At 32.7% G+C, this 115,343-nt stretch carries 104 protein-coding genes and 2 tRNA genes (2 of these 106 cut by a window edge); 65 read left to right on the top strand and 41 right to left on the bottom strand.

The genetic code is table 11. The features are described 5' to 3' along the window. The 9 genes from hisD to ACTU6T_RS14435 all read left to right on the top strand — a co-directional run. Positions 1-185: the 3' portion of a histidinol dehydrogenase gene (hisD, locus tag ACTU6T_RS14475; protein ID WP_460218909.1), read on the top strand. Its footprint begins 1,099 nt before the window's first position; 185 of the gene's 1,284 nt are visible here — the last part of the coding sequence; its start codon lies off the left edge, out of view; it ends in the stop codon at positions 183-185. A 33-nt stretch (positions 186-218) separates the two neighbouring features. Next, on the top strand, positions 219-1,268 hold the full coding sequence (gene hisC / locus ACTU6T_RS14470; protein WP_460218908.1) for a histidinol-phosphate transaminase: 1,050 nt from the start codon (positions 219-221) through the stop codon (positions 1,266-1,268). Continuing rightward, positions 1,265-2,398, top strand: coding sequence for a bifunctional histidinol-phosphatase/imidazoleglycerol-phosphate dehydratase HisB (hisB, locus tag ACTU6T_RS14465; RefSeq protein ID WP_460218907.1), 1,134 nt, complete (start codon positions 1,265-1,267; stop codon positions 2,396-2,398). Before hisC ends, hisB begins: the two co-directional genes overlap by 4 nt. Further along, the gene (gene hisH / locus ACTU6T_RS14460) at positions 2,398-2,979 is read left to right on the top strand and encodes an imidazole glycerol phosphate synthase subunit HisH (RefSeq protein WP_460218906.1); all 582 of its coding nucleotides are present in this window, start codon (positions 2,398-2,400) and stop codon (positions 2,977-2,979) included. The genes hisB and hisH overlap by 1 nt, the downstream gene beginning before the upstream one ends. Then, entirely contained in the window at positions 2,976-3,692 is a 717-nt protein-coding gene (hisA, locus tag ACTU6T_RS14455; protein WP_460218905.1) for a 1-(5-phosphoribosyl)-5-[(5-phosphoribosylamino)methylideneamino]imidazole-4-carboxamide isomerase, read from the top strand. The genes hisH and hisA overlap by 4 nt, the downstream gene beginning before the upstream one ends. Positions 3,693-3,694: 2 nt before the next feature. Further along, positions 3,695-4,450 carry an imidazole glycerol phosphate synthase subunit HisF gene (gene hisF, locus ACTU6T_RS14450; protein ID WP_460218904.1) on the top strand — a complete coding sequence of 252 codons (756 nt, stop codon included), beginning with the start codon at positions 3,695-3,697 and terminating at the stop codon, positions 4,448-4,450. 19 nt (positions 4,451-4,469) lie between these two features. Beyond that, positions 4,470-5,069 (top strand): bifunctional phosphoribosyl-AMP cyclohydrolase/phosphoribosyl-ATP diphosphatase HisIE, encoded by a 600-nt coding sequence (gene hisIE, locus ACTU6T_RS14445; protein WP_460218903.1) that lies wholly within the window; start codon positions 4,470-4,472, stop codon positions 5,067-5,069. Positions 5,070-5,167: 98 nt separating this feature from the next. Next, positions 5,168-8,299 carry a GEVED domain-containing protein gene (locus ACTU6T_RS14440; protein WP_460218902.1) on the top strand — a complete coding sequence of 1,044 codons (3,132 nt, stop codon included), beginning with the start codon at positions 5,168-5,170 and terminating at the stop codon, positions 8,297-8,299. Positions 8,300-8,366: 67 nt separating this feature from the next. Then, a complete protein-coding gene (locus tag ACTU6T_RS14435) occupies positions 8,367-9,149 on the top strand; it encodes a tRNA pseudouridine synthase A (RefSeq protein WP_460218901.1) in 783 nt (260 codons plus the stop codon). 1 nt (position 9,150) lies between these two features. Here ACTU6T_RS14435 and ACTU6T_RS14430 read toward each other — a convergent pair whose 3' ends face one another. The 3 genes from ACTU6T_RS14430 to tsaD are packed head-to-tail and all read right to left on the bottom strand — an operon-like array spanning position 9,151 to position 11,090. Beyond that, entirely contained in the window at positions 9,151-9,738 is a 588-nt protein-coding gene (locus ACTU6T_RS14430) for a hypothetical protein (RefSeq protein ID WP_460218900.1), read from the bottom strand. After that, positions 9,739-10,065 carry a TfoX/Sxy family protein gene (locus ACTU6T_RS14425; protein ID WP_460218899.1) on the bottom strand — a complete coding sequence of 109 codons (327 nt, stop codon included), beginning with the start codon at positions 10,063-10,065 and terminating at the stop codon, positions 9,739-9,741. Positions 10,066-10,067: 2 nt separating this feature from the next. Further along, positions 10,068-11,090: a tRNA (adenosine(37)-N6)-threonylcarbamoyltransferase complex transferase subunit TsaD gene (tsaD, locus tag ACTU6T_RS14420; RefSeq protein WP_460218898.1), complete on the bottom strand. Its 1,023-nt coding sequence runs from the start codon at positions 11,088-11,090 to the stop codon at positions 10,068-10,070. 127 nt (positions 11,091-11,217) lie between these two features. Here tsaD and ACTU6T_RS14415 point away from each other — a divergent pair, with 127 nt between their 5' ends. From ACTU6T_RS14415 to ACTU6T_RS14400, 4 genes are all read left to right on the top strand, one after another. Continuing rightward, positions 11,218-15,597, top strand: coding sequence for a translocation/assembly module TamB domain-containing protein (locus tag ACTU6T_RS14415; RefSeq protein ID WP_460220776.1), 4,380 nt, complete (start codon positions 11,218-11,220; stop codon positions 15,595-15,597). A gap of 137 nt (positions 15,598-15,734) precedes the next feature. Continuing rightward, positions 15,735-16,721 (top strand): 6-phosphofructokinase, encoded by a 987-nt coding sequence (pfkA, locus tag ACTU6T_RS14410; protein WP_460218897.1) that lies wholly within the window; start codon positions 15,735-15,737, stop codon positions 16,719-16,721. Between the two features lie 38 nt (positions 16,722-16,759). Beyond that, positions 16,760-17,761: a type I glyceraldehyde-3-phosphate dehydrogenase gene (gene gap / locus ACTU6T_RS14405; protein WP_460218896.1), complete on the top strand. Its 1,002-nt coding sequence runs from the start codon at positions 16,760-16,762 to the stop codon at positions 17,759-17,761. 65 nt (positions 17,762-17,826) lie between these two features. Next, complete coding sequence (locus ACTU6T_RS14400; protein WP_460218895.1) at positions 17,827-18,687, top strand: N-acetylglucosamine kinase; 861 nt, start codon at positions 17,827-17,829, stop codon at positions 18,685-18,687. 105 nt (positions 18,688-18,792) lie between these two features. Here the strand turns inward: ACTU6T_RS14400 and ACTU6T_RS14395 are convergent, their stop codons facing one another. Both ACTU6T_RS14395 and ACTU6T_RS14390 read right to left on the bottom strand, forming a co-directional pair. Then, positions 18,793-19,215 (bottom strand): hypothetical protein, encoded by a 423-nt coding sequence (locus ACTU6T_RS14395; RefSeq protein WP_460218894.1) that lies wholly within the window; start codon positions 19,213-19,215, stop codon positions 18,793-18,795. 130 nt (positions 19,216-19,345) lie between these two features. After that, on the bottom strand, positions 19,346-19,570 hold the full coding sequence (locus ACTU6T_RS14390) for a hypothetical protein (RefSeq protein ID WP_460218893.1): 225 nt from the start codon (positions 19,568-19,570) through the stop codon (positions 19,346-19,348). A gap of 247 nt (positions 19,571-19,817) precedes the next feature. Between ACTU6T_RS14390 and ACTU6T_RS14385 the strand changes: the two genes are divergently transcribed. Next, positions 19,818-20,498 (top strand): DUF2461 domain-containing protein, encoded by a 681-nt coding sequence (locus ACTU6T_RS14385; RefSeq protein WP_460218892.1) that lies wholly within the window; start codon positions 19,818-19,820, stop codon positions 20,496-20,498. On the opposite strand, the gene ACTU6T_RS14380 is transcribed toward ACTU6T_RS14385, so the two are convergent. After that, positions 20,495-20,908 (bottom strand): glyoxalase, encoded by a 414-nt coding sequence (locus ACTU6T_RS14380; RefSeq protein ID WP_460218891.1) that lies wholly within the window; start codon positions 20,906-20,908, stop codon positions 20,495-20,497. The two genes, ACTU6T_RS14385 and ACTU6T_RS14380, sit on opposite strands and share 4 nt — an antisense overlap. 134 nt (positions 20,909-21,042) lie before the next feature. Here ACTU6T_RS14380 and ACTU6T_RS14375 point away from each other — a divergent pair, with 134 nt between their 5' ends. After that, positions 21,043-21,927: a DUF72 domain-containing protein gene (locus ACTU6T_RS14375; protein WP_460218890.1), complete on the top strand. Its 885-nt coding sequence runs from the start codon at positions 21,043-21,045 to the stop codon at positions 21,925-21,927. On the opposite strand, the gene ACTU6T_RS14370 is transcribed toward ACTU6T_RS14375, so the two are convergent. Further along, complete coding sequence (locus tag ACTU6T_RS14370) at positions 21,928-22,542, bottom strand: dioxygenase family protein (protein WP_460218889.1); 615 nt, start codon at positions 22,540-22,542, stop codon at positions 21,928-21,930. Positions 22,543-22,673: 131 nt separating this feature from the next. Here ACTU6T_RS14370 and ACTU6T_RS14365 point away from each other — a divergent pair, with 131 nt between their 5' ends. Beyond that, the gene (locus ACTU6T_RS14365) at positions 22,674-23,063 is read left to right on the top strand and encodes an acyl-CoA thioesterase (protein ID WP_460218888.1); all 390 of its coding nucleotides are present in this window, start codon (positions 22,674-22,676) and stop codon (positions 23,061-23,063) included. Here ACTU6T_RS14365 and ACTU6T_RS14360 read toward each other — a convergent pair. The 3 genes from ACTU6T_RS14360 to ACTU6T_RS14350 form a co-directional block, all read right to left on the bottom strand. Further along, the gene (locus ACTU6T_RS14360; RefSeq protein ID WP_460218887.1) at positions 23,060-24,295 is read right to left on the bottom strand and encodes a mechanosensitive ion channel family protein; all 1,236 of its coding nucleotides are present in this window, start codon (positions 24,293-24,295) and stop codon (positions 23,060-23,062) included. The genes ACTU6T_RS14365 and ACTU6T_RS14360 overlap by 4 nt on opposite strands. Beyond that, on the bottom strand, positions 24,295-24,588 hold the full coding sequence (locus ACTU6T_RS14355) for a DUF3817 domain-containing protein (protein WP_460218886.1): 294 nt from the start codon (positions 24,586-24,588) through the stop codon (positions 24,295-24,297). The genes ACTU6T_RS14360 and ACTU6T_RS14355 overlap by 1 nt, the downstream gene beginning before the upstream one ends. A gap of 155 nt (positions 24,589-24,743) precedes the next feature. After that, positions 24,744-25,568 carry an OmpA/MotB family protein gene (locus ACTU6T_RS14350; RefSeq protein WP_460218885.1) on the bottom strand — a complete coding sequence of 275 codons (825 nt, stop codon included), beginning with the start codon at positions 25,566-25,568 and terminating at the stop codon, positions 24,744-24,746. 191 nt (positions 25,569-25,759) lie between these two features. Between ACTU6T_RS14350 and ACTU6T_RS14345 the strand changes: the two genes are divergently transcribed. After that, positions 25,760-28,234, top strand: coding sequence for a zinc-dependent metalloprotease (locus ACTU6T_RS14345; protein WP_460218884.1), 2,475 nt, complete (start codon positions 25,760-25,762; stop codon positions 28,232-28,234). A gap of 134 nt (positions 28,235-28,368) precedes the next feature. After that, on the top strand, positions 28,369-29,070 hold the full coding sequence (locus tag ACTU6T_RS14340) for a DUF6090 family protein (protein WP_460218883.1): 702 nt from the start codon (positions 28,369-28,371) through the stop codon (positions 29,068-29,070). 6 nt (positions 29,071-29,076) lie between these two features. Here ACTU6T_RS14340 and ACTU6T_RS14335 read toward each other — a convergent pair whose 3' ends face one another. Continuing rightward, on the bottom strand, positions 29,077-30,024 hold the full coding sequence (locus ACTU6T_RS14335; RefSeq protein WP_460218882.1) for a lipase family protein: 948 nt from the start codon (positions 30,022-30,024) through the stop codon (positions 29,077-29,079). A gap of 149 nt (positions 30,025-30,173) precedes the next feature. Between ACTU6T_RS14335 and ACTU6T_RS14330 the strand changes: the two genes are divergently transcribed. Beyond that, complete coding sequence (locus tag ACTU6T_RS14330) at positions 30,174-30,365, top strand: cold-shock protein (RefSeq protein WP_460218881.1); 192 nt, start codon at positions 30,174-30,176, stop codon at positions 30,363-30,365. Between the two features lie 92 nt (positions 30,366-30,457). Here the strand turns inward: ACTU6T_RS14330 and ACTU6T_RS14325 are convergent, their stop codons facing one another. Beyond that, positions 30,458-30,730, bottom strand: coding sequence for a hypothetical protein (locus ACTU6T_RS14325; protein WP_460218880.1), 273 nt, complete (start codon positions 30,728-30,730; stop codon positions 30,458-30,460). A 528-nt stretch (positions 30,731-31,258) separates the two neighbouring features. On the opposite strand from ACTU6T_RS14325, the gene ACTU6T_RS14320 reads away from it, so the two are divergent. After that, positions 31,259-31,786, top strand: coding sequence for a hypothetical protein (locus ACTU6T_RS14320; RefSeq protein ID WP_460218879.1), 528 nt, complete (start codon positions 31,259-31,261; stop codon positions 31,784-31,786). Positions 31,787-31,873: 87 nt separating this feature from the next. Here the strand turns inward: ACTU6T_RS14320 and ACTU6T_RS14315 are convergent, their stop codons facing one another. The 5 genes from ACTU6T_RS14315 to ACTU6T_RS14295 all read right to left on the bottom strand — a co-directional run bounded on the left by ACTU6T_RS14315 (position 31,874) and on the right by ACTU6T_RS14295 (position 38,842). Further along, positions 31,874-32,494, bottom strand: a complete 621-nt coding sequence (locus tag ACTU6T_RS14315) for a YqaA family protein (protein WP_460218878.1) — start codon at positions 32,492-32,494, stop codon at positions 31,874-31,876. 1,091 nt (positions 32,495-33,585) lie between these two features. Then, on the bottom strand, positions 33,586-34,998 hold the full coding sequence (locus ACTU6T_RS14310) for a T9SS type A sorting domain-containing protein (RefSeq protein ID WP_460218877.1): 1,413 nt from the start codon (positions 34,996-34,998) through the stop codon (positions 33,586-33,588). Between the two features lie 150 nt (positions 34,999-35,148). Further along, complete coding sequence (locus ACTU6T_RS14305; RefSeq protein ID WP_460218876.1) at positions 35,149-36,855, bottom strand: LytTR family transcriptional regulator DNA-binding domain-containing protein; 1,707 nt, start codon at positions 36,853-36,855, stop codon at positions 35,149-35,151. Positions 36,856-37,724: 869 nt separating this feature from the next. After that, positions 37,725-38,288, bottom strand: coding sequence for a TetR/AcrR family transcriptional regulator (locus ACTU6T_RS14300; protein WP_460218875.1), 564 nt, complete (start codon positions 38,286-38,288; stop codon positions 37,725-37,727). 2 nt (positions 38,289-38,290) lie between these two features. Then, positions 38,291-38,842, bottom strand: coding sequence for a dihydrofolate reductase family protein (locus ACTU6T_RS14295; protein ID WP_460218874.1), 552 nt, complete (start codon positions 38,840-38,842; stop codon positions 38,291-38,293). A 480-nt stretch (positions 38,843-39,322) separates the two neighbouring features. Here ACTU6T_RS14295 and ACTU6T_RS14290 point away from each other — a divergent pair, with 480 nt between their 5' ends. The 9 genes from ACTU6T_RS14290 (at position 39,323) to ACTU6T_RS14250 (ending at position 46,440) form a co-directional block, all read left to right on the top strand. Further along, positions 39,323-39,895 (top strand): TMEM175 family protein, encoded by a 573-nt coding sequence (locus ACTU6T_RS14290; protein WP_460218873.1) that lies wholly within the window; start codon positions 39,323-39,325, stop codon positions 39,893-39,895. 2 nt (positions 39,896-39,897) lie between these two features. Further along, the gene (locus tag ACTU6T_RS14285; protein ID WP_460218872.1) at positions 39,898-40,773 is read left to right on the top strand and encodes a helix-turn-helix domain-containing protein; all 876 of its coding nucleotides are present in this window, start codon (positions 39,898-39,900) and stop codon (positions 40,771-40,773) included. A 105-nt stretch (positions 40,774-40,878) separates the two neighbouring features. After that, positions 40,879-41,748: an SPL family radical SAM protein gene (locus ACTU6T_RS14280; RefSeq protein WP_460218871.1), complete on the top strand. Its 870-nt coding sequence runs from the start codon at positions 40,879-40,881 to the stop codon at positions 41,746-41,748. Further along, positions 41,745-42,209, top strand: coding sequence for a hypothetical protein (locus ACTU6T_RS14275; RefSeq protein ID WP_460218870.1), 465 nt, complete (start codon positions 41,745-41,747; stop codon positions 42,207-42,209). The genes ACTU6T_RS14280 and ACTU6T_RS14275 overlap by 4 nt, the downstream gene beginning before the upstream one ends. A gap of 9 nt (positions 42,210-42,218) precedes the next feature. Continuing rightward, entirely contained in the window at positions 42,219-42,566 is a 348-nt protein-coding gene (locus ACTU6T_RS14270) for a DUF1622 domain-containing protein (protein ID WP_460218869.1), read from the top strand. Between the two features lie 17 nt (positions 42,567-42,583). Next, positions 42,584-43,495, top strand: coding sequence for a nuclear transport factor 2 family protein (locus ACTU6T_RS14265; RefSeq protein ID WP_460218868.1), 912 nt, complete (start codon positions 42,584-42,586; stop codon positions 43,493-43,495). A gap of 12 nt (positions 43,496-43,507) precedes the next feature. Beyond that, on the top strand, positions 43,508-44,275 hold the full coding sequence (locus tag ACTU6T_RS14260; RefSeq protein ID WP_460218867.1) for a nuclear transport factor 2 family protein: 768 nt from the start codon (positions 43,508-43,510) through the stop codon (positions 44,273-44,275). Between the two features lie 121 nt (positions 44,276-44,396). After that, the gene (locus ACTU6T_RS14255) at positions 44,397-45,332 is read left to right on the top strand and encodes an L-histidine N(alpha)-methyltransferase (RefSeq protein ID WP_460218866.1); all 936 of its coding nucleotides are present in this window, start codon (positions 44,397-44,399) and stop codon (positions 45,330-45,332) included. Positions 45,333-45,630: 298 nt separating this feature from the next. Next, on the top strand, positions 45,631-46,440 hold the full coding sequence (locus tag ACTU6T_RS14250; RefSeq protein WP_460218865.1) for an energy transducer TonB: 810 nt from the start codon (positions 45,631-45,633) through the stop codon (positions 46,438-46,440). Between the two features lie 77 nt (positions 46,441-46,517). Here the strand turns inward: ACTU6T_RS14250 and ACTU6T_RS14245 are convergent, their stop codons facing one another. Beyond that, positions 46,518-48,542 (bottom strand): M13 family metallopeptidase, encoded by a 2,025-nt coding sequence (locus ACTU6T_RS14245; protein WP_460218864.1) that lies wholly within the window; start codon positions 48,540-48,542, stop codon positions 46,518-46,520. 319 nt (positions 48,543-48,861) lie between these two features. Between ACTU6T_RS14245 and ACTU6T_RS14240 the strand changes: the two genes are divergently transcribed. Together ACTU6T_RS14240 and ACTU6T_RS14235 are read left to right on the top strand one after the other, a co-directional pair. Next, positions 48,862-50,568 carry a phospholipase D-like domain-containing protein gene (locus ACTU6T_RS14240; RefSeq protein WP_460218863.1) on the top strand — a complete coding sequence of 569 codons (1,707 nt, stop codon included), beginning with the start codon at positions 48,862-48,864 and terminating at the stop codon, positions 50,566-50,568. A 118-nt stretch (positions 50,569-50,686) separates the two neighbouring features. Further along, positions 50,687-51,601 carry a peptidoglycan DD-metalloendopeptidase family protein gene (locus ACTU6T_RS14235; protein ID WP_460218862.1) on the top strand — a complete coding sequence of 305 codons (915 nt, stop codon included), beginning with the start codon at positions 50,687-50,689 and terminating at the stop codon, positions 51,599-51,601. Positions 51,602-51,631: 30 nt separating this feature from the next. Here the strand turns inward: ACTU6T_RS14235 and ACTU6T_RS14230 are convergent, their stop codons facing one another. Continuing rightward, positions 51,632-52,228: a hypothetical protein gene (locus ACTU6T_RS14230; RefSeq protein WP_460218861.1), complete on the bottom strand. Its 597-nt coding sequence runs from the start codon at positions 52,226-52,228 to the stop codon at positions 51,632-51,634. A gap of 491 nt (positions 52,229-52,719) precedes the next feature. Between ACTU6T_RS14230 and ACTU6T_RS14225 the strand changes: the two genes are divergently transcribed. From ACTU6T_RS14225 to ACTU6T_RS14200, 6 genes are all read left to right on the top strand, one after another. Beyond that, positions 52,720-53,172, top strand: coding sequence for a hypothetical protein (locus ACTU6T_RS14225; protein WP_460218860.1), 453 nt, complete (start codon positions 52,720-52,722; stop codon positions 53,170-53,172). Positions 53,173-53,444: 272 nt separating this feature from the next. Beyond that, a complete protein-coding gene (locus tag ACTU6T_RS14220; protein ID WP_460218859.1) occupies positions 53,445-54,758 on the top strand; it encodes a hypothetical protein in 1,314 nt (437 codons plus the stop codon). Positions 54,759-54,903: 145 nt separating this feature from the next. Then, positions 54,904-56,307: a T9SS type B sorting domain-containing protein gene (locus ACTU6T_RS14215; RefSeq protein WP_460218858.1), complete on the top strand. Its 1,404-nt coding sequence runs from the start codon at positions 54,904-54,906 to the stop codon at positions 56,305-56,307. A gap of 1 nt (position 56,308) precedes the next feature. After that, a complete protein-coding gene (locus ACTU6T_RS14210) occupies positions 56,309-58,777 on the top strand; it encodes a PorP/SprF family type IX secretion system membrane protein (protein WP_460218857.1) in 2,469 nt (822 codons plus the stop codon). Between the two features lie 69 nt (positions 58,778-58,846). Then, on the top strand, positions 58,847-67,066 hold the full coding sequence (locus tag ACTU6T_RS14205) for a T9SS type B sorting domain-containing protein (RefSeq protein ID WP_460218856.1): 8,220 nt from the start codon (positions 58,847-58,849) through the stop codon (positions 67,064-67,066). Between the two features lie 20 nt (positions 67,067-67,086). Then, entirely contained in the window at positions 67,087-68,091 is a 1,005-nt protein-coding gene (locus ACTU6T_RS14200) for a PorP/SprF family type IX secretion system membrane protein (RefSeq protein WP_460218855.1), read from the top strand. A 3-nt stretch (positions 68,092-68,094) separates the two neighbouring features. Here the strand turns inward: ACTU6T_RS14200 and ACTU6T_RS14195 are convergent, their stop codons facing one another. Then, entirely contained in the window at positions 68,095-68,955 is an 861-nt protein-coding gene (locus ACTU6T_RS14195) for a winged helix-turn-helix domain-containing protein (RefSeq protein WP_460218854.1), read from the bottom strand. Between the two features lie 124 nt (positions 68,956-69,079). On the opposite strand from ACTU6T_RS14195, the gene ACTU6T_RS14190 reads away from it, so the two are divergent. Genes ACTU6T_RS14190 through ACTU6T_RS14180 form a run of 3 tightly spaced genes read left to right on the top strand, consistent with a single transcriptional unit; the run spans position 69,080 to position 70,437 of the window. Next, complete coding sequence (locus tag ACTU6T_RS14190) at positions 69,080-69,643, top strand: YceI family protein (protein ID WP_460218853.1); 564 nt, start codon at positions 69,080-69,082, stop codon at positions 69,641-69,643. A gap of 9 nt (positions 69,644-69,652) precedes the next feature. Continuing rightward, a complete protein-coding gene (locus ACTU6T_RS14185) occupies positions 69,653-70,240 on the top strand; it encodes a hypothetical protein (protein WP_460218852.1) in 588 nt (195 codons plus the stop codon). A 5-nt stretch (positions 70,241-70,245) separates the two neighbouring features. Then, a complete protein-coding gene (locus tag ACTU6T_RS14180) occupies positions 70,246-70,437 on the top strand; it encodes a hypothetical protein (RefSeq protein ID WP_460218851.1) in 192 nt (63 codons plus the stop codon). A 30-nt stretch (positions 70,438-70,467) separates the two neighbouring features. Here the strand turns inward: ACTU6T_RS14180 and ACTU6T_RS14175 are convergent, their stop codons facing one another. Both ACTU6T_RS14175 and ACTU6T_RS14170 read right to left on the bottom strand, forming a co-directional pair. After that, positions 70,468-71,016 carry a DUF4251 domain-containing protein gene (locus tag ACTU6T_RS14175; protein ID WP_460218850.1) on the bottom strand — a complete coding sequence of 183 codons (549 nt, stop codon included), beginning with the start codon at positions 71,014-71,016 and terminating at the stop codon, positions 70,468-70,470. A gap of 64 nt (positions 71,017-71,080) precedes the next feature. Then, entirely contained in the window at positions 71,081-72,202 is a 1,122-nt protein-coding gene (locus tag ACTU6T_RS14170) for a DEAD/DEAH box helicase (protein WP_460218849.1), read from the bottom strand. A 55-nt stretch (positions 72,203-72,257) separates the two neighbouring features. Here ACTU6T_RS14170 and ACTU6T_RS14165 point away from each other — a divergent pair, with 55 nt between their 5' ends. Continuing rightward, on the top strand, positions 72,258-73,070 hold the full coding sequence (locus tag ACTU6T_RS14165; RefSeq protein ID WP_460218848.1) for a DUF1853 family protein: 813 nt from the start codon (positions 72,258-72,260) through the stop codon (positions 73,068-73,070). A 9-nt stretch (positions 73,071-73,079) separates the two neighbouring features. Here ACTU6T_RS14165 and bshA read toward each other — a convergent pair whose 3' ends face one another. From bshA to ACTU6T_RS14110, 11 genes are all read right to left on the bottom strand, one after another. Continuing rightward, positions 73,080-74,216, bottom strand: a complete 1,137-nt coding sequence (gene bshA / locus ACTU6T_RS14160; protein ID WP_460218847.1) for an N-acetyl-alpha-D-glucosaminyl L-malate synthase BshA — start codon at positions 74,214-74,216, stop codon at positions 73,080-73,082. A 12-nt stretch (positions 74,217-74,228) separates the two neighbouring features. Then, a complete protein-coding gene (locus ACTU6T_RS14155) occupies positions 74,229-77,183 on the bottom strand; it encodes a glycoside hydrolase family 3 N-terminal domain-containing protein (protein ID WP_460218846.1) in 2,955 nt (984 codons plus the stop codon). A 130-nt stretch (positions 77,184-77,313) separates the two neighbouring features. Next, complete coding sequence (serB, locus tag ACTU6T_RS14150; protein ID WP_460218845.1) at positions 77,314-78,537, bottom strand: phosphoserine phosphatase SerB; 1,224 nt, start codon at positions 78,535-78,537, stop codon at positions 77,314-77,316. A 9-nt stretch (positions 78,538-78,546) separates the two neighbouring features. Then, positions 78,547-79,032: an ABC transporter ATPase gene (locus ACTU6T_RS14145; protein WP_460218844.1), complete on the bottom strand. Its 486-nt coding sequence runs from the start codon at positions 79,030-79,032 to the stop codon at positions 78,547-78,549. A 5-nt stretch (positions 79,033-79,037) separates the two neighbouring features. Next, positions 79,038-79,691, bottom strand: coding sequence for a hypothetical protein (locus ACTU6T_RS14140; RefSeq protein WP_460218843.1), 654 nt, complete (start codon positions 79,689-79,691; stop codon positions 79,038-79,040). A 7-nt stretch (positions 79,692-79,698) separates the two neighbouring features. Next, positions 79,699-79,914 (bottom strand): hypothetical protein, encoded by a 216-nt coding sequence (locus ACTU6T_RS14135; protein WP_460218842.1) that lies wholly within the window; start codon positions 79,912-79,914, stop codon positions 79,699-79,701. Next, on the bottom strand, positions 79,898-80,689 hold the full coding sequence (locus tag ACTU6T_RS14130; protein WP_460218841.1) for a (Fe-S)-binding protein: 792 nt from the start codon (positions 80,687-80,689) through the stop codon (positions 79,898-79,900). The genes ACTU6T_RS14135 and ACTU6T_RS14130 overlap by 17 nt, the downstream gene beginning before the upstream one ends. Before the next feature lie 35 nt (positions 80,690-80,724). Beyond that, entirely contained in the window at positions 80,725-81,063 is a 339-nt protein-coding gene (locus ACTU6T_RS14125) for a hypothetical protein (RefSeq protein WP_460218840.1), read from the bottom strand. Positions 81,064-81,065: 2 nt separating this feature from the next. Next, a complete protein-coding gene (locus tag ACTU6T_RS14120; protein ID WP_460218839.1) occupies positions 81,066-82,394 on the bottom strand; it encodes a 4Fe-4S dicluster domain-containing protein in 1,329 nt (442 codons plus the stop codon). A gap of 8 nt (positions 82,395-82,402) precedes the next feature. Continuing rightward, positions 82,403-83,347: an MlaD family protein gene (locus ACTU6T_RS14115; RefSeq protein WP_460218838.1), complete on the bottom strand. Its 945-nt coding sequence runs from the start codon at positions 83,345-83,347 to the stop codon at positions 82,403-82,405. A 54-nt stretch (positions 83,348-83,401) separates the two neighbouring features. Beyond that, positions 83,402-84,511, bottom strand: a complete 1,110-nt coding sequence (locus ACTU6T_RS14110) for an N-acetylmuramoyl-L-alanine amidase family protein (protein ID WP_460218837.1) — start codon at positions 84,509-84,511, stop codon at positions 83,402-83,404. A 123-nt stretch (positions 84,512-84,634) separates the two neighbouring features. Between ACTU6T_RS14110 and ACTU6T_RS14105 the strand changes: the two genes are divergently transcribed. From ACTU6T_RS14105 to ACTU6T_RS14090, 4 genes are all read left to right on the top strand, one after another. After that, a complete protein-coding gene (locus ACTU6T_RS14105) occupies positions 84,635-87,421 on the top strand; it encodes a putative LPS assembly protein LptD (protein ID WP_460218836.1) in 2,787 nt (928 codons plus the stop codon). 12 nt (positions 87,422-87,433) lie between these two features. Then, positions 87,434-87,814: a Rid family detoxifying hydrolase gene (locus ACTU6T_RS14100; RefSeq protein ID WP_460218835.1), complete on the top strand. Its 381-nt coding sequence runs from the start codon at positions 87,434-87,436 to the stop codon at positions 87,812-87,814. Positions 87,815-87,919: 105 nt separating this feature from the next. Beyond that, complete coding sequence (locus ACTU6T_RS14095) at positions 87,920-88,570, top strand: peptidylprolyl isomerase (RefSeq protein WP_460218834.1); 651 nt, start codon at positions 87,920-87,922, stop codon at positions 88,568-88,570. Next, positions 88,570-89,277: a 16S rRNA (uracil(1498)-N(3))-methyltransferase gene (locus tag ACTU6T_RS14090; RefSeq protein WP_460218833.1), complete on the top strand. Its 708-nt coding sequence runs from the start codon at positions 88,570-88,572 to the stop codon at positions 89,275-89,277. The genes ACTU6T_RS14095 and ACTU6T_RS14090 overlap by 1 nt, the downstream gene beginning before the upstream one ends. Here ACTU6T_RS14090 and ACTU6T_RS14085 read toward each other — a convergent pair. Next, positions 89,272-90,000 carry a DUF1223 domain-containing protein gene (locus ACTU6T_RS14085; protein WP_460218832.1) on the bottom strand — a complete coding sequence of 243 codons (729 nt, stop codon included), beginning with the start codon at positions 89,998-90,000 and terminating at the stop codon, positions 89,272-89,274. The genes ACTU6T_RS14090 and ACTU6T_RS14085 overlap by 6 nt on opposite strands. Positions 90,001-90,025: 25 nt before the next feature. On the opposite strand from ACTU6T_RS14085, the gene ACTU6T_RS14080 reads away from it, so the two are divergent. Genes ACTU6T_RS14080 through ACTU6T_RS14065 form a run of 4 tightly spaced genes read left to right on the top strand, consistent with a single transcriptional unit; the run spans position 90,026 to position 93,521 of the window. Next, entirely contained in the window at positions 90,026-90,697 is a 672-nt protein-coding gene (locus ACTU6T_RS14080; protein WP_460218831.1) for a DUF4159 domain-containing protein, read from the top strand. A gap of 16 nt (positions 90,698-90,713) precedes the next feature. Continuing rightward, positions 90,714-91,214 (top strand): TrmH family RNA methyltransferase, encoded by a 501-nt coding sequence (locus ACTU6T_RS14075; RefSeq protein ID WP_460218830.1) that lies wholly within the window; start codon positions 90,714-90,716, stop codon positions 91,212-91,214. Between the two features lie 32 nt (positions 91,215-91,246). After that, a complete protein-coding gene (locus ACTU6T_RS14070) occupies positions 91,247-92,335 on the top strand; it encodes an AI-2E family transporter (RefSeq protein WP_460218829.1) in 1,089 nt (362 codons plus the stop codon). 7 nt (positions 92,336-92,342) lie between these two features. Beyond that, positions 92,343-93,521 carry a THUMP-like domain-containing protein gene (locus ACTU6T_RS14065; RefSeq protein WP_460218828.1) on the top strand — a complete coding sequence of 393 codons (1,179 nt, stop codon included), beginning with the start codon at positions 92,343-92,345 and terminating at the stop codon, positions 93,519-93,521. On the opposite strand, the gene ACTU6T_RS14060 is transcribed toward ACTU6T_RS14065, so the two are convergent. The 3 genes from ACTU6T_RS14060 to ACTU6T_RS14050 all read right to left on the bottom strand — a co-directional run bounded on the left by ACTU6T_RS14060 (position 93,522) and on the right by ACTU6T_RS14050 (position 94,396). Then, positions 93,522-93,959 (bottom strand): hypothetical protein, encoded by a 438-nt coding sequence (locus ACTU6T_RS14060; protein ID WP_460218827.1) that lies wholly within the window; start codon positions 93,957-93,959, stop codon positions 93,522-93,524. 279 nt (positions 93,960-94,238) lie between these two features. Next, positions 94,239-94,312, bottom strand: a tRNA-Arg gene (locus tag ACTU6T_RS14055). A 9-nt stretch (positions 94,313-94,321) separates the two neighbouring features. After that, positions 94,322-94,396, bottom strand: a tRNA-Pro gene (locus ACTU6T_RS14050). 126 nt (positions 94,397-94,522) lie between these two features. Here ACTU6T_RS14050 and ACTU6T_RS14045 point away from each other — a divergent pair. The 16 genes from ACTU6T_RS14045 to ACTU6T_RS13970 all read left to right on the top strand — a co-directional run bounded on the left by ACTU6T_RS14045 (position 94,523) and on the right by ACTU6T_RS13970 (position 111,503). Then, positions 94,523-95,629, top strand: a complete 1,107-nt coding sequence (locus ACTU6T_RS14045; protein WP_460218826.1) for a PQQ-dependent sugar dehydrogenase — start codon at positions 94,523-94,525, stop codon at positions 95,627-95,629. Beyond that, positions 95,626-96,084 (top strand): c-type cytochrome, encoded by a 459-nt coding sequence (locus ACTU6T_RS14040; RefSeq protein WP_460218825.1) that lies wholly within the window; start codon positions 95,626-95,628, stop codon positions 96,082-96,084. The genes ACTU6T_RS14045 and ACTU6T_RS14040 overlap by 4 nt, the downstream gene beginning before the upstream one ends. A 50-nt stretch (positions 96,085-96,134) precedes the next feature. Next, positions 96,135-96,743, top strand: coding sequence for a uridine kinase (udk, locus tag ACTU6T_RS14035; protein WP_460218824.1), 609 nt, complete (start codon positions 96,135-96,137; stop codon positions 96,741-96,743). Next, on the top strand, positions 96,743-97,042 hold the full coding sequence (locus ACTU6T_RS14030) for an FtsB family cell division protein (protein WP_460218823.1): 300 nt from the start codon (positions 96,743-96,745) through the stop codon (positions 97,040-97,042). The genes udk and ACTU6T_RS14030 overlap by 1 nt, the downstream gene beginning before the upstream one ends. Beyond that, the gene (locus ACTU6T_RS14025) at positions 97,042-98,403 is read left to right on the top strand and encodes a methylmalonyl-CoA mutase subunit beta (protein ID WP_460218822.1); all 1,362 of its coding nucleotides are present in this window, start codon (positions 97,042-97,044) and stop codon (positions 98,401-98,403) included. Before ACTU6T_RS14030 ends, ACTU6T_RS14025 begins: the two co-directional genes overlap by 1 nt. Before the next feature lie 11 nt (positions 98,404-98,414). Continuing rightward, a complete protein-coding gene (locus tag ACTU6T_RS14020; protein ID WP_460218821.1) occupies positions 98,415-99,071 on the top strand; it encodes a hypothetical protein in 657 nt (218 codons plus the stop codon). Positions 99,072-99,074: 3 nt separating this feature from the next. Beyond that, positions 99,075-99,683 (top strand): hypothetical protein, encoded by a 609-nt coding sequence (locus tag ACTU6T_RS14015; protein ID WP_460218820.1) that lies wholly within the window; start codon positions 99,075-99,077, stop codon positions 99,681-99,683. Further along, on the top strand, positions 99,680-101,803 hold the full coding sequence (gene scpA / locus ACTU6T_RS14010) for a methylmalonyl-CoA mutase (protein WP_460220775.1): 2,124 nt from the start codon (positions 99,680-99,682) through the stop codon (positions 101,801-101,803). The genes ACTU6T_RS14015 and scpA overlap by 4 nt, the downstream gene beginning before the upstream one ends. A 23-nt stretch (positions 101,804-101,826) precedes the next feature. After that, a complete protein-coding gene (locus ACTU6T_RS14005; RefSeq protein ID WP_460218819.1) occupies positions 101,827-102,996 on the top strand; it encodes a hypothetical protein in 1,170 nt (389 codons plus the stop codon). A gap of 299 nt (positions 102,997-103,295) precedes the next feature. Continuing rightward, positions 103,296-106,139, top strand: a complete 2,844-nt coding sequence (locus ACTU6T_RS14000) for a M16 family metallopeptidase (protein ID WP_460218818.1) — start codon at positions 103,296-103,298, stop codon at positions 106,137-106,139. Positions 106,140-106,272: 133 nt separating this feature from the next. Then, a complete protein-coding gene (locus ACTU6T_RS13995) occupies positions 106,273-107,037 on the top strand; it encodes a ParA family protein (RefSeq protein WP_460218817.1) in 765 nt (254 codons plus the stop codon). Then, entirely contained in the window at positions 107,037-107,936 is a 900-nt protein-coding gene (locus ACTU6T_RS13990) for a ParB/RepB/Spo0J family partition protein (protein ID WP_460218816.1), read from the top strand. Before ACTU6T_RS13995 ends, ACTU6T_RS13990 begins: the two co-directional genes overlap by 1 nt. Beyond that, a complete protein-coding gene (locus ACTU6T_RS13985; RefSeq protein WP_460218815.1) occupies positions 107,926-108,522 on the top strand; it encodes a DUF5683 domain-containing protein in 597 nt (198 codons plus the stop codon). The genes ACTU6T_RS13990 and ACTU6T_RS13985 overlap by 11 nt, the downstream gene beginning before the upstream one ends. Positions 108,523-108,525: 3 nt before the next feature. Next, the gene (gene dapB, locus ACTU6T_RS13980; RefSeq protein ID WP_460218814.1) at positions 108,526-109,227 is read left to right on the top strand and encodes a 4-hydroxy-tetrahydrodipicolinate reductase; all 702 of its coding nucleotides are present in this window, start codon (positions 108,526-108,528) and stop codon (positions 109,225-109,227) included. Between the two features lie 63 nt (positions 109,228-109,290). Then, positions 109,291-110,868, top strand: a complete 1,578-nt coding sequence (gene lepB / locus ACTU6T_RS13975; RefSeq protein WP_460218813.1) for a signal peptidase I — start codon at positions 109,291-109,293, stop codon at positions 110,866-110,868. Between the two features lie 11 nt (positions 110,869-110,879). Next, complete coding sequence (locus tag ACTU6T_RS13970; protein WP_460218812.1) at positions 110,880-111,503, top strand: WbqC family protein; 624 nt, start codon at positions 110,880-110,882, stop codon at positions 111,501-111,503. Between the two features lie 16 nt (positions 111,504-111,519). Here ACTU6T_RS13970 and ACTU6T_RS13965 read toward each other — a convergent pair whose 3' ends face one another. The 4 genes in view from ACTU6T_RS13965 to mutL are tightly spaced (at most 5 nt apart) and all read right to left on the bottom strand, a layout consistent with a single transcriptional unit that may run on beyond the window. After that, positions 111,520-112,539, bottom strand: coding sequence for an endonuclease/exonuclease/phosphatase family protein (locus tag ACTU6T_RS13965; RefSeq protein WP_460218811.1), 1,020 nt, complete (start codon positions 112,537-112,539; stop codon positions 111,520-111,522). A 5-nt stretch (positions 112,540-112,544) separates the two neighbouring features. Beyond that, on the bottom strand, positions 112,545-113,420 hold the full coding sequence (locus ACTU6T_RS13960) for a rhomboid family intramembrane serine protease (protein WP_460218810.1): 876 nt from the start codon (positions 113,418-113,420) through the stop codon (positions 112,545-112,547). After that, complete coding sequence (locus ACTU6T_RS13955; RefSeq protein WP_460218809.1) at positions 113,417-114,244, bottom strand: rhomboid family intramembrane serine protease; 828 nt, start codon at positions 114,242-114,244, stop codon at positions 113,417-113,419. Before ACTU6T_RS13955 ends, ACTU6T_RS13960 begins: the two co-directional genes overlap by 4 nt. A gap of 3 nt (positions 114,245-114,247) precedes the next feature. Beyond that, positions 114,248-115,343, bottom strand: the 3' portion of a protein-coding gene (mutL, locus tag ACTU6T_RS13950; RefSeq protein ID WP_460218808.1) for a DNA mismatch repair endonuclease MutL. It continues 770 nt past the right edge of the window; only the last 1,096 of its 1,866 coding nucleotides appear in the window; its start codon lies off the right edge, out of view; the stop codon is at positions 114,248-114,250.

Below are 115,343 nucleotides of genomic sequence, written 5' to 3'. Positions count from 1 at the left end.
CTAATGGGTTTAGTAAAGCGTATTCGGGTGTCAATTTAGACAGCTTTACAAAGAGTATCACATTTCAGAAAATTTCAAAAGAAGGTATTTTGAATATTGGAAGCACAATAGAATTAATGGCAGAAGCAGAAGGCTTACAAGCACATAAAAATGCGGTGAGTTTGAGATTAAATGATTTAAAATAATAATGAGACCAAAACAAATTTAGTGTAACAATAATGAAAACAGATTTTGACTTAAATGCGCTAGTTAGGGAAAATATTAAAAGGCTAAAGCCCTATTCGTCGGCTAGAGATGAATATAAAGAGGTGTCCACAGAAATGGTTTTTCTCGATGCTAACGAAAATCCATATGAAAATGGCGTAAATCGATATCCTGATCCACAGCAAAATAAACTAAAGATTAAGTTATCTAAATTGAAAGGAATATCTACAAAGCAAATGTTATTGGGGAATGGCAGTGATGAAATTTTAGATTTAATTTTTAGAGCATTTTGTGCACCTAATATTGATAATGTTATCATTTTGCCTCCTACCTATGGAATGTATGGAGTATTGGCCGATGTTAATGCTATTAATATTATTAAAGTTGATTTAGATTCAAATTTTGAACCTAGAGTAGATGAGATTTTAAAGATATCTAATACAAATACTAAACTCTTATTTTTATGTTCACCTAATAACCCAACTTCTAATAGCTTTAAAGCTTCTAATATAGAACGATTAGTGGCAAATTTTCAAGGTATTGTTGTTATAGATGAAGCATATACCGATTTTTCAAATGAAGAAAGTTGGACGAAAAAAATTAAAGAATTCCCAAACCTTATTGTAGCACAAACCTTGTCTAAAGCCTATGGAATGGCTGGTATTAGACTCGGTATCTGTTTTGCCTCTGAAGCAATTATAACTATTCTAAATCGCATAAAACCACCATATAATGTGAATGCATTAACGCAATTAAAAGCATTAGAACGTTTGAAGAATCCTGAAATAATTTCTGATGAAATTCAAAATATACTCAAACAGCGTAAATGGTTAAGTCTGGAACTAGAGGATATAAGTTTTATAAAACAGGTATTTCCATCTGATGCTAATTTTATTCTCGCTAGAGTTGATGATGCCAATAGGCGATATCTTCAATTAATTGAGAGAGGTATAGTGGTAAGAAATAGAACATCTCAACCCTTATGTGACAATTGCCTGCGATTTACTGTAGGATCACAAATGGAAAATATAAAACTAATTACAGCATTAAAAACATTACAATGAAACGCGTATTATTTATAGATAGAGACGGCACTCTTATTAAAGAGCCATCAGATGAGCAAATAGATTCATTCGAAAAACTAGAGTTTTACCCAAAAGTATTTCAATTCTTAAGCAAGATTGCAAAAGAACTTGATTTTGAAATTGTCATGATAACAAATCAAGATGGTTTAGGAACAGAAGTGTATCCTGAAGATACGTTTTGGCCAGTGCATAATTTCATTTTGAAAACATTTGAAGCTGAAGGTGTCGTATTTAAAGAACAATTTATAGACCGTACTTTTGCAAAAGATAATGCACCAACGCGAAAGCCTAACACTGGATTATTAACAAAGTATTTTTCTTCAGATTATGATTTAAGAAATTCCTATGTCATAGGAGATCGTTTAACTGATATTGAATTGGCTAAAAATTTAGGGGCAAAAGGTATTTTTATTAATGATAATACAAATTTAGGAACAAACGAAATATCCGTAAATCGTGAAACGCTTAATGCATCTATTGCATTAGAAAGTAATGATTGGGAAGCTATTTATACCTTTTTAAAAACCGATGCTCGTACAGGAAGTATTACGAGAAACACAAATGAAACTAAAATTAAAATTGATTTGAACTTAGATGGCATAGGTCAAGGTGATATAAATACTGGAATTGCTTTTTTTGATCATATGCTAGACCAAATTGCTAGACATGGTCAATTAGACTTGCAAATTAAAGTTGATGGCGATTTAGATGTTGATGAACATCATACTATTGAAGATACTGCAATTGCCTTAGGAGAAGTGTTTGCAACAACTTTGGGAAATAAATTAGGAATTGAACGCTATGGGTTTTCACTGCCTATGGATGATTGTTTTGCTCAGGCAGCAATTGATTTTGGTGGACGGAATTGGCTGGTCTGGGAAGCCGATTTTAAGCGTGAAATGATTGGTAAGATGCCAACTGAAATGTTCTATCATTTCTTTAAGTCATTTACTGATGGTGCAAAATGCAATTTAAATATTAAAGCAGAAGGCATTAATGAACATCATAAGATTGAAGCCATTTTTAAAGCCTTTGCAAAAGCAATTAAAATGGCAGTAAAACGAGACGTCGAAAAAATGATTTTGCCATCAACAAAAGGTATGTTATAATGAAATTAGCAATTGTGAATTATGGAGCTGGTAATATTAAGAGTATTCAATTTGCGTTTAAACGTTTAGGTGTTGACGCGGTACTTTCTAATAATCCTGAAATTATAAAAGCTGCAGATAAGGTCATTTTTCCTGGAGTTGGAGAAGCAAGCTCTGCTATGAATATGCTAATCCAAAGTGGATTAGATACACTTATTCCTAAGTTAACACAACCTGTTTTAGGAATTTGCCTAGGGATGCAACTTATGTGTAACCACACTGAGGAAGGGAACACATGCGGACTAGGAATTTTCGACACGTCTGTCAAACAATTTAGTAATGCGGTTAAAGTTCCACAAATGGGTTGGAATACGATTAAAAACTTGAAGTCAGATTTATTTAAAAATATAAAGGAAGGTGATTATATGTATTTAGTGCATAGTTTTTATGCAGAATATTGTTCAGATACTATAGCGACATCAGACTATGACCTAAAATATGCTTCTGCATTAGAAAATAAAAATTTTTATGGTGTCCAATTTCACCCTGAAAAAAGTAGCACAGTTGGTGAACAATTATTAAAAAACTTTTTAGAATTATGAGAATTATACCTGCTATAGATATTATCGAAGGTAAATGTGTACGGCTTACTAAAGGCGATTATAACACTAAGAAAATATACAATGAAAACCCAGTAGAAGTCGCTAAAGAATTTGAAGCTGCTGGAATCCAATATTTGCATGTTGTTGATTTAGATGGAGCTAAAGCTCAGCATATCGTAAACTATAAAGTGTTGGAACAAATAAGTTCAAAAACCAATCTTAAGATTGATTTTGGTGGTGGATTAAAATCGGATGAGGATTTGCATATTGCATTTAATTCAGGAGTGAAACAAATTACTGGAGGTAGCATTGCAGTTAAAAATCCTGATGTTTTTGGGAGCTGGGTTGCTAAATATGGTGGCACTAAGATTATTCTTGGAGCCGATTGTATTAACAACACTATTGCAGTAAGTGGATGGCAAGAGGAGAGTAATATGAGTGTTATTCCCTTTATTAAATCTTATGAGACCAAAGGAATCAAATATGTTATTTGTACAGATATTGCTAAAGACGGTATGTTAGAAGGCCCATCATTTGGTTTGTACAAACAAATTTTAAGTGAGACAAAAAATATCAAACTTATTGCTTCTGGTGGTGTTACATCAATTGATGATTTAAATGCCTTAGAAGATTTGGGGTGTGAAGGCGCTATCATTGGTAAAGCACTTTATGAAGGTCATATTAGATTAAGAGATTTAGAAACCTATTCATAGTTATGTTAACAAAACGTATTATACCTTGTCTAGACATCAAAAATGGAAGAACAGTTAAAGGTGTCAATTTTGTGGATTTACGAGATGCAGGAGATCCTGTAGAATTAGCTAAACAATATGCTAAACGTGGAGCAGATGAGCTTGTGTTTTTAGATATTTCAGCAACATTAGAAGGACGAAAAACTATGCATGATATGGTATTAAAAGTTGCTGAGCAAGTTAATATTCCGTTTACAGTGGGAGGAGGCATTTCAACAATTGAAGATGTTGATAATTTGCTTCATTGTGGTGCAGACAAGGTGTCTGTAAACTCAAGTGCTGTAAAGCGTCCTGAATTAGTTAATGAATTATCTCAGAAATTTGGTAGCCAATGCGTTGTGGTTGCTATAGATGCAAAACAAATTGATGGTGAATGGATGGTGCATTTAGCCGGTGGAACGATATCGACAAAGATTAAGTTATTCGATTGGGCTAGAGAGGTTGAACAACGTGGTGCAGGAGAGATTTTATTCACATCAATGAACAATGATGGAACTAAATCGGGTTTTGCCAATGATGCGTTGTCTACATTATCTGAACAAGTTAATATTCCAATAATTGCTTCAGGTGGTGCTGGTAATATTCAACATTTTGTGGATGCGTTTAATCATGGGAAAGCTGATGCAGCCTTAGCTGCTAGCGTCTTTCATTTTGGAGAAATTGAGATTTTAGATTTAAAACAAGAATTAAGAAAATGGGACATTCCTGTTAGGATATAAATTGCTAAACATAAAATAAATGAATATAGATTACACTAAAAACAACGGACTTGTACCTGCAATTATTCAGGATGCTGAAACTAATACAGTTTTGATGTTAGGTTATATGAATGAAGCCGCAGTAAAAAAAACCTTAGAGACAAAATTGGTCACTTTTTTCAGTAGAACAAAACAGCGTTTATGGACCAAAGGAGAAGAAAGTGGAAATGTACTCAATCTTATTAGTATAAAATTAGATTGTGATAGTGATACGCTTCTGGTTAAAGTTAGACCTAATGGGCCTACCTGTCATAAAGGATCTGAGACTTGCTGGAACGAGGAGAATACTCAGAATTTTGGTTTTCTGTCTAATTTGGAATCTATTATTGAACAAAGAAAAAATACCGAAAAAGAAGCGTCATCTTATGTAGCGTCTTTATTTGCAAAAGGAATTAATGCAATTGCACAAAAAGTAGGAGAGGAGGCTATAGAAACTGTTATTGAAGCTAAAGATTCCAATGACGACCTGTTTCTTAACGAAAGTGCAGATTTGCTATTTCATTATATGATTTTATTGCAAGCAAAGGGATTTAAACTTCAAGATATTGTTCGAGTTTTAAAACATCGACATGAAAATTAAGGTTTGTTAATGGCGTGTTTTTTTAATCTATTAAAACTAATTTAGTATTTGATTCGTATATTTATTGTATAGCAACTAATCAAACAAAAATTTAGCTCATGAATATCCCCAACTCATTAGCCATCTCTACAGTATTTATAATCTTTTTTTCAATAGTTTCAAATGCTCAGCAATGTGGGTTTGATAAGGAAAGAGAACGACTTAGACAAGATCCTAATTTTGTTCAATTAGAGCAACAAGCGGAAGCAAGAATTCAAAATGCTATTGCCTTGCGAAATTCAGAAAGTGCTCAGCAACGCATGTCTAATGTATTAAATATTCCAGTTGTTGTTCACGTACTCCACTTAGGAGAATCTGAAGGAGTAGACACAAATATTTCTGATGCACAAATTCAAAGTAGCATCGATAACCTTAATTATTTCTATGGTGGTCAAAGCCCTGATAGCCCTATTGATTTTGAAATTCAATTTGGATTAGCACAACGTGACCCTAATTGTAACCCAACCACAGGTATTAATAGAATTGATGCTTCATCTGTTCCAGGTTACTCGACAAACGGAGTATCTTTTTTTGGAGCAGGAGCAGATGAAACAGTGTTGAAAGATTTAAGTCGTTGGCCTGAAACCGATTATTTTAATATTTGGATTGTAACCGAAATTGATGGGAATAATGGAGGTTCTGGATTTCAAGGTTATGCCAATTTTTATTTTGGAAATGCTTACGAAGGGTCAGTAATGATGTATACCGTTTTTGGATATGATCCTAATAATGCTAATCCGTCATGGAATCTTACTTTTGATAGAGATAATAGTACAGTAGTTCATGAAGCAGGTCATTATTTTCATTTATACCATACATTTCAAGGTGATGACACAAATAATGATGGTATATCTGATACTTGTCCGGAGGATCTTATTGTTGGAAACAATAGTGATGGCTGTGCTGATACTGTTCCTCATTTAAGAGAAACAAGTACGTGTCCCGTAAATAATACTTGTACAGGAAACCCTTGGGTAGATGATAATACGATTTATAATATTATGAGCTATTATTCTTGTACAGACAGGCTTACAGAAGACCAAAAAACCAGAACTCGAGCAGCAATGGAGGGTACATCATTAGTAAATTCAAAAGGTTCACTCCCTGTCGATCCAAGTTTTACTGCTCCAACTGGCGTGTGTGCAACAAATTCTGCAGGCCTTAATAATTTTGCTGGGATTTTTGGTGTAGAACTTAATGGAGTTACCTTTGGTTCGTCTACAACTGGTATTGATGGCGGTAATATAGATGTGTCAGGTAACTGTTCTAATTATTTTGAAATTGATGCTTCAGTTCCAAATGAATTAAATGTAGATCTTTCTAATAATTTTCAGCAGCTGGGTGTTTGGATTGATTGGAATGATGATGGTGATTTTAATGATGATGCCGAACAGCAATATTTGGCTCAGGACATACCAGGAAACTCAACTGTTACAGTACCTTTAATCTATCCAACTAGTATTCCATATGATGATTATGTAAGGATAAGACTTATTGAAGAATTAGACGATCGTTATTCAAATGTGGGTACTTTAAATTCATCTTGTTATACTTCATTATTTTATGGACAGTCAGAGGATTATACCATTTATGTAAGACCAGCTCCAGTAACTTATATTTACAACAATGGATGGTCACCAAGCAATCCAAATGGAGTGAGTACTGCTATTGATTTTATTGAAATAGTTTCTGGACACACAACTATCTCAGTTGATACACAATGTAATCGTATTTCAGTTGAAGGAGGTGCTGCATTAACTGTTGATTCTGGAGTTACTTTAACTTCTAATTCTATAGATTTAAATTCTACATCTCTATTATTTTCGAGTATAATAGTAGACGGAACAGTTACAGGTACGGTGAATTATAATAGACATGTAGCGCTTGTAGGACCTACAGGCACCAATGATTTGATTTCTTCTCCTTTAGCACAACAAGAGTTTGGTGTTTTTGCTACAGCAAATCTCAATTTGCCAGCTTCTGGAACTTTGAGAGCCTTTGCTCCATATAATACTAGTTCTGGTACTTTTGAAAATTTTGATATTGGCGCAAATACATCTACCATCATTTCATCAGGTACAGGCTACAGAACTGCTACCACAGATGATGGAGAACTTACATTCACAGGAACAATTTTAACTGCTGATGTATTAGACATTCCTATCTCAGATGCTAGTGCTGGTAGCGGTTGGAATCTTATTGGAAACCCATATCCTTCTTATATTGATTTTAACGCATTCTTTACGGCTAATCAGTCTGAATTTGATTCTGGAAGCGCATTTCAAGCCATATATGGATATGATGGTGATTTATCTAATGGATGGACTGTATGGAATTTAGCAACCATAGCCGATGGTGCAATAACAGAATTAATTGCTCCAGGGCAAGCCTTTTTTGTGAAGGCTAAGTCTGGAGGAGGTTTAGTCGATTTTACTACGGCAATGCGTGTTTCAGGTAGTTCTGATGATTTTATTCAAGGCCGAAATGATGGTGCAAATAATGTAGCATTATGTAAGCTAAACTTATCAAGTGCCAATAATAATGCATTTACAAGTGTTTATTTTATTGATGGTACAACAAGAGGCCAAGATGATGGCTATGATGCTGGATCCTATTTTAGCAATGCAGGTGAATTTTCTATTTTTACTAATCTCGTTGAAGACAATACGGGTTTAGATATTGCTATTCAATCATTACCTTATGAAGATTTTAGTGATGTTAGCGTTCCAGTTGGCATACACGCTGAAGCTGATATCGAACTAGTAATCTCATTGGATAATAATTCTACAATACCTCCAAACATTAATATTTATTTAGAAGACACGCAAGCAAATACATTGACTTTATTGAATGACTCTAATTACACTTTTATGCCAGCGGAAACATTAAGTGGCACTGGACGTTTCTTTTTGAGGTATTCTGGTGATACCTTATCACAACCAGAAAATACACTTAATAGCATTCTCGTTTATACCAATACAGATTATGATGAAATCATAATTAAAGGAACATTTGCATCACAAACTGAAGCACGTTTATACGATATTCAAGGGCGATTAGTATTAAGTGAATATTTAGATGAATCTAATAGTTTCAATCGTATGCATGTACCTGGTGTAAGTCCTGGTGTGTATATTGTAAATCTTTCAAATGGTGAGGGTGTAAAAACCCAAAAACTGATTTTGAAATAATACATTATTGTATTAAGTAATCGCTAAATTATTTTGTGGAAAATTTTAAAATAACGTTCTTGCTTTCATGTTCAATAGGCGTTATTATTACTTAATTAAGATTCAATATTTAGGATATCGTTTTCATGGTTGGCAAAAACAACCAAATTTAAAGACGATTCATTTGATGATAGATCGCACACTAAATTTTATTCTAGATGGTGCACAATTTAAAACCTTGGGTTCTGGACGAACTGATGCTATGGTCTCAGCTAATGAAACCGCTTTCGAGTTATTTGTTTACAAAAAAATAGAAGATGAATCTACATTTTTAGATGCATTTAATCAAAACCTGCCTCAAGATATAAGAGCACTTGCTATTGAAGAAGTTGATGCTGATTTCAATATTATTCAGCATTCGAAAGTTAAAGAGTATGTGTATTTATTTGCATTCGGTCAAAAATGCCATCCATTTTGCGCTCCAATAATGACCACCATTTTAGACGATTTGGATATAGATATTATGAAACAAGGCGCTCAATTATTTGAAGGAACACATAATTTTAAGCCGTATTGTTTTAGAGCCACAGATAAAGGGATATATGAAAGAACCATTAATAGTTGTCAGCTTGTTGAAAACACCTTATTTGCCGCTAATTTTTTCCCGAAGAATACCTACACACTTATAGTGAAAGGAAAAGGTTTTGGTCGAAATCAAATTCGTCTCATGATGGGAACGCTTATTAAATTGGGTAGAGGAGAAGTTGATTTAAATTATATTGAAAACTCTCTTAAGTTAGAAAGTACTGAGGTTATGGATTTTATTGCTCCAGCTTCTGGTTTAATTTTAAATTCGGTTGAATTTGAATAAATTACTGTTTTGCAGTTTTATTGCTGATAAACATACTAGCGAAAACTATTGCAGCAAATAGAATCGCTTTTTCGAAGATATACCAAACAATAGTAACTAAAGCTAAATATGTATTGTTATGACTTTCATAATAATCGATGTTTTGAGCTGCTAATAAAAGCACGATTTTTTCAAAAAAAATTGCTGAAGGCAATAATATGATTGAAGAAATAACGACAAGTAAACTCACATAGCGTAATCTAGAAGTCCAAAATTTCAGCCAAAAGAGTAATAGTAATAAACAAAATAGTATTGGACGTAATACCATAAACCAATAGGCCCATTTATAAGTGTCATTAGATCTTCTTGCTGATAATTGAAACTCCGGAGACACATAATAAAGGGCAAATGATATGGTATAGAATATTAAATAAGCAATAGCTAATACTCGCACTACTTTTATACTGCTATAAATAAAAGCATTTATGCCTTGATTTCTAATAAATACATATGCAATAATTGCAATAATCATAACAACTGAAAAACCAAAAAACAAGCCATCAAAAAACAGATTTATAGTTTTGGTGAAATCAAAAAGGTTAATGTCCATCTATAGTTTGCTTTTTGCATGTTCGAGACCAAGCTCTATGTAATGTAGTAATTCAGTTTCAGTTTTAAAACCGTCTTCAGAAACATATACAAATTCTTTCATCGGATGCTTAGTGAAATCCATTGGTCTTACATTAGCTTTTGCCAATTCAGTATCAATTTTACTGCTTACAATACGAACTGCGAGATCATCTTTTACAACTCCAACTGTCATTTTGCCTTGGTATAGAAAAGATAACCCTCCAAACATTTTCTTTTCAGTAAATTCTTCTGAAAACTGTTTGAGTTGCATTCTAATTCTATTTGCTATTTGTTCGTTGAATGCCATAATTATATTTTTAATCTTGCAGATGCCATAACGCTTTGGTCTGCGTAATCGCCTTCTAGATATTTTAAATACCCAACAATTGCAATCATTGCAGCATTATCTGTAGTGTATTCAAATTTTGGAATATAAGTAGTCCATCCAAATTTTTGTTCACCTTTTTTTAGAGCCTCACGTATTCCCGAATTCGCCGATACACCTCCACCAATGGCAATATGATGGATACCTGTTTGCTTGGTTGCCAATTTCAGTTTATCTATTAAGATTCCAATAATAGTATACTGAATAGAAGCACAAATATCATTTAAATTCTCAGTTATAAAATTTGGATTTAGCTTGACTTGTTTCTGAACAAAATATAAAATCGCAGTTTTTAATCCTGAAAAACTAAAATTTAAACCATCAACTTTTGGTTTTGTGAATGCAAATGCTTTTGGATTGCCTAGTTTAGCGCGTGTGTCTATTTCTGGTCCTGCAGGATATCCCAAACCTAAGAGTTTTCCACTTTTATCAAAAGCCTCTCCAACAGCATCGTCAATGGTTTCCCCAATAACTTCCATGTCAAAATGTGATTTCACCTTTACAATTTGAGTATGTCCACCAGAAATGGTCATGGCCAAAAACGGAAAGGGTGGTTTTTTAAAATCAGCTTCTTCAATAAAATGTGCTAAAATATGGGCTTGCATATGATTGACATCTATTAAAGGAATGTCTAAGCCATAGGCTAAGGATTTGGCAAACGAGGTGCCAACTAATAGAGATCCCATTAAACCTGGCCCACGAGTAAAAGCAATAGCATTGAGTTGAGTTTTGTCTATGCCTGCTTTTTTAAGAGCCATGTCTACTACTGGAACAATGTTTTGTTGATGTGCTCTAGAGGCCAATTCTGGAACAACACCACCATACTCCTCATGGATTTTCTGACTAGCAACAATGTTGCTTAAAATTTTGCCGTTACACATTACAGCGGCAGCCGTGTCATCGCAAGAAGACTCAATAGCAAGAATATATATATTTTGTGAGGTCATTAATATAAATTAGGCACAATAATTGTTAATTTTGAGGTCAAAGTTATAACTTTCAGAGCGTATCAAGAAATTCCTAAAAATAGTATCAAAAATATTAGCAATTATTTTGCTATTGTTCATCATTTTGGTGTTGATATTATCTATACCTGCTGTTCAAACGAGTTTAGGAAAATATGTCACTAATCGTATCAATGATGATTTTGGTACAAATATTAATATAGGCAAGGTTGGACTTCAGTTTAATGGTGATGTTGAACTCAAGGAAATTTATATTGAAGATTACAAAAAGGATACTCTAATTGCTATCGATGAGTTGAACACCTCAGTTCTCAATTACAGAAATGTGATTGATGGTACCTTAAATTTTGGAGATATTGATATCATGAACCTTACGTTTAATGTCAAAACGTATAAAGGCGAAACCGATACTAATCTTGATGTTTTTGTAGCCAAATTTGATGAAGATAACCCAAGAACCGAGAAGAGCTCGTTTTTATTGTCGTCAAGTGATGTTTCTATTTATGATGGAAATTTTAGACTTATTGATGAAAATAAAGCAACTCAAAAAGTCTTAGAATTCAATGATTTGAATATTAATGCAACCAATTTTGTAATTGCAGGAAGTGATGTCAATGCTCGAATAAATACTTTGACATTTAAAGATAGTCGAGGCGCCTACGTTAAAAATTTAGTCACCGATTTTGAGTATACTTTAGATCATATGAGTTTTAATAATTTGAGTATTAAAACCGAAAATTCTCATCTAGATGGCGAAGTGCGTTTTGATTATAATCGTGAAGACTTTAAAGATTTTGAAGATAAAGTAAATGTAACGGCAAAGTTTAATAATTCTGAAGTTTACCTCAATGATTTAAATACTTTTTATGATGAATTTGGTGTTAATCAAAAGGCAAATTTAGATGTTCAACTTTCAGGAACATTAAATGATTTAAATGCCAAAGGATTACGGCTTGAAGCCAGTGGTAGAAGTAAGATTTATGGAGACATTAATTTTAAAAATCTTTTCAGTAGTGCTGAAGGCGACTTCTCAATGAATGGTCGTTTCGATAATTTATCATCTAATTATTACGATTTAAGAGCTTTATTACCTAATATACTTGGAGAGTCTATTCCAAGTGTTTTTTCTAAACTTGGAGATTTTAGAATTACTGGTACATCATACATTACAGATACGACAATTGATGCAGATATCAATATTAATACAGATTTAGGGTTGATTGTTTCTGATATAAAAATGACCAAAGTAGATGATATTGATAATGCGAGTTATATAGGAAATGTTGTTTTTGATGAGTTTAATTTAGGAGAGTTACTTAATGACCCTAAGGTGAAGACAACATCTTTTGACTTAGATGTAGACGGAAAAGGATTTACATTAGATAATTTAAGTACTCAAGTTAAAGGAGAAGTCTTTCATATAGAGTATAATGATTACAACTATCAAGATATTGATGTATCTGGAAATTTGGGAAATCAGATTTTTAACGGATTCTTAGAGTCTAAAGACGAGAATTTCAAATTTAAATTTAATGGCTTAGCCGATTTATCCAATGTGGTAAAAACCTTCGACTTTAACGCTAATGTAGAATATGCCAATCTAAGGGCTTTAAACTTTATTACAAAAGATAAGATTTCAGTTTTTAGAGGAAATATAACAACCTCAATGAAAGGCTCTAGTATTGATGATGCTTTTGGTACTTTAAATTTCGAGAACACAACTTACGTAAATGAGAATGATGAATACTTCTTTAAGGATTTTAAAATAGAATCGAAGTTTGTTGATACTAAACGTTTTGTAACAATTAACTCACCTGATATTATTGAAGGACAAATGAGTGGGAATTTTAGATTTAGAGACATAGGTAAGCTTGTCGAAAATTCTGTAGGTAGTATTTATACCAATTATATTCCTAATGAAGTTGAAGATAATCAATACATAGAATTTGAATTTAAAATCTACAATAAAATTGTTGAAGTTTTTTATCATGATTTAGAGCTTGGACCTAACACCACAGTAAAAGGCCGTATTGAAACCGACGAAAAGCAATTCAATTTAACCTTTAACTCTCCTAAAATAAAACTACTCGATTATTTTGCTAATGACATTTCAGTCTTAGTAGACAATAGTAATCCTCTCTTTAATACTTATATAGAAATAGATACTTTAAGTACTAAGTATTATGATGTGTCTAAGTTTAATTTAATTAATGTAACCCAACGAGATACTTTATTTATTAAGTCTGAATTTAAAGGCGGGCAACAAAATGCTGATGATTTTAATTTAAGTATGTTTTATACTATAGATGAGAATAATAAATCTGTAGTTGGATTTAATAAATCTACGGTTTTATTTAAGGAAAATGAATGGGTAATTAATGAAGAAAAAAACAAACTTAATAAAGTTACGTTTACTAGGGATTTTAAAAATTTTGATATTAGTCAGATGGTAATGAATCACTTCGAGGAGCGTATTGAATTCTCAGGACTAATTCAAAGTGATGTTAATAAAGATTTAAAATTAGATTTCACAGATGTAGATTTAACAAAAATAACACCAAGAGTTGATAGTTTGCTGTTGGAAGGTCGTATAAACGGTGAGCTAAAAATAGTACAGAATCAAGGTGTGTATTTGCCAAATTCAACTGTTGTTATAAGTGATTTAAAGGCTAATGATTATGAACTAGGAGAACTAAATGCACAAATAAAAGGTAACAAATCGTTAACTAATTATACGGTTGATGTGACGCTTGAAAATGACAATTTAAAGTCTTTAGATGCTAAAGGAAATATTGATGTTGATGCTAATACAATTGACGTTGATGTGAACTTTAATGAATTTTTGTTAGATCCATTAGATCCTTTTGGCGAAGGTGTTATTACAAATATTAGAGGTCTTGCTTCTGGTAATATAAAAGTAGATGGAAGCTTAAAAAAGCCTCAATTTAATGGCGATTTATTATTAGATAATGCAGGATTAACAATTCCTTATCTCAATATTGATTATAGTTTTGATTTTGATTCTAGAGTATCTCTTGATTCGCAGAGATTTATTTTTCAAAATGTAGAAATTACTGATTCAGAATATTTTTCAAAGGCTACTTTAAATGGTTTTATTGCGCATCAGAATTTTTCGGATTGGCGTCTCGGACTTGAAATAGAGACAGATCGTTTACTTGTATTAGATACCGAATATGACGAAGAAGAATTGTACTATGGTACCGCATTTGTTAATGGTAAAGCTGATATTACTGGTCCTACAGATGCACTTAAGATAGAGTTTAATGGAAGTACTGCTGAAGGAACTGTTTTTAAAATCCCATTAAGTGATTTAGAAAGTTATGGAGATAACTCGTTTATTCATTTTTTAAGCCCAGAGGAAAAAGAGGCTCGCTTACGAGGCGAAGTTGTAAATACTACTGAAGTTAAAGGCTTAGAGTTAGAATTTAATTTGTTTGTTACTCCGAATGCGGATATAGAAATTCTCATTGATAAGAAATCTGGTAGTACGATTCAAGGTAATGGATATGGAAATTTATTATTTGATATTAATACCAACGGAAAATTTCAAATGATTGGAGATTTCCAAATTGCAGAAGGAAGTTATAACTTTGCTTATGGTGGTTTAGTTCAGAAAAAGTTAACTGTTGTTCCTGGTGGTTCCATTCGTTGGGAAGGTGATCCTCTCAAAGCACAAATAGGTCTAACAGCCGTGTATGCTACACAAGCTAACCCTTCAGTTTTATTAGATAATCCAATTAATAGAAGTATCGAAGTAGAAGTCGAGGTAAACCTTACAGGGCAATTAGAGCAACCAGATCCTGATTTCACATTCAATTTTCCAGATGTGAATTCTACGATCAGATCGGAGTTAGATTACAGATTAGAAACTAGAGAAAGTAGAACCAATCAAGCTTTATTCTTATTGTCTACTGGTTCTTTTGCTAGTGAATTAAGTTTAGGGCAACAAGCCTATGGAACAATCTCAGATCGTGTTAATGCCTTTTTTAATAGCTTTTTGACTAATGATGATAGTAAACTTCAAGTAGGTTTTGATTATCAAATTGGTGAACAAACTGCAGATTACCAAACCGATGATCGATTGGGGCTAACATTAAGCACCAAGATTAGTGATCGTGTATTAATTAATGGTAAAGTAGGTGTGCCTATTGGTGGCGTCAATCAAACAGTCATCGCTGGTGATGTTCAAATTGATGTCCTTTTAAATGACGACGGTACATTAAAAGCTACATTCTTCAACAGAGAAAATAGTATCCGTAATTTTGGTGAAGAAATAGGGTATACACAAGGTGCAGGAATTGCTTATAATGTAGAATTCGATACCTTCAAAGAATTAGTGCAAATTATCTTCTCAGGAAAGAATAAAAAAACTCAAGAAAAGAAAGAGGAGAAAAAAGAAGATGATGAACAAAAATTGACCAAAGACTTCATAAATATTAAACCAAAAAAGGACTCAAAAAGCAATTAAAACGCTTAATTTTTAACATTTTTTCTTTTTTTTATTAACGAAAACGTTTGAGTTTTTGTAGACCTGTTAAATAAAGTCCAAATCCATTTTTATTATAGTTTTTCTTTACTAGTTTTACTGAAATTAAAGAAAAATTCATGGCACAAACCATAAAAAAAATAGGTGTTTTTACATCGGGAGGAGATTCTCCAGGTATGAATGCAGCCATTCGTTCTGTTGTGAGAGCTTGTGCTTTCCATGATATAGAATGTATTGGTATTTATAGAGGTTACGAAGGTATGATTGAAGGTGATTTTAAACCTTTAAATGCTCGTAGTGTTAAAGGAATCATTAATAAAGGAGGTACTGTATTGAAATCGGCACGTTCTCAAGAATTTAGAACTGTAGAAGGACGAAAGAAAGCTCACGAAAAATTAGTTGAAGCTGGTATTGATGCATTTGTAGTTATTGGTGGTGATGGTAGCTTCACTGGAGCAATGATTTTTAGCCAAGAATACGGCATGCCAGTTATGGGAATTCCAGGTACGATTGATAATGATATCTTTGGAACTACTCATACTCTAGGATATGATACAGCTTTAAATACTGTTGTTGAAGCCATAGATAAAATTAGAGATACTGCAAGTTCACATAATCGTTTGTTTTTTATTGAAGTTATGGGCCGTGATGTTGGACATATTGCCTTAAATGTAGGTGTTGGAGCGGGAGCTGAAGAAATTTTAATTCCTGAAGAAGACTTAGGTCTAGATCGCTTGGTTGAATCCTTGAGACGAAGTAAACAATCAGGTAAATCTTCTAGTATCGTGGTTGTGGCTGAAGGCGATAAAACAGGGAAAAATGTATTTGAATTGAAAGATTATGTAGATGAGAACATGTCAGAATATGAAGTACGTGTTTCTGTGTTAGGTCACATGCAACGTGGTGGTTCTCCATCTTGTTTTGATCGTGTTTTAGCAAGTAGAATGGGAGTAAAAGCGGTAGAAAGTTTAATTACAGGAAAAACAAATTGTATGGTTGGTTTAAAGAATGATGTCATGACGTTAACGCCTTTAGATATGGCTGTAAAAGGAAAATCTAAAATAAACCTAGAATTATTACGTGTATCAGATATTATGACGATATAGGTTATTGAAATAAAAATTAATATTAACAACAAAGAAAAATGTCAAATTTAAAATTAGGAATTAACGGTTTTGGTCGAATTGGTAGAATCGTATTTAGAGCAACAGTAAAAAGAGATGATGTCGATGTAGTTGCAATTAACGATCTATTAGATGTAGAACACCTTGCATACTTATTAAAATATGATTCAGTTCATGGTAATTTTGACGGAACAGTTGAAGTTAAAGATGGACATTTAGTTGTCGATGGAAAAACGGTAAGAGTAACTGCCGAAAGAGACCCAAAAAACTTAAAATGGGATGAAGTAGGAGCAGAGGTTATTGCTGAATGTACAGGGATTTTTACAACATTAGAAACTGCTGATTATCACATACAAGCTGGAGCTAAAAAAGTTGTAATTTCTGCACCAAGTAAAGATGCTCCAATGTTTGTTATGGGGGTTAATGATGATGAACTTACTGCAGATCATAATATAGTATCTAATGCATCATGTACAACTAACTGTTTAGCGCCTGTTGCGAAAATCATTGACGATAACTTCGGATTAGAAGAAGCCTTAATGACTACGATACATGCTAGTACAGCTACTCAACTTACTGTAGATGGACCATCTCGTAAAAATTACAGATTAGGACGTTCTGCTATTATGAACATTATTCCTTCTACAACTGGTGCTGCTAAAGCTGTTGGAAAAGTCATTCCTAAATTAAACGGAAAACTAACTGGTATGGCGTTTCGTGTACCAACCGCAGACGTATCTGTAGTTGATTTAACTGTAAAAACTAAAGAAGCGACTTCTTTAGAAGCTATTAAAGAAGCGTTCAAAAAAGCATCTGAAGGTTCAATGAAAGGCGTCTTAGGATATACTGAGGATGCAGTAGTATCTCAAGATTTTGTAAGTGATGTTCGTACAAGTATTTTTGATGCTGAAGCATGTATAGAATTAAATCCAACATTCTTTAAATTAGTATCTTGGTATGACAACGAATTTGGATATTCAAATAAATTAGTGGACTTAGCTCAAAAGGTTAATTCTTTATAATACAACCATAATAAATCCGCAACTTTTAAACTAGATGCGGATTTATTATTTAAACATCATAGCTCATGATTTTAATCACTGATGGCGGCTCTACAAAATGCGATTGGATTGTCGTTAATAATAATGGAGAACAAGTTCGCGAAAAAATTCGTACTAAAGGACTAAATCCAGCCATATTAAAAGACAAGAAACTAAAAAAAATCATTAGAAAAAGTGATGAGTTAATGGCGTTTAATCATGAGGTAACTCATGTGTTCTTTTATGGTGCTGGTTGTGGTACCGAAAATCCTAAACGCATGCTTACAGAGGTTTTAGAATCGGTGTTTGTTAATGCTGAAATTGATGTGCAAGAGGATACAATGGCTGCAGTAAGGGCTACTTTAAACCGCAATGATGAAGCTGCTGTTGTATGTATCATGGGAACTGGATCAAATTGTAGTTATTTTGATGGAGAGCGTTTACATCAACGTGTAGTATCATTGGGCTACACTTTAATGGATGATGCTTCAGGTAATTACTACGGAAAGGAGCTCATTAAAGATTATTATTTCAATAAAATGCCTGAAGATATCAAAGTCGCTTTTGAGCATAAATATAACCTTGATGCCGACTATATAAAATATAACTTGTATAAGCAACCCAATCCAAATGCATATTTGGCAAATTTTGCAGAATTTATGTTTTTAAATAAAGATTCTGAATATATCACAGATTTGATTAAAGATGGTATTAGAACATTTGCTACTAATATGATTTTTCAATATAAAGAAGAATTGAAGACTGTTCCTGTGCATTTTGCAGGCTCAATTGCCTTTTTTGCTGAACAAGAAATACAAGAAGTAGCTCAAGAAATGAATTTTACTGTTGGTAATTTTGAAAGGCGTCCAATAGAAGGTTTGGTTGCTTATCATACCAATCAACTTTAATCAATTAGTAAAATAATTGTAAAGAACATCTATTTTTATATTATAATAAAAAAGGCTCTAGAATTATCTAAAGCCTTTTTTGGATAAAATTGGTTGGTTAGATCGTTATTTTATCCATCCTTTTGATGTTGCCATTCTTGCAAACCATACTAAAAATGCGCAAACAACTATAATCATAATTGGCATTGCTAAACTCATCCCTTCTACGGTACTAAATAAATAACCATGCTGAATTGCTGCAGTTATCAAAGAAATTATAAATAATAGTGTAGCCCATTTTTTTCTAATTAAAAGAGCTAAAGCTCCTAAGGCGCCACAAAATACAGCTAAAGCAAAACATGCCGTATACCAAGCAGGATGTTCTACTAAAAATTCGGCTTGTTGTTCAGGAGGAAGTTGTGCAATCATATCATCAGTCATGAATGCTTGTCCTAAATAGGCTAAAACTCCTAAGCCATTCCAAATTAAAGCTAATACGGCTACAATCCAAAACCATACTGGCGGTTTAGTGTTTAAAGAATCTGTCATTTTTACTTGATTTTTGTTAGTTATTGGCATCAATTTAGGAAAAATACTAGTATGAAATCAAAAAACTCGATTCAATTTTATGATTTTCATAAAATTGAATCGAGTTTTCTTACTTCAATAGATAAAAATATTAATCTTCTACAACATGTAAGACAGGTGTTTTGTTTACCCATTTTCCATTTTTAGATTCACCTAGAATAATCACATCTTTGGATTGCTCATATTCTTTTACAGTACGCATCATTTGCTCTTTGGTGTCTCTGTGTAATTTGATTCCAGTATTTTTACCTTTATTTCGTATTTCGATATAAAATCCATCTCTAAATTTTATAGGTCTTGTTGGAGGTCTTCCCATGTATAATTATTTGTAGTAATAGTCTCGCATATTAGTAAAAATAAAATCAATATGCAAGTGATTTATTAATTATTCAAAAGTAATTGTTTTAGATGCTTAAAAAGAAGGGTTTACATAGCTAAAACTAATTACATTATAGATGCCAACTATGCACTTCTTTTTGCATTTCGATCATAATTAGTTTAAGTTCATATTAATATTGCAATAACATTTTTTTGTACATTTATTCTGAAATAAATACTATTCTATGACTACTCCTAAATTTTCAAAAGAGATTCTAGACTTCTTTAAAAAATTAGAAAAACATAATGATAGAGACTGGTTTAATGAGCATAAGAAAGAGTTTAAAGCCAATGAAGCTGAAGCTAAAGCTGCATACAAATACATCTATGATGAATTAAATAAGTATGATGTAGTTGATAGCTTTAAACTTTTTAGAATTTATAGAGATGTGCGTTTTTCTAAAAATAAATTGCCTTATAAAACGCATTTTGGTGGCTCATTTCATAGAAAAAAGCCAGAATTGAGAGGTGGTTATTATGTACATATTCAACCAAATAATGAGTCATTTATCGCTACTGGATTCTGGGAACCTAATAAAGATGATTTGTTACGAATTCGCCGCGAGTTTGAACAAGATGATGAAGAGATTCGAACTATTATGAATAATAAAACATTTCAATCTGTTTGGGGCAATATGGTTGGTGATGAATTAAAAACGGCTCCTCGTGATTTTGATAAAGAACACCCAGCGATTGATCTTATTCGCAAAAAGCAATTCATATTCACAAAAAAATATTCTGATAAGGATGTGATAAGTGACAATTTTATCAATGACATTAATACCTCTTTTAAAGCTATTAGACCGTTTTTTGATTACATGAGTGATGTATTGACTACAAACTTAAATGGAGAATCTATAATTTAAATAGCTTTGGCTAATGGTGGTACAAACAATTGAATATTGCTAACCAATCGTTCTTTAACGATATTCATCATACGCTTATTTAATGCAGAAGAGTTCAGGATATAAAGTTCATATTCCTCTACGGTAAATTGTCCAATAATCATTCCTTTAACTGAATTTCTAAATTTCATATCTTTATGAATGGCATGTTCTATATAAGCAATTCGTTTTGGTAAAGACAAATCGTAAAACACATTTTTTCGCTTTGTAATATAGTTTTTAAATACAACTATAAGTAAGTGATTTTGCATCTTTATAATAGGTCTTAATGTTGCATTCTGAAAGCATTCTTCGGCACTCATATAGTCATTTACTTGAGCTGAAGCAATTGTAGGACGTATAGATTTCAAGTTTGTAGATCGGTCATTCATGGCTTTAAATTTTATTAAAAATAGACATTATGCGTTGGCTAATGATATGTCTGCAATTATGTTGTCAACGGTGTTATTAACAACTTTACGGTTTTAGTGACTAAACATTATTATCTTTGATAAAAACAACCTATATGAAATTTGGAAGTGTAGATAATCCACAAGATTTAGATTTAAGTTTACCACATGATCATATTGATACAGCAAGAGTTTTAGAACAAGTTAAAGACGATAATGTGCCAGAACTTTATGTAGGTTGTGCAAAATGGAATCGAGCAGATCTTAAAGGGTTTTATCCCAGAGGAACAAAAGACGAATTGGTTTACTATTCTAATCAATTCAATTCTATTGAACTCAATGCAACTTTTTATAGAATTTTTCCCGCTGAGCAGTTTTCTAAATGGTATGACAAAACACCTGACGGATTTAAGTTTTTTCCAAAGTTAAATCAGGAAATTAGCCATTGGAAACGCTTAAATGACGTTCAATCTGTGGTTGAAGATTATTTGTACAATGCTAGGCATTTAAAAGAAAAGCTAGGTACCATATTTTTACAGATGCATTCTAACTTTACACCTAAAGATTTTGATAGAGTTGTTCATTTTATAGAACAATGGCCTAAAGAAGTTCCTTTGGCTGTAGAATTTAGACACACCAATTGGTACAATGACGATGTGGTATCTAATCAGTTATATAATTTATTAGAAAGCAATAATATTTCAAATGTAATTGTGGACACAGCTGGCCGTCGAGATCTTATGCACATGCGATTAACCAATCCTAGAGTATTTGTTCGTTATGTAGGCGCAAACCACCCAAGCGATTATGATCGACTTGATGAATGGGTGCTACGTTTGAATGAGTGGCAGGAGCAAGGTATCAAAGAGGTTGATTTCTTTATTCATCAAAATATTGAGAAAGAATCCCCATTATTATCAGCATATTTTATTAAAAAGCTAAATGCAGAATTAGGCTGTGATTTAAAAATTCCAAACGAAGATACTGGTACTTTATTTTAATTAATAACCTGGAATATTAAGTCCAAGGATAATGTCTCTTTGCGCATATTTAATATCGCCTTGATCTTGGAGATTGATAACCCCTGAGCCTCCTCTTGGGCTTTTTCTATTTACAATATTAGATGTAATATGCGGGTCATCTGAAAAATAAAAGTCTTCAATATAATAGGCATTTACATTTGGTTCCTTTACGGTAATGTGAATGTGCTGCGGAATTGTAGAATTAGGATAGGAGGCAGGTCTGGTTGTATAAAATGTGTAGTGTCCTTTACTATCTGTTTTAAGCCAAGTTCTTAAGTAACCGTGATTGCTTTCCCATCCTGTAGAGTTCGCTCTTTTCGGGTAACGTCCAGTATCATCTGTGTGGTATACGTATAAAATGATATCCTTAGCTGGCGTTTTTCCATCGTTTTGAAATACAGTACCACTAATTTTTATTTTGTTTGGCCTTGTATCGAAACCAAATATTGTATCTATCGATTTTAGTGATTTATTGCCATAAGAATTTGCTGCTTCACAGCCTTCACAAGGTCCACCAACTCCTGTTTTTTTTGATTGTGCACATGAACTTGTAACTAAGAATAGTGATAGTGCTAAAGTAATTAGATGCTTCATTTTGATTGATTTTGTCTACTAAAAATACCATTCAAAAGATATTTAGTATACTGATTAAGAAAAGTTTAGAAAAAGATTAACAGTAGAGGCTGCATTTTTGAGAATAATTGCTAATCTTTACATAAAAAACAATGAGATTTCATACTAGAAAATGGGTAAAGCCTGAAGATTTAAATCCGAATCAAACACTCTTTGGAGGTCAATTATTAGCTTGGATTGATGAAGAGGCAGCTCTATATACGATTATTCAATTAGAAAATTCTAAGATTGTAACCAAATACATGTCAGAAATCAATTTTATGGCTTCTGCTAAGCAAGGTGATATTGTTGAGATTGGTATAGAGGTTATTAAATTTGGAAAAAGTTCGCTAACTATGAAATGTGAAGTTCGTAATAAAATGACAAGAGAAACGATTCTTACAGTCGATAACATTATCATGGTTAATTTAGGAGAAGATGGTAAACCGAAACCTCATGGAAAAACTAAAGTAGAATTTGTTAAAGATAGGCTAGAAGATTAACTGTCTATCACACCAGACAATTCGTAAACTTCTAAATCAAAGTACGTCACAGCAGCTAAGGCATGATCAAAAATATCTGCCATAATATATTCGTAATTTTCCCAGCGCTTGTCACTACTAAAGCAATAGATTTCTAAAGGCAAACCTTGTGATGTTGGAGCCAATTGACGCACCATAATAGTCATGTCTTTATTTACTGCCGAGTGCGTTTCAATATAGGTTTGCATATACTTTCTGAATACACCCAAATTGGTCAAGTTGCGTCCGTTGATTAATACCGATTTATCTGCTTGATGTTCGGTATTATATTTATCAATATCATTTTGACGACTATTCAAATAATCTTTGATAAGTTGAATTCCTTTTAATTTTTCAACATGTGCATTGGTTAAATAACTAATACTAGTTGCTTTAAGAATAATAGAACGTTTAATACGTCGTCCACCTGATGATTGCATGCCTCTCCAGTTTTTAAACGAATCAGATATGAGTGCGTATGTAGGAATTGTGGTGATGGTTTTATCAAAATTTTGCACTTTTACTGTTGCTAAATTTATTTCAGTAACATCACCATCGGCTCCGTACTTTTCAAACGTAATCCAATCACCAATGCGTACCATGTCATTTATAGAGACCTGAATACTGGCTACAAATCCCAAAATAGTATCTCTAAACACTAAAATAATTACTGCGGAAGCAGCACCAAGTGTAGTAACAAATTTCCAAAATGAAATCCCGCTTATAATGGCAAAGGAAGAAAAGAGTCCAATAACCCATGCAAATATCATAAATACTTGAATGTAACTATCAATAGGCTTGTCCTTAAAGCGAGGCAACGTTTTTAAATAATCTTTAATTGTATTTAAGACACTTCTGGCAACCCATAGCGTTAAAATAATTCCAAACACTTTAAGCCCTTTTTCTAAGATATTTTCAATATAGTTGAAATCTGAAAAAATAATAGGCACAAATTCAATGGCAATTAATAAGGGAATAATATGTGCGATATTTCTTGGGACCTTATTCTTTACCAAAATATTATCGAAATTCGATTTTGAGCGTACAGCAAAGGCATTAAATGTATTGACTAATACTTTTCTAATGACATAATCAATAACAAATAATACAATGAGTAATGCTAGACTAAGTGCTAGCATATTCAAGTATTTTGCAGAATTATCACTCAAGCCCACCGATACCAAATAATCGTAAAGAAGATGTCTAAAATCCATTATGATGCTTTATTTTTGAGATATTTCTTTTCTATATAAAAGGTTCCAAAAGGAATCACAGAAGCGGCTAAAACAATTAGCAAGGTTCTAGTTTTCCACTTTAGTTCTTGAGCAATTATAATGGCTAAAACAATATATGCCAAAAACAAAATCCCGTGTGGCATGCCTAATAGTTTTACATACATTGGATCGTCACCAAAATATTTTATAGGTGTGGCTATGAATAATAATAGTATATAGGAAACACCTTCAAGTAGAGCAACTATTCTAAAGCTATTTAGTAAAGACAACATAAGCTAATAATTTGTGCAAAATTAGTAGAAGTACAGTAAATATGACGACTAATTTCAAACTATTTTTATTAAAGTTTAAATACAAAAAAAGACTGTTGTTATCAACAGTCTTTCCTTGGATTAATTAACCAAAATGTAAATAGGTCAAGTAATTATTAATTTGATGCCATCATCGCAAAAAACTTATCAATATTTGGTAAAATAACGATTCGCGTTCTACGGTTTTTAGCTCTGTTTTCTTCAGTGTTATTTGGTGCTAATGGCTGATAAAAACTACGTCCAGCTGCAATTAACTGCTCTGGAGCCACGTCGTATTCATCTTGAAGTTTCTTTACAACTGCTGTAGCACGAAGTACACTCAAATCCCAATTGTCTTTTAAAGCCGCTCCACTTCGCATTTGCTTATTATCTGTATGACCTTCTACCATAACATCTAGACTTTCTTCAGAGTTAATGACATTGGCAATCTTTTGTAAGATATCATTAGCTTTATCACTAACTCTATAGCTTCCAGAGTTAAATAACATTTTATCTGAAATTGAAATCATTACTACTGTCTCTTCTATATTAACAGCAATGTCTTCATCTTCTTCAATATTATCCATAGATGCTTTTAGATTGAATTGTAAAGCCAAATTCATCGAATCTTTTAATGTTTTTGCAGTAGCCATATATGCAGGAGGCACATTTTTTAATGACTCACGCATAGCATCTTTTTGCTGTTCTGAAATCACAACACCATCAACTGATACTAATTTTGCGTTATTTTCTTCAGTGAGTTCATTAATTTTAGAATTGTAGTTATCTACGCGCTCTTGAATTCTTGCAAACTTAGTTTCTAATTCTTCCTTTTCAACCTTAGTTTTTGTCAATTCACTTTTTAATTCGCCATTATCTTGTTCTAAAGCGAGGTATTTCTTTTTTGAGACACATGCTGTAAAAAATAATGCTGATAATACAATTACTGAAATTCGTTTCATAGTTGTTCTTTAAGTTTTAGTTTATGTGTATATCTACGGACTAAAATCGTATTCAGACTTTTTTAAGTCTAATTTTTATTAACTATTGGTTGTTAACATCAGATATTAGAGTCCTTAAAATTTTGTGAAATTTAGTATTGTCTTCTGCGCATTGATTAATTTTAGTGCTTAATCATACCAAATAAAATATTATGAAGAGATCAATACTTCTCTTATTGGCATTAGCATTTTGCATGATGCCAATAACAAACCAAGCACAATCCAAACGAAAAAAGAAAAAAAAACAAAAAACGGAAGTAGTAAAACCTGCACCAAAAAAACCAAAGGGCAAAATAAAACCTTATGATAAAGTAATTACAAAAGACGCTATTTCTGATGATGGCTTATTCAAAGTTCATAAAGTGGGAGAGAAGTACTTTTTTGAAATTCCAAATGAACATCTAGGGAAAGATATGCTGCTAGTAAGTCGAATTGCAAAACTTCCAGCTAATCTAGGTGGTGGATATATTAATGCTGGAACTAAAACAGGTGAACGCCTAATATCTTGGGAACGTTTTGATAAAAAAATATTGATTAAAGAACGTTCATATAATTCAGTAGCTGACGAAGAATTGCCTATTAGTATTTCTGTTAAATCTAATAATTATGAGCCTACTTTATATGCCTTTGATATTGTGTCATTTAGTAAAGATTCATCTGCTGTTGTAGTTGATGTAACTAAGTTTTATAGTAGTGATGTTAAAGCGATTAGCGGATTACCAAGTTATTTGCGCACATCATATAAGGTTCGAAATTTGGATGCGTCTCGTAGTTTTATTAATACTATGAAAAGTTTTCCTAAAAATATAGAAGTGGTTCAAGATATGACTTATAATGCATCACAACCACCTTCGGCACGTGCAGCTCAAACCATTAGCTTGCAAATGAATCAATCGATGATTTTGCTTCCAGAAGAGCCGATGCAACCGCGATATGCTGATGAGCGTGTAGGCTGGTTTACATTTAGTCAGGTGGATTATGGTAGTGAAGAACTTAAAGCCGATACGAAGACATATATAAGACGCTGGAAATTAGAGCCTAAAGATCCAGCTGCTTATGCTAGAGGAGAATTGGTTGAGCCTGTTAAACCAATTGTGTATTACTTAGATCCAGCAACACCAGAAAATTTGCGCAAGTATATCAAAGAAGGTATAGAATTATGGCAAGGCCCATTTGAAACAGCAGGATTTAAAAATGCAATTATTGCCAAATACCCTCCAACAAAAGAGGAAGATCCAGATTTTAGTCCGGAAGATATTCGCTATTCAGTCGTACGTTATGTGGCAAGTGAAACGCGAAATGCTATTGGACCTAGTGTTTCTGATCCAAGAAGTGGCGAAATTATTGAGAGTGATATCATTTGGTATCACAATCATTTGCGTTCGTATAGAAACCGTTATATGCTAGAAACTGGAGCAGCAAATCCTTCAGCGAGAACGTTAAACACACCCGAAGAGGAGATAGGAGAGATGATGAAAATGGTGATTGCTCATGAGGTTGGCCATGCCTTAGGTTTGCCACATAATATGAGTGCGAGTAAAGCCTATGATGTTGAAAGCTATCGTAATGGTGCATTTACACAAGAATTTGGAATTGCCTCAACGATTATGGATTATGCACGCTATAATTATATCGCCCAGCCTGGAGATGAAAACATTCGGTTTATTCGTCAGATTGGTCCTTATGATCATTATGCAATTAATTGGGGATATCGTGCACTTCCTGCAGCAAATTCAGCGGATGCTGAACGTAGTACTTTAGACAAATGGATTATGGATAAAGCAGGTGACCCAATGTATGTCTTTGGAAAACAGAGTAGCCGATTTGATCCTAATTCTCAAACTGAAGATATTGGTAATGATGCCATAAAAGCATCTAACTACGCGTTGAAAAATTTAAAGTTTGTGACAAAAAACTTACCAAAATGGACGAGTGATCAGACAAATAACTATGAAGATTTAGAAGAGTTATATGGTGAGTTATTAGGATGCTATAATCGTTACATTGGTCATGTTTTAGGTAATGTTGGAGGTGTAGAAGAGTATTTAACAACGCCTCGTCAAGGAGGTATTGTGTATCAAGCTGTGCCTAAATTAAAACAACAAGAATCGATGCAATGGCTGCATGACAATGCTTTTGAAACACCAACATGGCTCTTAGATAAAAACATGCTTCAAAATATAAATTACGCTGGTTATACAGATCGTTTGGGACGATTACAGACCCGCTATCTTAATGGTCTTTTGAGTTTTGAACGCCTAGGACGTTTGATTGATCATCAAGCTATCAATCAAGAAAATTATAATGCTTTGTCCATGCTTAGAGATTTGCGAAAAGGGATTTGGAGTGAGGTTAATATCACAAAAAATGTGGATGTCTATCGTCGTAATTTGCAACGCGCTTATATTGATCGTATGGAATATTTAATGACAGAAGATTTAGATCCAAGACGATCTAGACAATATTATAATGTATCTCAATCTGATGTGAGAGCTTTAGTACGTGGCGAATTAAATATACTTAAGCGTCAGGTTGCAGCTGCTGGAAATAGAGGAGTCAACACGGTGACGAAATATCATTATAGGGATTGCGTAAAACGTATTGAACAGATTTTAGATCCGAAATAGTTGATATTTCCGAAGTAAAAACAAGCACCATTTTGATGAATTTCAGGATGGTGTTTTTTTAGTGTCATAACATTCAATTATATTTAGGAAGGAATTAGCATGTTAAGTTCATGAGCATATTTAATAAAAACAGAATGGGATTACTATCAAAAAAAGGCCTTTATAAATACTTAATGTATGGAATAGGAGAGATTATCTTAGTGGTTATAGGTATTTTAATTGCCGTGAGTATCAATAATCAAAATGAAAAACGTGCTTCTGAAAATCAACTAAAAACATATTTAGAAGTATACAAGCAAGATTTAGAAGTCGATACATTAGTTATTGGACAAGTGTTAAAATTTGTTGACGATAGAAAACCGTTATTTAAACTGTTTTTAAGTGATACGGTTTCTGCTAAAACCTATGAGGCAAACAAACAAGGTTATGGGCTCATACTGTCATATTCACCATTTAGTCTGCAACAAAAAGGAATACGTCTATTAGAGAACTATGTAGGCGAAGCCAATATAAAACAAGACACATTGATTTCAGATATCATTGCAAGTCATAGAATTTACGAAAATCTAGTCACCACATCAATAGATCGTATAAGTGAAGACATTGATAATAACATGAACTATTTAAAAGAAGAACAACCTTGGATTGCAGATTTACTAATGGGTAAATTAGACCATCCTGATATGTTGGCCTATTTTTTAAGTGATAATTATAAGGCACGTTTAACCATTCATTCTATACTAATTTACAATAATTTAGTACCACAATTGCAACAATTAAAGGCTAGTCATCTCAAAATAATGGAGGAGATAGATCAGCGGATTGAACCCAAATAGAACGCCTTAGCATCCACAAACTGTTCCTTTGCAAATAGCTTTCATATAACGATATCCGCAACTCACATGATGGGCTTTGCCAATTTCGCTTGGATCTATAACTAAATATTCGGCTATTTTAGCCAAACGTTCGGCTTCATTAATGAACGTTGGTTTTTCAATAGTTGAATCTTTGGTTACATAGAGTGCATGGCCAACAGGTTTATAGTTCCAATTTTCTGCATCTTTTAATAACTGACGGAATTTGGTCCAAGACTCAGGAACGAGAGAGCGTAAGAGTTCGATTGTATCAGTTCCAGGTGGTAAAAATGGAACAATGTCGAGATAATTTTCATAATTATAATCGTTTGTAAATATGGCATTATAATAATCTCTAAATATTGCATCTCCAGGTTTCGGACCAGCAAAAGTTATGGTTTGTGTAATATTAAATTTATACTTATTAGACAGGAGTACTGCTGCAAGGGGAGCCATAGCACCACCTTTACTATGCCCAGTAATATAAATGGGTAATCTATGATATGGATCTAAATTATGAATAGCTTTCACAATATTATCTATAAGCGAGATTAAAGCGAAATGAAATCCTGAATGTACTTTCCCAGGAAAATGATCGAACTCACCAGGAACCGCTAGAAATATATTTTGAATCCAATCTAAAATGGCATCAATAGTCCAAGCAGGAGGTAAGGTACCTCTAAAGGACAAGATGATTTCTGAAGCAGTTTTTCCAACGAAACAGGCTTCAATTTCATCAGAAACAATCACATAAGGCTTGTCAATCAAACCAATTTTATGGTATTGATTAGCTTCATCTTTTGTAATAATTGGTAATAAGGTAGGACTAGGTAAACCTTTAGGATCAATCAAATCGAGTTGATACATTCCCGAAGGATATGAGGTTTGAATTAAATAAGCCGAAGCCGATGCGCACAATAATCTACAAGGATCCATAAGTTTTAAATTTTGATGTACTCAAATATAGATTCAGGAGCGGACAATTAATAGCGTAGAAATACGTGATTTTAAAATCCAATATATAGTATTTATGGCATTGTATTTGAATAGTATCAAGTATTATTAAACAATATATATATAATACAATGAGTAAAGGAACAGTAAAATTCTTCAACGATGCCAAAGGATATGGCTTTATAACTGAAGAAGGTTCAGACAAAGACCACTTTGTACACATTTCTGGGTTGATAGACGAGATTCGTGAAGGCGATACCGTTGAATTCGATTTAACAGAAGGCAAAAAAGGATTAAACGCAGTAAACGTAAAAGTTATCTAAATATACGCTTAACCTAAATTATGAAAGCCCGTCACACATCAGTGGACGGGTTTTTTGTTTAAACTCATTAAAATGTAGAATACGTTAAAATTTTAAGCAGTACGTCTACGATCTTGATGAATAGATTGCTTTATTTGTAATAAATGACTCACTATTGAAGAGAGTTCAAATTTAAGCAAACGACTATCTTTTCTACTGAAATCTTCAACATGATGCTTGTAAATTGATTCTACACCTTTTTTAATAGATATAAAATAACTGTCATCATTGGCATCAAAAGTTACTGAACTCTTGAAGTTACTTTCTTTTAACAGCCAATAAGACAGGCTGTTAATCTGATTGAATAAGGCTAAATTTTCGTCCATAATACTTGCGTTTTAATAGATCGAGGGATATATACAAGTTACATTCAAAGCATGTTTTCACACTGAAAATGGGATGAACGACCAAAATATTCGCTAGAAATGTAGACGATGTTCTGTTTTACCGATTAAATACAAAAATATCTAGCAGAATATTATAGAGTTGCAGGAGGTGATTGATATTGATTTTTTATTGTGTGTCTCTTGAGATATTAATAAAATACCTAGTGTGATGATTAGGTAGTTATACAACAGTAATAAGTTGCATATACCTAATTGTAAAAATGCATAACTGCCTAAGTAAACGTTAGTGTTACCGATATATAAAACCCCGTAAAACCTTAGGTAAATTAGATAAACTTTCATTTTAATTTAGCAATATTAATGTTTTGTATATCAACACATTATGATAAGTCACTATACTAGTTGATGTGATTTTATATTGCTAAATAATGTGGAGTTCAGAACCCACACAAAAAAACGAGGCCGTATCTGAAAAGCCATAAGAGTAGGAAACTAATTTTATATATCATGAGTCATAATTTAAGTCCAACAGTAAACAACACAACGAACATTACCATTTACTATAATTCTGTAAATGCGGCATTAAAAGTGGCAGGTTTAAAACCTGTTAAACCAGGAGATCCAGTACCTGTACTAACGCAACATGCATTAGGACAGATGGAAACCTTATTAACCACTAAATTCAATAAAACATTTCCAAACAACCCATTACCAGCGAGTAATGTGGATGGTGGATATATGGGACCATTAAGTTCGGTTAAAATGGGAGTAGCTCCTGCATGCGCAGTAACGCAAATTGCTGATGATTTTAGTAGCTGGGGTATTTCTTTAAGTGGCGTACCAACTGAAATAGCAAAGCAAGTCACTAATCATATTGTAAACCAAGGAGGTCAAGCTGGATTTATTTCAGGAACACATCAAATTACATCTGGAGAGAGTTTGTTTTGGATGGCCGGATTTTTAGCAGTTAATATTACTCAAACTGAGCAAGGGGTACTATATGTATTTGGAGCTTCTGAAGGTATCAATCTGTAATACCTAGAGCATTTAATAGATAAATATCCAGTGCAGCACTCTTAGTTAGCACTGGATATTTTTATGTTTTAAGTATATAAAAGGTTTTTAAAGTACATTAAATATGACAATCCCATAGATAAAGATACGGACGATTCTTAACGAACCATAGTACACTACATTTTTAAACGGGTATTTAATGAGTCCAGCCGTCATGCAAGATACTGCAAAAGGCACAGGCAATAGCGCACCAATGATAATAAGAAATCCTCCCCATTTTTTAGAGTTTTTAAGTTGTTTTTCCATCTTAACTTCAAAATAACTGTGTACAGCAGGAATGGTTGTAAATAATTGCCCTAACCAATAGGACACCAAACCGCCTAAATAGGATAGAAGCGCTAATATTGTTAGAAATGACCAAGGTGTTGCTGTTTTTCCAGACCAAGCGATAAATATTTCTGGTGGAACAAGACCAAGAATGGTTTCAGACAAAAAGAACACACTTAGCACACTGGTTACAGGTAATATTTCTGTAAGACGTACTAAAGACGTATTGACATCAATAAATTGATTTGCAGTTATGACAGCAGCGATAAACGCAACTACATAAGGAAACGCTGTTTTAACAGCAGTCCAAATAAAGCTATAAAATCCAGTATACGAATAATACTGATGAAGCAATTGAATTCGGGTTTTATCCGAAGACGTTCGAGATCGTGTAGGTTTCATTTAGGTTAAGTTAAAGTTGGTATTTGGGGTATTCAAATATATTATATCATTTATAAAATGCACTTTATTTTTTGTTTTTTCGATGAAATACAATGACTTGTTACTTAATATTATCTTATTGATATCTTATAAAGTATTGATTGTAAACACTATGAAGTAGAGGTTTAGCTTAATCACAATATATTTTTATTTTACATAATATAAATTATAGTACAAATGTATTCGTGTGAGTAAAATAGCGAATAGAACTTTTTAGTTCTATTTTACATAGTTGCAGATATGACGCCTTTAAGTTCATATCGATAGCAATTATGTAACAGCTATTTTACGTGAAGCTATTTGTAAACATTCGTAAGCTATAATTATATACTATGTAAAATACCCTAGAAACTTTTGTCTGATAAAGAAACTACAGAACTTGGGGCAATTAAACTATTAAGCGGTTTGCTTCGCAGAGTTGTTTGCATTTGTAACTATAATTTGACGTTATGTAAAATATCCGCTACCAAACGCTCGATTGCTTTCATAAAATCAAATTACTATTGTAATTTATTTTATACGCTAATTATCCAACGCTTGCCAGCGCATTATAAAAGCTTCACTTTTTGCTACGTTTTAAAATGTACGTAATAAAAAATTTTAAGCGATTCTCGTCAACTTGCCACAAGAGTATAAAATTTCTCTGCGAGTAAATTTCCATACACTTGTTATATTTTATCTTTTAATTGAAGTTTTCTTTTTAATGTTTCATTGTCTTTTGTCTTGAAACAAAAGAAACAAAAATTCAAGGCTGCATATAATTTTGGAAACAATTAACGACTCATTCGCTATATTTTAGGAAACATCTGAACTGGTTAAGATTGCTTTGAAAAACTTTGTATGACTCGAACTCTTAAGAAACTGTATTTCTAAATCCCTAAAATATGGACGCTCATTTCTCCTATTGTTTTGACCAAAATTTTATGAGGCCAAGTTAAACATCTAGATTCTATTTTACATAATGAGTGAGAAATAAAATAATATTCCCATACAACTGTATAGGAATATTAAAAATAGTTCTAGTTTATATCGCTTTATAATATTTGATACCATTATTCTTTTAGTAGTTTTTTGCTAATTACTTTATGGTTAGATTTTATTTTCACAAAGTAAATCCCTGTTTTTAAGCTTTCAATATTGTAATTAGCTAAAGGTGTTTTAAAAGTTTTTATTAGTTTACCTTGAATATCATAAATAGCAACTGAATCTATTGTTTCTAAACTTTTTATTTCAAAACTATCTGTTGCAGGATTTGGATAGATTTCAATTTTTGAAACACTATAGTCTTCGGTGGATAAGGTTGAAGTATTTAAATATAATTTGGTCACTTTAGCTGTACCATTAAAACCTGTAATTAATATATCATTTTTTCCATCACCATTGACATCGGCACTAGCCAAAGCAGCAAACCTTACATTATCAAATGGTAAGGTTGTAATAGCTGTAAAGTTTCCTGAACCATCATTAGTGTATAATCTTGTAAGGTAACTTCCATTATCTATTAAACCACTCATTAACACATCTAAATCGTTATCATTATCAACATCAAAAATTGATAGTGATGATTTACCACCTACACCAATAAAAGGAGTTCCTGTGACTTCTGTGAATATCCCTGAACCATCATTCCTATATAATTTAGCTATTCTACCAATAGCATTATTACCAATAATAATAAGGTCTTTATCACTATCATTGTCCATATCAAAAAACTCTAAATCACCGTCGGTTACAGATAGAAATGGTGTGGTACTTACTAAACTAAAAACACCAGTGCCATCATTTTTATATAAATTAATGGTATCACCATTAGAAATATTAATGCCACTTAATAAAACATCATTATCTCCATCATTATCAATATCTGCAAAAGCTGTTGCAGAGTTTTTTACTGAATTGGCCAGTAATTGAAATGGTGCAAAAATTTCAGAACCATTATTATCATATAATCTTGTACTAGAAAAATTGGTTGATAATTCTCTACCACTTAATAAAAAATCTTTATTGCCATCATTGTTAACATCAGCAACACTAATATCTCCTTGGTCAACAGATATAAAACTTGTTCCAGTAACTTCTGTGAATACCCCATTATTATTAGAAAAAAGTTTTGTTGGGTTGTTTCCATTGGCGTCTAATCCTGATGTAAGTAATTCGTCATCTCCATCATTATCAAAATCTGCAAAAGCAATGGCACTATCATAAATACCTTGAAATGGTGTTCCTGTAACTTCGGTAAAAATACCGCTACCATTATTGTTATATAATTTTGCTGTAGGAGTATTACCCAAACTACTTCCAGTAATCATCAAATCCATATCGCCATCTAAATCGTAATCTACAAAACTAACAGCTCCTAAACTAACAGGTGCAAAATTATTAGAGGTGTCTTCAACAAAGTTAATTTGAGCATTTAAAAATAATGAGTTTAATAATAACAATAAACAAGTGTAGTTTTTTATCATAATAAATAGGTTTTAAGTTTAATTTGGACTCAAAAATAGCTTTAGAGGCTGTGTTTACTACTATTATGATTAGCTACTGTAGTGGTTTGTTTTGTAGGTGTATTGTATTTTAAGGTAAGTGTAATTGCATTTATCTAGAACATGGGTTTTTTAGCTTAATGCATCTAAAAAATCTGTTATGGCTTTTTTCTTTCTTGCCGAAACAGGTATTTTGTCACCATTGCGTAATTGCAAACCATCTTGAATTTGCCTATTAAAGGTTTGAATATAATCGACATTTACCAAATGTGAATTGTGAACTCTAATAAAATCATGAGATGCTAATATGTTTTCATAATATTTCAAGTTTTTTGAAGATAACAATGTTTTTGTTGTAGTTATAATTTTTGCATAAGTACCGTCAGCTTCGCATCTAATAATATCATTGATGTTTAAAAGCTCACTTACATCTTGGCTTTTAATTAGAATTTTGCTATTGGTGCTTTTTTGAGGATTTGGCTTAAAGTTTGGATTTAATTCTGAACGAAACAAGGCAGCTTTGGTTTGCTCTAAATCTAACTTGGTTTGTAAATTCTTATTCTTATTCTTGAAGTAAAATATTGTTGCAATGATAAGTAAGGATAAAAACGCAAATCCAAATAATAAATAGTTAACTCTTGCCTTATTTTCAATGTCTTTTTTCTCAAGTTGCTGTGCAATTATTTGTGCATCTTTCTTTTCTGTGTCGTATTTTATTTGAAGTTCTTCTACAATTTTTTCTAGTTCTTTGTTATATAATGAGTCTTTAAGTTTCTTTTTAAGACTATTGTATTTTTGAGCATCCTCGTAATTCCTTAAGGCAAAATTAACCTCATAGGCAACATGATAAGCATTTATGCTATCCTTTATTGAGTGCATTGGTATATGATTAAGCAAGGTATCTATATACTTTATAGCTTTTGAATCTTCTTGGTTATACAACGCAATATGTGGTAGTGCAGAATAGATTAAATTAAGTGAAACTGCGTCCAAATAAGTTTTGTATTGCAACGCTTTTTTACAATAAGGTTCGGCTTCTTTAAACATATCTTTATTTAGATAGTACATTGCCATAAACGCATGCATGCCGCCTTGTTTTTGTAGAACTTTGTTTTTAGTAGCGAATTCTAATCCATAATTGTAATACTTGATTAGAGAATCTTTTAACGCCTTATTTTCAGGATGCTTTAGTGACTGTTTTTCAAAATAAAAGGCATTATTTTCTAAAACTCCCATTTGTATATGTGGAGGTACTTTATCTGGATATTTTTTAATGATAGTACTAGTTTTATCAAGAAACTCTTTGACTTTACTCACATTATTCATTTTAGTATAAAGGCTACTTATTCTGTAATAAATATCAGCTTTAGATATACTATTATTTGCATCATCTGCAATTTTTAAGGCCTTAAGATAGGTCTTAATTGCAGTATCAAACTCTTTAATTCCTTCATAATAGCCTCCTTTAAGAATAAAAGACCTTATAATGATATTATTGTCATTTGTTTTATTAGCATAAATTAAAGCACTATCTATATTTTTTTTAGCATTATTAAATTCATTTTTTGTTAAATAAGCAATTGCAACTCCGCTATAACTTCTTGTAGTTAAATAATCAATCTTTTTCGATTTACTAATTAAAAGAGCCTTTTTAGTAAAATGTAACATTGAATCTAAATTATGCTCATTATAGTAATAATGCATACTTAAATCTAATAACTTAATAACTTCTAAACTATCTTGTTGTCTCTGATTTAAATCACTATTTTGTGCAAAACACAAACTTATATTTGTGAAAAAATAAAGTGTGGAAATTATTATTATATGCTTTCTAAACATTAATTATTGATTTTATTGTATTTCAAATATAAACTCTTTTGACAAAAGAAAATAATGGCAAATTTATCCATTCCACACACATTACGCTTCCCTCCTACGTCGTCGCATAAAAAGTGTTCCATTAAAATCGTAAAAAAACTTTTGGAGTTAAATTTTTTGAAGAAACTGTAATCTAAACTTTCGCTTTTATCCAAAGCTCAAGTTACATAACGCAAGAACATTATAGTACATTTTATAATATTGGTTTATCCAGTGGATAAAGCGATATTATAAGAATGATGGCGCGTTGGCAATTAATGTTCGTATTTAATGTAGCTATAATGATACTATGTAAAATAGAGCTTCTCGTAAACTTGAATATTCTGTACAATGATCAAGAAATAATTTTTTAAACGATTCTGAGCGATTGACATTTAGGAAATTAAAATGTAACTATAATTTGACGTTATGTAAAATATCCGCTGCCAACGCTTATTGTTTATATAAATGAAAATTGCTTGTTGCAATTTATTTATAACTCAAATGCGAAGCATTCATGAGCACCATATTAAAACAATAAAAACCCGCGAATAATTTCCAGCCGCTTGCCAGCGCATTATAAAAGCTCTGCTTTTCGTCTTGTTTTAAAATTCGCGTATTCGATAAAATATACGTCACAAAAAATTTTACGTGATTCTCGTGAGCTTGCCACAAGAGTATAAATTTTAAGAAATCGACTTTTTAGGAGATTCACGAATTCCATAGAATAAGAGCATATGAGTAAAGCTCAAGTTACCCTTCGACTTCGCTCAGGATAAACTACACGCAAGAACATTATAGTACATTTAAGTAAATTTGACGCGCGCCTTTTATTGTATATTTCATAATATCTACACTCTTTGAAGTAACCAGTTTAAGCCTTTATAAAAATCATCAATTGTCAATACACCCAAATCTGTTTTTTCATTTTGAGATGCCACAGCTAATGCAAAACCATGAGTATAATCAACAATTATATCAGCAAATAGAATTCCTTCTTTTTCATCATTTATTAAATAAATAGCATGTTTCCTAATCTCATAGGTTAAATGAAATAACTCCTGGTTAATTAGTGAGTGATCTGTCAATAATAACCTTGATACATTAGGATGCTTAAACACACATTTACAATAGTTTCCCAACAATTGTTTAATCGCTTCTTTAGAATCATTAGTCGCTAAAATACTATTAACATCTTCATAGACAATGTCTACAAGGCTCTTTAATATATCATGACGAGTACCAACATGATGCTTTAAAGCCATTGCTGTAACACCAAATACTTTAGCTAATTTTCTAAATGAAAGTTCTTTTTCGCCTTGTTCATCAAGAATTTTAAGAGCTTCTTTTAGAATTTGATCTTTAGATAAAATCAACTTATTATTTGTGGGTCTTCCAATAGTATTGCTTGACATAATTAATTAATAATTATGCGATAGTGGTTTTGTACAAACCCAAATTTCATCGGTTTAGAATTAATTAATTCTAAATCAATATCCTTTTCTAGCTCTCCGAACAACCTTTTGCCTTTGCCTAGAAGAATTGGTATTTGCGTAAGCGTGATTTCATTTACTAAACCGTTATTAATAAATGACTGAACTAACTTACCGCCATCAACATAAATGTTTATTAAATCATTTTTATAAAGAAACGTCATAAGATCTTTAGGGTTTAGATTTTTGATAGTTACTTTATTTTGTAGTTCTTCTGGAACATCTTTTTGGGATAATGTTCTACTCATGACGTAGGTATGCATTTTATAAGGCCATTGGTCAAAACCAATTACGGTTTTATAAGTGCCGCTTCCCATTACAAGTGCATCCATACTCTTTGTGAACTCTTCAAAACTGTCATCATTTTCATCAACTCCAAATTTCATTAACCAGTCTAATGAATTATCTTCTCGTGCTACAAAACCATCTAAACTTGCTGCCATAAATACATAGCCTTGTGAATAATTGTCTTTCATATTTATATATTTAAAAGCGTAAATATACAGTGTATAATTTTAATATTAAAATTATAATTCACTCCAAACTCATTTAGCCTCCTTCCTATACTTTAACTGCACTCAATGCAATCATACCGAAAAAAGTGTTTTCTCGCTCCACTCCTATTTAGATAAATAGGTGCTCGTGAATTTTAAATGAGTTTAGTTTTCTTGCAGGTATTATCTACAGAATTAAATATTTGATATTATTTATCAATTATTTAAATGTCTGTTTTATCCAAATAGACATAGGAGATTCGCGAAAACCTCAATAAAACAATATAAAATAATGAACTAAAGTTTTATGAGATCATTTTTAACAGATTTACCACAATTGCATTTATTTATTTAATAATCTACCTTTTGCAACAAATAAATTCATCCGATTTTTGTAGAGCATAAATAAACTAATGGTTTAAAAACAAAATTTGTAATTTAGATTAATTGAAGTAAAAAAACATGAAAACCAATCGATTAGAAGCATTTAGTGATGGTGTGTTAGCGATTATAATTACTATAATGGTGCTAGAACTAGAAGCACCCGAAGACACCTCTTTTGATGCTTTAATTCCTAGAATCCCAATATTTATTAGTTACTTATTAAGCTTTATTTATGTAGGTATTTATTGGAATAATCACCATCATCTATTTCAGGTAACCAAAAAAGTAAATGGAAAAATTTTATGGGCAAACTTGCACCTTTTGTTTTGGCTCTCACTAATCCCATTTACGACTTCCTGGTTAGGAGAAAATCATTTAGAAGCTATTCCACTTATATTTTATGGTATTACACTATTAATGTCTGGTGTAGCATTTACAATTTTGCAAATGATTATTATTAAAGAACATAGTAGCGATTTTATTTTAACAAAAATTCTTGGCAAAAGAAATAAAGAGAAAATTTCACTATTTATTTATGTTGTTGGATTATTAGCATCATTTTACTTTCCTTGGCTTGCTGTTGCTTGCTATGTAATAGTAGCTTTTATCTGGCTTGTGCCTAATAAACAAATAGAAATATCAGTAAATTAAAGATGGATAATAAAGAGCTTCCCAAATTACTTTTCAAAGAAGATTTAGAGTTGATAGGATTTGAGATTCTAACAATGAAGAGCTTTTATAACAAGTATGATACCTCTTTACTAACTCCACCAAAAGTTCTGAAGTTTTATGAAATTCTTTTCATTGAAAATGGTAAAGGTGAGCATTATATAGATTTTGAAACCTATAATTTCAAAAAAGGAAGCATTTTATTTGTGGGTAAAAACCAAGTGCATTCTTGGCAAAAGCATAGAAGTAGTAATGGTTATATTATTTTGTTTACAGAAAATTTCTTGTATAAAAATCAACTGCGATTTAATGAATTAACATACAGTTATCCTTATAATACAGCATTATACAGTCCAATAACTAATATCAAAGAAAAGAAACATTTTAGTACTTTTTTAGGTTTAATTCAACTCATTCATAAAGAATATGAAAGTGTCGAATATCAATTAAAACAAGAAGTATTGCAAACATTATTGCGGACTTTAATTTTAAAGGTACAATCTCAACTTCTCCCTATAGAATTAGTAGAAAACCAAGAAAAGACTTTATTCATTGAATTTCAAAAGGCTTTAGACCAGCATATATTCCACACAAGGAATGCTGTTGATTATATAAACATGTTAGGTTGTTCTGGTCACCAACTTAATAAGGCGGTTAAGTCATTTACTAATAAATCAGTAAAAGTGTTTATTGACTCAATGCTCATATTGCATGCCAAGCGGTATCTTGCTCAGAGCCATAATAACGTTAGCGAAGTATCTTATCTTCTTGGTTTTGATGAAACTACCAATTTTGCAAAGTTTTTCAAAAAACACACCAATCAAACACCTAGTCAATTTAAGGATGCTATTCTAAAATAGATTTATGTTTTGAGATTTACCCTTATTTACATCTTTTTTAAATAATTCACCTTTCACAACAATTAGCTCAACTTTAATTTTGTGGTGTAAATAAATATAGAATTTATGCCATTCAAAATCAAGGAAATAGAAGCTAAATCCATTATTGGAACAACTCAAGTTCCCAGCGCAGATTATGTAATAAATCCATATACAGGTTGCCAATTTGCATGTATGTATTGCTTTGCCAGTTTTATGGGACGATTTGTTGGAGAAACAAATAATAATTGGGGAAACTATGTATATGTAAAGACGAATGCAATTGAATTAATGGAAAAAGATATTCAGCGATTAATGAGGAAAAATCCACATCCAAAGATTGCAATGAGTACAGTGACTGATCCTTATCAAGGTGTAGAAAAAAAGTACCGTTTAAGTCGAGGCATTTTAGAAGTACTTGCAAAAAACAAGTATCAAGGAAGAGTAGGTATTTTAACTAAATCGCCAATGATATTAGATGATTTAGAGCTGTTAAAGAAAATTCCAAATCTAGAAGTTGGGATGTCGATTACTACAACAGATGATAAGTTAAGTCGATTTCTAGAAGTAAAAGCGCCACTGGCAAGCTCAAGATTAAGAACATTAAAAAAGTTAAATGATGCGGGTATTAAAACCTATGTGTTTATAGGACCTTTTTTGCCTCATATGAAATTAAAACCAGAATTAATTGACAAGCTGTTTTCTGAAATAAAAGCTGCTGGAACTAACGATGTAAAAATTGAATATTTAAATCTTCCTAAATATGTTCGTCCGAAAATGAACAAACTATTAAAAGAAGAAAGTCAAGAAATTCAAGATGTATATACAACATCTCAACTTAAAAAATATCGAGAACAAATAGAGCCAATTTTAAGAGAAAACCTTTTAAAACATGATCTAAAATTAAAGTTTGATGAAATTATTCATCATATAACCGATCAAAATTTAGTAGAATGAAACACTTAAAAACAATTGTAGTACTTATTGTAACAATAGCTAGCATAAATCTAACTATGGCCCAAGACAAACCAACAGATACTTCTTTAGAACAAGTAAAAAAAGAAGCAGAAGCGAAGAAACCGGAACATTTACTAGATGGAACATCCATGAACTATTATTATCAAAATGGAGGTGGAATACACATTGAGTTTTATAATGGCATGTTAAAATATCAATGGATTGTAGGTCCAAGAAAAGGGAACGGCAATAAAGATTTGCCGTATAGCTCTAGAAAAATTGGAGATAAAATGTATATCGTTAGTTGGTTAGAAGCTTCTCATCCAGATTACACAACACTAATCTTCAATTTCAATAATAATGTGATGTATTCTTCAGGAATATTTCGATTCGGGACAAAAAATCAATTCACGCGATTTGATGGTGGCATCATTGAAGATTTGACTTTAGTAGAAAAATAAGTATCAACTGTGGAAAATATAAAAACATATATACACTATGTTACCAAAGCCATTGAATTCATTGGAATATTGGTCATCTTCTTTGGAACGGTATATTCAATAGTCACATTTTTAATTTCTATTAAAAAGAAAAACCTAGCAGCTTACATAAGCTTAAGACAATCTTTAGGTAAATCTATCCTTTTGGGTTTAGAAATCTTAATAGCTGCAGACATCATGGAAACCGTTACTACAGAACCAACACTAAGGTCAGCTGCCGTTTTGGGACTAATTGTACTCATTAGAACGTTTATGAGTATGTCTTTAGAAGTAGAATTAGAAGGCAAATTTCCTTGGCAAAAAACAATTAATAATTAATCTTTAAAACAAAAGAAATGAACACACTAACACACAAATTATCGATTTTAATGCTTTGCATGTACACATTAGTGTCATGTCAATCAAATCAAAAAGAAGAAATTAAAGCAATTGCTCAAAATGTAGAGCAGAAAGTAGAAGCGAAATCCGAAATTTCAAAAAGAGACAAGGCAATAGCAGTCTTACAAGCTTTCCAGACTGGAGATGCAACTGCTATGAAAAACTATGTGAACCCTAATAAATATATTCAGCATAATCCTGGTTTTCCAAATGGAATAGGACCAGTGATTGGAGCTGTCGAATCTGGAGCCTTTAAAGGAACTCTTGTAAACACCTATAGAACTATCTCTGATGGTGATTTTGTAGTGTTACAATCTCTATATAGTGGTGCATGGAATAATAAAAAACCATTGGTTGTAATTGACGTATTTAGGTTTGAGGATGGACTTATTGTTGAGCATTGGGATAATATGATGGCATTAGCTTCAAAACCAAACCCAAGTGGGAACACACAATTAGATGGTGTGACTAAACAAAATGAAATAGACAAAACAGAAGCTAATAAAGCATTGGGTAAAAACTATATAAATACACTTTTAGTTCAAGGAGATGTAAGTAAAATAGACAATTTTATAGCAAATAATGTTTACATTCAGCATCATCCTGATATTGCAAATGGAGCAACTGGTTTGCAAGCAGCCTTGGGAGAGTTTGCCAAAAAAGGTATAGTAATGGAATATGATAAAATACATGCTGTATATGGAGAAGGTAGTTTTGTTCTAGTGATGTCTTCTGGGAAGTTTGCTGGTCAACCATATGCATATTTTGATTTTTTAGGTACTCAAGATGGAAAAATTAATCAGCATTGGGGAATTATGGCACCTATTCCACCAAAATCTGAATGGAAAAATGATAATGGAAAATTTTAAGAAATAATAATTATGAGTAAAAAATTAGAAACTGCTAAAAACCTTTATTTAAAAGGTATTAAAGAAGGACATATTGATGTTGTAGATAAATACACAGGAGCTCGTTATACACAACATAGCACAGGTGTTCCTGATGGAGCTGCTGGATTTAAAGAATTCTTCGCAGATTTTTTAAACAGAACTAATGACAGAGATATTCGAGTGATTAGAGCGATTGAAGATGGCAGACATGTATTTGTTCATGTTTATCAGGATATTGACAACGGAAAGGCAAAATGGGTAACTACTGATATGTTCGACACAGATGAAAATGATAAAATGATTGAGCATTGGGATGTGATAGCTGCTTATACTGAAGTAGAAGATACAGTTTCTGGCAATGATGTAGTACTTGGTGATTTTGAATTAAACGATTTAGATAAAACTGAAGAGAACAAAGAAATTGTAAAGAACCTCATTAATAACGTATTTCAGAATGGTAAATACGATATGATAGATCAGTACATCCACAAGGATTATATTCAGCATGCTGCGCATTTACCGAACGGGATAGAACCAATAAAGCAATTATTAGCTGAAAAAGATATCTATTACGATTTTATTTTTAAGATAATAGGACAAGGAAATTATGTAGTAAGCTACTGCAAGATTGTTATAGAAGGAAATGAGTTTGCAGGATTCGATATTTTTAGAATTGAAGACGGGATGATTGTAGAACATTGGGACAATAAAGAGCCTATTCCACCACGTTCTGAATTGACAAATAGCGGGAAATTTTAAATTCCTTGATTAATAGCGAAGGATTTCACAAGTTTAATAACTTGTGGAATCTTTTACAATTTGGACCGCCTTTCATCCTAATGAGAAATAGTAGTTTACAGAATTTGACTTGTTAAATATTATGCTAGAACAATTTAAAATAGATGTTGATAATGGATTATCTGCAATACCAAAATATTTACCTTCTAAATATTTTTATGATGACAATGGTAGCCAAATTTTTCAAGAGATTATGGCTATGCCAGAGTATTATTTAACAGATTCTGAATTTGTAATACTATCACTTCAAGCAAAACAAATTGCTGATGCTTTAAATTTTGATTGCTCATTTAATATTATTGAGCTTGGTGCTGGAGATGGTTATAAAACTATTAAGCTTTTAAAGAACTTTATAGAACTTGGTTTAGAGTTTACGTATATTCCTGTTGATATTTCAAAAAAAGCAATTGATATTTTATTAGAAAAAGTAGCTAAAGAAATTCCAGGCTTAAAAGTAACACCTTTTGTAGGTGATTATTTTAAACTCTTAAGTACAATGCCAAATGATATATCAAGTTTAGTGTTGTTTTTAGGAAGTAATATTGGGAATTTTAAAAATGAAGAAGCAGAATATTTCTTAAAAAATATTCAAAACCATTTAAAACCAAATGACAAATTATTAATTGGTTTCGACTTACAGAAAAATCCAATTACTATAAAAAATGCTTACGACGATCCTCATGGAATTACTAAAGCATTTAACATGAATTTATTACACAGAATTAACAATGAATTAGGAGCAGATTTTAGGTTAGATAAATTCGATTTTTATTGTCATTACAATCCATTAAATGGAGAAGTTAGAAGTTATTTAATAAGTTTAAAACTGCAAGATGTTTATATTAAAGCTTTAGATAAAACCTATTCTTTTGATTATAATGAACTCATTTGGACAGAATTATCAAAGAAGTATTCCTTTGCCGAAATAGAGAATATTTGTAAATCTTCAAAGTTTAAATTGATTCATAATTTTTTAGATTTCAAGCATTACTTTACTGATAGTTTATGGAGTATTTAAATTATTACACTTCTCTCTAAGGTTAAAGTATTAGAAAAAATAAAAACTTTATAGAATGTAGGTGACTTTAGATTATCATTTCATTATTGAATATCTACCTTCAACAAGACTTATTACTATTTTCTATGATAATTATAATTTTTGACTAGAAACTTTTTAATGGTAGTTTCAAATTAGTTAGCAATAAATTCTTTAATAGGACAATCGATTATAACATTTGACACTTATTTGACATTTGATTGACACTTTTATCATTTGGTTGTTCTAGTTTTATCTCATCATCAAAATATAAACGAATATGAAAAAGCAAACAGTCATTACTTTTGTAATTATAACTAGTCTCATTATTGGAAGTATTAGTGCTTACAATTGGACATCAAAAAGCAGTACAAAGGATACAGTATTAAAAACTACTAGCACCATACCAATTGAAGATCAAAATATGGTGACCAACACTTTTAAAGTTTTTCCGGATTTTATATATGATATTGGTCCGCGATTTTCAGGAATTAAAAAATCGAAAATCAATACGATTACCTCTATTGAAGCGTTTTTAGATGATGAAATCATGTTAGAAATTGCTAAAGTGAAATCAACAAGTATTACCCTTATAGAAAATGAGGAAATGTCTAGCCATAGGGCAAAAGGGCAAAGTAAAATGCTTACCGATGCGCAAATCAACTTATTGAGAAATTCTACTTACTCTACTAATTTTGTAATGCGTGTAGATTATGAAGAAAAACCAAAAACAAATGGACATCAAACTGATAATTATCGAACACCACATCTTACTATTGTTCCAGAATATGAAGCAATATATTCTCATGGTAAAGCTGCTTTAAAATCATTTCTAAAAGAGAGTTGCCAATCGGTTTTAATCAATGTTGATCCAGAACAACTTAAACCAGCTAAGCTGTATTTTACTGTGAATAAAGAAGGAAATATAGAAGAGGTTAGTTTAGATAGAGCTTCAGGCTATCCTGAAGTAGATAAAAAAATGATTGAACTGATTAAAAACACACCAGGTACTTGGCAGCCTGCCAAAAATGATAAAGGCGAACCTGTAGATCAAAAATTGGTAGTATCCTTTGGTTTAATGGGATGTTAGTACAGTTGTATCTTATTATACTACTAAAAATCAAAAAAGACCTATTATCAGGTCTTTTTTTGATTTAAGTTACAACTTTACCAGATCTTAATACGATCGGTTTCAGCTCTATAATTGGCTTCTCCTTCCTTTACATCAAAGGCTTCATAGAATGGTGTAAAGTTCATTAATGGTCCATTAACACGCCACATTGGCGGAGAATGTGGATCATTAGCCACATAGTTACGTAAAAATTCATCACGCATTTTTACACGCCAAATATTAGCTATAGATAAAAAGAAGCGTTGATTAGGTGTATAACCTCCTATTTTAGTAGTGTCTTGTCCTTGTTCAGTAAGTTTAAAAGCATCATATGCAATAGCAATCCCTCCATTATCTGCAGTGTTTTCACCAACAGTTAAAGCTCCTTTTAATTGCACACTATCCAATACTGTAAACGCATCATACTGCTCTACAATTTGATTGGTTTTAGCTTTAAACTTGGTATAATCTTCCTCGGTCCACCAATTAGTTACATTTCCGTTTTTATCATATTGTGCGCCTTGGTCATCAAATGCATGTGTGAATTCGTGACCTATTACCATACCTATGCCTCCATAGTTCAACGCGTCATCTGCATATAAATCGAAATATGGAGATTGAAGGATTCCCGCTGGGAATACGATTTCATTTAATGACGGATTATAATAGGCTGTTACTGTTGATGGTGTAGTGCCCCATTCATCACGATTAGGAGCTTTATTTAATTGTTTTAATTGGTATTCGTAATTATCTCTACGTAAAGCAACTACGTTTTCGAAAAATTGATTTCTATCTATACTAACATCATAGGTTCTCCATACATCAGGATACCCAATTTTTTTGTTTATTGCATGTAATTTATCCTTAGCTTTTATTTTAGTACTATCACTCATCCAATCTAGATTATCAATACGTTTTTCTAGGACTTTCTGAAAATTATTAACTAAATCTAAGGCACGCTTTTTTGCATCTTCATTAAAATAACGTTTCACATAAAGTTGTCCTAAAGCAAAACCAATTTGTTGGTCAACACGACGTACCATCTGTTTATCTCGAGGTTGTTGTTCTGTTTGACCAGATAGTACCTTTGAATACTCAAATGAGGCATCTTGGAAAGGTTTACTCAATATATTATCATGAGATCCTATGGAATTTGCCTTGAGATAAAGTTTCCAATCCTCAATAGGCACAGAAGCTAGCATTGTATTTAGGGCGTCATAATATGCAGGTTGCGCAACATCTATTGAATCTACATTTGCTCCTAAGGTTTCTAATATACCTGGCCAATTAATATTATCATGTTTGCTATCTAAATCTGAAATGAACATTTTATTATAGTTAGCTTTTACATCACGACGTTCAATTCTTGTTTTATGAGATTTGGCCAATTGTTTTTCAATTCCATAAACAATGTCTGCCTGCGCTTTAGCATTAGTATCACCAACCAATTCGAATAATCGTTTTATATATGCTTTATAAGCGTTTTGTATTTGTGCAACTGATGGGTCTTCAATAAAATAATAATCACGATCTGGTAAGCCAAGCCCAGTTTGTGTCATATGAAGGATATTTACAGAACTATTTTTTTGATCAGGAGAAATATAAGGTGCAAACATTGAATAATCACCTGTTTTTAGTTGTGATGTAACAAATTGAGTTAAGGATTCAATGTCTGAAATGGCGTCTATTCGATCCAAAATTGGTTGAATCGGTTTTATACCACGTGCATTAATGCTAGTTGTATCCATACCAGAAGCATAAAAATCTCCAACAAGTTGCTCTACACTTCCTTTTGAATGCTCAGTTTTTGACACGTCTTCCAGAATATTTTTCAGTAATTCTTGCTGTGGAATGTTTAAAAATCGATATGCTCCAACTCCAACTTGATCATCTGCAATCACAGCATTGTCCATCCATGATTTATTAACGTGATTAAAGAAATTATCTCCAGGTTTGATTGAGGAATCGATGCCATCTATAATTATAGGTTTGATATCGATATCATTATTAGCTGTTGCCGTTTCTTTTTTACAAGACATACAAACTAATACTACTAATGCAAAGTAGTGCAATGTTTTCATAATTAAACGTTTTTTGATTTTTCTCAAAGATATGGATTTCATCGTGTTTAATGCAATCCTAATAAATAGCACATTTACAATAATTGAAGTTTTTTACAAATGTAATCTGATTTTTAATTGCTATTAGTTTCAGATTTATTCAGGAATATTTTATATATTTATCCTAAGTAATTCTTTTTTAAAGAGTTATAGTCTTCCTATATATTGCCTTAATAGCTTACAGGGTATCTTTTTATTCAGCATCATTTATGTTTTGATATACTGAATTATTTGTTTTGACTCTTGTATAAAAATTGTTTAAACTTTAATTATAAGCATTATGAGTAATATATATAAACCAGTAGTAAGAGCTGTTAGTGGTGATTATTATGGAGCCGCATTAGTAGGGACTTATTCAACCATTATTGGTTGGACTTTTGATGATGAAGCATTGCGAGATGGACTTCATGGTTTTGGGATTAAACGCATTTCTATAAATCCAGAAACCGATGAAATTATGAGTATTAAGTGGCTTGGTGGTTATAAGCGATTCAAGGCAACAGATACAGGCAAAGTAGAAGATGTTAGCTCTCTAGAGGCTCCATTTCAAAGATTTAGATGGAGCGATTATTCTCTTAAGCCTCACCGAAAATATACTTATGAAGTGTATCCATTACGAGGAACACCTGAAAATTTAACCCGAAATGAAGCTCCTTTAATTTTTAAAATTAGACCAACACAAGAAGTAGAAAACAAACTTGGTGTATATGTCAATAGAGGTGTCACTTCCTCTATGGCATATTTAAGCCGTTTTAAAAACAAAGCACCAAAAGATATTGGAAAAAATGCTTACCAATGGTTATCTCGTGGTTTAAAGGAATCTTTATTAGACTTCATAGCCCAAGCTAAATCTGGTGATGCATTGCATTGTATTATATATGAATTTCATGATAATGAAATTGCCCAAGCATTTTTAAAAGCAGAAGCTAAAGGTGTAGTGGTCAAAATTATTCATGATGCCAAGGCTGGTAAACATTCGACAGAAAAGACAGAAAAGGTAATCCATGACAACCAAATGGAACATTTGACAATACCAAGGGATAAAGTTAATATTAGTCATAACAAAGTAGTTATTCTTATCCGAAATCAGAAACCAAAGAAAGTATGGACTGCATCTGCTAATTTTAGCGAGAATGCATTTAATTTTCAAACTAATGCCGCAATCATGATTGATAATTCTGATGTTGCAGAACATTATGAAGCTTTTTTTAAAATACTAAAGCCTAACCCTACAAAAAAGTACACTAAAATTGCTAATAGATCACATATGGATACCATTAATGCGATTCAAGGTAGATATGCCGCAAAGACCTTCTTCTCTCCTATTTCGAAGAAAGATATTTTAATCACGGCCTGCGATCTTATTTTGAATGCAAAATCGATGGTTTTAATTAGTGCTCCTTTTGGAATGGATAAGCGATTAGTTGAAGCTATGGGAGCAAATGATGATGCCATCATCGAGTATGGCATAGTTAATAGTACAGCAAAACGAAGAATCAATGGATTGCATCATAAAAACACTAGGTTTTTCACACCAAATCGCTTAAAGACTTATATGGGACGAACTTGGGACGCGAAAGCATTTGGAGCACATAAAATACACACTAAAATTATTATAGTTGATCCTTATGGTGACAATCCAAAAGTGTTTTTTGGTTCTGCTAATTTCTCTGAAGCTTCCTGTTCTGATAACGATGAAAACGCAATGCTAATTCTTAATGACAAACGTTTGGCAGCTATTATGACAGTTGAATTTATGAGGATGTATGACCATTATAAATCGAGATATTATATCAGACGAACAGAAGATGAGAATAAGAAAATCAAAAAGCAGAACAAGGAACGATTGCTTCAAGGTTTAGAACCTAAAGCTTTAAAAACAATCCCAATACACTTGTCTGATGATTTTTCCTGGAGTAGAACATCCTACTCGCCTACACCTTTTAGTCATAAATTTCAAGACAGAATTGTGTTTTCGGGGCAATAATTATCTTAAAGTCATATTGTTAATATTATTTGTAAGATTCTAACAACAAATTAACATTTTGGACGTTTAAATTTTTTAAATTCGTCAATCAAAAATTAGCAGTATTTATTTCGGTAAAATGAAATTAATTAGTTCATCCCTTCTCACTTTATGTTGCTTTTTTGGGCTTTCTGCTCAAAAAGAAACTCAACTCAATGTTGATATTTCAGATTTTAAAATTGAAGTCGTAAAAGATTCTGTTACGCCAAATGTAACAATTGAAAAAGATAGTATTAAACCTATCGATATTAAAGCTGAATATTGGGATCACGCTGTTTATAATCCTTATAAAAATGTAGAAGTTAAATTTCCGCTGAAACTAAACTTTAAAGAAAAGAACTATAGTTCTCCTATTAGCAAAGACAAGGTTATTACCTCAAGATATGGTTGGCGAAGAGGTCGAGCCCACAGAGGTATTGATATCGATTTGGTAACGGGTGATAGTTTGTTCGCTATGTTTGATGGTGTTGTTCGAATGTCTCGTTACAGCAGAGGTCATGGAAAAACCGTTGTCGTGAGACATTATAATGGTTTAGAAACAGTTTATGCGCATCTTTCGGCTTACGGTGTTAAAGAAAATGATAGTGTGTTTAAAGGACAATACCTAGGTAAAGGTGGTGTTTCAGGTAATGCTAGAGGAAGTCACTTGCATTTAGTTGTTAATTATAAAGGGGTTTCTATTAACCCTGAATACTTATTTAATTTTGACGAGACTAATGCAATTAGAGCTGAAGAAATATGGATTACTAAAACGTGGACACGTCCAATTGCTCATAATTCGAAGAGACAAAGTAAGTTGAACCTATTGCTTTCAGAAGAAGATGCAATTGCTAGTTTAATTAAGCAGAAATCCATTTATGTAGTTAAGCGAGGTGATACACTTTCGCGCATCTCGAAGCGTAATAATGTATCAATAGCGTCCATTTGTAAGACCAATACAATTAGTAGAAATTCGGTGTTAAAAATTGGTCAAAAATTAGTAATAGAGAAATAATATCTATTAGTATTTAAAAATATAGACGTATTATTTAGTTGCTTCACTACCTGAATTTAAAATAATATCTTTTTCTACAACTAATAAACCTTCTACCTTTTTAGGTTTAAGAATTCTTGTAGGATCTCCTTTTTTTGCCATTCGCTTTCTACACAGTTTAGATAATAAAGGATCATCATCAAAAAGGAAACTTGCGATATCATATTCAGGTTTTGAAGGTTCTTTTATTGAAGGAAACAATTGTTGTAGTTGATTGTAGCGTCTATCATTACCCGGAACAAACGTAAAAAAGGTATACTTTCCGTTGGCATCAGTTTTAATCCATGCTCTATGATGAACATAACGCTTGTCTTTAGTATCTCTTAAATCGAAATCACCATCCTCGTCAGCTTGCTCTATATAAAGAATTACGTCTTTAGCTGGAGTTATACCATCGCTTTCATAAATAGTACCAGAAATTTTAAGTTTGTTTGTTTTAGCATTTAAGTCTGGTATACTATCTGTATTATTGAGTTGCGTTTCGCTATAATCATAAATAGGATGATTACTTAAATCATCTTGAGCATTAACTAAGATATTGCCAGAAAAAAAGAAGGTGAAAGACAGTATTGCTATTAAACATTTCATGGGTTAAGTATTATAGATTTATTCAAAATTGAGGCATAAAATCCATAACACCTTAAAAATCATATGAATGCATATTTTTTTGCGACGAAATGAATATATACGCAAAATTTACCGATGAAATGAGACAATTATTTAAAGTAATAATCGAGATCTAAGTGTTTATTAAGTCACTTTTAAAGTCATCAAAATTGAAATCTTTATTAAATGAAATGACTTTTATAATCGAAATTTGAAAATTCAACTCATTTTTTAAATAGCAGTATTTTGATGAAAAAATGATGAAAAAGAGCAATAATAAAACTCAAAATATTGAAAAAATCACAAAAGTATTTCGTCGTATAAATTTGCATTTTATCCAATAAATAAGCGGTTTATCCAAGAAATATGCATTTCATGCGATAAAAAAGTTTGTAAAAAAAGTCGGAATAATGTTGTTTTTTTTAATAAAATGTATAGATTTGCTTGTCCTAGATTAACTAAAAAAACTAAAAATGAAGACAAAACCTACTCTATTAAGCGTCATTTTACTTCTGATGATTACTATCGGATATGCGCAAAAAAAGAACGCTCAAGTTAATATAATTAGTGGTAAAGTAAATATCTCTAAATATCATAGTCATGATGATTTAAATAGAATGACTAAAGGTGAATTATTAAATTTATATATAGAGCGTATTGAAGTTATAGTAAATATTCTTCCAAATATCGCGTTTGCAACAAAGCCTGGAGTAACAATGTCCTCTTTGGGTATTCCAGAAACTAAGGAAAACAAAAAAGCCTTAGAAGCGAATAAAGAAGCATCTGTTGAATATTTTGATAGCACTGTAGAATTTCAAAAATCTATTCTACCCTATTCTGATACACGAGATCTTATTGCTGCTATTTTGTTTTACGAAGAAACACTCAAATCATTACATACATATAATGATTACAAAACGGATTAGTCTATTTTTACTTATATTTAATTTGAATTAAACCTCGGCTATTTTTGCTGAGGTTTTTTTATAACTTCTCTTTTTTTATAAGCGTTTGATATCATGGCAGTTAAATAATTGACAGAACAAAACGTATTGATAATTAATAATTGTAAGAAAATACATATAAACTAGTGTAGAAAGTGCATTTCGTCGATATTATTTGCATTTCATGTATAAAGTACTTATGTTTGATACTTATATTTTAGTACCCCAAATCTAAATTAATGAATTTAACCGCGATGAAAAAAATTACTCTTATTACAATTGCCTTTATTTTAGTTTACGGCAATGTGTTCTCTCAGCAAGAAAAAGGAATAATCGGTTATAATAACTGGCTTAATCCTTGGACCGAATTCAAACCTAATAAAGTTGAATACGGAGCACCTACTCAAATTTTAAGTGGCAACATCACAAAAAATAAAAAATTATATAAACGAGATATTTATCTTTTACTCGGAGATGTATTTGTAACAGATAGCACTACCCTTACTATCGAGCCTGGAACTGTTATAATTGGAGATTTTAAAACTAAAGGATCTCTTACAATTAGTAACGGATCAAAAATTATTGCAGATGGAACTCATACAGATCCAATCATATTTACATCTAGTAGAAGTGTTAAAAAGCCAGGTGATTGGGGAGGACTTTTTATTCTCGGCAATGCACCTACTAATAAGTTTGGTAATGAATCTTCTATAAATTACGGCTTAGAAACAAAAAAAGCCAATAGTATTAGCTATGGTGGCAATAATCCAGATAGTTACTCAGGTATTCTTCGATATGTTCGCATTGAATATGCTGGAAAACGAACTAAGAATTTCGGATATTTTAATGGTCTTACCCTTGCTGGTGTAGGTCACCAAACACTAATAGAGAATGTTATGGTTAGCTATTGTGAAGGAAATTCATTTAATATTATGGGAGGAAATATCATTCTTGATAAAATGGTGTCATACAAATCTAGTGGAAATGATTACGAATTTAATTATGGTGCGCAATGCAAAATAAATAATTCATTAGCAATTAGATCACCTTATGTATCAGGAGCTGATAAGTCTAGATGTATGTATGTGTCAGATTATGACATTAAAGATGAAGCAGATTTTTCTAAAAAACAAACATCGATTAAAGCTGAAAACTTAACCTTGATAAACATTAGCGATGACTTACAACAAGACATTAAAATAGGTTTGGTAAATGAAGCTATATATATTGGTGCAGACACTTCGTTTGAAATAGATAAGAGTGTGATATCTGGGTTTAATCCTGCAGTAATTTTTGATTATAACATCAAAATAAATAGCGAAAATCTAAATAAGATAAGCTTCACTAGAACTTATTTTAATAATTGTAAGGGTAATATTTTTGTCGAAAATATTACAAATAATGAAGACTTAGAAAATTGGTATGGTAATAGAGCATTTAACAATGTTTACTCTAAAGGACCAGATTCTGAAACCTTTATAGATGCAAAAAGCTCAAAACGTCCAGACTATAGATTACAAATTAACAGAATTATAGCAGCCAACGATGATATTGATGATAACGATTAATGCTAATTGTTATCTTCAATATTAAAAGTATAATCTTAAAATAACAAAATCAGCTTATAGGATAAACAATTACGCCCCAAACTAAATGTACTACAAAAAATCCTCATATAAATTCCTTCTCGGACTTTGTTTTCTTGTTTTTATAATGCAAAACAATGTAAACGCCCAAATAGTTATTGGTACACCAAGCTTAGGGTTTAGTCAAGCTTGTGCTAGTGAGTCATTTAATACTTATAGCACGACTTTTGTATTTTCTCCAGAGAGTGGATTAAACGCCTCTAACCAATTCTCTATTGAATTGTCTGATGCCGATGGTGATTTTTCAAATGCTACAGTAGTATTTACATCTACTCCGGGAGAAGTAACAGTTTCACCTGCAACACTTGATTTTTCTATTCCGCAAACTACAGCTGGTGAAAACTATCGTATTAGAATTAAAAGTAGCTCGCCTGCTGCAACAAGCTCAAACTCGGCATCTTTTGCCGCATATTTTAAGCTACAAGACGAACCATTTACAATTAATAATTTAGTATCGACTGGTGCTTATTGTACAGGTGGAAGTTATTTGCTTACAATAGATAATCCAGGTTCTGGATCAAATGATTCTCCCCTCAATTACCCGTCTTTAACATTTAATTGGTATAAAGAAACTGGACCTACAACGTCTATTTTTATTGCTGAAGGAGCTTCTCTAACTGTAAGTGCCGAAGGCACATACTTTGTAGAAACAAATTACGGTACTTGTACTTCTAATTCATTTTCAAACCGAGTAACTATAAGCGAAGTGTCTTCTGGTGAAGCCAATGCAGAAATAGCTTCAAGTTTAGGGAACCCATTTTGCCCAGAACAAGGTTTAACAACCTTAAGTACTATTGGTGGTAATAGCTATCAATGGTTTAAGGATGGAGTTATAATTCCAGAAGCTACAAATCAAATGTATCAAACTAATGAATCTGGTATGTATGCAGTTCAAGTAGACTTAGGAGATTGCTCTGCTTCAGGATCAATAGAATTAGAAAGTGAATTGTTCACAGGATCTATTAATGTTGCTGAAACGAATACTATCGAAGATGGTGAATCATTATATGTTGAAGTTTCTACTACTGCAATTAGCCCAGAATATCAATGGTATTTAGATGGAACTTTAATTACTGATGCCACTGAAGATAATTACGATGCAACTAACTTCGGAAGTTATAAAATTGTAGTGACAGAAACTACAGGATGCTTGGGCTCAAGAGAATTTCTATTTGAGATTTCAGAAGCCATAGATCAATTTCCTGATGTTGCAAAGATTCCAAATGTTATCAGTCCAAATGGTGATAATATAAATGATACTTGGGTCATTCCAACTCAATATGTTAGCGGTACAAACACACAAGTTATGATAATGACAAATCGCGGAAAAGTGGTGCTAAAAACTAACGATTATTTAAATAATTGGCCAGCAAATGATCTTGGTCTAACCGCTATTAATCAGGTTTTTTATTATGTAATAACTACTGAAAATAACAAAACAAAAAAAGGATCAATAACAATAGTAAAGTAATATGAAAACACGTCTTTTGGTTTTAGTATTATGTATCTGTTCTATACAGATGTTCTATTCTCAAGAAGATGATGGAGTGGTTTCGCTTACCCTACCTGTAAGAAATTCTTTGACCTTTAATCGTTATGCCATTAATCCTACATTTAGTTTTGTTAGAGAGCAAAACAAATATGTAAGTATTTTCAATAAAAGAGAGTGGGTACAATTTGATAATGCACCACTTACCTATTTAGGAAGCTATTCAGGACGATTTGCAGAAAACATTGGTGCTGGTATTGGATTATTTCAACAAAATTATGGTGTGTTAACAACCTTTGGTGGTGTTGTTAACTTTGCATATAACGCAAGATTAGCAAGAGATAGTAATTTAACTTTCGGGTTAAATATTAGTGCATATAAAAGTGGTGTCAATACTGGAAATGTAATTACAAATTTTGATGACCCGTCACTTCAAAATGTTCCTGAGAATTTTTTACTAACAATTAATCCAGGTATTAACTATGGTATCGCATTTTTTGATTTCGGACTCTCAATAAACAATTTGGCGGTATATAATTTTAATACGTCTGAAATGCTACAAGACAATCCAGAGCAAGGGATTCAAGCTCACATCATGTATACTGGATATATGAATTCAAGAGGCTTTTTTGATGAAGCTAAATTTTCTGGTTTGTTGCGATCTGAATTTAGAAAAGATGAAACCATTGTTTCTGCTATAGCCATGCTAACAGTACCAAAAGGTATTTGGGCACAAGTAGGTTATAATTCTGTATTTGGAGCTTCTGGAGGAGTTGGAATTAACATTACACCAGAAATTGCTATTGAATATAATTTTGAAAAAGCAATAGGAGACTTAACCGAATTTGGATCATCACATGATATAACACTTGCTTATAGATTTAAAAATCGTGACCGTTATGATTATAGTAGTGGCGATGAAGTGAGTGGATTACTTTCAGGGAATAATAAGAAAAAGCCAAAAGTTGCAAAAATTTCAAAAGAAAAAGCGGAAGCGAATAGAGCTTCTGCTGCTCAACGAAAAGCTGAAGCAGAAGCTCAAGCTCAAGCTAAGTTATTAGCAGAACAAAAAGCAAAAGCTGAAGCAGAGGCACAGGTTAAGTTATTAGCAGAACAGAAAGCTAAAGCTGAAGCTGAGGCTCAAGCTAAGTTATTAGCTGAACAGAAAGCTAAAGATGAAGCAGAGGCTCAGGCTAAGTTACTAGCAGAACAGAAAGCTAAAGATGAAGCAGAAGCTCAGGCTAAGTTATTAGCAGAACAGAAAGCTAAAGATGAAGCAGAAGCTCAGGCTAAGTTATTAGCAGAACAGAAAGCTAAAGATGAAGCAGAGGCTCAGGCTAAGTTATTAGCAGAACAGAAAGCTAAAGATGAAGCAGAAGCTCAAGCTAAGTTACTAGCTGAACAGAAAGCTAAAGATGAAGCAGAGGCTCAAGCTAAGTTACTAGCAGAACAGAAAGCTAAAGATGAAGCAGAAGCTCAGGCTAAATTATTAGCAGAACAGAAAGCTAAAGCTGAAGCAGAGGCTCAGGCTAAGTTATTAGCAGAACAGAAAGCTAAAGATGAATTAATTACCAATCCTTCTGATGAACTTGGTAAGACCATGTATGCTATAACGCAGCAAACTGAAGATTCTAAAACTACTCAGAGCGATTTATTAAAGAAATTTGATGACATCATTGAAATAAAAGATAAAGACTTGAAGGATTTGAAAGAAGAAAATGACTTAAGTGAACAGGGTATTACTGTTGGTCCAAAGCCTTTTAAGAGTATTACAGAAGAGAATAATAAACTCGCCGGTATAAAGTCAGAATTAGAGAATGTTATCAATTCACGTAATGAAAAGATTAAAGAGTTAAAGGCCTTATATGATGATAAATTTAAGGCAGATACACTTAGAAATGATGAAGTCTTACTATTCTACAAAAAAGCCATTAAACGATTAGAGTCTGAGCAATTAACAGCTCTAGATGCTAAATCAAAATTAGAAACTCGATTAGAAGATATAAAAGTAGCTACAGAGTTTGAAAGAAGACGTCGTATTAAGCGTGCAGCGTTTGATAACGAAGAAGAACGTTATTCACAAGATCGAGCAGCTTTAGAGAATATCAAACAAACAACAACTCTTACAAATTCACCATTAAAAACTGAAGATTTTGATTTTGGTGAAGAACAAAGTGATAATATTCAAATACTTAAGAATGTAAAAAATGTTGATAATGGATATTATTTAATTCTTGCAGTTCATAAAGATGTTGATAAGAGAAATGATTTCGTTAGAAAAGTTGTAGAATCTGGACGAACTGATGTAGACTTTTTCTATGATGTGAATACGAGTAAATACTATATATATTATAAGAAATCAGACAGTATTGAAGCTGCAAATAAAGAGTTAAAAAACAAAGGGAATAGACCATATAATGCAAAAATGTCCCTCGTAAAAATAGAAAATTAAATAAGTAATTAGGCCCATTCTGAAGTTGGAACGCCCCATGAAGACTTCTGAATAAAAAAATTAAGTATCATGAAAAAACCTACGTTTTCAAGAATAGCAATCATAGTCGCAATGATGTGTGTAGGTCTGCAGTTCTACGCACAAAATTATGAACCTTTCACACCAAGATTTAATGAAGATTTAAAAGGAGACATTGTCCTTATAGGTAATAATATTCTTGGTCCAGACAACAATGCGTTTAATGACAATACAATTTATAATCACAATGTTAATATGCAATATATTGACATCGATGGAGATGCGACGACATTTAGTTCATCGAGTGCTGACTTAGAAATTCCAAATCCTAATTGTTACAGGATTATATATGCTGGATTATATTGGGGAGCAGTTAATCCAGGTACAGAGCCAATAACAGATGTAAAATTAAAAGGACCTGTTGGAGGTTATAACGATATTCAAGGAACCATAATTTATGATGCTAATGGCACAACAGTAGATGGTGGTGATAGTTTTTCATATGCCTGCTTTGCTGATGTTACAGATATCGTAACAGCTTTTGGCCCTGGTGTTGACCTAGGAACATACACTGTTGCAAATGTGTCTTCTGGATTAGGAGAAACGTCAACGTTTGATCCATTTAATGGTACAGGGCAATCGGCTGGATGGTCATTATTTATTGTTTATGAAGACCCTACACTTCCAGGTAAATCTATTACGAGCTTTGATGGTTTTAGCGCAATAAGCGTCCCAGGAAACAATACAACCTTAGATATTCCTGTTGACGGATTTAGAACTGTTCCTGCTCCTGCTCCAGTTAGAGCAAATTTTGCTTTTGCAACATTGGAAGGAGATAGTCCAATATTAGGTGATCGTTTACGTCTTAATGGGGTAAGTTTATCGACCGTAGATCGTCCTGTGACTAACTTTTTTAATAGTTCTGTTACGCGATTAGATGCTACTCCTGTAGATAATAGAAACCCGAATAGTACAAATACTTTAGGATTTGATACAGGAACCATTGCGATACCAAACCCAGGAAACTCTGTAATTGCTAATGATGCAACTTCAGGAACGATACGATTAGAAACAAGTGGAGATACCTACTTTCCATATTTCTTCGCATTTGCTGTTGAAATTATAGAACCAAATATTGTATTAACAAAAATTGTTGAAGATGATGCTGGAAATAATATTGGTGGGCAAACAGTTGATTTAGGAGCTTCTTTAAATTATGTTATTGGATTTCAGAATACAGGAAACGATAATGCTACTAATTTTCAAATTAGAGACGTGCTTCCTGTTAATATTATTTTCAATTATCCAGATGATTTAATTTTGCCTCCAGGCGTTACTGTTGCTAGTTATGATCCAGTAACACGTGAACTTATCTTTAATATTGATAATTCACTTGTAGAAGAAAATGATCCTGTATATGAGATTCGCATTGAAGTACAAGTTGTTGACACCTGTAGTGATCTCGCTGATGCTTGTTCTAATATTATTAATAATCAAGCTTTTGCAACCTATAACGGATTTTATAATCCAAATTTTCAAATTACTGATGATCCAAGTTTAAATAGTAACACAGGTTGCTTATTATCTCCTCAAGCCACCAACTTTTTAGCAGATTTAGATTGTGAGTTCACAGAAGATATTGTGCTTTGCGGTGATAGTGTTGACCTTACTGCAGCAGATGGTTATGATTCATATACTTGGTCTACAAGTCCAACAGGAACACCAGTAATTGGTAATACACAAACCATAACTGTTACGGCTACCGGAACTTACTATTCTTTTAATAATGCCATTGCTCCTTGCCAATCAATTGTTCAAGAGTATGTAGTTGAAGTATTTGGTGGTGATATTGAGAATCCAGTAATTCCTTATGCAGATGAAGTTGTGACTTGCCCGAATGATGGAAAGCTTCTACCTAATATCTTCTTATGTGGTGAAAATGATTCAAGATTTATTGAAACCAATATTTCTGGTGCCTCATCTATTATTTGGGAGCAATTAGACGAGTCTAGTTGTCCCGCTGTAGCAGATCCAGATTGCGCTAACGAAGATGATACTTGTACGTGGAATGAAGTGGCTACAGGTCCAGATTATTTGGCAAATACTTCAGGACAATTCAGATTAACAATTAACTATGAAGGTGGCTGTTTTGTTCAGTTTTATTTCAATGTGTATCAAAATTTATTAAACGCAAGTGTAATTGCAACAGATATCATCTGTACAACACCAGGAAGTATTACAGTAAATGATGTCCCTTCTGGATATGAGTATAGTTTAGATGACATTAACTACCAAGCAAGTAATGTATTTACTGTGAATACTCCAGGAACTTACACAGTATACATCAGACAAATTGGTGTACCAACAAATCCTTGTGTATTTACCATTCCTGATGTATTGATAAGAGATAGAGATTTCAGTGTATCCACTACAATACTACAACCCTTATGTCACGGTGACAAAGGTAGTATCCAGTTAGCAGCTAATGATGTCGACCCACAATATTCATTTGAACTGTTTAGTGGCGGAACACTTGTTAATAGTGTTGGGCCAATAGTAGATAATACATATACATTTTCAAACTTAAACCCTGGTACTTATACTGCGACCGTAGAGACAGAAAATGGCTGTACTTATACTGAAGACATTGAAATTGTTGAGCCTCCACTGCTAACAGTAACAGCAGCAATTACAATTCCTTTAACTTGTAATGATGGTGAAATTACGGTATACCCTGAAGGAGGAACACCACCTTACTTCTATTTTGTTAATGGATCTACAGATTTTCAAACTGTACCAGAAATTGTTGTAACTGCACCAGGAACTTATGACATTACAGTTGTAGATTCTAATAATTGTAGTGCTAGTACTTCAATAAGTATAGATGCCATACCTGAGCCTGAGTTTACTGTTGATACTACAGATATACTTTGTACTGGAGATGGTGGATCTATTTCCATAAATGTGACGACTACAAACGGCTACAGCATAATGTATAGTATTGATGATGGAGTAACATTTTCTAATTCGTCAGTATTTACTGGACTTACTCAAGGTGACTACGATGTTGTTCTTCAATATTCGGCTGGTTCATCTGTTTGCCTTACAGATCCACAAACGGTGACCATTAATGAAAATGATGCCATTTCAGGAACAGCAGAACTGACGGCACCATACACATGTAACTCAACAGGAACAATTACTGTAACTAATGTTACTGGTGGAGATGCTCCATATGAATATAGTATTGATGGTGTCAATTTTCAATCTAGTAATACCTTTACAGGACTTACTACTGGTACTTATATAGTAACCATAAAAGATGCAAATGATTGTACAATAATCACTAATGAAATTACAATAGAAGCTTTAAACCCACCAACAGACTTAGCTTTTGATAATACACCAATAACCTGTCCGTCAAATACAACAACAGTTACAATTACAAATGTAACAGGAGGAACAGGTGTATTAGAATATCAAATCATTGCCCCAGCTGCTAATGCAACTGCATATCAAACATCTAATATGTTTGCAGGTTTAGAACCAGGTACTTATACGTTTCAAGTACGAGATGAAAACGATTGTATTTATAACGAATCCTATACAATTGCTCCAATACCTACACCTACAGTAAATGTTGTTTTAACAGCCGATTTAAATTGTACTGCATCACCAGATGCAATATTAACAGGTACAATAACAGGCACAGCTCCTTTCACTTATGCAGTATCTATCAACGGTGGAGCATATTCATCTTTAGGTGCTACTGGAACACCATTTACCTATTCGGCTGCTACTGATGGAACATATCAATTTGAAATTACAGATGCGAATGGGTGTATTGCAGAATCAAGTGTGATTACTGTAAATCCAATTTCATTACCAGTTTTAAGTGTTGTAGCACAAACACAACCAATCTTATGCCATGGCGATTCAAATGGTGCTATTGATATTACTATAGATACTTCAGTTGGTACGCCACCATTTGTGATTAATGTGAATAATGATACTTCTGGAGTGGATTACGGTACACAAACATCTGGATTGCCTGCTGGTACATATACTGTAACTTTAACAGATGCTAATTCATGTGAAGATACCGAAACAGTTATCATAAGTGAACCTGATCCAATAATTGTAGATTTTACTACAGTAGATATCACATGTACAGCTGGTGGTGTATCTCAAGGATCTATTATTATAAATTCAGTAACTGGAGGAACAGCACCTTATAATTATTTTGTTACAGGAACAAATGGATATTCTAACTCAGAGCTAAATGCTACTGGATCTGCATCTGTGAGTTTTGATGTGGTTGATTTTGGATTATATCAAATAAATGTCGTAGATGCCAATGGATGTTCTGTATTAAATCAGGATGTTCTTGTGGCCTCTCCTCCTACAGATTTAGATATTTCAGTCACGTCAACTGTAGATTGTCTTTTAGGTGGCGAAGCAGTAGTGAGTGTTGGCTCAACATTAACAAGTACTGGACCATTTTATTTTGCAATTTATCAAGGGTTTATTCCGCCTCCACCTCCTCCATTAGGTGGTATTTGGGTTCCTGAAGACTCAGTAGGAAGCATGTCGGCAACATTTACTGGGTTAACACCTGGTGTAACATATACTTTTATTGTATATGATGAATCAACATTATGTAGTTACTACGAACAAGCTCCTACTCCAATACCAACAAATTCAAACTTAACTTTGAGTGCTGTAAGTTCAAACAATATTACATGTACGGGAAGTGCAGATGGAAATGTCTCTTTTACAATAAATAGCCCTTATGGTGTTGCAACAACTGTAAATTATGAAGTTTTTGATGCCTTAAGTTTAGTTTCAACTGGCATAACAGGATCTGGAAGTGTACCAGCTGGAGGTGTATTAACAATTAACAATTTAGGGCCACTAGCATTTGGAAACTATTTTGTATCTATTACAGAAACTTCAGGACCAAATGATGGCTGTGGTGTGATTACTGCTCCATTTAACATTACAGAATCTGCTATTGCCTTAGACTTGTCAGTATCTATAGATCAAAACGCAAATTGTAATGCCAATTCAGGTATTATTAGTGCCATTGGAGAAAATGGTACAGCTCCCTATGAATATCAAATTACAACAACACCAACAGCACCATTAGCATCAGATGCTGGATGGAATGCTTCAAGTGTATTTAATGTTGATTCCGGTAATTATTATGTACATGTTAAAGATGCATATGATTGTATTGTGACAAGTCCTGTTATTATTTTACCGCTAGATTCAACACCTGTAATTTCAGCCATAGCCACAAACCTTTGTACTGTTTCCGAAGGGGACTTTGAAATTGATGTGACTTTAGATACAGCTGGTATAGCTCCTTATAGCTATAGTATTAATGGTGGTGCATTTCAAACACAAACTGCTCCATTTACAATATCAAACTTATTTTCTGGAACACATACTATTGAAATACAGGATGCAAATGGTTGTGGAAATGTTGTTTCAGTTGATATTCCTGCTCCAATTGGAATAACTCCAGAGGTAACTACAAACCCAACATGTAATGATGATGATGGTGTAATTACTATTACAGGCTCAGGTGGATCAGGATCATATACATACAGTATAAACCCAAGTCCAGTATCTGTGAGTTTAACTGCAAATGTATTCTCAGGTGTGCCATCTGGAATATATACTATAACAATAACAGATACTGTGACTTCTTGTACTGAAGAAGTAACTATATCATTACCAGAAGCTACACCTCCAACTTTTTCAACAAGTGCAACAAATGTAACGTGTTTTGGAGATAATACAGGTACATTTGACATTGATGTTAATGGGTATTCTGGAACGTATACATACGAAGTATTTGATAATTTTGGAGCATCGGTTACAGGTCTAGTTAATGCAGATACATCAACAAATCCATTAACGGTATCTGGAATGACAGCGGGAACATTCACAGTAGTTATTAATGAAACGCAAAGTCCATTTTGCTCTGCAACTGGAACAGTAGTTATAAGCTCTCCTTCTGAAGCCTTAACACTTGTTGCTTCAGAAACTTCTAATGTAACTTGTGATAACAATCAAGGAACAATAACTGCAATTGCTAGTGGTGGTTGGGGAGGTTATGAATATGAATTAACTGGAGATGCTTCAGTACCGTATTCACCAAATGGAGTGTTTACAGACCTTTCTGCAGGAAACTATACGATTAATGTTATTGATTCTGAAGGCTGTATTGCTACAACCAATGTAACACTTGTAGAGCCAAATCCAATTGATGCCACATTTACACCAAGCACTTCTATTTTAGCGTGTTTTGGTGATCAAGATGCTTCAATAACCGTAACGAATGTTACTGGAGGAGTTGGAACAGAGTATGTATATACTTTAAATACAATTTTACCAACACCAAGTACTTCTGGTCCTCAAACCTCTAATGTATTTAATAACCTAGGAGCTGGTACCTATTCGGTTTCTATTTCTGACGGAAATGAATGTATTACAACATCTGTAGATATCGTTATTACTGAGCCAACACCTATTGAAGCAAGCTTAGTGGTAAATTCTACTCAAACTTGTACTATAGAATCAACATTAACTTTAAGTGCTTTTGGTGGGACTGGAACATATACCTATAGTGCAGATAGCTCATTTACAACTGTTTTAGGGTCGTTTGCAGTATCTACATCATTTTCTGTAGCTCCTGGGACATATATGTATTATGTGAGAGATGCCAATGGCTGTATCGCTGAAGTGTCAAACGACATTGCTATTGACCCATTACCAGAACTGATTCTTAATTTACAATCAACCAATCCAACCATTAACTGTAATGGAGATAATAATGGAACTATAGTTGCCGATGCTCAAGGTGGCTTAGGAAATTATATTTACACCTTACAAGATACTAGTGGCGCAACAATTCCTGCAACACAAGATAGTCCAGGTGTATTCACAGAACTAGTCGCTGGAACATATGTTGTTTATGTTGAAAGTGGAGATTGTGATGCAACATCTGCTCCAATAACAATTACTCAGCCTGATGCACCTTTAGAGGTAGATTTTGTAGTCAATGACGTGACTTGTAGTGGAAATAATGATGGTATTTTGGAAATTAATGCTACAGGTGGAACAGGCATCATTAAGTATGCAATTTCTCCTCAATTAGATCAATTTTTCGAAACGAATGTATTTGAAAACTTAGCACCTGGATCATACGATGTGATTGTGCAAGATGTTTTAGGTTGTTATGTGACTTTCGATTTTACAATAAACGATCCTGTACAAGTCATTTTAACTATTGTTGCAGATTCTTTATTTGAGGAAACTTGTGAAGGTGAAGGAAATGGAGAGTTTAGTGTAGATATTTCAGGAGGAACTTTGCCTTATGATGTAAGTTTAGACAATTATGATGGCCCCTACACTACTGGAGCAGTTGGACAAACGATCTTCGATTTTACTGGATTAGGAGGTGGTGACCACATTGTTTATGTGCGCGATGCTCAAGGTTGTGAATCACAATGGAATATTACATTCCCAGAATCTGTAAATATCGACCCTGTTGTAGAGATTGAATATTTGTGTGTTGACAATACTCTAACGAATACAGTAACAGTTAATGTTGATGAAAGTATAACAGATTTAACTCAATTAGACTATTCTTTAGATGGAGGACCTTACCAGTTGAGCAATGTCTTTACAGATGTATTACCTGGAGCTGATCATTATATCGATGTGAGACATACTAATGGCTGTATTCAAACCACAGACCTATTTGATATTGAAGATTATCAACCATTATCATTAATGCTCACAGAAGGTGATGAACCAGGTCAAATAATCGCGACAGCAACTGGAGGAACTGGTATTTATGAGTTTACTCTTAATGGAGAAAATTATGGTACTACAAATGTATTTGTGGTTACTGAAGAAGGTACATATACTGTTGTTGTAACAGACAGTGCTGGCTGTATTGCAGAAGCAATGATTGAGATCGAAATTGAAGGACCATGTATTCCAGATTACTTTACACCTAATGGTGATGGTGTAGCTGATGGATGGACTGTTGGTTGTGCCGAGGATTATCCAAATTTAACTTTTGACATTTTCGATCGATATGGACGAAAAGTAGCAACTTACCGAGTAGGTGAATATTGGGATGGTAAGTATAATGGAACTGAGCTTCCAACTGGGGATTACTGGTATGTCGTTAGACCTAACAGTGCATTATTAAATAGGGAGTATGTTGGACATTTTACCCTCTACAGGTAATAACCTAAAAAACTAAACTAATGAAAAAATTATCAATATATATACTTTTAATTTTTAGTTCTTTGACATATGGTCAAGAATTGAATCTTCCAGCTTGGACCCAATATTTAGCCGATAATGATTTTATCATCTCTCCTACTTATGCCGGAATTGGTGATAATTTTAAAGTGCGTGCCAATGGATTAACACAATGGGTTGGAATCAAAAATGCTCCAGACAATCAAGCTTTATATGCCGATTTCAGAATTGCAAATCAATCTGGTGTAGGTGTATCCATGTATAATGACAGAAATGGAAACACACGTCAGAAAGGCATTAAATTTTCGTTCGCGCACCATATCATTTTAGATTATAAGTCAAAGCAATACTTGTCTTTTGGATTATCTTACAATGTCAATAGTTTTAGAATTGATATTGAAAACTTTCAGCCTACTGAAGATATGCCCATAATAGATCCTGCAATTGATGGAGACCGTTCTCGATCAAATAATAATTTTGATGTAGGGTTCCTATACAGATGGAATCGATTCTATTTTAGCTTAAATGCCAATAACATCTTAGATAAAGATATTGATGACTTTACAGGATTAGAACCAAGTCAATTACTAAACTATCAAGCCTATGCAGGATATATTATTGCCAGTAAAGGCAATAAAAATGTAGAGTTCGAGCCTTCAATTTTCTACCAACGCTTTGATAGTGACGATCGTTCAGCAACAGATCTTAACTTTAAATACAGAAAGTTTAATCGTGATGGAGATTATTATTGGGTTGGAGCCTCTTATCGTTTTTTAAATGATCAATTTTTAAAGCCTCTTAATTTTGGGCCTATGGCTGGTGTTATGAAAAATAGACTATACTTTGCCTATTCATATCAGTTAACTTTTAATGATTTATCAAGTTTTAATTCTGGAACACATAGTATTACTATAGGGCTAGATTTCTTGTCTGGCATTAGTAATTGTGCTTGTACTAAAGGAACGAGTTATAGAAAGTATAAAAACAATGGTAACAATCGAAACTAAATACTAATTGACTTCTAATTTATAACCTACACCATGGACATTTGTAAGTTTAATTGAGTCATCTTCTTTTAATTTCTTTCGTAATTTAGAAATATAAGTATCTAAACTACGCCCAACAATAACACCATTATCTTCCCATACTTTCTTGGTAAGTTCATCTCGTTTTATGACTTGATTCGGACTAGCTACAAAAAGCTCCAAGAGTTCGCATTCTTTTTTAGAAAGATTGATTTCTGTAGCAGCTTTAACCAATTTGTTTTGCTCTGGATAAAACTGAAAACTTCCAATTTCAGAATAACTTGTGTTTTTTTCTTCGGAAAGTTCAACCTTTGCTTTCTCTTTAAAATAGTAAATAATAAAAAACATAAAACCTATCGCCGCTATAATTGCAAGCGGGTGTCGACTTAAGACATTAGACTTAGGGTTCAAAAAAGATACTGTTACTATATAACACGCTTCTGGTAAATAACGTCCCGCGCAAGGAATAATAGTACGCTCCTCTTCTACATTCATTTCGTAACTGTAGGCAACTTCATCATCAAAACATTGGGTCACTTCGACACGATAATTTGACGCAATAGAAGCTCTGTGGAAACTACTATCAATAACGGTAACCAATTCATTAGGTTCAAATGCTAATACATTTTGAAATGATAGTTGATAATGTCCTTGCTCCTTTTCAATAATTGGCAATATGATAGATGTAGAATCTTTCTGTTTGAGTAAAAGTTGATTACCAGCTTCGCGAAGCGCAATTTTTATTATGCCAGAATCATCATCCGCATTGCTTGAACAGGATATAAACCCTATCATTATTAGCAAAGTAAATGCACTACAAATAAGATAAAAGTGTTGCTTTTCCATAATTTGATGTAAATAACATAATATTTCATGACTTTTTACAAGTATTGACACTTCTTTTACATTTTTTTGACATTTTTCACCTGAGCTGCATCTAGTTTTACCACACAATTAAAAAACAATAGATATGAAAGCACACTTATTATTAATTACCATAGCATTATTTACAATCTCCAATTCTTTAGCTCAAGACAATCTCAATATTGATATTGGAAATAGCGAGATCAAATGGTATGGAGAATATACATTTTATTTTGGAGGTCACAACGGTACAATTAGTTTTAAAGAAGGATATTTTATAAAAAGTGGAGATGTTATTACTGGTGGACAATTTATAATTGATATGAATTCTATTATTTGTGAAGATATTAAAAAGGCTGATGCTAATAAGGGGTTAGTTGATCATCTAAAAGATCCAGATTTTTTTAATGTTGCAAAATTTCCAACAGCATTATTAAATATAACTGAAGTAAAATATCACGATAGTACTCGTATGGAGGTTCTTGCAGATTTAACAATTAAAGGCATAACAAAACCAATTTCTTTTCAAGCTGAAGTAGATTTTGAAAAACAACAAATGATTGCAAAATTTAAAATAGATCGCATGAAATGGGATGTGAGTTATAATAGCAAAATACGAGATGGAGCCATTTCTGATGGTATAGGCTTTGAAGTCACTTTAAGTTTGTAAATTTATAAGATGAAAACATTTGTATTAACTCTATTCTGTTTTTTGGGTTCGCTTTTAATGTTCTCGCAAGATGAAGATATACTGGGTGTATTGGAATCGGATACAACTTGGTTAAAAGAGATTATTAAATTCCCGATTAGCTTTGCTACTGAAATCAAATATACAGGCTATGAAGATTTGCGATTTACCAAAGAATGGCGTAATCAAAACAGTGAGGATTTTTGGTGCTATATGTTTGTATGGCATGTAGATGGTATTCAAAAACCAACAGCTACAGATTTAGAACAACAACTTAAATTCTATTACAATGGCCTAATGGCTGCTGTTAACAAAAAGAAAGATTTTGAGGTTCCTAATACTAAAGTAAATTTTATAAAAACTGACGATAAGGAAGCAGATTTTTTAGGTAGAGTTTATATGTATGATTCATTTAGTAGTGAAGGCATGATTACTTTAAATGTACAAGTAAAATCTTATTATTGTAAAATTAACAATACCACAAATATTGTATTTGAATTATCTCCACAAGGCTTTGTTCATGAAATTTGGGAGCGATTTAAAACAATAAAAATCAAAAATGATATTTGTGATAAATAAATAATATGCCAAACATACCATGCCCTAAATGTCAAACTAAAATAGAGTTTGAATTTAATGAAGTAATTAACGGAAAATCATTCATCTGTAATTCGTGCAAAACTGAAATTACAATGACTTATGAGGATAATAAACAAACCTTAGCAAGAGCTGAAAAAAAACTAAATATACTAAAGAGAGATTTAGATATTAATTAAGAATGGCTGCAAAGTTTTTTATAATATTATCTATTCAGAAACTTTAATTACATTCCCAGTATAACGAATCGGAAACCGTTTTGCCCCTTTTAACAACATGTCGCTTTTAAGAGACGGATAAAGTTGAATAGTGACATCATAATTTTCATTATTACTTTGCGCATCAAATGAAATTGTATAACTATTATCTGTATTTTTTACAGCTGTATAATTTTTAATATTACCTTCAAACGCAATACTATTATTGTCTGAGCCCATATAACCTGATGGCATTTGCACTTCACCATAATATGGTAATTGCGATGTAATTATGGCTCCATTTAACTGTAGTTCATTTGCAATTCCTGTTAAACTTATACGATTTGCATTACTACCTGGTGCAATTAGCCCTCTGCTTTGTAAAGCCGAGATACTACGATTAATTTGAGGCATAGCCCAAACAGATTCAATTTTAAATGATTGAGAATTGACCAATTCGTCTAAAGCTTGCATTTGTTCTGGTGTGGCTGCAGATTTTGTAGAATTACAAGCTGACAAAAAAATACTTATAAGAAATAATACTATAATTTTAGCTTTCATAACATGAGTTTTAACACCTCTAAATATACAATTTAAAAGACGCAAATCCTTGTTATTTAACATTTTATAAAGTCATTTGCTTAAACTTAATGTGTAAGTCTTTTTGCAAATTTTGGATATCTTGCTCTTCACCTGAAATAATAAGTGCAATAGAAGCTCCTGTTTTTCCAGCTCTAGCAGTTCTTCCACTTCTATGGGTGTAATATTCCAACTGATCTGGTAGTTGATGATGAATAACAAAGGCTAAATTGTTGACATCTATACCTCTAGCTGATACATCTGTCGACACTAAGTATTGCAATGACTGGTTTTTAAAAGCGCGCATCACTTTATCACGTTCCTTTTGCTGCATATCGCCTTGAAGTGCGCCAACAGAGAATCCTTCAGCTTTTAACTTTTCAGTTAACTGATTAGTACCTGCTTTAGTTCTACAGAAAATAATACCTCTATCATCATTATAAGAATCTAATAAACGTGTAATAATATTTGTTTTTTCCTTAATAGAAGTAACAATATAATGATGAGAAATATTAGCATTCACTAAACTATTTCTATCAATTTCAACACGTACAGCATCCTCAGACATATAGGTTCTGATGATTTTTTGAATCTCTTCAGGCATAGTTGCAGAAAACAACCAAGTGTGTCGTGTTCCTGTTGTATATTTTAAAATCTTATTTAGATCTTGCTTAAAGCCCATACTTAACATCTCATCGGCTTCATCTAAAACTAATGTGTTAATATTTTTAATGTTGACATCACCGCGTTCAATAAAATCCAATAAGCGACCTGGAGTAGCAACAATAATGTGTGTAGTTCTCTGCAAACGCTTGATTTGAACGTCCATTTTTTCACCACCATAAACGCCTTCGGAAAATATTTTATCCTCACAATACTTCGTAAATTTAAAAAGTTGTTTCTGTATTTGCTGAACTAATTCTCGTGTAGGTGCTAAAATTAAAGCTTGAACCTGCTCGTTTTTTGCATCAATGTTTTGAAGAATTGGTAAACCATAAGCTGCAGTTTTACCAGTACCTGTTTGGGCTAATCCAATAAAATCGGTATCGTTTTTTAGCAAAACTGGAATAGCATCTTCTTGAATTTCTGTTGGTGTTTTTATATGGAGTTCTTTTAAACCTTTAATCAAAGCTTTTGATACTCCTAAGTCAAAAAATGTGCTGTTCATGGTCATTAATAATTGATTGCAAAGGTATTGTTATTATTTGTAATTTCGACTTAATATGAATTTAAGTCCGAAACACCTTCAAACCTTATATCTTGCCTATTGTCAAACAGCATTGCTTTGGAAGAATGCCTCAGTTTTAAATTTTGAGCAGTTAGAAGTACCATCAGATTATTCTCTTATTTTTCATCGGAAATTGGAAAAACGATTACGTTTAGGTCAATTAGCAGAGCAGTTTGTATTTAATCAAATAGACACTTGTGATGCCATTGAAATTTTTGCTGAAAATATTCAAATTCGAAAGGAAAAGCTGACACTCGGAGAACTGGATGTCCTTATTATGCTGAATGATGTACCAATTCACCTAGAAATCATATATAAATTTTATCTTTATGATAATACTAGAGGTCATACAGAAATAGAAAGGTGGATAGGTCCTAATCAAAAAGACAGCCTTCAAGAAAAATTAAATAAACTTCAAAAAAAACAATTACCACTACTCTATTCTGAAGCGTGTAAATCAGCATTAAAGCAGTTAGATCTTGATCATATAAGTTTTGAACAGCGAGTCTTATTCAAGGCGCAGCTCTTTGTACCATATCAGCAAAACATATGTTTTGAATTATTAAATAGCGATTGTATTTGTGGTTTTTATATCACCATCGCGCAATTGTCTAAATTTAAAGATTATAAATTCTATATTCCAGAAAAATTAGATTGGTTTTTAGAGCCAGAAGACGATGTAATTTGGATAGATCAACTAACGTTTAAAGACAGAGCAACTTTGTTATTAGATAATAAACAGTCACCACTATTTTGGTTGAAATGCAACAACTCAAAGCTATCTAAATGCTTTTTGGTTTGGTGGTAATTACTGCTATTATATAATTAAGCATTTTTTTAAAGTATCCTCGTATATGGCTTCATATTGTGGCACGATTTGATGAATATCAAAACGCTTAGACACTTGTTTTGCGTTGGTCTTAAATTGAGCTAAATGTGCGTCTTCTTTTAAGATATATAATGCATTTTTTGACATATCGTCGATGTCATTAATCTCGCTTAAAAAACCAGAAACACCATGTTCATTCACTTCAGGAATACCACCTGTATTACTTGAAATAACCGGAACTCCAGAAGCCATAGCTTCTAATGCAGATAATCCGAAACTTTCAGTTAAAGAAGGCAATAAAAATAAATCACTAAAGCATAAGATTTTGTCTATTTCATTACTGTTTCCGAAGAAGACCACTTTATCACTTATCCCAAGTTGTTCACATAATCGTTCCGCTGGTTCGCGTTCAGGCCCTTCTCCAACCATCATTAATTTGGCTGGAATTTCCTTTTGAATATTATAAAATATTTTAATGACATCAGGAATTTGTTTTACTTCTCTAAAGTTACTGATATGCGTAATAATTTTTTCTTGATCTGTTGCCATCATAGCGCGTTGGCAATCAGTAAAATTAGGTTTGTATTTTGCTAAATCTATAAAGTTAGGAACCACATTAATATCTTTTTTGATATCGAATAATCGCAAGGTATCTTCCTTTAAACTTTGAGAAACAGAGGTCACTGCATCCGATTTGTTAATACTAAATGTTACAGCAGGTTTATAAAATGGATGACTTCCTACAAGTGTTATATCAGTTCCATGAAGTGTAGTAACAATGGGTACATAAATCCCTTCTTCTTGGAGCATTTTCTTTGCCATATAAGCTGCATAAGCATGAGGGATTGCATAGTGTACGTGTAAGACCTCAATATGGTGAAGCTTTACCATGTCTACCAATTTACTTGATAAGGCTAGTTCATAGGGTTGATACAGAAATAATGGATATTCAGGAACGTTTACTTCATGATAATGTACATTATTACTTAGCAATTCCAAACGTACAGGTTGACTATAAGTAATAAAATGAATTTCATGTCCGCGTTTAGATAATTCCAAACCTAACTCTGTGGCAACTACACCACTACCTCCAAACGTTGGATAACAAACAATTCCTATTCGCATATAATGTATTTTCTAATTTTTGTGTTCAGCAATATCACTATCTAATTCTTCATCAATAATCGCTTCATAGATAAGACGTTGTATTTCAGTTCTTATATTTTCTCTCAATAATAAATTTTTACCAGCCTTAGGGTAAGTTCTATTGGCTAGAAAAATATAAACAATCTCTTCTTCTGGGTCAGCCCAAGCATAAGTTCCTGTAAAACCTGAATGTCCAAAACTTGTCATAGATAGACAACCACAAGTTGGACCGTCATCTCCTAGTTGTGGTTTGTCGAAACCTATTCCTCTCCTTACATTTTTATGGCAAAAATGACAAGTATTAAATTTATCAATAGTTTCCGTTTTTAAGTATCGTTTACCTCCATAAAATCCTTTTTGGAGATACATTTGCATAATCTTGGCTACATCATTAGCATTGCTAAACACACCTGCATGACCACCAACACCATTTTGCATAGCTGCTCCCATATCGTGCACATAACCATGAACTTCTTGATAACGGAAATAATCATCTATCTCTGTAGGTATGATGTTTTTATCACTAAACTTAGTAGATGGATTATAGGTGGTATAATTGGCTCCTAAAGACTGATAAAAATGTTGCTGAACCAATTCATTTAAAGGTTTTTTGTAATAACCTTCAATATATTTTTTAAGAATATAGTATGGTAAATCACTATAGCGATAACGTAATCGAGATAATAATTCGGATTCAACAATAACTTTTTGGATTGAATCTGGATAGTCATGACGCAAGTACAATTCGTCTGCTACTTTTATACTAAAACGAGGTGTGCCTACTCTTCTATAATATTTTGGATCTGGTTTTTGGGTCACAGAATCTAAAGTCGCAGTATAAAATGGTACCCAAGGACGCAATTGCGCATAGTGTGACAACATCCGCTTAATTGTAACATCTTTTTTGTTTGAGTTTTGATACTCTGGAAGAATTCGAGATAATTTTGTGTTTAATGAAACTACTTTTTTTTCTTCCAACTCCATTAATAAAGGTAATGTAGCTAAAATTTTGGTGAGTGAAGCGACATCATAAATGTCATCAAATTTTACTTTTTCTTTCCCAGTGTAAGTATGCTTTCCAAAATTCTTATTATAGATCACTTTTCCTTTTCTGGCTACCAATAGCTGTATACCAGGTGTCATTTTATTGTTTACTGCATAAGTAGCAATAGAATCTAGTTTTTTTAATTTTTCGGAACTCATTCCAACACGTTCAGGCAATCCGTAACTTAAAGACGCTATTGAACTGTAATTGATGCCATTACCAACTTTGAAATGGTTGCCTAACGAGACGGGGACTTTTCCTTTTGCAGGAATAGCGCCAAAAATTACTTGTGCAGATTTCTGTTGAGAAATATCACTATTTTGATAACTCATCACAATGCCTTCTATATTTTCGATAGTAGCCAAATCAATCATAGAATACGGCATTGCAAATACATCGAGAACTACCGTATTTGTTCTAGCAATTTCATAAAGCCAAACGAGTTCTTTATCCTTAAATTTATAGCCTTGCCATGGGTTATCATTTTTCTTATGAAAACCAACTATAACTGTATTATAGTTTTGAAGTTTTGTAATTAATTCATCTAGCTTATCAGCTTTGACTTGATGAACTTTAGTGTACTTTTTGAGTTCATTATAGAATGTTGAACCCGAACTATCACCTAATTCTACATAAGCAATTTTCTTAGTTTCTAAATGACGTAATGGTAACAGTTCTTCTTTATTCTTAAGTACAGTTACAGCATCTTCCATAAGCTCTTCATATAATATATCATCTTGCAAGCGGTTTAAATCACTTACTAAAGTTGACGTTCCAATAGGTTGATAATTATTTAAACCAACCTTATATTTAGCCATTAAGATTTTCTTTACGGAATGTGCTAAACGTTCTTCAGAGATGTCTTTGTTATTATACGCATCAATAATTTTTTCAATGGCTTTTGGTACATCTTCAGAAATTAAAAGCACATCATTTCCTGCTTGAAAAGCAGCTAAATCAATATCACCTGGAGTACTATAATTAGAAACTCCTTTCATTTCTAAAGCATCCGTAAAAATAAGTCCTTTAAACCCTAAAGAATCTTTTAAGATATCTGTAACAATATGTTTTGACAATGAAGAAGGGAAACCGTCTCTTGGCTCTAAACTTGGTACATTTAAATGTGCAACCATAACACTTGATAACCCTTCATTAATGAGCTTTTTATAAGGATATAGTTCTATAGAATCAATTCGTTTTTCATTAAAATTGATGGTTGGCAATGTTTTATGTGAATCACTATCGGTGTCACCATGACCAGGAAAGTGCTTAGCATTGGCTAAAACACCTGCATCTTGCATTCCTTTCATAAAGGCAGAAGCTTTATCTGTTACATTATCTCTATCCTCTCCAAACGATCGGTTTCCAATTATAGGATTTTTGGGATTGGTATTAATATCTACAACAGGAGCAAAATTAAAATGCACACCAATGCGTTTACAATGCTCACCGATATGATACCCAGTACGTTCAACAAGTTTATCATTTTTGATTGCACCCAAAGTCATATTCCATGGAAATGCATAAGTCGAATCTAATCGCATGCTTAGACCCCATTCTGCATCCATTCCAATGAGTAATGGCGTTTTAGAAATGGCTTGATATAGATTGTTGAGTTTTGCCTGACGAACCGGACCACCTGATGAAAAAATTAAGCCTCCAATATGATTATTGTTAATCAATTTTGCAATTTGATTCTCATTACTCTTATTATTATTTGAAAATGCACGAACCATAAAAAGTTGCCCAACTTTCTCTTTAAGGCTCATATTGTTGTAAACACTATCAACCCATTTTTGTTGCACCTCAATATTGTTATGAGCTAATGGATGATTAGCATCTTGAGCAAGCGTAGGTAAGGTGATTATAAGTGTAAGTATGAGGGACAAAAAATATCGCATAAACTAAAGTCTTTAATAACATGTTCTTAGTTAGAACTAAAAACTATGCCAAAATAGTACTTTAGTTGAAAGAATAAAAGACTTTAAGATAGATTTATAACCAAGGTTGTGAACAACATAATTAAGACGTCTATTCAATTAAGTCGATGTGCCTATCATGATAACCTAAAAGATATAATACGCCATCTAATCCTATACTAGAAATAGAGCTTTGAGCATTATCCTTTACAGTTGGTTTTGCATGAAAAGCAATGCCTAGTCCAGCTAAATTTAGCATTGGTAAATCGTTAGCACCATCTCCAACAGCTATTGTCTGACTAATATCTATACCTTCCATCTTAGCAATTTCTTTTAAGTATTCTGCTTTTTTATTGCCATCAACAATGTCTCCAATATATCCACCAGTTAGAAGTCCATCTTTGATTTCAAGTTGATTAGCATAGACATAATCCATACCTAATTCTTTTTTAAGATATTCACCAAAATAAGTAAACCCACCAGATAGTATAGCCGTTTTAAATCCGTAACTCTTCAAGGTATCTATAAGTCGCTTAGCACCTTTTGTGATTGGAAGGTTGATAGCAACCTCATGTAAGACATCTTCACTAAGTCCTTTCAATAGCTTCATACGCCGTTTGAAACTCTGGTTAAAGTCAATTTCACCTTGCATGGCAGATTCTGTAATTGCTTTTACTTCAGCTCCAACACCTGCCAATTCAGCAAGCTTATCAATGACTTCAGCTTGTATTAACGTTGAATCCATATCAAAGCAGACTAAGCGTCGGTTTCTTCTAAAAATATTATCTTCTTGAAAAGCAATATCCACATCAAGATCTCTAGATATTTGCATAAATTTTTCAGTAAAATCAGCTTTGCAGTCTATTTTTCCTCTAATCGATAACTGTATAGAGGCTCTTGGGTATTCATCTTCTTTAACAAGAGAGGTTCGTCCAGTAAGTCGCTTTATGGCGTCAATATTTAAGTTTTTTTCTGAAATTACTTCAGTAACCTTTGAAATTTGTTCTGCAGATAGTTTCTCACCTAGTATAGTAATAATATAACGATCTTTACCTTGGAGACCAACCCATTTTTCGTAGTCTTCAAGAGAAATTGGCGTGAATTTAGCAGTTACACCTAGTTCATAGGCTTTAAATAATAAATCTTTTAAGACAGATGCAGAATTATTGCCAGCTTCAATTTCAAAAAGAAACCCTAAAGATAAAGTGTCATGAATGTTTGCTTGTCCAATATCTAGGACTTTGGCGCCATAATGTGATAAAACACTAGTTAGGCTGGAGGTTAAACCTGGTTTATCTTGTCCAGAAATGTTTAGCAAAAAAATATCGTTCGCCATATGATGCAATTATTTTAAAAATCGACTGTGCCAACTCTCACTCGCTGGAACTTCCCAATTTTCTTTAAACTCTGCAATATTAGTGACAAGATTATTAAATACAATAGTATTTTTAGAAATGGCTTTATCTTTAGCCATTTTTTTAAAATCTAATAACGATTTGTAAGCAACATAGGCACCTTGCTTGTAAGACACATTCATTTTATCCATTAAATCTACGCTATACGCTTTTTCCAGTTGTTGAATAAAATGCACAGAAGCATCTATGCTACAACCTGTAGCCATATTCAAATTTTGGTTTAAAGCTATTATAATAAATCGCTTATACTCAATTGTATATCCGGATTGCAAGTCACTACCATGAGCGGTCCAATTTTCGATAAAGGTGTCTAATTTTTCTTTTATTTCTGAAAGCTCTTGATCTGTAAATGATCGGTTGGCCTGATAAATCCAAACGCGTGATTCTTCAGGAAGTGTATTAAAATCGACAAGCATAATGTCTATATTTTTTCGATGTATTTAATGACTTTTTTCTTAACATAGCGACGCTCACTTAAATCGAAGAAATTTACTTCTTTGTAGTAAATCTTAAACTCACTGTTAATATTTGATTTTTTTAGGAGTTCATAACCTTCAAATTGCTCAGAAACTATAAAGGTATGAGCTTTATTGTAGGAGTCAGAAACTGTAATATATGATATAGCGTCATTATTAAGTGATAATAATTCGGCTTCAATATTTAAATCATTTTCGTCTTTTGCTGCTGGAGGCGCAGGTACATCACCATAATCATCGTCATCATCTAGCATAGCACCTAATTGATCATCTGAAAATAATTCAATAAAAGCATCACCACAGGTTGAAGCCATTTTTAACCCTACCTCTTCTCCTAATCCTTCAAAATCGTCAATGCCCTTTTCCTCAAATGCTTTCGATTCAGATTTCCTTTTGTTATAACTTCTTAGCAAGCATACGCCTAATGCCATTTGCTTTTGCTTCATAGATTTCCCTTTATCAAATAAGGTTTCATCATCCTGAATACATTCGCAAGCATCATCTGCAATTAATTGTAATACTTCGTCTCTAGTTTTATCTTGTGAATAGACCGTATTGGCAATTACAAGAATTAATAATAATAAAATATGCTTTGTCATAAGTACGTTATTGTTTATTGTGTTTTTTAAAATTGCGATAGGTTAAAAACCCATACATCACTACACCAAATATAAAGTAGAATAATAATCTTGGCCATGAAAAACCACGACCAAATAAATAATCTACACCTAAAACGACTAGGGAAAATATAGAGCCACCTATTAAGCCAGCAGTTAGTATTCTTTTTTTATTAATCTCAGCCATATTATAAATCTTGGGCATTAGCAATTAATTCGGCAATGTCCATTACAGCGATATCATTTTCTTTTTCTTTGTTTTTAACACCATCTGTCATCATGGTATTACAAAATGGGCAACCCGCAGCAATAATCTGAGGTTTGGTTTCAAGAGCTTGTTCTGTTCTTTCAATATTAACATCTTTATTACCTTTCTCAGGTTCTTTGAACATTTGTGCACCTCCAGCACCACAGCAAAGTCCGCGAGACTTACAACTTTTCATTTCAACCAACTCAGCATCTAATTTTCTAATTAAATCCCTAGGCGCTTCATATACATCATTTGCACGACCTAAATAACATGGGTCATGAAATGTAATACGTTTTCCTTTAAATTGACCACCTTCAACGGTTAATCGACCTTCATTTAATAATGATTTTAAGAATTGAGTATGATGCATAACTTCATATTGACCACCTAATTCTGGATACTCATTTTTTATAGTATTGAAACAATGCGGACAAGCAGTTACTATTTTTTTAATTTCATAAGCGTTCATAACTTCAATATTAGTTACTGCTTGCATTTGAAATAAAAACTCATTACCAGAACGTTTTGCAGGATCGCCTGTACAGCTTTCTTCGGTTCCAAGAACGGCAAATTCGACTTTGGCTTTATTTAATAATTTGACAAAAGCTTTAGTAATTTTCTTTGCTCTGTCATCAAAGCTTCCTGCACATCCAACCCAAAACAACACTTCCGGTTGTTTTCCTGCTGCCATAAATTCTGCCATTGTAGGCACTTTGAGTAATTCGCTCATATGTGTATATTTATATAGCTAGAGGTAAAACCCTCTTAATTCTCTTTAATTTCTGCAAAATCTTTTTTTGCAATTCTGATATAGATAGCCAGTTTTTTTTTGCCATCTTTTAACTTGTTTTTTGGATCATAACGCTCCAAAAATGTACGCCTTTTAGCTTCTTCTCCTATCGCTTCTTTTTGAAAATCTGTACAATAATCGCAGATTACTTTTAAAAGCTCAATCTGTTTTACTTCACTATTGCGATATTCAATGAGCGTATATGATTTAATCTGTAATGAGTCTTTTTTATACGATTGTGCATTTAAATGTGCACTATACATACAAAAGATGAAAAGTGCTATACGTTGATATTTCCGAAGAAAACCGCACATTATTACTCATTTTTCCAGTTTAAACGATCCATTTGATTGTATGGCCAAGGAGCTCCATTATTTTCAATATTGGTCATCATATTATTAAGCTCCATTGGAGCTGCACTTTGCTCCATAACCAAGTACTGACGCATTTGCATGATGATATTTAAAGGATCGATACTCACTGGGCAAGCTTCAACACAAGCATTGCAACTTGTACACGCCCAAAGCTCTTCATTAGAAATATAGTCTCCTAGTAATTGCTTACCATCATCTTTAAATTCGCCTTTATTTGCATCTATATTTTTACCTACTTCTTCAAGACGATCACGTGTGTCCATCATGATTTTACGAGGTGATAGTTTTTTACCTGTTTGATTAGCAGGGCATTCACTTGTGCAACGTCCACATTCTGTACATGTATATGCATTTAATAAATTATGCCAACTTAAGTCTTGAACATCACTAGCACCAAACTTTGCTGGAACAGCTACATCTGCTCCCTCTGGTGGTGCTGCAAATGGATCTACATTTGGATCCATCATCATTTTTACTTCTTTGGTTACAGCTTCATTATTTTCAAATTGTCCCTTTGGTGTTAGTTTTCCGTAGTATGTATTCGGAAACGCTAAAAGAATATGTAAATGTTTAGAGAAGTATAAATAATTCAAAAACACTAGAATCCCCAAAATATGAAGCCACCAAGCCGTACGCTCTATGATAATAAGTGTTGCATTAGACATGCCATCAAAAACTGGCAGTAACCATTGGCTAATTGGGAATGAACCGGCAGTTGGATAACCCTCTGCTCCATTTAGTTGCAATTGAAGATCTGCACCATTCATAGTTAGAAACAAACACATGAGTACGACTTCAAAATATAAGATGATATTTCCATCATTTTTAGGCCAACCTTTCATTTCTGAACTTAAAAAACGTTTTAACTTAATAATGTTACGTCGTATCCAAAAGATCATTACTGAAACCAAAACTCCAAATGCTAAAAGTTCGAAAGTCCCAATTAATATATCATAAATCTCTCCTGCCGAAGAAAATATTCGGTGTTTTCCTGTAAGGCCATCAATGATAATTTCTAAAACTTCAATATTTATAACCACAAAACCTACATAAACAATAATATGCAAAATACCAGCAATTGGTCGCTTTACCATTTTGCTTTGTCCTAAAGCAATCATAGCCATATTCTTCCAACGTTGTGATTTATTATCGTTGATTTCTACATCACGTCCAAGCTTAATGTTGCGAATAAGTTTTCTAACATTTCTGGCAAAATATCCAATGCCAATGATTACTGCAATGGCAAATAATAGTCTTGGTACATATTCCATATTAAAGGTTAATTATTTTGATTGTCTTCTTTTGGTGGTGTGTATGGTATTTCTTTTTTTGATAGAATTCGTCTGTATCGTGCTGGGTGTAACTTAATATCCCTAACAAGTTCTTCCATTTCTTTCGATGCTGCCTCAAGGTTATTATACAATCCTTCATCATTTAAAAGTTTTCCTATTGAACCTTCGCCACTATTAACTTTAGCCATAAGGCTATTCACAGATGCCAATGTGTTATCAAGGTTATCTACCAGTTTAGAAAATTCTACAGTTTTTAAATCACTTGTAATAACGGACAAATCTCTAGATATTGAATCAAAATTATTGAGTACAGCTGCAAGTTTTTCGTCATTTTTATTGACTAGCGAATTAATAGAATACGCAACAGACTTAAAGGATTTCATCGTAGCGTTGAGTTCTTTAATAGCATTTTGAAGGCCATCTTCAGAGTCGTCAACAACTAAATTATTTAAGCTCACCAACAAGGTGTCAGCAGATTTAAGTGTTGTATCTAAGTTGCTACTCAATCCAGAAAAATTATCACTAAGTTTATTGACTAAGCCTTCTTTTATTTCAGATTTCAAAAAGTCTCCTGGTTTTGCTTGTTCACCTTCATTACTAACGATGATGGCAAGTGCATTTCCGCCCATGAGTCCGGTTTGGTACAATCTCACTTTACTGTCTTTAGAAAACACGAGTTGATCATTAACTGTAAAAGCAACTTTTGTTTTTCCACTATTAAAGTCGTAGCTTATTTTTTTAACCTTACCAACAGCATTTCCTTTAACTGTAACAGGAGATGACGAACTCAATGCATTGTAGTCAAATTCTGTGTAATAGGTGTTAGGTGATTCAAATAGATTTTCACCTTTAAGATAATTGAATAGAAATATCAATAATATAATACCCGAAAGTACGAGTATCGCTGTTTTTACTTCTCTTGAAATTTTCAAATCTTACAATTTTGGGTTATAACAAAATTAGCAATAAATATATAAAGAATGGATTTAATTAGAGTCAGATTTCAATGCTTCGGAAACATCTATTTTTATTCCATCTCTAAAGGCAACCACAAAACAATCTTTATATCCTTTTGATTTTGCTTGAGTTTGAAACTGTTTTATTTTGCTATAATCAGATGTGTAGCCATAAAAGTACTTGTAGAAATTACCAACTTTTTCTCGGGAAATATCTGATAGCCCTTTAAAATTATATGACTTTGGCTCTAATTTTTTGGAACTCGCAGCAATCTGAACTTTAAACACAACGTTATCGATGATTTGAGGCTCTACCTCGGTTGGAGTTGTATCTAAATCATTATATATATTATCACCAACATTTAAATCTAATTGTTTCTTATAATCCAAAATGGCATCACTTATAGATTTGGCCATTTTGGATTGACCTGTTTTAGAATGTAAATAAGCCCCTTCTTTTTTGTAAGTTAAAAATCCTGTTTCTACTAATACACTAGGCATATAAGTATTGTGTAGCACCCAAAAACCAGCTTGCTTCACACCTCTGCTCTTACGCTTTTGCTGTGCTTTAAAATTATCTTCAATGTGACGTGCAAGACTAATACTTTGATCTAAATATTGCTCTTGAATTATCCCAAAAGAAATAACTGACTCCGGTGAATTTGGATCAAACCCTTCATAGTGCTGTTCGTAATCTGCTTCTAAAAAGATCACTTCGTTCTCTTTCTTTGCTATTTCAAAATTTCGCTGATTGGCGTGCAATCCCAAAACAAAAGTTTCTGTACCATTTGCCGAAGAGTTATGCGCATTACAATGCACAGATACAAACAAATCGGCATCAGCATCATTAGCAATTTTTGCTCGACCTCTCAAGGTTACAAATACATCTTTCGTCCTGGTATAAATGACCTTAATATCTTTATTATTTGATAAGGTCTTACCTATTTGTTTTACAATATTTAAAGCAATATCTTTTTCTTTATAGCCACTACCTAAATTCCCAGAATCATGTCCTCCATGACCAGCATCAAGAACTACAACAAATTTGTCGCTTTTATTTTGAAAGGCATGAGCAGATGTTAAAATACTTGTAAATAACAAGGCTGTTAATACGAATATATAATGTAGTGTCGTTTTCATACGTGTTTAACGGTTATCTAACTCGGTTTATTTTAAGTCTCAAAAATACTAGTGTACATAGGCTTTAGAAACTTTTGATAAATTATTTGAATTATAAATTAATCATAAAAAATATATGTAATTTTGGCAATTCAAAAACCGAGCCATACTTTAGCAAAAATACATTTAAAAGCATTGCGTACAAAAAGCTTACACATACTTTTTACCCTAAGTTTTACCATGTTTATTAACATGTTTTGCTTCGCTCAAGAGTTGCCTAAACCTAAGGAACCTATTAAACCCAAACCTCAAAATGATTCACTAGTAGTTGTTAAGGTAGATTCATTATTGAATCCTCAAGTAAATCTTAAAGAAGTTGATAGCACTCAAAGTGATTCTATTCCGAAGAAGAAAAAAAAGGAAACCTTAGAAGGTATTGTCAATTACAAAGCCAAGGACTTTGTAAGAATGAATCAAAAAGAAAACCAAACTACATTATATAACGAAGCTGAAGTCACCTATACCGACATGAATATTAAAGCGGGTATTATTGTTATAGATCATGGAAAAAACCTAGTTTATGCTGGACGCTTAAAAGACACTTCTGATGTATATACGCAAAAGCCTGTGTTTACCCAAGGACAAAGTGTGATTGAGCCAGATTCAATCATTTTTAATACGGTTACCAAAAAAGCGTTGGTTTTTAATTCTAAGACCGAACAAAGTGGTGGTTACATTATTGCTGAGAAAACTAAGATGGAAAATGATTCCATTCTATTTATTCAAAATGGACGTTTTACCACTTCTGAAAATGAAGAAGATCCAGAATACTATTTCCTCATGCGAAATGCCAAGGTGGTTCCTGGAAAAAAAGTCGTCACAGGCTTAACCAATCTTTTCATTTATGATGTCCCTACTCCAATAGGTTTACCTTTTGCTTATTTTCCTATGACCAGTAAACAGACCTCAGGTATTATCATGCCTACACCTGGGCAAGATTTGGGAAATACTGATAGAGGCTATTTTTTACAAAATGGTGGCTATTATTTTGCGATTAGTGATTATGTAGATTTGGCGGTTCTTGGGGATTATTATACCAATGGTAGTTACGGATTGCGTTTAGAATCTAATTATGGATTACGTTATAAATTTAGAGGTAATTTAAGTTTTAGATATGAAAATTTGATCAATGGCGAACGAGGGTTTCCTGATTTTTCTAAATCTACAATCTATAATATTAGATGGTCACATTCTCAAGATGCAAAATCTAATCCGAATTCTCGATTTTCGGCATCTGTGAACTTAGGTAGTAGTCGATATTTCCAACAATCGATTAATCAGTTAAATTTACCGAGTACTCAAAACAATACTTTAGCCTCGTCTGTGTCATATTCTAAGACATTTCAAGGTGAGCCTCAAGTTAATATGAATCTTACGGCTACTCATTCTCAAAACACCAATACAGAACAAATTAATATGACTTTACCAACCTTTCAAGGTAGTGTTGGTCGTATGTTTCCGTTTGCACCTCAAGTTGGAACCAAAAAAGGATTCATTCAAAATATCAACCTCCAATATAATGTAAGAGCGGAAAATAGAATTCAAACCACAGATTCTTTATTTTTTAAATCGGAGATGTTCGATGATGCACGTATTGGAGCATTGCACTCTATTCCAATCACAACTAACTTTAAAGTATTTAAGTATTTCAGCATGAGCGCTAGTGCGAATTTTGAAGAAAACTGGACACTAAATACAATTAATAGATTCCAAGACGATAATGGAGATATTGTTACGGAAGATCTAAATCAATTTGACCGTTTCTTTACCTATAATTTTAGTACGAGTATTGGGACAACCATTTATGGTATGTTTAATTTTGAAAAAGAGGGCAAAGACCCGAGAATTCAAAAAATAAGGCATGTCATGAGACCATCTATAAGTTATAATATCAATCCTGCTTTTGATCAATATTATGATACCTTCGAGGTAGTAGATGCAGATGGAACAACAGTTGGCGATGTAGAACGAGAAACCTATACGCGTTTTGAAGGCTCTCTTTTTGGTACTCCTAACCGAACATTCTCTAGTTCTATGGGGATTTCTATAGGAAATAATTTTGAAGCCAAGGTGCGAGATAGAGATAGTACTGCAACTGAACCCAAAAAGATTAAGCTCTTAAATAATCTTAACTTTTCTACCTCATACAATTTTGCTGGTGATTCATTACAATGGAGTCCGCTACGAGTTTCAGGAGGTACAACATTGTTGAAAGATAAAATGAATGTCAATTTTGGGATGGTTCTAGACCCTTATGCTTTAGATAATAATAACCGAAAAATTGACCGCTTTAATATTGATAATGGGGGAAGTTTATTTAGGTTAACTTCCGCGTCATTAAATATTAGTTATTCTCTAACTAGTAAATCTTTCGAAGGTAATAGTGGTAATGATGATCGAGCCACTCAAGAGTCGTTAAGAAATGGTGGTCGTGCTGATGATTTATTTGGGAAGCCTCAAGATTTTGCTGACCAACGTTTATCTGATGACGATAGAGACAAGAGTAAAGATGATGAAGATTCAGAACTTTATAATTACAAAATACCTTGGAGCTTACGGCTAGCATATGCTGTGAATTATTCCAATTCGTCGCGACAGAATACCATATCAAATAATTCGCTAATGTTTTCTGGTGATATCGAATTATCTCCACGATGGTCTGTTGGAGCTTCATCTGGTTACGATTTTGTAAATAAAGGCTTTACTCAAACTCAATTGCGTTTTGAGAGAGATCTTTTAAGTTGGCGAATGAATTTTAGTTGGGTGCCGTTTGGAACTTATAAATCTTGGAACTTCTTTATTGGAATCCGTTCTAACTTACTTAAGGATCTTAAATATGATAAACGTAGGCAACGAGATCAACGTCTTTAAAAATACTATATTATGAAAACAATCATCAATACACCTCACGCTCCTGCTCCTATTGGACCCTATAATCAGGCTGTATTATCAGGAAACACATTATATACATCAGGACAAATAGCAATAAATGTAACTTCGGGCGAGTTGGTCTTAGACTCTATATCTTCGGAAACAGAACAAGTTATGCAAAATTTGGAAGCTGTGTTAGAAGCTGCAGATATGACGTTTGAAAACGTAATTAAGACTTCAATTTTTATTAGTGATATGAATAACTTCTCAGAAATTAACGACGTTTACGGGAAGTATTTCAATGCAGAAACTGCTCCTGCACGTGAAACTGTAGAAGTTGCAAATTTGCCTAAATTTGTCAATGTTGAGATTAGCATGATTGCTGTAAAGTAAGTCACTTGTAAAGTTATAAACAATCATTTCTTAAAAACTTCATTGCCGAAGTGTTTTATCATAACATCATCGGTTTAAATTTGAAGCATGTTAAAACCATTTACTATGCTCAAATATTTACTTACTATTACATTGCTTTTATTTGTTTCTGTGTCATTTGCTCAGAAAGATTTTGAAAAATCACTAGACTCTATTCATACACTTGATGATGTTAATTTGTTTTTTAAAAAGCATAAAAAAGCCAAAGGAAAAGTTGTTGTTTTTAATGAGGAAAAACATAAAACACAAATGGCAGAAAAAATCTTCAACATGAGTGTTGGCTCCAAAAAATATTTTAAAGACAGTCCGCAGAAAACCTATTATAAAGTTATTGAAAAGTACGAGATTCCTTATTATAGAGTAAGCTGTGTATATCTTGATGGAAATAAAATACCATCAGAAGATATTAATGCTATTCGGAAAGATGTTGTATCTAAATACAACCAAGGTTATCGATTTACAGATTTAGCAAAACGTTATTCAATGGATAATACTGCCAAACGTGGTGGTGATTTAGGATGGTTTACTTATGGTGATTTGCATCCAGAGTTTGAAAAGCAGGTTTTAGATGGGTCACATAGTGTTAATGATGTGTTCACTGTTGATATTCCAGAAATCAAAGCACATTATGTGGTGCTCATGACTCAAGATAAAAAACTGATCGAAGAAGCTAAAGTATTAAAAGTTACTGAACCAGCAAGAAATAGTAGAGAGTAATGCAATTATTTTATAATGCAGATCTAAAATCAACAGATACTGAAATTCGTTTTTCTAAAGAGGAAAGTCGGCATATTGTAAAAGTATTACGTAAATCAATTGGAGACACACTTAATATTACGAATGGTAAAGGTTGGCTGTTTTCTGCGGAAATCAATATTGCCGGTATTAAAAACTGTATAGCCAGTATAAAAACGACAGTTTTCCAGCCCAAAAAAGAGTATACACTTCACCTTGCTGTGGCACCAACTAAAATGAATGATCGCTATGAATGGTTTTTAGAAAAAGCTACAGAAATTGGAATTGATGTCATTACTCCAATTTTTTGTGATAATAGTGAGCGTCGTATCATAAAGGCCGAGCGTTTTGAAAAAATATTGCAATCGGCAATGAAGCAATCTTTGCACTGTTACTTGCCTATATTGAATAAGGCGGTCTCATTCAAAGAGTTTATTAAACAATCAAATGAAGGGCAAACCTTTATCGCACATTGTGAAGAGACAGAACGATTATCCTTAAAACAGGCTCTAAAAACAAATCAAGATGTTACTATACTCATTGGTCCTGAAGGTGATTTTAGCACTAAAGAAATAGAATTAGCCATTAAGAACAATTTTAAGCCTGTTATGCTAGGTGAAACACGATTACGCACAGAAACTGCCGCTATTGTAGCGTGTCACTCTGTAGTTTACACCAATGAACTATAAATTCACCTGAGAGCCCCCAACAATTTCTAAATCAGTATTTTGAATTAACACAACTAATTTCAATTCATCTTCAGGCTCTACCAATTTTGGAATAGTTAGACTAAAACTTCCTTTTTCAGATTTCAGTTTTAAAATAGTTTCTGAGACTACAATATTTGAGTTTTTTAAGGTGCGGTTTCGATTTTCGCCTCTTGAAATTTTAGTAATCCGTTCTTCAATGACTAAAGCGATTCTTATTGATTTGTTAATTATACGTCCTTGAACATTATAATCAAAGAATATCTCTCCATTTTCAGTAGCAATTGCTGTTAGGTCAACACGATTTTCCGCAGGAATCTTACTATGTTTATCTAGTTGACTTTTCATCTTACTAGGGTTTGAGCCAACAAAATGTGTTTTGCCATTAACAACCACTTGTGGTGTATAGACAGAGCTACTATTAAACTTTTGACTGTAACGACGTTGTTTATTACTGAATTCAGATTTGCTAAAAGGGTCTTTCCAGCCTATATAATTCCAATAATCCACATGATAAGATAAAGCTATGATATTACTTGCTTGGTTTGTAGTTTCAATTTGTGTGAGTAATCTATCCGCTGGAGGGCAGCTTGAGCAACCTTGAGACGTATAGAGTTCTAATACAGTTACTGGAGGAAAACCGTCTAAGGTTTCCGAAGAAAAAAGCAGCGGTATCATAAATAACGTTAAAAGGATATGTTTCATAGCACTTATTTTTTATTTTTGGGATATGAGATTTAGTTCGAATACATTTAGAAATCTTACAGTTGTTGTTATTCTTGTGATAAGTTTAACAAGCCATTCATTAGCTGCTCAAGATTTAGCAATAGTTAAATATAAAGGAGGTGGTGATTGGTATAGCAATCCAACAGCAATACCAAATTTAATCGCATATTGCAATGAAAATATCAAAACAAAAATGAACCCAAAGCCTCAAACTGTTGAGGTTGGAAGTATTGATATTTTTCAATTTCCACTATTACATATGACAGGACATGGTAATGTCTTTTTTACAGATGAGGATGCAGAAAATTTAAGGACGTATTTAATTTCTGGCGGTTTTCTCCATATTGACGACAATTATGGAATGGAGCCTTATATTAAGAAAGAACTGAAGAAAGTATTTCCAAATCAAGAATTGGTCGAATTGCCAAAAGATCATACGATATTTAATACGGCTTATAAATTTCCTGAAGGCTTACCTAAAATCCACGAGCACGATGGAAAACGACCTCAAGCTTTAGGGATATTTCATGAATCTAGACTTATATTATTGTTTACATTTGAAAGTGATTTAGGCGATGGCTGGGAAGACCCTGAAGTTCATAACGATCCAGAAGATGTTAGAGAAAAAGCTCTTAAAATGGGTGCCAATATTGTGAAATTTGCTTTTGAAAACTAGCTAGTGAAAATTTAGAATGCAACTCGACCACTACTCTACTCATTTTAAAAAACGCACCTTTCCTATTACATTAATATGTGAGCATGTGACCAATGCACCTAACACTGGAAGTCTATTCCGTACAGCGGATGCTTTTGGTATTGAAAAACTTATTTTTTGCGGCGAACAGGTTCTCTTAGGTCGTAAAATGACAAAAACATCAAGAGCTACTGAAAAATCAGTTAATTATGAGGTAAAACCTAATGCCGTTGATTTTGTTTCTGAACTAAAACAACAAGGTTATACCATTATAGCTCTCGAAATCACAACACACAGCAAGACTTTAGGTGAATATCAATTTCCGAAGAACACACCAATCGCTCTTGTTATTGGTGACGAAAATTTTGGAATTTCTGAAGCCATATTGAATGCGAGTGATGCGGTAATTCATATTGATATGTACGGACAAAATAGCAGTATGAATGTTGTGCAAGCAACAAGTATAACTTTATACGAAATCACTAAACAAATTAAATAAAGTCTTTATATTTATAAAGTAAAAACAACTCTATGAATTCTAGAACCATTGCCAATGGCATTTTGCGAGCTGTTGGTATTATTGTGGCCATTGCTTTAGTGTTATATTTCTTATATAAAATACAATCGGTCATCGTATATATCCTTATTGCAGCAGTAATTTCGCTCATTGGAAGACCTATTGTTATATTTTTAAGACGACGTTTAAAATTCGGAAATGCAATAGCTGTAGTAACTACAATGTTGCTTCTTATAGGGGTTTTTGTCGGTATCATAGGCTTGTTAATTCCATTATTAATTGAGCAAGGTCAAAACCTGTCGCTTTTGGATATCAACCAATTACAAACCAATATTGAAGAATTATATAAAGCAACCATCCAATACTTAGAGCTCAATCACATCGATGCTGAACAAGCTATCAAAGAATCTAAGATTCTATCTAACCTAGATTATAGTATTATTCCTAACTTTTTAAATAATTTTGTATCTGGTATCGGTAGTTTTAGTGTTGGATTGATGTCGGTTTTATTTATTGCCTTTTTCTTTTTAAAGGATAGTAATTTATTTCAACAAGGAATTTTAACTTTAGTTCCCAATGAAAAAGAATCGAAAACTAAACGCTCTTTTGCAAAAATCTCAGACTTGTTATCTCGCTACTTTGTGGGCTTGTTTTTCCAAATTTTAATCTTATTTGTGATTTATACTATTGGACTGCTTATAATAGGTGTTAAAAATGCAGTCGTTATTGCGTTTTTATGTGCCCTTATTAATTTGGTGCCCTATTTAGGCCCATTAATTGGAGGTGCATTAATGCTTTTATTAGTCATGACTAATAACTTAGGAGATAGTTTTAATGATGTTGTCTTACCAAATATCATTTATACGATAATTGTTATTGTCATCGCACAATTAATTGACAACTTCTTTAGTCAGCCTTATATCTTTTCGAAAAGTGTTAAATCACACCCACTAGAAATTTTCTTGATCATAATTATTGCTGGATTACTATTTGGTGTCGTTGGGATGATAGTTGCAGTGCCAAGTTATACGGCAATTAAAGTCATATTAAAAGAGTTTTTGTCGGATAACAAAGTGGTTAAAAAATTAACACAAGGATTATAATTATTGTTTGAATTCTGAAATCTTAAATACTAATATTCAAGCTTTTATTAATGAGCACCTGAGCAGTGATATTTCAAAATTACTCCTTAAAGGCACGAGTTTTGAAGGTGTAACAACAAAAGAAATTGTAGAGCAAGTTGAAGCAAAAACTAAGAGTAAACAAAAGTTACCTACTTGGTATTCTACCAAACAAATCTATTACTCAAATAAACTTAATATTGAACAAACTTCTTCTGAAGTTACAGCAGCCTATAAATCCCAATTATTTACAGGAACATCCATAATTGATCTTACTGGAGGATTTGGTGTTGATTGTTTTTATTTTTCAAAGCAGTTTAAACACGTTACACATTGTGAGATTAATTCTGAATTATCCCATATTGTAGCGCATAACAATGTACAGTTAGGAGTAAGCAATATCAAAACTATTTGCGCCAATGGTATAGATTACTTAACAGGAGATAATGTACATTATGATTGGATTTATATAGACCCATCTAGACGGCATGATAGTAAAGGAAAGGTATTCTTTTTAAGAGATTGCCTGCCAGATGTGCCAAAGCATATCCATTCTTTGTTAAGTTTTAGTAAGCATATTGCTATTAAAACTTCTCCACTATTGGATTTGTCTGTTGGGATAAAAGAACTTCAATTTGTAAAGACCATTCATATTATATCTGTAAAAAATGAAGTTAAGGAACTATTATGGATTATAGAAAACGGTTTTGATAGTGCCATTACTATCAAAACCGTTAATATATTAGCGGACACTAAAAATGTTTTTTCTTTTTTAACTAATGAAGAAGCACGTACTCAAGTTAACTACGAGCAACCATTAACCTATCTTTATGAACCCAACGCTTCTATTCTCAAGTCAGGTGGGTTTAATAGTGTTGCGCAATACTTTGGCTTGAATAAATTACATCAACACTCTCATTTATATACTAGCAATGACTTGATTGATTTTCCTGGACGAATTTTTAAAATAGATAACATATTACCTTACAATAAAAAAAATATAAAAGCCCTTAATATCAAGCAAGCCAATATAACGACTAGAAATTTTCCTGAAACCGTGCAACAGCTCAGAAAGAAGCATCGTATTAAAGATGGTAGTTCTAACTACTTGTTCTTTACGACTAACTGTCTTAATGATAAAATTGTCCTAGTCTGTTCAAAAATCTAACTAGAGATTTACTGGAATTGCGTTTGTTAAATAGTTATCAGTGTCTACTTCAATATCAAAACTCATACACTCTCCCATAGCGTAGACGACTTTTTCATCGGCAATGCCAGTTGTGTTTTTTGAAATATTAAAGATAATATCACCTTCTGCAAACATTAAATAACTAGAACTATTACCTGGAGCTAAGTCCTGAACTGTATGCAGTACGGTACCATCAATAGTGGCAATTTGTAATGTCACGTTAACCGTTCCGTTATTAGTTATTCGAGCTTGTGGGTCTTGACCAGAGCAAGGATCTTGGTTATTGCCAGCATCTGCAGTTTCAAGTGAAATAGAATTCTCGAATTGTTCTTCGTTTTCTAGTGGTTCAACAGAACAACTAAAACATGTAGTCATAACAATTGCACATGCAATTGTGTGTTTAAGTAGGTTTTTCATCGATTTGGGGTTTAATGAAATATAAAACAAATGTAAGCCTAAAAATGAATAAAGCAAACTATTTTGTCGATTAAATGTACAAAATAATCGATGAAATACTATTTTCAATCGGAAATATCGATGAAATACACTCCTAAATCACTGATAAACAGTGTGTTTTTTATGAAACTAATATTTTCACAAAAAATGCAAGTATAATATTAGAATTCAGGATACTAAATTAGTATTCGGCGTTTTTAAAAACAAGAAATCCCTTCCAAATACATGAAAGGGATTCTGTGAGCCCTGAAGGATTCGAACCTTCGACCGCCTCCTTAGAAGGGAGGTGCTCTATCCAGCTGAGCTAAGAGCCCTCAATAAAGTCGGGGTGGCAGGATTCGAACCTGCGACCTCCGCGTCCCAAACGCGGCGCGATAACCGGGCTACGCTACACCCCGAATTGGTTATCAACTTTTTAGAGTCATTAGAACCTAATGTCCCTCAAAATTCGAGGTGCAAATATAAATCTTTTCTTTAAAAATTGACAACTTTTATTATTAAATTTAAGCATAAAATTAATTTTAATGAAATTTGTTAGACAATACGCCTTTATAATAGGTTTGGTTAGTCTTATAGCTTGCGCTCAAGACAAAACTGCTATTAATAATAATCATACTTACGAATTAGTCGTTTCCAATTTGAATAACCCTTGGGCATTTACCTTTCTTCCAGATCACTCCATACTTATCAATGAAAAATCTGGACACATTATTCATTTTGAAAATGGAAAAAAAACAGAAATTAATGGAGTTCCAAAGGTGTATAATCGTGGACAAGGTGGTTTGTTAGATATAGCTCTCCATCCAGACTATACAACTAATGGATGGATTTATTTAACCTATGCCTCTTCAGAAGGACCTGAAAAAGGTGGTCATACAGCATTAATGCGAGCAAAACTAAAAAACAATACACTCGTTGATAAAGAAGTTTTATATAAAGCTGGACCAAATACTACCAAAGGACAACATTTTGGCTCACGAATTGTTTTTGATGATGATGGTTACCTCTACTTTACTATTGGCGAGAGAGGAAATCGCGATGTGAACCCTCAAGACATAACACGTGACGGTGGAAAAGTATACCGCTTGCATGATGACGGCTCTGTCCCTTCTGATAATCCATTTGTAAATAGTGTAAATGCAAAGACAGCTATCTACTCTTATGGACATAGAAATCCGCAAGGCATGACAATTCATCCTAAAACAAGAGCCATTTGGACACATGAACATGGTCCAAAAGGAGGTGATGAAATTAACATTATTGAATCAGGAAAAAATTATGGTTGGCCTGTAATAACTTATGGTGTAAATTACATAGGGACAAAAATTACAGACAAAACTACACAATCTGGAATGGAACAACCACTCCACTATTGGACACCGTCTATTGCACCAAGCGGTATGGTATTTATTTCTAGTAATAAGTACAAAGGATGGGAAGGAAATTTGTTGGTGGGCTCACTAAAATTTCAGTACTTAGACAACTGTTATATAAAAGACGGGAAAGTTATTAAAGAAGAACGTCTGTTAAATGGCTTAGGTCGTGTACGATCAATTAATCAAGGGCCTGATGGCTATATTTATGTTGGTATAGAACATCTAGGAATTGTGAAACTTATTAAAACCAAATGAGAGCATTAATAGCATTATGTATCGGAAGTGTTTTTCTTACTTCCTGTAATGATTCTGATAAAAAAGCAGAAGATTCAAAAGTTTCACTTTCCGAAGCAAAAAAAGAGGTTTCAACTACCACTAAACTTGATGAAAGTATAGTAAGAGGAAAAGTTATTTATACAGACTTTTGCATGAGTTGTCACATGCCTAATGGAAAAGGTGTACCACAAGCATTTCCTCCACTTGCCAAATCTGATTATTTGATGAATAACAGATTAGAAAGTATAAAATCGATTAAATACGGACTATCAGGTGAGATAACTGTGAATGACAAAACGTATAATGGTGTTATGACACCTCTTGGTCTTGAAGATGAAGAAATTGCTGATGTAATGAATTATATTACAAATAGTTGGGGAAATTCTAATGACTCGTTAATAACTGTTCAAGAAGTTTCAGAAATTGAGGAATAATTTTCTGTCAATATTACTAAATTTGTTCTATTGAAAATCAAAATATACTTATGCTAATTATTGGAATTGCTGGAGGAACGGGTTGTGGAAAGACAACGGTTGTAAATCAAATACTTAATGAACTGCCTGAAGGTGAAGTTGGTGTAATTTCTCAAGATTCATACTATAAGGACACTACACATTTGAGTTATGACGAACGTGTAAAAATCAATTTTGATCACCCACGTTCTATAGATTTCGAATTATTAGAAGTACATTTAAAACAATTACGAGATGGAAACCCTGTTGAGCAACCTGTATACTCATTTGTAAAGCATAATAGAACTGGAGATACAATAAAAACGAATCCTAGAAAAGTAATGATTGTAGAAGGAATTCTAATTCTTACAAATCCAGAATTGCGTGATATGTTCGATATCAAAATCTTTGTTCATGCTGATAGTGACGAACGACTCATTAGACGCTTAAAGCGTGATATTTCTGAACGTGGTCGAGATATTAACGAAGTCTTAACTAGGTATCAATCTACGCTCAAACCAATGCATCAACAGTTTATAGAACCTATGAAAGAATATGCAGATATTATTATTCCAAACAACAAATATAATACTGTAGCAGTTGATATAGTAAAAACTATTATCAATGAAAAATTAAATTAATGCTCAAATATTTAAAAAACATATTCGTTATTGTCTTTATCGTTTTTGCGATATGGATGCTTTTTATAGATTCAAATTCTTTGTTGATTCATCGTGAATTAAATCAGGATATTCAAGACCTTGAAGATGAAAAAGCCTATTATAAAGCTGAAATCGAAAAAGATAAAAAAGCCATAAAAGAATTGAGTACCGAAGACGGTATAGAGCGTATAGCACGTGAGAAATATTATATGAAAAAAGATAATGAAGATATTTACATTATTGAATATGAAGACAGTTTAAAACTTAAAGAAGACTAATGAATAAAAAACTATTTCGTGACTTTTCAGAAGTATCTTCTAAACAATGGAAGCAAAAAATTCAAGCCGATTTAAAAGGTGCCGATTATAACGAAACATTAATCTGGCATACAAATGAAGGTATTGATGTGAAACCATTTTATCATGCTGATGAATTAGATTCTATTGTATCAGAATCAGAATCAGAATCAAGTAATTTTACTATTTGTCAATCTATATTTGTTGCCAATTCTGAAGTATCAAACACTAAAGCCATTGATGCTATAAAAAGAGGTTCCGAATGTATTGAATTTGTGATACCTTCTGAAGATATCGATATAAATTTATTGATTCAAGACATAGATTTAGCATCTACCCTATTAACATTAAAACTTTTGTTTTTATCATCGGAATATGTAAAATCTATTCCGTCTCATCCCAATATCACAGTTCAAACAGATATTATTGGTCATCTAGCTAGAACTGGAAACTGGTTTCATAATCTTAAAGACGATCACCAACATTTTGAAATAATTGTAAAGCAAACCAACGCTGTTAGTATTGATGTAAGTCTTTACCAGAATGCAGGAGCCAATATGGTACAACAACTAGCTTATGCATTATCTCATGTGAATGAGTATTGCAATCATCTTCACGATAGGTTAACCAGTGATCAAAAAGCAGGTATTCAAGTCGTTTTTAATATAGCTGTTGGCACCAATTATTTTTTTGAAATTGCCAAGCTAAGAGCCGTAAAAGCATTGTATGCAGCATTAGCTCATGAATATGGGTTCAATACACTATGTGGTATAAATGTTACTCCAACAAAACGTAATAAAACCCTATACGACTATAATACGAACATGCTACGAACTACTACAGAATGTATGAGTGCAATTTTAGGTGGTGCAAACACGATTACAAATTTACCATATGATGCCATATATCATAAGGACAATGAGTTTGGTGAACGAATTTCTAGAAATCAGCTTTTAGTATTAAAACATGAAAGTTACTTTGATAAAGTTGACAATCCTTCTGAAGGTGCTTATTATATTGAAAGTTTAACTGTTCAATTGAGCGATAAAGCTCTAGAGTTATTTAAAGATATTGAAGCCAATGGCGGATTTCTTTCTCAACTTAAAGAGGGTAAGATTCAAAAGAAAATAAAAGAAAGTGCAGCCAAAGAACAATCACAATTCGATTCAGGTGAACTTGTATTATTAGGCACAAACAAGCATCCGAATTCAGAAGATAAAATGAAGGACGATTTAGAAATATATCCTTTTGTAAAAACAAATCCAGTCAAAACCTTGATAGAACCAATCATTGAAAAACGTTTGGCAGAAACATTAGAACAACAACGACTTAAAACCGAATAAATTAACACATTATGACATTACGATATTCAATATTATTAGTATGCTTATGCCTCTTTAATTGTAAACAAGATGCAAAACAGCCAAAGGCTGACGTAGATTTAATCTATTCTTTAAATGCAAAAATCCTTAATTGTGAAGGCTTAGACACTGCGTTATTACAAGAAGCTATGATGTCTTTTGAACGTGATATTACTAATTTCTACACGCCAGACAAACCTGTCTATTCTCGTGCATATAGCTTATTTGTTAGTCAAGCACTTACTAATAAAGCAGATTATCATAAAATGGTCTCTGAACATTCAAAAAATGTATTTGAAGCCCTTAAACAAGACGAATCATTATGGACTACTAACCCAGATGGTAGTCGACTCAATTTTCAACATCCAATATTTACATGTATAGGTAGTCAAATTAAAGACGAACCATTACAAAAAACATATAATGCCTTGATATCCACTAATAGTATGAGTTTAAGAATGTTTGGGGACCAATTGAAGCGCAAAACATTCGGAATGAAAGATGATAAATATTTGGCTACCTATGTAGCACTTGAATTGTTCTATGGAAAACTATTCAGTGTAGATTTTAATAGTGTTCCTGTTGAAGTTGATTATGAGGAAGCTAGTGGGTTAAAAGAGCATACATCTCATGATGGTCATAATCACTAGTAAATGAAGTTAAAGCTTACTTTGATAATTATATTAAGTTTTGTTTTATCGTGTAATGAAACAAAAAAAGAGGTCGAAAGGAATCATGTCCCTGGAGAATATTTCGAATTAGAAAATGATAATATTAAAATTTATTTACCAACATATTTCGAAAAATTTTCTGAAAGTGAATATGACCAATTCATAGAAGCTTTGCCTGATTCTGATGCTAAGAAAATTGAAAGACAACGCTTCAATTATCTAAAGTATTCAAAAGGAAATATTTATTATTTTAGAGATATTGGGTCTTCAACATTAATTAGCGTAAAAATGAGTGAGTTTTTGCCTTTTACAAAAGAAGACTCCACATATTTGTTGAGCTTACTTTCTGCATCGTGCAGTGAATATGCCGAAGTAATGAAAATGAACTGTGAGAAAACAACTGCTGGATATTCTGGCAATAACAAAACAACCGTTTTTAAAGCTGCATATAAGTTGACTGACGGAAACAACAATGAAATGTTCAACACTATATATTTTATAGCATCAAACTATAAAACTTTTGCTATGAATATTTATTCAAATAATGACAAAAACTATAATGCGTTTATAGAAAAAATAGTTGTAAGATAATGCGTAAAAACATTCAACATATAAAGTTACCTTCTGAGACAAAAAAACGTAATTCTAAGGCAAATAGCTCTTTTAAAACAGCTGAAGATATTGTGGTAAAATCATCATATTCAAAAGATGACATTCAACATTTAGAGCATCTAAATTTTGCTGCAGGAATTGCTCCAAACCTTCGTGGACCTTATTCTACAATGTATGTACGTAGACCTTGGACTATTAGGCAATATGCAGGATTTTCAACTGCCGAGGATAGTAATGCATTTTACAGACGTAATCTCGCTGCTGGACAAAAAGGTTTATCTGTGGCTTTTGATTTAGCTACTCATCGTGGTTACGATTCTGATCACGAACGCGTAGTAGGAGATGTTGGTAAAGCAGGTGTCGCTATTGACAGTGTTGAAGATATGAAAATTCTCTTCGATCAAATTCCTCTAGATAAAATGTCGGTATCTATGACTATGAACGGAGCTGTTTTGCCAATCATGGCATTTTATATTGTAGCAGCCGAAGAACAAGGTGTAACTCCTGAGCAATTAGCAGGAACGATTCAGAATGATATTTTAAAAGAGTTTATGGTGCGTAATACTTACATTTACCCACCTACACCTTCGATGAGGATTATTTCAGATATTTTTGAGTACACCAGTCAACACATGCCAAAGTTTAACAGTATTAGTATTTCTGGGTATCACATGCAAGAAGCTGGAGCTACCTGCGATATTGAATTAGCTTATACTCTTGCAGATGGATTAGAATACATAAAAAAAGGACTCGAAGCTGGAATGGACATCGATAGCTTCGCACCTCGCTTGTCGTTTTTCTGGGCTATAGGTATGAATCACTTTATGGAAATTGCTAAAATGCGTGCTGCTCGTATGCTATGGGCAAAAATCGTAACTCAATTTAATCCAAAAAACCCAAAATCATTAGCCTTAAGAACACATTGCCAAACTTCTGGCTGGAGTTTAACAGAACAAGATCCTTTCAACAATGTGGCTCGTACAACAATTGAAGCGGCTGCAGCTGCTTTTGGAGGCACACAAAGTTTGCATACTAATGCCTTAGATGAGGCTATAGCTCTACCAACAGATTTTTCGGCGCGTATTGCTCGAAATACTCAAATCTTTTTGCAGGAAGAAACCGGAATCACAAAAACGGTTGATCCATGGGCAGGGAGTTATTATGTCGAAACATTAACACATGATATTGCGCAAAAGGCATGGACACTTATGGAAGAGGTCGAAGAACTTGGAGGAATGACAAAAGCGATTGAAGCTGGAATCCCTAAGTTAAGAATTGAAGAAGCGGCAGCCAGAAAACAAGCACGAATTGATTCTGGACAAGATATAATAGTTGGTGTAAATAAATATCGTTTAGCCGAAGAAGATCCAATTTCTACCTTAGAAGTTGATAACCAAACTGTAAGAAACGGACAAATTCAGCGATTAAAGCATATAAAAGCAACAAGAAATACTGAAGCAGTTAATCATGCGTTGGCTAAATTAACTGAAGTTGCACGCACAGGAAAAGAAAATTTGTTAGCTTTAGCTGTAAATGCTGCACGAAAGCGTGCAACACTTGGTGAAATTAGCGATGCTTTAGAAGCAGAATTCGGACGATATAAAGCTCAAATTAAATCATTTTCAGGCGTGTATAGTAAAGAAATAAAAGATGACGAAAGCTTCCAAAAAGCTAGAGAATTAGCCGACCATTTTGCAGAACAAGATGGTCGTAGACCAAGAATTATGATTGCAAAAATGGGGCAAGATGGACATGATCGTGGAGCTAAGGTTGTGGCTACCGGTTATGCAGATGTTGGTTTTGATGTTGATATTGGTCCACTATTTCAAACACCAAAAGAAGCAGCAAAACAGGCTGTAGAAAATGATGTGCATATTTTGGGTGTATCTTCCTTAGCTGCAGGACATAAAACCTTAGTGCCTCAAGTTATAGAAGAACTTAAAAACTATGGTAGAGATGATATTATGGTAATTGTTGGTGGTGTCATTCCTAAACAAGATTACCAATACCTATTTGATGCTGGTGCAGTAGCTGTATTTGGTCCTGGAACTAAAATTAGTGATGCTGCGATTAGCATATTAAATATTTTAACTGATTAAAAACTAAAACCTAAAATTTAAATATGAACAAAAATCACATTCTCTTTGCCCTCCTTTTTATCCTAAATATTAACCTCCTATTTTCTCAAAGTTTTGAAATCCCAGGGGAGATTATGACCAATGATGGTTTCAAAAAAGGGTTCTTTTCAGAAGAAATAAATGAATATACAACAGCTTTAAGTTTTAAAATTTCAGAAAATGATGAAATTGTAAACCTATTTTCTTCTGAAAATATACGCTTCAAATTCAACTCAAATCGTAATTTATATAAAACGCTTAATGTAAATGGTTATATCCATCCATTTATTGTAATTGTAGATGGTAAAGCTTCGTTTTATAAGGATATAACTCAAGAAGTTTTTTACATACAAAACCCTTCGGTAGACCCTAAAATTGTCAAATTTGAAGATTTCGAAAAGGCTAATAAAAACACTAGAAATGTTGGTATTCTTTCTCTAGTGTTTGGAGATTGTATTTCAGTAAGAACTCAACTTAAAAAAACAAATATCAATAAATCAACAATTACACAATTAACTAAAGATTATAATAATTGTAAAGAATATTCCGACTCATATGAACTATCAAGCAAACAAAAAAAAGAACAAGAATACCTTAAGCAAAAAGGAGTGTATTCAATTGATATTGGCGGTTCACTTTTATTAAATAATTTTAAAAGCCAGGTTAGAGCATTTCAAGAAGGTACAGATAAGAGTAATATTCTCGGTTATGGTGCATTTGTTAGTTTCAATATGTCTCCTAGCTACTTTAATCAAATGCGCGACAAGCTTTTTGTTGACATCTCTATCAGCTATAATCTCACACCAGAGTTTTCTGTAGAATTTTATGACGTTAAGAGAAGTAACATTTTATTAAACCTATCACCAACTTACTATTTTCTTAGAGATAAATCAATAAATCCATTTGCTCGTATAAATTTTGGTTTAAATTATTCTAAATACGAATTAGTGAAAAATGTAAATACTTTTTTAATGGATGTAAAAGGTAATAGAAAGAGCTTTATTTTTAGTCTTGAAGCTGGTGTGCAATTTAACAGGCAATTTGAAGTATCCTTGCATTTTCAACCACGTTCTGAAGAAGTATATACGGTGTATCTTAATAATACATTTGATATAGAAAACACCCTTCTCTCTTTAAAAGCATCATACATTTTTGATTTATCGAAGAAGGATTAAAAACACAAAATTACTTTTAATACGATTAAGTTTTTTTTGCGTTCTATTTATTCATTCCAATTAATTAATTTATTTAGACAGTCATTATTACTAGGCCTCGATGGAATTATTACTGGTATGTTAATCGCTTATTAGATACGCTTAAACCTGTTAAACTTGTTAAACTTCTTTAAATCAACGGCTTATTTTTTATCTTAGACAAATAAATAAGAAAAATAGTACAATTCATGCTATTTTCAACTAAAAACTTAGTTATATTTATAGTTCGATTATTTAACACAATTTAATTCTTAAATCACATGATTCAAAAACCATCAAAAACTCGCATGCTTAGCATGATTATGGTGCTCTTTTTCTCCTTGGCGTCATTAGCCCAAGACATAGAAACGAAACCAAAAGAAATTTCAAAAACAGAAGACATTCCATTTAATCCTGATGTAAAAACTGGTGTGTTAAGTAATGGTCTTACCTACTACATTAAAAATAATGGAAAGCCAGAAAATAAAGTCGAATTACGACTTGTTGTCAACGCTGGATCAATTTTGGAAGATGACGACCAACTAGGTTTAGCTCACTTTATGGAACATATGAATTTTAATGGCACAAAAAACTTTAAAAAGAATGAACTGGTCGATTATCTACAAAGTATTGGTGTTAAATTTGGTGCGCATCTTAACGCTTACACTAGTTTTGATGAGACTGTGTACATTCTCCCTATTCCTAGTGACGATCCTGAAAAATTAGAAAAAGGCTTCCAGATTCTAGAAGATTGGGCTCATAATGCATTACTTACTGAAGAGGAAATAGATAACGAACGAGGTGTTGTTCTTGAAGAATATCGATTAGGCAAAGGAGCTAATGAGCGTATGATGCAACGTTACCTTCCAAAGATGCTTTATGGTTCTAAATATGCTGAACGTCTACCTATCGGAACAAAAGAAAATCTAGAAAACTTCACCTACGAAAGCCTAAAACGTTTTTATAAAGATTGGTACAGACCAGATTTAATGTCGGTTATGGCAGTTGGTGATGTTGATGTAGCAACACTTGAAGCGAAAATCAAAGAACACTTTGGAAAGATTCCTAAAGCCGAAAACCCAAGACCTCGTGATGAATTTGATCTGCCAAATCATGAAGAAACATTTATTGCCATAGAATCTGATAAAGAAGCTTCTTTTTCTCAGGTACAAGTTATGTTTAAAGATGAGAAAAACTCAACTCCAGATGTTAGTGTTGAAGATTACAGAAAATCTATGGTTAAGAGTGTTTTCTCTCAAATGATTAATAATCGTTTACAAGAACTCACTAATGGAGAAACCCCTCCTTTTGTGTATGGTTATAGTTTTCATGGTGGAACTTATGCGAAAAATAAAAGCGCATATCAGTCTTTTGCAATGACTAAAGAAACTGGGCAACTTAATGCGTTAAAAACCTTACTTGAAGAAAATCAAAGAGTGAAGCAACACGGCTTTTTTCAAGGTGAATTCGAGCGTGCTAAAAAAGGAATTTTAGCACGAATGGAAAAGTCATATAAGGATAGAGATAAAATGGAATCTAATCGTGTTGTTGGTGAATATGTAAGACATTTTTTAGAAAATGAACCTATGCCTGGAATTGAATGGGAATACAAGTTTTATCAAGAGGAATTACCTAAAATAAGTCTGGATGAAGTAAATGGTCTTATTTCTGAATACATAAGAGATGATAATCGTGTTATTATTTTAACAGGTCCAGAAAAAGAAGGTTTAGAAAAAGTAACCGAAGATCAAGTAAAAACAATACTTGAAGACGTTCAGAACAAAACATTAGAACCTTATAAAGACGAAGCTGTAGCCACTTCATTAATGGCTACTAAACCAACTCCTGGCACTATTACAGATTATTCAAAAAATGATGAATTAGGTACTACTACCCTAACACTAAGTAATGGTGCAAAGGTAACGTATAAGGTAACCGACTTTAAAAATGATGAAGTTCTTTTTGATGCCTATAGCTATGGTGGAACATCATTATATTCATTAGAAGATTACAAAGCAACTTCTAATGCTAATGGTGGTTTAGCCGAAGCTGGAATTAATGGATATAACAAAACAGAACTTGGCAAAATGATGTCTGGTAAAATTGTATTCGTTAGACCTAGTATTCGAACGTATAGTGAAGATATGTCAGGTTCCACAACACCTAAGGATCTTGAGGACTTATTTCAAATGGTACACTTGTATTTTACAGCGTTAAACAAAGATGATAAAGCTTTTAACTCGTTTAAAGAGAAACAAAAATCATTTTTAGGTAATATGATGTCTAATCCTCAGACCTATTTTTCTGTAAAAATGGGAGAATTCATGTATGGTGACAACCCAAGATATTTAGGATTCCCTACACCTGAAAAAATGGATGCTGCCGATTATGATTTAGCTTATAAGAAATATAAAGAACGTTTTGCAGATGCTGGAGACTTTCACTTCTACTTCGTCGGAAATATCGATGAAAAGAAATTAGTTGACTATGCGAGCACCTATTTGGCAAGTCTACCAGGACTTAACTCAAAAGAAACTTATAAAGTTTCAGATTTTAGACCACTAACTGGGCAACATGAAAAAATAATTGAAAAAGGAAAAGACCCAAAGAGTGCTGTACGTATCACGTATCATGGACCTACAACCTACAACAGTAAAGAAAATTTAGGTTTAAGAACATTAGGTGAAATATTAACCATAAAACTCATCGAGCAACTTCGTGAGGAAGAAGGTGGTGTGTATGGCGCTGGTGCTAGAGGAAATATTAGTAAAATGCCATATGATTGGTACCGCTTCAATATTAGTTTCCCTTGTGGACCTGAAAATGTTGATAAATTAAAAAATGCTGCTCTTGCCGAAGTCGATAAATTAGTGAAAGATGGACCTACACAGAAAGATTTAGATAAGGTTAAAGAATCATATATGTTAGATCATAAAGAAGATTTAAAAACGAATCGTTTCTGGTTACGTCATCTCAAGAATTCCGACTACCAAAAGAGCGATGCTACTAAGCTTTTGGAATTTGAAAAGCGTGTAAACGATTTAACAATTGAATATTTACAAGAAGTGGCAAAAAAATATTTAAGCAAAGATTATATCATAGGAATTCATAATCCAGAATCCTGATTCTCATTGTATTTATAACATTAAGAAAGTAGCTCTAACGAGCTACTTTTTTTATGCTATCAATGTTAACAACTTCCACTTTCAAAACACATAAATAATCGTATTTTTACAATCAATAAAACCAAATCAATTAATGGGTAAAATCATTGCAATTGCCAATCAAAAAGGAGGCGTTGGAAAAACAACGACTTCAGTTAATTTAGCAGCCTCTTTAGGAGTTCTAGAAAAAAAAGTACTGCTTATCGATGCAGATCCTCAAGCTAATGCAACTTCAGGACTTGGTATTGATGTTGAAAATGTAGAGATTGGAACCTACCAGTTATTAGAACATACTGCTTCTGCCGAAGAATCTATTATAAAAACAGAGTCTCCTAATGTTGATATCATACCTGCACATATCGATCTTGTCGCAATCGAGATAGAATTGGTTGATAAAGATGAACGTGAGTATATGCTAAAAAGAGCCATCTCTCATTTAAAACCATCGTATGATTATATTTTAATTGACTGTGCCCCTTCATTAGGGCTTCTAACACTAAATGCACTAACAGCATCAGATTCGGTCATCATTCCAATTCAATGTGAATACTTTGCATTAGAAGGCCTAGGAAAACTTTTAAATACGGTAAAAAGTGTTCAGAAAATACATAATACCGAATTAGATATTGAAGGGATGTTGCTGACTATGTTTGATCAACGTTTACGTTTGTCAAATCAAGTTGTTGAAGAAGTTCAAAAGCATTTTAGCAATATGGTATTTGAAACCATTATTCAGAGAAATGTTAGACTTGGTGAAGCGCCAAGTTATGGTGAAAGCATTATAAAATATGATGTAAGTAGCAAGGGAGCGTCAAATTATTTAAGTTTGGCAAAAGAAATAATTAATAAGAATGCATAATGGCGAAGGCAACAAAAAAACAAGCTTTAGGTAGAGGTTTATCTGCATTGTTAAAAGACCCTTCTAACGATATAAAATCTGCTAATGATAAAAATGCAGATACGATTATTGGTAATATTGTAGAACTAGATATTGATGTCATTGAAATCAATCCGTTTCAACCTCGTACCAATTTTAATGAAGAAACACTTAGAGAACTAGCGTCTTCAATTAAAGAACTTGGTGTTATACAGCCAATTACAGTTAGGAAGCTCGAATTCAATAAATTTCAACTTGTCTCTGGAGAGCGTCGTTTTAGAGCTTCAAAATTAATAGGACTTAAAACTATACCTGCCTATATTAGAATTGCTAACGATCAGGAGTCTTTAGAAATGGCATTAGTTGAAAATATTCAACGCCAAGATTTAGATCCTATCGAAATTGCATTATCCTACCAACGACTAATTGATGAAATATCACTTACACAAGAGCAAATGAGTGAACGTGTTGGAAAGAAACGATCTACTATAGCCAATTATTTGCGTTTATTAAAACTAGATCCTATTATCCAAACTGGAATGCGTGATGGCTTTATTTCTATGGGACATGGTCGTGCTATCATTAATATTGAAGATCAAAGTGTTCAATTGGATATTTATGAGAAGATAATTACTGATAAATTATCAGTTAGAGCAACTGAAGCTTTAGTTAAAAGTTACCATAACCCATCAGAGAAAAAAACAGTTGAACCTGAGGAGCTGCCTAAATTTGTTAAAAAAGGCATAAAAGAATTTTCAGAATACTTTGGTCACAAAATTGGCGTTAAATTGTCAAAGAATGGTAAAGGTCAAATCACAATTCCTTTTCATTCCGAAGAAGATTTTAATCGTATAAAAAAACTGGTACAACGTGCTAAATAAATTAGTTTTTAGTGTTATCATTACTGTTTTCTGTTGTAGTTTTTCCTTTGCACAGGACGACAAACCCAACAATGATGTTGATACAGATTTAATAGTTGTAAGAGATACTGTAAACACAAAACGTGAACCCATAAATGTATTAGCTCCTTCAAAGGCTGCCTTCTACTCTGCTGTACTCCCAGGACTTGGGCAGGCTTACAATAAAAAGTATTGGAAAATCCCTATTGTATATGCAGCCATTGGAATTCCTGTGTATCTCTACATAAAAAACGACAAAGATTATAATTTGTATCGAGATGCATTTAAACGTCGTTTGTCTGGTTTTCCTCAAAACTCTGATGGTGATCCATTTCCAAATGTCACCAATGATGGTTTAATTAACGCCCAGAAACAGCTACGCCGAAATAAAGAATTAGCCTTGTTGATTGCTATTGGCGCTTATGCTTTAAATATTATTGATGCCAATGTAGATGCGCATTTATTACAATTTAATGTAGATGAAGATTTGTCATTAAGACCACATTTTAAATACAACCAAATGGAAAACAACACCAATTTGGGAGTGACACTTAATTTTAAGTTCTAAAGTATGAATATCGCATTACTTGGCTACGGCAAAATGGGTAAAGCAATTGAACAAATTGCAATAAATCGTGGGCATACGATCAAACTTAAGGTATCCAGCACTACGAAACATTTTGAGTTAGATGACATAGATGTTGCCATAGATTTTAGCTTACCTTCAACAGCTGTTGCGAATATTTCAGAATGCTTAAACTCTGGAGTTCCAGTGATATCAGGTACAACAGGCTGGTTGGAGCATTACGATGACATCGTATCACTTTGTGGTATAACTGAAGGCACATTTTTGTATGCATCAAATTTTAGTTTAGGTGTCAATATTTTTTTCGAACTAAATAAAACCTTAGCTAAACTTTTAAAAGGCTTACCTCAATACAGAGCAAGTATAGAAGAAATTCATCATACTCAAAAACTAGATGCTCCAAGTGGTACTGCAATAACTCTTGCTGAAACGATTATTAGTGAAACCAATTATAAAAATTGGACATTAGCATCCCCAAAACAAGATGAGATTGGTATTTTAGCAAAGCGAATAAAAGATGTGCCTGGAACTCATGAGATTAATTATAGTTCTGAAGTAGATAGTATACAAATCAAGCATACTGCTCATAGTAGACAAGGGTTTGCATTAGGCGCTGTAATTGCTGCAGAATATGTTCATGATAAAAAAGGAGTGTTTACGATGAAAGATGTCTTAAACATAAGTTAAGATGCAATTAAAATGTAACGTTTTTGAATACAAAATAACTTACTAAGAAATCAATATATAGATATGACAATTACACAATGGTTAATTTTTATTTTAGTGATTCAGGTCATTCACGGACTTGCAACATGGAAATTATATATTAAAGCAGGACGACAAGCATGGGAAGCCTTTGTTCCTATCTACAATGCAGTGATTTTAATGAAAATTATTAATCGACCATGGTGGTGGACGATTTTATTATTTGTTCCTATAGTTAATCTTATTATGCTACCTGTGGTATGGGTAGAAACAGCTAGAAGTTTTGGTAAAAACCAATATCTAGATACATTTTTAGCAGTCATTACTTTAGGTTTTTACAACTTCTACCTTAATTATGTGGCAGATGTAGATTATGTTGAAAATAGAAGTTTAGAGCCAAAATCAGGCTCAGGTGATTGGATAAGCTCTATCCTATTCGCTATTGTTGCTGCAACTATTGTACATACTTATTTTATTCAACCATTTACAATTCCAAGTTCATCATTAGAAAAATCATTACTAGTTGGTGACTTTCTTTTTGTCAGTAAGTTTCACTATGGTGCTCGAGTACCTATGACAACTGTAGCAACCCCTATGGTTCATGATACGATACCTGTTGCAAATATTAAGTCTTATTTATTCAATGACAAAATTGAAGAACATAAAACCTCTTGGAAAAATAAGTTGCAATTACCATACATGCGTTTACCATCATTTCAAAACATTAAACGCAATGATATCGTTGTTTTTAACCAACCAGCAGATACGCTAAAAAATATGAACGATTTTACACCAGATCGTAATTATTATAAGCCAATTGATAAAAAAACAAATCTCGTAAAACGTTGTGTAGGCGTGCCAGGCGATTCTTTAGAAGTTCGTAATGGCGTTGTCTATATCAATGGCAAAAGAAATGAATTACCTGATCGTGCAAAACTACAATTTGTGTATCTCGTAACATTAAAAGGAAATTACTCTGGTGTTCAACTTGTTAATGCTTTAAAAGAGCGTTACGATATAACAGATGTTTATCCTTCATCAAATAATACCATTGCATTTCATGCAACAGAAGAAGCTGCTCAAAAAGCTAAAAATCATCCCAATATTGCTAGTGTTGAGCGCTTTATTTCGCCAAAAGATGAAGATGGCAATTTGTTTCCTAGGACATCACAATATCCATGGAATTATGATAATTATGGACCAATTTATATTCCAAAGAAAGGAGCAACTGTAGCCTTAAATGTAGAAGTATTGCCTTTATATAAACGCTTAATTTCTGAATATGAGCATAAAACTGTTGTCACTAGAGGAAATCAAGTGCTTATTGAAGGTGAACCTGTAACTTCATATACATTTGATCAAGATTATTATTGGATGATGGGAGATAATAGAAATAACTCCATAGATTCTAGAGCTTGGGGATTTGTACCTTTTGATCATGTTGTAGGAAAACCAGTGTTGATATGGATGAGTTGGGACGGGCTTAAAAATCCGCGTTGGAAACGTTGGTTTACAACAGTTGGAGGATCAGGACAACCAGTGTCTTATTTAATACCATTTTTAATCGTATTAGGCGCTTGGTTTGGTTTCAATAAATGGCGAAAAAAGAAAAAGGCACAATAAATATTAGTTGAATGGACGTTTTACTTCATCCAACCTTTTTTCCAAATATTGCTCATTTTGTAGCAATGTTACAGGCCGATCACATTGTTTTCGAGATTTGCGATAATTATCAAAAGCAAACCTATAGAAATAGAACATCTATTAATGGGGCTAATGGGCAATTAGATCTGAATGTCCCTGTAGTCTATTCTCAGAAAAATAGACAGCAATTTAGTGCTGTTGAAATTTTTAATTCTGAACAATGGCAACTACAACACTTGAAATCTTTAGAATCGGCATACCGCACTTCACCCTTCTATGAATTTTACATTGACGATTTATTGCCATTGTTTAATATAGAAGCTACAACGATAATGGATTTCAATTTCAAATGTATTGAGGCTATTTTTAATTGTATGCAACTCCCTTTTCATTACACCACAACTAATAGTTTTGAATTAGAACCAAAATCGATTCTAGATGCAAGGAGTTTGGCCAATAGTAGAAAGAAAATTGTTCAGCAGTTTGAACCATACGCTCAGGTGTTTGATGATAAGCATGGTTTTTTAGCTAATCTAAGTATTCTAGATCTGTTGTTTAATGAAGGTCCTAATACAGAATTATATTTAGAATCTCAGCGGTTACGAGTGCATTAAAGGCAATCATTGTTGTTTACTTGAGTTTGACTTTTGCCATGACTGGAAAATGATCAGAATATGTAACGTCATAGGTTTTAAACCCATTGATATCAAATGCATTATCTACCAAAATAAAATCGATGCGTACAGGAAAGAATTTAAAATCATAGGTTCTACCAAATCCATTACCTGCTTCTGAAAAGGCATCACGTAAATCTCCTTTAATCTCCTTATATACGTAGGAGTATGCAGTATTATTAAAATCACCACAAATTATCATTTGATATGGGCAATTCACTTTATGTTTTAAAAAGAGTTCTGTTTGAGACTGTTGCATTTTGAACGTTGTACTCACACGCTTAAATAAATTTTCTGAATTTTCTTTGGTGAGCTTTTCAGTAGTTGGATTAATCCCTGACGATTGCAAGTGCACATTATAAATACGAATGGTGTCCGAATTTTTAACAATATCAGCAAATATGGCATTATTTGATGTGTTTGGGAACTCTATAGAACCAGAATTTATAATTGGAAATTTTGTAAAGATGGCTTGTCCATTTTTAACTTTTTCCCCTGAAAGCTCTTCATATTTAAAATAACCATCTAATGCAATTGTCTCATCAGGTCGGTATTCTTGCATGCATAAGATATCTGGTTGTTTTTCGGAAATAAAATTGGACATGTTTTGCTTAATATTAGCATCATCAATCCAATTAAAAACATTGAATAATCTCACATTATAATTCATCACTGACAAATTCTGAGTATCATCAATATTAGTAGACGATGAAAATTTGTACAATGAAAACATGTAACTATAACCAATACATAAAACTACTATAGACAATAGCAATTGCTTCTTAGCTTTTAATAACCAATACAGTACAAATAGTAGATTAACAAGAATTAAAAAAGGAACAGCTAAACTTAATACAGATAAAAATGCAAATTTCTTTGGTTCAAGATATGGCAAAAGATAAGATAAGAGTAACGCAAATGCCATCAATGAATTGATGATAAACATTAGCTTTTCTAAACCTTTTAGTTTACGCATACAGATTAATCTTTCCCAGCTTTAAATAGAAATGCCTTTTCTTCTTTAGTTAAACTATCATAACCACTTTTACTAATTTTATCTAGAATGAGGTCAACTTTCTTTTGGTTATTAAACTCGTTAAACTCATCTTTATTATGACCAGCAAATACTTTCTTCTTATTTCTGTGCACGGTTTTAAGTGTTGATTTTGCCTTAAATAGATTGGCAATTCTATCCATAAATTTGCTAAAACCACTACCAATATCGTTTCCTTTTAAAAGCTGAGTAGCATACAAATACCCAAGTAAACTACCGCCTAAATGAGCAATATTACCACCTTGATTTATTCCAAATAAGCCAATAACATCAAAAACTACTAATGCTACTCCAATATACCAAAGTTTTATTTTCACAGTAAAAAACTGAGCTTCTCGATAAGGCATATAGGCACAAATAAAAAGTAATAATGCTCTAACACCTGCAGATGCACCAACTAACGGGCCAATAGTTCTTGAAAAACTATCTGGCATAATATTATAAAATAGCAAGTAGGTTAAACCACCAATAATGATTCCTAAAAAATAAATATTTAGCGATTGTTTTCTAGGGAATAGATTTACCATAGTCCTTGATATAAAGTATAATACCAGCATATTAAATAGGATATGGATAAAATCATAATGTGTAAACCCATACGTTATTATTGACCAAGGTTTTTGAATAAAATCAAATGCGTCTTTAGGTAACTCAAGCCAATTAAGTGTACTTTCTCTAGGGATTTTTAAAATCACTCGTAGTAACCAACCTACGAAAAAAACCAACACATTGATTGCGATGATCTTTTCAAAAACGTTTAATCGTTTAAGTTTGTCTTGAATGTCATGTGTTAACGATGTCATCGATCCCAACGGTTTTTATTGAACTGTGTTTTTTTCCAATACCACATAATTAAGAATCCAGTAATAGCACCTCCAACATGTGCCATATATGCGGTATTACTTGGACTAAAAAATGAAGCTCCAGTTAAAGCAGAGATTACATCTAAAATGATAATGCCAGGGATAAAAAACTTAGCTTTAATTGGAATAGGTAAAAATATCAACATCAATTTAGCTTCAGGGTTCATCATACCAAATGCAGCTAAAATACCCATAATACAGCCAGATGCTCCAACCATTCTCGATAATACAGTCTTATTCATCTCAAATAAACTTCCAAAAGCATTTGAATCTATTACTGGTCCAGTATAATTTTTTTCAGTTAACAAATCTGTTAAGCCATCATGAAATAGTTCTGGTTTAATGTAATTGCCATCAACTGAATAAATGTTTACTATTTCATGTAACAATTCAGGACTTAGATTTAATCCTGTAATTCCTTGTGAAGCTGAAAAGTATTGAAAAAAATAATACCCCAATTGAAATAATACGGCTCCTAATCCAGCTGAAATATATAGGAACAAAAACTTCTTAGAACCTAATTGTGTTTCAACAGCTGTACCAAACATCCATAAGGCAAACATATTAAAAAAGATATGCATCAAATCGGCATGCATAAACATATGCGTAAAAATTTGCCATGGCTTAAATAAATTATTTTCAGGAAAATACAGTGCAAACCATTGGTTAAATAAAACGCCATTTTGAATAACCATAGTACCTATAAACATTACCACGTTGATAATGATTAAATGCTTTACTGTATCTGTTATACCTCTTATCATATCTTACATAAATTTTTTATCAAAATCATCTACACTCATAGTAATAAATGTAACTCTATTAGTAGGAGAAACTGATGGTTCTTTACAAGCAAACAAACTATTCACTAAATGCTCTTGCTCTACCCTATTTAATGATTGACCAGTTTTAATAGCTAAGCTTTTAGACATAGATTTTGCCAGTAAATCTGTAGCACTAAAATTGCTGTCTGGAACTTCCTGCTCTACATCACTTATGAGTTGCTCCAATATAATTGAGACTTCACTTTCTGGAACGTTAATTGGCACTCCTGTAATCTCTAATGTTGTTTCACTAAATTTAGAAAACACAAAACCTGTATGCTCTAAATCTTCTTTTAATGATGTTAATGAGCTCATTTCCGAAACCGAAAACTCTAATACAAGTGGAAATAACAATTGTTGACTTACAGCTTCTTTAACCGTTAATTGTTTTAAAAAGCCTTCATACAAAATACGCTGATGAGCGCGATGTTGATCTAAAATCATCATTCCAGATTTAATCGTACTAATAATATATTTATTATGAAGTTGATAAGTAGTTTGTTTGGTTTCTACTGATGTATCTTCAGAAAATAAGGATTTATGTTCTGGTTGGCTTTCAAATTCAACATCACTAAAATCATTTTCAGTTTTTGTGCCTTTAGACTCTAAACCAACATATAAGCTTTCCCACTGTGCTGTAGGTTCTTTTCTGTAAGAAGTAGATATATGATGTCGTGCTGGTGTTGATGGTTGTTGATCTTCACGAAACGGATTAAAACTTCGATCCACTTCAACTGTTGGTGTAGAGGCGCTTTTATGTTTATAATCGTATGGAGTGTCTAAGTTTTTATCCCGATCAAAATCTAAAACAGGGGCTATATTAAACTGACCCAAACTATGTTTTACAGACGATCGCAAAATGGCATAAAGCGTGTGTTCATCATCAAACTTAATTTCTGTTTTAGTAGGATGAATATTTATATCTATTGTTTTGGGATCAACCGTTAAATTCAGAAAATAACTTGGGTAACTTCCATCTTTCAATAAACCTTCATACGCCGAATTAATGGCATGATTTAGATAAGCGCTTTTAATAAAT

This window comes from Psychroserpens citreus, from assembly GCF_055686305.1.
This window is presented reverse-complemented; position numbering and strand designations above follow the sequence as displayed.

What these genes read in the sequence shown, in the direction of transcription:
- hisC (WP_460218908.1), top strand. Translation starts at nt 219, where the DNA reads ATGAAAACAGATTTTGACTTAAATGCGCTAGTTAGGGAAAATATTAAA.
- hisB (WP_460218907.1), top strand. Translation starts at nt 1,265, where the DNA reads ATGAAACGCGTATTATTTATAGATAGAGACGGCACTCTTATTAAAGAG.
- hisH (WP_460218906.1), top strand. Translation starts at nt 2,398, where the DNA reads ATGAAATTAGCAATTGTGAATTATGGAGCTGGTAATATTAAGAGTATT.
- hisA (WP_460218905.1), top strand. Translation starts at nt 2,976, where the DNA reads ATGAGAATTATACCTGCTATAGATATTATCGAAGGTAAATGTGTACGG.
- hisF (WP_460218904.1), top strand. Translation starts at nt 3,695, where the DNA reads ATGTTAACAAAACGTATTATACCTTGTCTAGACATCAAAAATGGAAGA.
- hisIE (WP_460218903.1), top strand. Translation starts at nt 4,470, where the DNA reads ATGAATATAGATTACACTAAAAACAACGGACTTGTACCTGCAATTATT.
- ACTU6T_RS14440 (WP_460218902.1), top strand. Translation starts at nt 5,168, where the DNA reads ATGAATATCCCCAACTCATTAGCCATCTCTACAGTATTTATAATCTTT.
- ACTU6T_RS14435 (WP_460218901.1), top strand. Translation starts at nt 8,367, where the DNA reads ATGTTCAATAGGCGTTATTATTACTTAATTAAGATTCAATATTTAGGA.
- ACTU6T_RS14430 (WP_460218900.1), bottom strand. Translation starts at nt 9,738, where the DNA reads ATGGACATTAACCTTTTTGATTTCACCAAAACTATAAATCTGTTTTTT.
- ACTU6T_RS14425 (WP_460218899.1), bottom strand. Translation starts at nt 10,065, where the DNA reads ATGGCATTCAACGAACAAATAGCAAATAGAATTAGAATGCAACTCAAA.
- tsaD (WP_460218898.1), bottom strand. Translation starts at nt 11,090, where the DNA reads ATGACCTCACAAAATATATATATTCTTGCTATTGAGTCTTCTTGCGAT.
- pfkA (WP_460218897.1), top strand. Translation starts at nt 15,735, where the DNA reads ATGGCACAAACCATAAAAAAAATAGGTGTTTTTACATCGGGAGGAGAT.
- gap (WP_460218896.1), top strand. Translation starts at nt 16,760, where the DNA reads ATGTCAAATTTAAAATTAGGAATTAACGGTTTTGGTCGAATTGGTAGA.
- ACTU6T_RS14400 (WP_460218895.1), top strand. Translation starts at nt 17,827, where the DNA reads ATGATTTTAATCACTGATGGCGGCTCTACAAAATGCGATTGGATTGTC.
- ACTU6T_RS14395 (WP_460218894.1), bottom strand. Translation starts at nt 19,215, where the DNA reads ATGACAGATTCTTTAAACACTAAACCGCCAGTATGGTTTTGGATTGTA.
- ACTU6T_RS14390 (WP_460218893.1), bottom strand. Translation starts at nt 19,570, where the DNA reads ATGGGAAGACCTCCAACAAGACCTATAAAATTTAGAGATGGATTTTAT.
- ACTU6T_RS14385 (WP_460218892.1), top strand. Translation starts at nt 19,818, where the DNA reads ATGACTACTCCTAAATTTTCAAAAGAGATTCTAGACTTCTTTAAAAAA.
- ACTU6T_RS14380 (WP_460218891.1), bottom strand. Translation starts at nt 20,908, where the DNA reads ATGAATGACCGATCTACAAACTTGAAATCTATACGTCCTACAATTGCT.
- ACTU6T_RS14375 (WP_460218890.1), top strand. Translation starts at nt 21,043, where the DNA reads ATGAAATTTGGAAGTGTAGATAATCCACAAGATTTAGATTTAAGTTTA.
- ACTU6T_RS14370 (WP_460218889.1), bottom strand. Translation starts at nt 22,542, where the DNA reads ATGAAGCATCTAATTACTTTAGCACTATCACTATTCTTAGTTACAAGT.
- ACTU6T_RS14365 (WP_460218888.1), top strand. Translation starts at nt 22,674, where the DNA reads ATGAGATTTCATACTAGAAAATGGGTAAAGCCTGAAGATTTAAATCCG.
- ACTU6T_RS14360 (WP_460218887.1), bottom strand. Translation starts at nt 24,295, where the DNA reads ATGGATTTTAGACATCTTCTTTACGATTATTTGGTATCGGTGGGCTTG.
- ACTU6T_RS14355 (WP_460218886.1), bottom strand. Translation starts at nt 24,588, where the DNA reads ATGTTGTCTTTACTAAATAGCTTTAGAATAGTTGCTCTACTTGAAGGT.
- ACTU6T_RS14350 (WP_460218885.1), bottom strand. Translation starts at nt 25,568, where the DNA reads ATGAAACGAATTTCAGTAATTGTATTATCAGCATTATTTTTTACAGCA.
- ACTU6T_RS14345 (WP_460218884.1), top strand. Translation starts at nt 25,760, where the DNA reads ATGAAGAGATCAATACTTCTCTTATTGGCATTAGCATTTTGCATGATG.
- ACTU6T_RS14340 (WP_460218883.1), top strand. Translation starts at nt 28,369, where the DNA reads ATGGGATTACTATCAAAAAAAGGCCTTTATAAATACTTAATGTATGGA.
- ACTU6T_RS14335 (WP_460218882.1), bottom strand. Translation starts at nt 30,024, where the DNA reads ATGGATCCTTGTAGATTATTGTGCGCATCGGCTTCGGCTTATTTAATT.
- ACTU6T_RS14330 (WP_460218881.1), top strand. Translation starts at nt 30,174, where the DNA reads ATGAGTAAAGGAACAGTAAAATTCTTCAACGATGCCAAAGGATATGGC.
- ACTU6T_RS14325 (WP_460218880.1), bottom strand. Translation starts at nt 30,730, where the DNA reads ATGGACGAAAATTTAGCCTTATTCAATCAGATTAACAGCCTGTCTTAT.
- ACTU6T_RS14320 (WP_460218879.1), top strand. Translation starts at nt 31,259, where the DNA reads ATGAGTCATAATTTAAGTCCAACAGTAAACAACACAACGAACATTACC.
- ACTU6T_RS14315 (WP_460218878.1), bottom strand. Translation starts at nt 32,494, where the DNA reads ATGAAACCTACACGATCTCGAACGTCTTCGGATAAAACCCGAATTCAA.
- ACTU6T_RS14310 (WP_460218877.1), bottom strand. Translation starts at nt 34,998, where the DNA reads ATGATAAAAAACTACACTTGTTTATTGTTATTATTAAACTCATTATTT.
- ACTU6T_RS14305 (WP_460218876.1), bottom strand. Translation starts at nt 36,855, where the DNA reads ATGTTTAGAAAGCATATAATAATAATTTCCACACTTTATTTTTTCACA.
- ACTU6T_RS14300 (WP_460218875.1), bottom strand. Translation starts at nt 38,288, where the DNA reads ATGTCAAGCAATACTATTGGAAGACCCACAAATAATAAGTTGATTTTA.
- ACTU6T_RS14295 (WP_460218874.1), bottom strand. Translation starts at nt 38,842, where the DNA reads ATGAAAGACAATTATTCACAAGGCTATGTATTTATGGCAGCAAGTTTA.
- ACTU6T_RS14290 (WP_460218873.1), top strand. Translation starts at nt 39,323, where the DNA reads ATGAAAACCAATCGATTAGAAGCATTTAGTGATGGTGTGTTAGCGATT.
- ACTU6T_RS14285 (WP_460218872.1), top strand. Translation starts at nt 39,898, where the DNA reads ATGGATAATAAAGAGCTTCCCAAATTACTTTTCAAAGAAGATTTAGAG.
- ACTU6T_RS14280 (WP_460218871.1), top strand. Translation starts at nt 40,879, where the DNA reads ATGCCATTCAAAATCAAGGAAATAGAAGCTAAATCCATTATTGGAACA.
- ACTU6T_RS14275 (WP_460218870.1), top strand. Translation starts at nt 41,745, where the DNA reads ATGAAACACTTAAAAACAATTGTAGTACTTATTGTAACAATAGCTAGC.
- ACTU6T_RS14265 (WP_460218868.1), top strand. Translation starts at nt 42,584, where the DNA reads ATGAACACACTAACACACAAATTATCGATTTTAATGCTTTGCATGTAC.
- ACTU6T_RS14260 (WP_460218867.1), top strand. Translation starts at nt 43,508, where the DNA reads ATGAGTAAAAAATTAGAAACTGCTAAAAACCTTTATTTAAAAGGTATT.
- ACTU6T_RS14255 (WP_460218866.1), top strand. Translation starts at nt 44,397, where the DNA reads ATGCTAGAACAATTTAAAATAGATGTTGATAATGGATTATCTGCAATA.
- ACTU6T_RS14250 (WP_460218865.1), top strand. Translation starts at nt 45,631, where the DNA reads ATGAAAAAGCAAACAGTCATTACTTTTGTAATTATAACTAGTCTCATT.
- ACTU6T_RS14245 (WP_460218864.1), bottom strand. Translation starts at nt 48,542, where the DNA reads ATGAAAACATTGCACTACTTTGCATTAGTAGTATTAGTTTGTATGTCT.
- ACTU6T_RS14240 (WP_460218863.1), top strand. Translation starts at nt 48,862, where the DNA reads ATGAGTAATATATATAAACCAGTAGTAAGAGCTGTTAGTGGTGATTAT.
- ACTU6T_RS14235 (WP_460218862.1), top strand. Translation starts at nt 50,687, where the DNA reads ATGAAATTAATTAGTTCATCCCTTCTCACTTTATGTTGCTTTTTTGGG.
- ACTU6T_RS14230 (WP_460218861.1), bottom strand. Translation starts at nt 52,228, where the DNA reads ATGAAATGTTTAATAGCAATACTGTCTTTCACCTTCTTTTTTTCTGGC.
- ACTU6T_RS14225 (WP_460218860.1), top strand. Translation starts at nt 52,720, where the DNA reads ATGAAGACAAAACCTACTCTATTAAGCGTCATTTTACTTCTGATGATT.
- ACTU6T_RS14220 (WP_460218859.1), top strand. Translation starts at nt 53,445, where the DNA reads ATGAAAAAAATTACTCTTATTACAATTGCCTTTATTTTAGTTTACGGC.
- ACTU6T_RS14215 (WP_460218858.1), top strand. Translation starts at nt 54,904, where the DNA reads ATGCAAAACAATGTAAACGCCCAAATAGTTATTGGTACACCAAGCTTA.
- ACTU6T_RS14210 (WP_460218857.1), top strand. Translation starts at nt 56,309, where the DNA reads ATGAAAACACGTCTTTTGGTTTTAGTATTATGTATCTGTTCTATACAG.
- ACTU6T_RS14205 (WP_460218856.1), top strand. Translation starts at nt 58,847, where the DNA reads ATGAAAAAACCTACGTTTTCAAGAATAGCAATCATAGTCGCAATGATG.
- ACTU6T_RS14200 (WP_460218855.1), top strand. Translation starts at nt 67,087, where the DNA reads ATGAAAAAATTATCAATATATATACTTTTAATTTTTAGTTCTTTGACA.
- ACTU6T_RS14195 (WP_460218854.1), bottom strand. Translation starts at nt 68,955, where the DNA reads ATGGAAAAGCAACACTTTTATCTTATTTGTAGTGCATTTACTTTGCTA.
- ACTU6T_RS14190 (WP_460218853.1), top strand. Translation starts at nt 69,080, where the DNA reads ATGAAAGCACACTTATTATTAATTACCATAGCATTATTTACAATCTCC.
- ACTU6T_RS14185 (WP_460218852.1), top strand. Translation starts at nt 69,653, where the DNA reads ATGAAAACATTTGTATTAACTCTATTCTGTTTTTTGGGTTCGCTTTTA.
- ACTU6T_RS14180 (WP_460218851.1), top strand. Translation starts at nt 70,246, where the DNA reads ATGCCAAACATACCATGCCCTAAATGTCAAACTAAAATAGAGTTTGAA.
- ACTU6T_RS14175 (WP_460218850.1), bottom strand. Translation starts at nt 71,016, where the DNA reads ATGAAAGCTAAAATTATAGTATTATTTCTTATAAGTATTTTTTTGTCA.
- ACTU6T_RS14170 (WP_460218849.1), bottom strand. Translation starts at nt 72,202, where the DNA reads ATGAACAGCACATTTTTTGACTTAGGAGTATCAAAAGCTTTGATTAAA.
- ACTU6T_RS14165 (WP_460218848.1), top strand. Translation starts at nt 72,258, where the DNA reads ATGAATTTAAGTCCGAAACACCTTCAAACCTTATATCTTGCCTATTGT.
- bshA (WP_460218847.1), bottom strand. Translation starts at nt 74,216, where the DNA reads ATGCGAATAGGAATTGTTTGTTATCCAACGTTTGGAGGTAGTGGTGTA.
- ACTU6T_RS14155 (WP_460218846.1), bottom strand. Translation starts at nt 77,183, where the DNA reads ATGCGATATTTTTTGTCCCTCATACTTACACTTATAATCACCTTACCT.
- serB (WP_460218845.1), bottom strand. Translation starts at nt 78,537, where the DNA reads ATGGCGAACGATATTTTTTTGCTAAACATTTCTGGACAAGATAAACCA.
- ACTU6T_RS14145 (WP_460218844.1), bottom strand. Translation starts at nt 79,032, where the DNA reads ATGCTTGTCGATTTTAATACACTTCCTGAAGAATCACGCGTTTGGATT.
- ACTU6T_RS14140 (WP_460218843.1), bottom strand. Translation starts at nt 79,691, where the DNA reads ATGACAAAGCATATTTTATTATTATTAATTCTTGTAATTGCCAATACG.
- ACTU6T_RS14135 (WP_460218842.1), bottom strand. Translation starts at nt 79,914, where the DNA reads ATGCCCAAGATTTATAATATGGCTGAGATTAATAAAAAAAGAATACTA.
- ACTU6T_RS14130 (WP_460218841.1), bottom strand. Translation starts at nt 80,689, where the DNA reads ATGAGCGAATTACTCAAAGTGCCTACAATGGCAGAATTTATGGCAGCA.
- ACTU6T_RS14125 (WP_460218840.1), bottom strand. Translation starts at nt 81,063, where the DNA reads ATGTGCGGTTTTCTTCGGAAATATCAACGTATAGCACTTTTCATCTTT.
- ACTU6T_RS14120 (WP_460218839.1), bottom strand. Translation starts at nt 82,394, where the DNA reads ATGGAATATGTACCAAGACTATTATTTGCCATTGCAGTAATCATTGGC.
- ACTU6T_RS14110 (WP_460218837.1), bottom strand. Translation starts at nt 84,511, where the DNA reads ATGAAAACGACACTACATTATATATTCGTATTAACAGCCTTGTTATTT.
- ACTU6T_RS14100 (WP_460218835.1), top strand. Translation starts at nt 87,434, where the DNA reads ATGAAAACAATCATCAATACACCTCACGCTCCTGCTCCTATTGGACCC.
- ACTU6T_RS14095 (WP_460218834.1), top strand. Translation starts at nt 87,920, where the DNA reads ATGCTCAAATATTTACTTACTATTACATTGCTTTTATTTGTTTCTGTG.
- ACTU6T_RS14090 (WP_460218833.1), top strand. Translation starts at nt 88,570, where the DNA reads ATGCAATTATTTTATAATGCAGATCTAAAATCAACAGATACTGAAATT.
- ACTU6T_RS14085 (WP_460218832.1), bottom strand. Translation starts at nt 90,000, where the DNA reads ATGAAACATATCCTTTTAACGTTATTTATGATACCGCTGCTTTTTTCT.
- ACTU6T_RS14080 (WP_460218831.1), top strand. Translation starts at nt 90,026, where the DNA reads ATGAGATTTAGTTCGAATACATTTAGAAATCTTACAGTTGTTGTTATT.
- ACTU6T_RS14075 (WP_460218830.1), top strand. Translation starts at nt 90,714, where the DNA reads ATGCAACTCGACCACTACTCTACTCATTTTAAAAAACGCACCTTTCCT.
- ACTU6T_RS14070 (WP_460218829.1), top strand. Translation starts at nt 91,247, where the DNA reads ATGAATTCTAGAACCATTGCCAATGGCATTTTGCGAGCTGTTGGTATT.
- ACTU6T_RS14060 (WP_460218827.1), bottom strand. Translation starts at nt 93,959, where the DNA reads ATGAAAAACCTACTTAAACACACAATTGCATGTGCAATTGTTATGACT.
- ACTU6T_RS14045 (WP_460218826.1), top strand. Translation starts at nt 94,523, where the DNA reads ATGAAATTTGTTAGACAATACGCCTTTATAATAGGTTTGGTTAGTCTT.
- ACTU6T_RS14040 (WP_460218825.1), top strand. Translation starts at nt 95,626, where the DNA reads ATGAGAGCATTAATAGCATTATGTATCGGAAGTGTTTTTCTTACTTCC.
- udk (WP_460218824.1), top strand. Translation starts at nt 96,135, where the DNA reads ATGCTAATTATTGGAATTGCTGGAGGAACGGGTTGTGGAAAGACAACG.
- ACTU6T_RS14030 (WP_460218823.1), top strand. Translation starts at nt 96,743, where the DNA reads ATGCTCAAATATTTAAAAAACATATTCGTTATTGTCTTTATCGTTTTT.
- ACTU6T_RS14025 (WP_460218822.1), top strand. Translation starts at nt 97,042, where the DNA reads ATGAATAAAAAACTATTTCGTGACTTTTCAGAAGTATCTTCTAAACAA.
- ACTU6T_RS14020 (WP_460218821.1), top strand. Translation starts at nt 98,415, where the DNA reads ATGACATTACGATATTCAATATTATTAGTATGCTTATGCCTCTTTAAT.
- ACTU6T_RS14015 (WP_460218820.1), top strand. Translation starts at nt 99,075, where the DNA reads ATGAAGTTAAAGCTTACTTTGATAATTATATTAAGTTTTGTTTTATCG.
- ACTU6T_RS14005 (WP_460218819.1), top strand. Translation starts at nt 101,827, where the DNA reads ATGAACAAAAATCACATTCTCTTTGCCCTCCTTTTTATCCTAAATATT.
- ACTU6T_RS14000 (WP_460218818.1), top strand. Translation starts at nt 103,296, where the DNA reads ATGATTCAAAAACCATCAAAAACTCGCATGCTTAGCATGATTATGGTG.
- ACTU6T_RS13995 (WP_460218817.1), top strand. Translation starts at nt 106,273, where the DNA reads ATGGGTAAAATCATTGCAATTGCCAATCAAAAAGGAGGCGTTGGAAAA.
- ACTU6T_RS13990 (WP_460218816.1), top strand. Translation starts at nt 107,037, where the DNA reads ATGGCGAAGGCAACAAAAAAACAAGCTTTAGGTAGAGGTTTATCTGCA.
- dapB (WP_460218814.1), top strand. Translation starts at nt 108,526, where the DNA reads ATGAATATCGCATTACTTGGCTACGGCAAAATGGGTAAAGCAATTGAA.
- lepB (WP_460218813.1), top strand. Translation starts at nt 109,291, where the DNA reads ATGACAATTACACAATGGTTAATTTTTATTTTAGTGATTCAGGTCATT.
- ACTU6T_RS13970 (WP_460218812.1), top strand. Translation starts at nt 110,880, where the DNA reads ATGGACGTTTTACTTCATCCAACCTTTTTTCCAAATATTGCTCATTTT.
- ACTU6T_RS13965 (WP_460218811.1), bottom strand. Translation starts at nt 112,539, where the DNA reads ATGCGTAAACTAAAAGGTTTAGAAAAGCTAATGTTTATCATCAATTCA.
- ACTU6T_RS13960 (WP_460218810.1), bottom strand. Translation starts at nt 113,420, where the DNA reads ATGACATCGTTAACACATGACATTCAAGACAAACTTAAACGATTAAAC.
- ACTU6T_RS13955 (WP_460218809.1), bottom strand. Translation starts at nt 114,244, where the DNA reads ATGATAAGAGGTATAACAGATACAGTAAAGCATTTAATCATTATCAAC.